The 113,971-nt window shown below is 61.9% G+C and carries 97 protein-coding genes, 3 tRNA genes and 1 pseudogene (2 of these 101 only partly in view); 57 read left to right on the top strand and 44 right to left on the bottom strand.

Going from position 1 to position 113,971, the window contains the following annotated elements; translation table 11 throughout:
• The 8 genes in view from MRBLMS1_RS26415 to mdcH are tightly spaced (at most 55 nt apart) and all read left to right on the top strand, a layout consistent with a single transcriptional unit that may run on beyond the window.
• Positions 1 to 567: the 3' portion of a triphosphoribosyl-dephospho-CoA synthase gene (locus MRBLMS1_RS26415; RefSeq protein WP_485883184.1), read on the top strand. 321 nt of this gene lie to the left of the window's left edge; 567 of the gene's 888 nt are visible here — the last part of the coding sequence; its start codon lies beyond the left edge, outside the window; it ends in the stop codon at positions 565 to 567.
• Positions 554 to 862, top strand: coding sequence for a malonate decarboxylase subunit delta (locus tag MRBLMS1_RS26410; RefSeq protein WP_034751150.1), 309 nt, complete (start codon positions 554 to 556; stop codon positions 860 to 862). Before MRBLMS1_RS26415 ends, MRBLMS1_RS26410 begins: the two co-directional genes overlap by 14 nt.
• The gene (locus MRBLMS1_RS26405; protein ID WP_485883181.1) at positions 859 to 1,713 is read left to right on the top strand and encodes a biotin-independent malonate decarboxylase subunit beta; all 855 of its coding nucleotides are present in this window, start codon (positions 859 to 861) and stop codon (positions 1,711 to 1,713) included. Before MRBLMS1_RS26410 ends, MRBLMS1_RS26405 begins: the two co-directional genes overlap by 4 nt.
• Positions 1,710 to 2,522, top strand: coding sequence for a biotin-independent malonate decarboxylase subunit gamma (gene mdcE, locus MRBLMS1_RS26400; RefSeq protein WP_485883179.1), 813 nt, complete (start codon positions 1,710 to 1,712; stop codon positions 2,520 to 2,522). The genes MRBLMS1_RS26405 and mdcE overlap by 4 nt, the downstream gene beginning before the upstream one ends.
• A gap of 55 nt (positions 2,523 to 2,577) precedes the next feature.
• Entirely contained in the window at positions 2,578 to 2,979 is a 402-nt protein-coding gene (madL, locus tag MRBLMS1_RS26395) for a malonate transporter subunit MadL (protein ID WP_485883177.1), read from the top strand.
• Complete coding sequence (gene madM / locus MRBLMS1_RS26390; RefSeq protein WP_485883175.1) at positions 2,972 to 3,736, top strand: malonate transporter subunit MadM; 765 nt, start codon at positions 2,972 to 2,974, stop codon at positions 3,734 to 3,736. Before madL ends, madM begins: the two co-directional genes overlap by 8 nt.
• The gene (locus MRBLMS1_RS26385) at positions 3,736 to 4,344 is read left to right on the top strand and encodes a malonate decarboxylase holo-ACP synthase (protein ID WP_485883173.1); all 609 of its coding nucleotides are present in this window, start codon (positions 3,736 to 3,738) and stop codon (positions 4,342 to 4,344) included. Before madM ends, MRBLMS1_RS26385 begins: the two co-directional genes overlap by 1 nt.
• Positions 4,341 to 5,279, top strand: coding sequence for a malonate decarboxylase subunit epsilon (gene mdcH / locus MRBLMS1_RS26380; RefSeq protein WP_485883171.1), 939 nt, complete (start codon positions 4,341 to 4,343; stop codon positions 5,277 to 5,279). The genes MRBLMS1_RS26385 and mdcH overlap by 4 nt, the downstream gene beginning before the upstream one ends.
• Here the strand turns inward: mdcH and MRBLMS1_RS26375 are convergent.
• Complete coding sequence (locus MRBLMS1_RS26375) at positions 5,276 to 7,579, bottom strand: TonB-dependent receptor (RefSeq protein WP_485883169.1); 2,304 nt, start codon at positions 7,577 to 7,579, stop codon at positions 5,276 to 5,278. The genes mdcH and MRBLMS1_RS26375 overlap by 4 nt on opposite strands.
• A 291-nt stretch (positions 7,580 to 7,870) precedes the next feature.
• Positions 7,871 to 9,130, bottom strand: coding sequence for a PepSY-associated TM helix domain-containing protein (locus tag MRBLMS1_RS26370; protein WP_485883167.1), 1,260 nt, complete (start codon positions 9,128 to 9,130; stop codon positions 7,871 to 7,873).
• Positions 9,131 to 9,379: 249 nt separating this feature from the next.
• On the opposite strand from MRBLMS1_RS26370, the gene MRBLMS1_RS26365 reads away from it, so the two are divergent.
• From MRBLMS1_RS26365 to MRBLMS1_RS26350, 4 genes are all read left to right on the top strand, one after another.
• A complete protein-coding gene (locus MRBLMS1_RS26365; protein ID WP_485883165.1) occupies positions 9,380 to 10,210 on the top strand; it encodes an alpha/beta fold hydrolase in 831 nt (276 codons plus the stop codon).
• Between the two features lie 11 nt (positions 10,211 to 10,221).
• Positions 10,222 to 11,757 (top strand): hybrid sensor histidine kinase/response regulator, encoded by a 1,536-nt coding sequence (locus MRBLMS1_RS26360; protein ID WP_485883163.1) that lies wholly within the window; start codon positions 10,222 to 10,224, stop codon positions 11,755 to 11,757.
• A gap of 25 nt (positions 11,758 to 11,782) precedes the next feature.
• Positions 11,783 to 12,298 carry a hypothetical protein gene (locus MRBLMS1_RS26355; protein WP_485883161.1) on the top strand — a complete coding sequence of 172 codons (516 nt, stop codon included), beginning with the start codon at positions 11,783 to 11,785 and terminating at the stop codon, positions 12,296 to 12,298.
• Between the two features lie 122 nt (positions 12,299 to 12,420).
• On the top strand, positions 12,421 to 13,119 hold the full coding sequence (locus MRBLMS1_RS26350) for an aspartate/glutamate racemase family protein (protein WP_485883159.1): 699 nt from the start codon (positions 12,421 to 12,423) through the stop codon (positions 13,117 to 13,119).
• Between the two features lie 101 nt (positions 13,120 to 13,220).
• Here MRBLMS1_RS26350 and MRBLMS1_RS26345 read toward each other — a convergent pair whose 3' ends face one another.
• The 3 genes from MRBLMS1_RS26345 to MRBLMS1_RS26335 form a co-directional block, all read right to left on the bottom strand.
• Positions 13,221 to 14,060 carry a DUF3037 domain-containing protein gene (locus tag MRBLMS1_RS26345; protein WP_485883157.1) on the bottom strand — a complete coding sequence of 280 codons (840 nt, stop codon included), beginning with the start codon at positions 14,058 to 14,060 and terminating at the stop codon, positions 13,221 to 13,223.
• Positions 14,057 to 14,797 carry a HipA family kinase gene (locus MRBLMS1_RS26340; RefSeq protein ID WP_456149592.1) on the bottom strand — a complete coding sequence of 247 codons (741 nt, stop codon included), beginning with the start codon at positions 14,795 to 14,797 and terminating at the stop codon, positions 14,057 to 14,059. The genes MRBLMS1_RS26345 and MRBLMS1_RS26340 overlap by 4 nt, the downstream gene beginning before the upstream one ends.
• A 167-nt stretch (positions 14,798 to 14,964) precedes the next feature.
• A complete protein-coding gene (locus MRBLMS1_RS26335) occupies positions 14,965 to 16,182 on the bottom strand; it encodes an MFS transporter (RefSeq protein WP_082127815.1) in 1,218 nt (405 codons plus the stop codon).
• Positions 16,183 to 16,637: 455 nt separating this feature from the next.
• Here MRBLMS1_RS26335 and MRBLMS1_RS26330 point away from each other — a divergent pair, with 455 nt between their 5' ends.
• Complete coding sequence (locus tag MRBLMS1_RS26330) at positions 16,638 to 17,096, top strand: DUF421 domain-containing protein (protein WP_230516428.1); 459 nt, start codon at positions 16,638 to 16,640, stop codon at positions 17,094 to 17,096.
• Between the two features lie 9 nt (positions 17,097 to 17,105).
• Here the strand turns inward: MRBLMS1_RS26330 and MRBLMS1_RS26325 are convergent, their stop codons facing one another.
• The 3 genes from MRBLMS1_RS26325 to MRBLMS1_RS26315 all read right to left on the bottom strand — a co-directional run bounded on the left by MRBLMS1_RS26325 (position 17,106) and on the right by MRBLMS1_RS26315 (position 18,682).
• Positions 17,106 to 17,579 (bottom strand): DUF6328 family protein, encoded by a 474-nt coding sequence (locus tag MRBLMS1_RS26325; RefSeq protein WP_485883154.1) that lies wholly within the window; start codon positions 17,577 to 17,579, stop codon positions 17,106 to 17,108.
• Positions 17,580 to 17,652: 73 nt separating this feature from the next.
• Positions 17,653 to 18,360, bottom strand: a complete 708-nt coding sequence (locus MRBLMS1_RS26320) for a hypothetical protein (RefSeq protein WP_485883152.1) — start codon at positions 18,358 to 18,360, stop codon at positions 17,653 to 17,655.
• Positions 18,361 to 18,469: 109 nt separating this feature from the next.
• Positions 18,470 to 18,682, bottom strand: a complete 213-nt coding sequence (locus MRBLMS1_RS26315) for a hypothetical protein (protein WP_034751103.1) — start codon at positions 18,680 to 18,682, stop codon at positions 18,470 to 18,472.
• 258 nt (positions 18,683 to 18,940) lie between these two features.
• On the opposite strand from MRBLMS1_RS26315, the gene MRBLMS1_RS26310 reads away from it, so the two are divergent.
• Positions 18,941 to 19,360, top strand: a complete 420-nt coding sequence (locus MRBLMS1_RS26310) for a YidB family protein (protein ID WP_034751100.1) — start codon at positions 18,941 to 18,943, stop codon at positions 19,358 to 19,360.
• 166 nt (positions 19,361 to 19,526) lie between these two features.
• Here the strand turns inward: MRBLMS1_RS26310 and MRBLMS1_RS26305 are convergent, their stop codons facing one another.
• The 3 genes from MRBLMS1_RS26305 to MRBLMS1_RS26295 form a co-directional block, all read right to left on the bottom strand.
• Entirely contained in the window at positions 19,527 to 20,552 is a 1,026-nt protein-coding gene (locus MRBLMS1_RS26305) for a LacI family DNA-binding transcriptional regulator (protein WP_223279010.1), read from the bottom strand.
• A 238-nt stretch (positions 20,553 to 20,790) separates the two neighbouring features.
• Complete coding sequence (locus MRBLMS1_RS26300) at positions 20,791 to 21,720, bottom strand: hypothetical protein (protein WP_485883148.1); 930 nt, start codon at positions 21,718 to 21,720, stop codon at positions 20,791 to 20,793.
• Positions 21,717 to 22,757, bottom strand: coding sequence for an Ig-like domain-containing protein (locus tag MRBLMS1_RS26295; protein WP_485883146.1), 1,041 nt, complete (start codon positions 22,755 to 22,757; stop codon positions 21,717 to 21,719). Before MRBLMS1_RS26295 ends, MRBLMS1_RS26300 begins: the two co-directional genes overlap by 4 nt.
• 179 nt (positions 22,758 to 22,936) lie before the next feature.
• Between MRBLMS1_RS26295 and MRBLMS1_RS26290 the strand changes: the two genes are divergently transcribed.
• The 5 genes from MRBLMS1_RS26290 to MRBLMS1_RS26270 all read left to right on the top strand — a co-directional run bounded on the left by MRBLMS1_RS26290 (position 22,937) and on the right by MRBLMS1_RS26270 (position 27,424).
• Positions 22,937 to 24,187 (top strand): Hsp70 family protein, encoded by a 1,251-nt coding sequence (locus MRBLMS1_RS26290; protein WP_139091813.1) that lies wholly within the window; start codon positions 22,937 to 22,939, stop codon positions 24,185 to 24,187.
• Positions 24,188 to 24,225: 38 nt separating this feature from the next.
• Positions 24,226 to 24,855, top strand: coding sequence for a 3'-5' exonuclease (locus MRBLMS1_RS26285; RefSeq protein ID WP_170846245.1), 630 nt, complete (start codon positions 24,226 to 24,228; stop codon positions 24,853 to 24,855).
• Between the two features lie 176 nt (positions 24,856 to 25,031).
• Positions 25,032 to 26,420, top strand: coding sequence for a tetratricopeptide repeat protein (locus tag MRBLMS1_RS26280; RefSeq protein WP_485883143.1), 1,389 nt, complete (start codon positions 25,032 to 25,034; stop codon positions 26,418 to 26,420).
• 102 nt (positions 26,421 to 26,522) lie between these two features.
• Entirely contained in the window at positions 26,523 to 26,999 is a 477-nt protein-coding gene (locus MRBLMS1_RS26275) for a DUF4262 domain-containing protein (protein WP_485883141.1), read from the top strand.
• Positions 26,996 to 27,424: a DUF6386 family protein gene (locus tag MRBLMS1_RS26270; protein ID WP_485883139.1), complete on the top strand. Its 429-nt coding sequence runs from the start codon at positions 26,996 to 26,998 to the stop codon at positions 27,422 to 27,424. The genes MRBLMS1_RS26275 and MRBLMS1_RS26270 overlap by 4 nt, the downstream gene beginning before the upstream one ends.
• A 25-nt stretch (positions 27,425 to 27,449) precedes the next feature.
• Here MRBLMS1_RS26270 and MRBLMS1_RS26265 read toward each other — a convergent pair whose 3' ends face one another.
• Positions 27,450 to 29,237, bottom strand: a complete 1,788-nt coding sequence (locus MRBLMS1_RS26265) for an EAL domain-containing protein (RefSeq protein WP_485883341.1) — start codon at positions 29,235 to 29,237, stop codon at positions 27,450 to 27,452.
• Positions 29,238 to 29,651: 414 nt separating this feature from the next.
• On the opposite strand from MRBLMS1_RS26265, the gene MRBLMS1_RS26260 reads away from it, so the two are divergent.
• Positions 29,652 to 31,847: a prolyl oligopeptidase family serine peptidase gene (locus MRBLMS1_RS26260; RefSeq protein ID WP_485883137.1), complete on the top strand. Its 2,196-nt coding sequence runs from the start codon at positions 29,652 to 29,654 to the stop codon at positions 31,845 to 31,847.
• Between the two features lie 75 nt (positions 31,848 to 31,922).
• Here the strand turns inward: MRBLMS1_RS26260 and MRBLMS1_RS26255 are convergent, their stop codons facing one another.
• From MRBLMS1_RS26255 to MRBLMS1_RS26235, 5 genes are read right to left on the bottom strand one after another with little or no spacing between them, the layout of a single operon-like run.
• Complete coding sequence (locus MRBLMS1_RS26255; protein ID WP_485883135.1) at positions 31,923 to 32,822, bottom strand: STM4011 family radical SAM protein; 900 nt, start codon at positions 32,820 to 32,822, stop codon at positions 31,923 to 31,925.
• On the bottom strand, positions 32,816 to 34,195 hold the full coding sequence (locus MRBLMS1_RS26250) for an STM4012 family radical SAM protein (RefSeq protein WP_485883133.1): 1,380 nt from the start codon (positions 34,193 to 34,195) through the stop codon (positions 32,816 to 32,818). Before MRBLMS1_RS26250 ends, MRBLMS1_RS26255 begins: the two co-directional genes overlap by 7 nt.
• The gene (locus MRBLMS1_RS26245; protein ID WP_485883131.1) at positions 34,192 to 35,034 is read right to left on the bottom strand and encodes an STM4013/SEN3800 family hydrolase; all 843 of its coding nucleotides are present in this window, start codon (positions 35,032 to 35,034) and stop codon (positions 34,192 to 34,194) included. Before MRBLMS1_RS26245 ends, MRBLMS1_RS26250 begins: the two co-directional genes overlap by 4 nt.
• A complete protein-coding gene (locus tag MRBLMS1_RS26240; protein WP_485883129.1) occupies positions 35,027 to 36,103 on the bottom strand; it encodes an STM4014 family protein in 1,077 nt (358 codons plus the stop codon). Before MRBLMS1_RS26240 ends, MRBLMS1_RS26245 begins: the two co-directional genes overlap by 8 nt.
• Positions 36,104 to 36,109: 6 nt before the next feature.
• Entirely contained in the window at positions 36,110 to 37,036 is a 927-nt protein-coding gene (locus tag MRBLMS1_RS26235) for an STM4015 family protein (protein WP_485883127.1), read from the bottom strand.
• 190 nt (positions 37,037 to 37,226) lie between these two features.
• Between MRBLMS1_RS26235 and MRBLMS1_RS26230 the strand changes: the two genes are divergently transcribed.
• Positions 37,227 to 38,336, top strand: a complete 1,110-nt coding sequence (locus MRBLMS1_RS26230; RefSeq protein WP_189396657.1) for a PEP-CTERM sorting domain-containing protein — start codon at positions 37,227 to 37,229, stop codon at positions 38,334 to 38,336.
• A gap of 33 nt (positions 38,337 to 38,369) precedes the next feature.
• Here the strand turns inward: MRBLMS1_RS26230 and MRBLMS1_RS26225 are convergent, their stop codons facing one another.
• A complete protein-coding gene (locus tag MRBLMS1_RS26225) occupies positions 38,370 to 38,945 on the bottom strand; it encodes a helix-turn-helix domain-containing protein (protein ID WP_034751403.1) in 576 nt (191 codons plus the stop codon).
• A gap of 218 nt (positions 38,946 to 39,163) precedes the next feature.
• On the opposite strand from MRBLMS1_RS26225, the gene kbl reads away from it, so the two are divergent.
• The 3 genes from kbl to MRBLMS1_RS26210 are packed head-to-tail and all read left to right on the top strand — an operon-like array spanning position 39,164 to position 42,831.
• Positions 39,164 to 40,387, top strand: a complete 1,224-nt coding sequence (gene kbl, locus MRBLMS1_RS26220) for a glycine C-acetyltransferase (RefSeq protein WP_485883124.1) — start codon at positions 39,164 to 39,166, stop codon at positions 40,385 to 40,387.
• Positions 40,388 to 40,407: 20 nt separating this feature from the next.
• A complete protein-coding gene (locus MRBLMS1_RS26215) occupies positions 40,408 to 41,373 on the top strand; it encodes an NAD-dependent epimerase/dehydratase family protein (protein ID WP_485883122.1) in 966 nt (321 codons plus the stop codon).
• Between the two features lie 45 nt (positions 41,374 to 41,418).
• A complete protein-coding gene (locus MRBLMS1_RS26210; RefSeq protein ID WP_485883121.1) occupies positions 41,419 to 42,831 on the top strand; it encodes an L-serine ammonia-lyase in 1,413 nt (470 codons plus the stop codon).
• Between the two features lie 127 nt (positions 42,832 to 42,958).
• On the opposite strand, the gene MRBLMS1_RS26205 is transcribed toward MRBLMS1_RS26210, so the two are convergent.
• Positions 42,959 to 43,699 carry an AAA family ATPase gene (locus MRBLMS1_RS26205; protein ID WP_070301880.1) on the bottom strand — a complete coding sequence of 247 codons (741 nt, stop codon included), beginning with the start codon at positions 43,697 to 43,699 and terminating at the stop codon, positions 42,959 to 42,961.
• Between the two features lie 269 nt (positions 43,700 to 43,968).
• Here MRBLMS1_RS26205 and thrC point away from each other — a divergent pair, with 269 nt between their 5' ends.
• The 3 genes from thrC to moaD are packed head-to-tail and all read left to right on the top strand — an operon-like array spanning position 43,969 to position 46,941.
• Complete coding sequence (gene thrC / locus MRBLMS1_RS26200) at positions 43,969 to 45,450, top strand: threonine synthase (RefSeq protein WP_485883118.1); 1,482 nt, start codon at positions 43,969 to 43,971, stop codon at positions 45,448 to 45,450.
• Complete coding sequence (locus MRBLMS1_RS26195; protein WP_485883116.1) at positions 45,450 to 46,676, top strand: molybdopterin molybdotransferase MoeA; 1,227 nt, start codon at positions 45,450 to 45,452, stop codon at positions 46,674 to 46,676. The genes thrC and MRBLMS1_RS26195 overlap by 1 nt, the downstream gene beginning before the upstream one ends.
• A gap of 10 nt (positions 46,677 to 46,686) precedes the next feature.
• Entirely contained in the window at positions 46,687 to 46,941 is a 255-nt protein-coding gene (moaD, locus tag MRBLMS1_RS26190; protein ID WP_072453747.1) for a molybdopterin converting factor subunit 1, read from the top strand.
• Positions 46,942 to 46,987: 46 nt separating this feature from the next.
• Here the strand turns inward: moaD and MRBLMS1_RS26185 are convergent, their stop codons facing one another.
• A complete protein-coding gene (locus tag MRBLMS1_RS26185) occupies positions 46,988 to 47,221 on the bottom strand; it encodes a hypothetical protein (protein WP_139092809.1) in 234 nt (77 codons plus the stop codon).
• Positions 47,222 to 47,373: 152 nt separating this feature from the next.
• Between MRBLMS1_RS26185 and MRBLMS1_RS26180 the strand changes: the two genes are divergently transcribed.
• The gene (locus MRBLMS1_RS26180) at positions 47,374 to 48,624 is read left to right on the top strand and encodes a TIGR03862 family flavoprotein (protein ID WP_485883114.1); all 1,251 of its coding nucleotides are present in this window, start codon (positions 47,374 to 47,376) and stop codon (positions 48,622 to 48,624) included.
• Here MRBLMS1_RS26180 and MRBLMS1_RS26175 read toward each other — a convergent pair.
• The 6 genes from MRBLMS1_RS26175 to hpnC form a co-directional block, all read right to left on the bottom strand.
• Positions 48,611 to 49,417, bottom strand: coding sequence for a head GIN domain-containing protein (locus MRBLMS1_RS26175; protein WP_034751035.1), 807 nt, complete (start codon positions 49,415 to 49,417; stop codon positions 48,611 to 48,613). The genes MRBLMS1_RS26180 and MRBLMS1_RS26175 overlap by 14 nt on opposite strands.
• 10 nt (positions 49,418 to 49,427) lie before the next feature.
• Positions 49,428 to 50,216: a DUF1700 domain-containing protein gene (locus tag MRBLMS1_RS26170; protein ID WP_485883112.1), complete on the bottom strand. Its 789-nt coding sequence runs from the start codon at positions 50,214 to 50,216 to the stop codon at positions 49,428 to 49,430.
• Between the two features lie 18 nt (positions 50,217 to 50,234).
• The gene (locus MRBLMS1_RS26165) at positions 50,235 to 50,390 is read right to left on the bottom strand and encodes a hypothetical protein (protein ID WP_161781480.1); all 156 of its coding nucleotides are present in this window, start codon (positions 50,388 to 50,390) and stop codon (positions 50,235 to 50,237) included.
• A 124-nt stretch (positions 50,391 to 50,514) separates the two neighbouring features.
• Positions 50,515 to 51,888 (bottom strand): hydroxysqualene dehydroxylase HpnE, encoded by a 1,374-nt coding sequence (gene hpnE, locus MRBLMS1_RS26160; protein ID WP_485883109.1) that lies wholly within the window; start codon positions 51,886 to 51,888, stop codon positions 50,515 to 50,517.
• Entirely contained in the window at positions 51,881 to 52,714 is an 834-nt protein-coding gene (gene hpnD / locus MRBLMS1_RS26155; protein ID WP_139092815.1) for a presqualene diphosphate synthase HpnD, read from the bottom strand. Before hpnD ends, hpnE begins: the two co-directional genes overlap by 8 nt.
• Positions 52,715 to 52,760: 46 nt before the next feature.
• Entirely contained in the window at positions 52,761 to 53,642 is an 882-nt protein-coding gene (gene hpnC / locus MRBLMS1_RS26150) for a squalene synthase HpnC (RefSeq protein ID WP_485883107.1), read from the bottom strand.
• A 288-nt stretch (positions 53,643 to 53,930) separates the two neighbouring features.
• On the opposite strand from hpnC, the gene MRBLMS1_RS26145 reads away from it, so the two are divergent.
• The 3 genes from MRBLMS1_RS26145 (at position 53,931) to MRBLMS1_RS26135 (ending at position 58,456) form a co-directional block, all read left to right on the top strand.
• A complete protein-coding gene (locus tag MRBLMS1_RS26145; protein WP_081368049.1) occupies positions 53,931 to 55,094 on the top strand; it encodes an efflux RND transporter periplasmic adaptor subunit in 1,164 nt (387 codons plus the stop codon).
• Positions 55,091 to 58,189 carry an efflux RND transporter permease subunit gene (locus tag MRBLMS1_RS26140; protein WP_128139381.1) on the top strand — a complete coding sequence of 1,033 codons (3,099 nt, stop codon included), beginning with the start codon at positions 55,091 to 55,093 and terminating at the stop codon, positions 58,187 to 58,189. Before MRBLMS1_RS26145 ends, MRBLMS1_RS26140 begins: the two co-directional genes overlap by 4 nt.
• 184 nt (positions 58,190 to 58,373) lie before the next feature.
• A tRNA-Leu gene (locus MRBLMS1_RS26135) sits at positions 58,374 to 58,456 on the top strand.
• Positions 58,457 to 58,515: 59 nt separating this feature from the next.
• Here the strand turns inward: MRBLMS1_RS26135 and MRBLMS1_RS26130 are convergent.
• Together MRBLMS1_RS26130 and MRBLMS1_RS26125 are read right to left on the bottom strand one after the other, a co-directional pair.
• Positions 58,516 to 60,075, bottom strand: a complete 1,560-nt coding sequence (locus MRBLMS1_RS26130) for a hypothetical protein (RefSeq protein ID WP_485883104.1) — start codon at positions 60,073 to 60,075, stop codon at positions 58,516 to 58,518.
• Positions 60,038 to 60,220, bottom strand: a complete 183-nt coding sequence (locus MRBLMS1_RS26125) for a hypothetical protein (RefSeq protein ID WP_139092802.1) — start codon at positions 60,218 to 60,220, stop codon at positions 60,038 to 60,040. The genes MRBLMS1_RS26130 and MRBLMS1_RS26125 overlap by 38 nt, the downstream gene beginning before the upstream one ends.
• A 600-nt stretch (positions 60,221 to 60,820) precedes the next feature.
• Between MRBLMS1_RS26125 and tig the strand changes: the two genes are divergently transcribed.
• The 8 genes from tig (at position 60,821) to MRBLMS1_RS26085 (ending at position 70,127) form a co-directional block, all read left to right on the top strand.
• Positions 60,821 to 62,161, top strand: coding sequence for a trigger factor (gene tig, locus MRBLMS1_RS26120; RefSeq protein WP_139092814.1), 1,341 nt, complete (start codon positions 60,821 to 60,823; stop codon positions 62,159 to 62,161).
• A gap of 85 nt (positions 62,162 to 62,246) precedes the next feature.
• A complete protein-coding gene (clpP, locus tag MRBLMS1_RS26115) occupies positions 62,247 to 62,864 on the top strand; it encodes an ATP-dependent Clp endopeptidase proteolytic subunit ClpP (protein WP_374106865.1) in 618 nt (205 codons plus the stop codon).
• 200 nt (positions 62,865 to 63,064) lie between these two features.
• Entirely contained in the window at positions 63,065 to 64,333 is a 1,269-nt protein-coding gene (gene clpX / locus MRBLMS1_RS26110; RefSeq protein ID WP_034787303.1) for an ATP-dependent Clp protease ATP-binding subunit ClpX, read from the top strand.
• 274 nt (positions 64,334 to 64,607) lie between these two features.
• Complete coding sequence (lon, locus tag MRBLMS1_RS26105; protein WP_086138046.1) at positions 64,608 to 67,019, top strand: endopeptidase La; 2,412 nt, start codon at positions 64,608 to 64,610, stop codon at positions 67,017 to 67,019.
• A gap of 204 nt (positions 67,020 to 67,223) precedes the next feature.
• Entirely contained in the window at positions 67,224 to 67,496 is a 273-nt protein-coding gene (locus MRBLMS1_RS26100) for an HU family DNA-binding protein (protein ID WP_010398442.1), read from the top strand.
• Between the two features lie 125 nt (positions 67,497 to 67,621).
• Positions 67,622 to 67,698 (top strand) — tRNA-Asp (locus MRBLMS1_RS26095).
• Positions 67,699 to 67,715: 17 nt separating this feature from the next.
• A tRNA-Asp gene (locus MRBLMS1_RS26090) sits at positions 67,716 to 67,792 on the top strand.
• Between the two features lie 409 nt (positions 67,793 to 68,201).
• The gene (locus MRBLMS1_RS26085) at positions 68,202 to 70,127 is read left to right on the top strand and encodes a SurA N-terminal domain-containing protein (protein ID WP_485883100.1); all 1,926 of its coding nucleotides are present in this window, start codon (positions 68,202 to 68,204) and stop codon (positions 70,125 to 70,127) included.
• A gap of 164 nt (positions 70,128 to 70,291) precedes the next feature.
• On the opposite strand, the gene MRBLMS1_RS26080 is transcribed toward MRBLMS1_RS26085, so the two are convergent.
• Positions 70,292 to 70,981, bottom strand: coding sequence for an arylesterase (locus MRBLMS1_RS26080; protein WP_485883098.1), 690 nt, complete (start codon positions 70,979 to 70,981; stop codon positions 70,292 to 70,294).
• Between MRBLMS1_RS26080 and MRBLMS1_RS26075 the strand changes: the two genes are divergently transcribed.
• Positions 70,980 to 71,732 carry an ABC transporter ATP-binding protein gene (locus MRBLMS1_RS26075; protein ID WP_046685128.1) on the top strand — a complete coding sequence of 251 codons (753 nt, stop codon included), beginning with the start codon at positions 70,980 to 70,982 and terminating at the stop codon, positions 71,730 to 71,732. The two genes, MRBLMS1_RS26080 and MRBLMS1_RS26075, sit on opposite strands and share 2 nt — an antisense overlap.
• Positions 71,733 to 71,849: 117 nt before the next feature.
• Here MRBLMS1_RS26075 and MRBLMS1_RS26070 read toward each other — a convergent pair whose 3' ends face one another.
• The gene (locus MRBLMS1_RS26070) at positions 71,850 to 73,394 is read right to left on the bottom strand and encodes an NAD(P)H-hydrate dehydratase (RefSeq protein ID WP_485883096.1); all 1,545 of its coding nucleotides are present in this window, start codon (positions 73,392 to 73,394) and stop codon (positions 71,850 to 71,852) included.
• Between the two features lie 133 nt (positions 73,395 to 73,527).
• Between MRBLMS1_RS26070 and MRBLMS1_RS26065 the strand changes: the two genes are divergently transcribed.
• The gene (locus MRBLMS1_RS26065) at positions 73,528 to 77,100 is read left to right on the top strand and encodes a hydantoinase B/oxoprolinase family protein (RefSeq protein ID WP_485883094.1); all 3,573 of its coding nucleotides are present in this window, start codon (positions 73,528 to 73,530) and stop codon (positions 77,098 to 77,100) included.
• Here MRBLMS1_RS26065 and MRBLMS1_RS26060 read toward each other — a convergent pair.
• On the bottom strand, positions 77,082 to 78,020 hold the full coding sequence (locus MRBLMS1_RS26060) for an AraC family transcriptional regulator (RefSeq protein WP_456131026.1): 939 nt from the start codon (positions 78,018 to 78,020) through the stop codon (positions 77,082 to 77,084). The genes MRBLMS1_RS26065 and MRBLMS1_RS26060 overlap by 19 nt on opposite strands.
• Positions 78,021 to 78,199: 179 nt before the next feature.
• Between MRBLMS1_RS26060 and MRBLMS1_RS26055 the strand changes: the two genes are divergently transcribed.
• The 3 genes from MRBLMS1_RS26055 (at position 78,200) to MRBLMS1_RS26045 (ending at position 82,740) form a co-directional block, all read left to right on the top strand.
• The gene (locus MRBLMS1_RS26055) at positions 78,200 to 79,246 is read left to right on the top strand and encodes an NAD(P)-dependent alcohol dehydrogenase (RefSeq protein ID WP_219329380.1); all 1,047 of its coding nucleotides are present in this window, start codon (positions 78,200 to 78,202) and stop codon (positions 79,244 to 79,246) included.
• 414 nt (positions 79,247 to 79,660) lie between these two features.
• Complete coding sequence (locus MRBLMS1_RS26050; RefSeq protein ID WP_485883091.1) at positions 79,661 to 82,087, top strand: membrane-bound PQQ-dependent dehydrogenase, glucose/quinate/shikimate family; 2,427 nt, start codon at positions 79,661 to 79,663, stop codon at positions 82,085 to 82,087.
• 11 nt (positions 82,088 to 82,098) lie between these two features.
• The gene (locus tag MRBLMS1_RS26045; RefSeq protein ID WP_128139372.1) at positions 82,099 to 82,740 is read left to right on the top strand and encodes a TetR/AcrR family transcriptional regulator; all 642 of its coding nucleotides are present in this window, start codon (positions 82,099 to 82,101) and stop codon (positions 82,738 to 82,740) included.
• A 604-nt stretch (positions 82,741 to 83,344) separates the two neighbouring features.
• Here the strand turns inward: MRBLMS1_RS26045 and MRBLMS1_RS26040 are convergent.
• From MRBLMS1_RS26040 to MRBLMS1_RS26025, 4 genes are all read right to left on the bottom strand, one after another.
• A protein-coding gene (locus tag MRBLMS1_RS26040) for an IS3 family transposase (RefSeq protein ID WP_485883338.1) occupies positions 83,345 to 84,507 on the bottom strand; the annotation gives its coding sequence in 2 pieces (ribosomal slippage) (positions 83,345 to 84,252 and positions 84,252 to 84,507; 1,164 coding nt in all).
• Positions 84,508 to 84,939: 432 nt separating this feature from the next.
• Positions 84,940 to 85,236 (bottom strand): hypothetical protein, encoded by a 297-nt coding sequence (locus MRBLMS1_RS26035; RefSeq protein ID WP_485883088.1) that lies wholly within the window; start codon positions 85,234 to 85,236, stop codon positions 84,940 to 84,942.
• Positions 85,237 to 85,378: 142 nt separating this feature from the next.
• Positions 85,379 to 85,717 (bottom strand): hypothetical protein, encoded by a 339-nt coding sequence (locus MRBLMS1_RS26030; RefSeq protein ID WP_485883086.1) that lies wholly within the window; start codon positions 85,715 to 85,717, stop codon positions 85,379 to 85,381.
• Positions 85,718 to 85,778: 61 nt separating this feature from the next.
• Positions 85,779 to 86,240: a hypothetical protein gene (locus MRBLMS1_RS26025; RefSeq protein WP_485883084.1), complete on the bottom strand. Its 462-nt coding sequence runs from the start codon at positions 86,238 to 86,240 to the stop codon at positions 85,779 to 85,781.
• 703 nt (positions 86,241 to 86,943) lie between these two features.
• On the opposite strand from MRBLMS1_RS26025, the gene MRBLMS1_RS26020 reads away from it, so the two are divergent.
• The 3 genes from MRBLMS1_RS26020 (at position 86,944) to MRBLMS1_RS26010 (ending at position 89,082) form a co-directional block, all read left to right on the top strand.
• Positions 86,944 to 87,246, top strand: a complete 303-nt coding sequence (locus MRBLMS1_RS26020; RefSeq protein WP_436480839.1) for an HNH endonuclease — start codon at positions 86,944 to 86,946, stop codon at positions 87,244 to 87,246.
• A 169-nt stretch (positions 87,247 to 87,415) separates the two neighbouring features.
• A complete protein-coding gene (locus tag MRBLMS1_RS26015; protein WP_485883081.1) occupies positions 87,416 to 87,916 on the top strand; it encodes a MarR family winged helix-turn-helix transcriptional regulator in 501 nt (166 codons plus the stop codon).
• Between the two features lie 71 nt (positions 87,917 to 87,987).
• Entirely contained in the window at positions 87,988 to 89,082 is a 1,095-nt protein-coding gene (locus MRBLMS1_RS26010) for a S41 family peptidase (RefSeq protein WP_485883079.1), read from the top strand.
• Positions 89,083 to 89,396: 314 nt separating this feature from the next.
• On the opposite strand, the gene MRBLMS1_RS26005 is transcribed toward MRBLMS1_RS26010, so the two are convergent.
• Positions 89,397 to 91,022 carry a response regulator gene (locus tag MRBLMS1_RS26005; protein WP_485883077.1) on the bottom strand — a complete coding sequence of 542 codons (1,626 nt, stop codon included), beginning with the start codon at positions 91,020 to 91,022 and terminating at the stop codon, positions 89,397 to 89,399.
• A gap of 350 nt (positions 91,023 to 91,372) precedes the next feature.
• Between MRBLMS1_RS26005 and MRBLMS1_RS26000 the strand changes: the two genes are divergently transcribed.
• Together MRBLMS1_RS26000 and purL are read left to right on the top strand one after the other, a co-directional pair.
• Positions 91,373 to 92,437, top strand: coding sequence for a GGDEF domain-containing protein (locus MRBLMS1_RS26000; protein WP_181877826.1), 1,065 nt, complete (start codon positions 91,373 to 91,375; stop codon positions 92,435 to 92,437).
• A gap of 193 nt (positions 92,438 to 92,630) precedes the next feature.
• Positions 92,631 to 96,680, top strand: a complete 4,050-nt coding sequence (gene purL / locus MRBLMS1_RS25995) for a phosphoribosylformylglycinamidine synthase (protein WP_485883074.1) — start codon at positions 92,631 to 92,633, stop codon at positions 96,678 to 96,680.
• 91 nt (positions 96,681 to 96,771) lie between these two features.
• On the opposite strand, the gene MRBLMS1_RS25990 is transcribed toward purL, so the two are convergent.
• Together MRBLMS1_RS25990 and MRBLMS1_RS25985 are read right to left on the bottom strand one after the other, a co-directional pair.
• Complete coding sequence (locus MRBLMS1_RS25990; RefSeq protein ID WP_485883072.1) at positions 96,772 to 98,493, bottom strand: P-loop ATPase, Sll1717 family; 1,722 nt, start codon at positions 98,491 to 98,493, stop codon at positions 96,772 to 96,774.
• Between the two features lie 49 nt (positions 98,494 to 98,542).
• A pseudogene (locus tag MRBLMS1_RS25985) lies at positions 98,543 to 99,388 on the bottom strand (lipid II flippase Amj family protein).
• A 380-nt stretch (positions 99,389 to 99,768) separates the two neighbouring features.
• Between MRBLMS1_RS25985 and MRBLMS1_RS25980 the strand changes: the two are divergent.
• The gene (locus MRBLMS1_RS25980; RefSeq protein WP_128139363.1) at positions 99,769 to 100,224 is read left to right on the top strand and encodes a tellurite resistance TerB family protein; all 456 of its coding nucleotides are present in this window, start codon (positions 99,769 to 99,771) and stop codon (positions 100,222 to 100,224) included.
• A 32-nt stretch (positions 100,225 to 100,256) separates the two neighbouring features.
• Here MRBLMS1_RS25980 and MRBLMS1_RS25975 read toward each other — a convergent pair whose 3' ends face one another.
• From MRBLMS1_RS25975 to MRBLMS1_RS25955, 5 genes are all read right to left on the bottom strand, one after another.
• A complete protein-coding gene (locus tag MRBLMS1_RS25975) occupies positions 100,257 to 100,781 on the bottom strand; it encodes a hypothetical protein (RefSeq protein ID WP_485883070.1) in 525 nt (174 codons plus the stop codon).
• A 95-nt stretch (positions 100,782 to 100,876) separates the two neighbouring features.
• Entirely contained in the window at positions 100,877 to 101,320 is a 444-nt protein-coding gene (locus MRBLMS1_RS25970) for a hypothetical protein (protein ID WP_485883068.1), read from the bottom strand.
• A gap of 148 nt (positions 101,321 to 101,468) precedes the next feature.
• Positions 101,469 to 101,861, bottom strand: a complete 393-nt coding sequence (locus MRBLMS1_RS25965; RefSeq protein ID WP_139088875.1) for a hypothetical protein — start codon at positions 101,859 to 101,861, stop codon at positions 101,469 to 101,471.
• 33 nt (positions 101,862 to 101,894) lie between these two features.
• On the bottom strand, positions 101,895 to 102,344 hold the full coding sequence (locus tag MRBLMS1_RS25960; RefSeq protein ID WP_485883066.1) for a hypothetical protein: 450 nt from the start codon (positions 102,342 to 102,344) through the stop codon (positions 101,895 to 101,897).
• Between the two features lie 186 nt (positions 102,345 to 102,530).
• Positions 102,531 to 103,265, bottom strand: coding sequence for a helix-turn-helix transcriptional regulator (locus MRBLMS1_RS25955; protein ID WP_485883064.1), 735 nt, complete (start codon positions 103,263 to 103,265; stop codon positions 102,531 to 102,533).
• A 277-nt stretch (positions 103,266 to 103,542) separates the two neighbouring features.
• Between MRBLMS1_RS25955 and MRBLMS1_RS25950 the strand changes: the two genes are divergently transcribed.
• From MRBLMS1_RS25950 to MRBLMS1_RS25930, 5 genes are read left to right on the top strand one after another with little or no spacing between them, the layout of a single operon-like run.
• Positions 103,543 to 104,226 carry a vWA domain-containing protein gene (locus MRBLMS1_RS25950; RefSeq protein ID WP_034748542.1) on the top strand — a complete coding sequence of 228 codons (684 nt, stop codon included), beginning with the start codon at positions 103,543 to 103,545 and terminating at the stop codon, positions 104,224 to 104,226.
• Positions 104,227 to 104,229: 3 nt separating this feature from the next.
• Entirely contained in the window at positions 104,230 to 104,997 is a 768-nt protein-coding gene (locus MRBLMS1_RS25945; protein WP_456149640.1) for a PP2C family serine/threonine-protein phosphatase, read from the top strand.
• A complete protein-coding gene (locus MRBLMS1_RS25940) occupies positions 104,994 to 107,339 on the top strand; it encodes a hypothetical protein (RefSeq protein WP_485883061.1) in 2,346 nt (781 codons plus the stop codon). The genes MRBLMS1_RS25945 and MRBLMS1_RS25940 overlap by 4 nt, the downstream gene beginning before the upstream one ends.
• 9 nt (positions 107,340 to 107,348) lie before the next feature.
• Entirely contained in the window at positions 107,349 to 108,698 is a 1,350-nt protein-coding gene (locus MRBLMS1_RS25935; protein ID WP_485883059.1) for a toxin-antitoxin system YwqK family antitoxin, read from the top strand.
• On the top strand, positions 108,680 to 109,117 hold the full coding sequence (locus tag MRBLMS1_RS25930) for a toxin-antitoxin system YwqK family antitoxin (protein ID WP_485883057.1): 438 nt from the start codon (positions 108,680 to 108,682) through the stop codon (positions 109,115 to 109,117). Before MRBLMS1_RS25935 ends, MRBLMS1_RS25930 begins: the two co-directional genes overlap by 19 nt.
• 121 nt (positions 109,118 to 109,238) lie before the next feature.
• On the opposite strand, the gene nadB is transcribed toward MRBLMS1_RS25930, so the two are convergent.
• A complete protein-coding gene (gene nadB, locus MRBLMS1_RS25925; protein WP_128141599.1) occupies positions 109,239 to 110,852 on the bottom strand; it encodes an L-aspartate oxidase in 1,614 nt (537 codons plus the stop codon).
• Positions 110,853 to 111,057: 205 nt separating this feature from the next.
• On the opposite strand from nadB, the gene MRBLMS1_RS25920 reads away from it, so the two are divergent.
• Positions 111,058 to 112,446 (top strand): TIGR03013 family XrtA/PEP-CTERM system glycosyltransferase, encoded by a 1,389-nt coding sequence (locus MRBLMS1_RS25920; protein ID WP_128141597.1) that lies wholly within the window; start codon positions 111,058 to 111,060, stop codon positions 112,444 to 112,446.
• Positions 112,443 to 113,971, top strand: the 5' portion of a protein-coding gene (prsK, locus tag MRBLMS1_RS25915) for an XrtA/PEP-CTERM system histidine kinase PrsK (protein WP_485883054.1). The gene runs 574 nt beyond the window's last position; 1,529 of the gene's 2,103 nt are visible here — the first part of the coding sequence; its start codon is at positions 112,443 to 112,445; its stop codon lies beyond the right edge, outside the window. The genes MRBLMS1_RS25920 and prsK overlap by 4 nt, the downstream gene beginning before the upstream one ends.

The raw sequence follows: 113,971 nt of genomic DNA, 5'->3' as shown, positions 1-113,971 counted from the left end.
ACGCACCGTGGCGCCATCTGGGCACTGGGCCTCTTGGTGACGGCGGCGGCGCAGCAGGACGCGCGCGGCGCGTCGCTGGCGCCGCAGGCCGTGGCGGCGCGGGCCGGCGCGCTGGCCCGTTTGCACGACCGCGGCGCGCCTGGCGCCACCGGCAACAAGGGCGAGCTGGCATGCCGCCAGTACCAGGTCGACGGCGCGCGCGGCCAGGCCCGGGCCGGCTTTCCCCTGGTGACAGGCGTTGGGCTGGTGCAGCTGCATGCCTCTCGGGAGCGCGGCGACAACGAAACGACGGCGCGCCTGAACGCCTTGCTGGCCATAGTCAGCCAGCTGGACGACACCTGCGTGCTGTCGCGCGGCGGCGAATCGGCCTTGCTGGCAGTGCAGGCAGGCGCTGCGCGGGTGCTGGCGGCCGGCGGCGCGGCCACTGCCGCCGGCACCGAAGCGCTGCTGGCGCTGGAAGCGGTGGCGCTGGCGCGCGGCGTCTCGCCGGGCGGCGCGGCCGATCTGCTGGCGGCCACCCTGTTCCTCGACCGATTGACAGAAGGAGAAGCGCATGGAAACGCGTGACTATACATTCCCGGCCGGGCAGCCGGCGGCAGGGCGCGCGCTGGCCGGCGTCGTCGGCTCGGGCGACCTGGAAGTGCTGCTGCAGCCCGGCAGCGATGGCGTGACCCGCATCGTCGTCAACACCTCGGTCGATGGCAAGGGCGCCGTGTGGGATGCGCTGTTGCAGCGCGTATTCGGCGGCGAGCCGCTGCCGGCGGCGCGCATCGTCATCAACGATTGCGGCGCCACGCCGGGCGTGGTGCGCATGCGCATCGAACAAGCGTACGAAGAATTGCAAGCGGGGAGGGCGGCATGAGCACATTGCAGCAATTACTCGAGCGTGACAGCTTCATCGAACGGGGCGCGCGCAGCCGGGCCAAGGCCTTGCTGGATGCGGGCAGCATGCGCGAACTGCTTGACCCGTTCTGCGGCATCGCTTCGCCCTGGCTGCCGCAACAAGGCGTGACGGCCCAGGCGGATGATGGCGTGGTGGTGGCCAAGGGCCTGTTCGGCGGCCAGCCGGCCGTGGTGCTGGCCATCGAGGGCGCTTACCAAGGCGGCAGCATGGGTGAGGTGGGCGGCGCGAAGATCGCTGGCGCGCTGGAACTGGCGGCGCGCGACAACCGCAACGGCATACCGACGCGCGCCGTGATCCTGTTCGAGACGGGCGGCGTGCGCCTGCAGGAAGCCAACCTGGGCCTCGCTGCCATTGCCGACATCCATGCGGCCATCGTCGACCTGCGCCGTTACCAGCCTGTCATCGGCATTACGGCCGGCACCGTGGGCTGCTACGGCGGCATGTCGATCGCGGCAGGCTTGTGCAGCTACCTTGTCGTCACGCGCGAGGCGCGCCTGGGTCTCAACGGCCCCGCCGTGATCGAGCAGGAAGCGGGCGTGGACGAATTCGACTCGCGCAACAAACCGTTCATCTGGAGCCTGACGGGCGGCGAACAGCGCTTCCACAGCGGCCTGGCCGACGCCTATGTCGAAGACGACACGGCGCAGATGCGCGCCACGGTGGCCGAACTGTTCGCGCGTGGGGTGCCAGCACAGCACCGCAGCAGCCAGGCCGATGTTTTCCTCTCCCGCCTGGCGCAAGTGGACGCCGGCCCGCAAGCCACGCCGCAAGCCGTGCGCGCCATCTACAGCAAAGGAACCTCAGCATGAACGCCATCACCGATACGAGCCGCGGCGCCGTCTGGCTCGCGGCCCTGACACAGCATGCCGCGCCGCTGGACGGCTATCCGCCTTCCGTGCGCGTGGTCGACGCGCCGCTGGCGGGCGAAGCGGCGCGCTACATTGCCGTGCTGCCCGACCCGGACAACCGTTTTACGCGCGCCCGCACGGGTGAAGTCGGCCTGGTCGAGGCGTGGCAGCTGGCGCGCGCCGTGCGGCAGGTGGTGCTTGAAGACCGCGAGTTGGCCGTGAAACGCCCCATCGTCGCCGTCATCGACGTGGCCAGCCAGGCGTATGGCCGGCGTGAAGAGGCGTACGGCATTCACCAGGCGCTGGCCGGCGCGGCAGGCGCTTACGCCGAGGCGCGCCTGGCCGGCCATCCCGTGATCGGCCTGATCGTCGGCAAGGCCATGTCGGGCGCCTTCCTCGCGCACGGCTACCAGGCCAACCGCCTGATCGCGCTCGACGACCCGCAAGTGATGGTGCATGCGATGGGCAAGGCGTCGGCCGCGCGCATCACCTTGCGCACCGTGGAAGCACTCGAAGCGCTGGCCGCCACCATCGCGCCGATGGCCTACGACATTGGCAACTACGCCACCCTGGGCCTGCTGTGGCAAACCTTGCAGGTGGCGCAGCCCGACGATCCGTCGGCGCAGGACGCGGCCGCCGTCGAGGCCTGCCTGCGGGCGGCCCTGGCCGACATCCGCGCCGACCCGCTGCCGGACCTGTCCAGCCGCCTGGGTGCGCCGCACCGCCAGGCGTCGGCAAAAGTCAGGGAGGTGCTGGGGCAGCAGTGGTAGGGGAAACAACAGAGAAGACAGCAAGTCATTCCTATTCCTATAACGGAGACAAATCATGATCATTTACGGAACCGCACTGCTGGCGTTATGCCATTTGCTCGGCATCTTCCTGGGCGACCTGCTCGGGCAGCTGATGGGCGTCAAGACCAACGTGGGCGGCGTGGGCATCGCCATGCTGCTGCTGATCTGCGCCCGTCTCTACATGCAGCGGCGCGGCTGGCTGCCGCAGATGACGGAGCGGGGCGTCGAATACTGGGGCGCCATGTATATTCCCGTGGTGGTGGCGATGGCCGCGCAGCAGGACGTGGTGGCTGCCCTGCGCGGCGGGCCGGTGGCCGTGCTGGCCGCCATCGGTTCCGTGCTGGTCTGCGGCGCCGTCATTTCTCTGATTAACAGGATGGAAAACCCCGCCGCAGAAGCCGACTCGATGCTGATCAAGGAGCACCGTCATGCTTGAGCTCTTTGAAAAAGCCGCCATCCACAATGGCCTGGTGACGGCATTCGCCTTTGTCGGCCTGGTCATGCTGCTGTCGGTGGCGCTGTCGAAGTATCTGACCTTCGGCCGCGTGCATGGCTCGGCCATTGCCATCGTGATCGGTCTGGGGCTCGCTTACTGGGGCGGCGAGCATAGCGGCGGCCACAAGGGACTGGCCGATTTGTCGCTGTTCGGCGGCATCGGCCTGATGGGCGGCGCCATGCTGCGCGACTTTGCCATCGTCGCCACGGCCTTCGAAGTGCAGGCGACGGAAGCGCGCAAGGCTGGCCTGATCGGCGTCGTGGCGCTGATGCTGGGCGTGGTGCTGCCGTTTCTCGTCGGTGCCGGCGTCGCGTATGCATTTGGCTATTCGGACGCCGTCAGCATGACCACCATCGGCGCCGGCGCCGTCACCTACATCGTCGGCCCCGTCACGGGTGCGGCCATCGGCGCCAGTTCGGACGTCATGGCCCTGAGCATCGCGGCGGGTCTCATCAAGGCCATCCTGGTGATGGTGGGCACGCCCGCCGCGGCGCGTTTCCTGCGCCTGAAAACGCCGCGTTCGGCCATGGTCTTCGGCGGCCTGGCCGGCACCGTCAGCGGCGTCTCGGCGGGCCTTGCCGCCACCGACCGCAAACTGGTGCCGTATGGCGCGCTGGTGGCCACGTTTCACACGGGCCTGGGCTGCTTGCTGGGACCGTCCTTGCTGTTCTTCGCCGTCAAGGCGGTGGTGGCCTGATGGAAGCCTGGCGCGCGCATGATTTGCTGTGGTTGGACGGCTTGCCGGACGGCGCATCCTTGCCCGCCTGGGCCGACTCTGCCTGGCTGCGGGCGGCGCCGCTCGTGGTGCGGCGCGCCGGCACGGATCCCGGGCGCATCCCCGTGGGCATGCGCGGCCGGCTGCGCAGCGAACGGCATGCGTTCGAAGTGGATGCCGCCGCCGTCGTGCGCCGTGTGACGCCGGAAATGCTGGCGCATGCGCCAGTGCCGGATGTTTCCTGCGCCGCGCTCGACGCGCTGCGGCTGGTAGCGCCGCTGCTTCACGCCACGGGCTGGCCTTGGGGGCCGACGGGCGGCGTGGGTTTCGCGCTGGCCAGCGGCTTGCCCGTGCTGCGCGCCGACAGCGACCTCGATCTCGTGCTGCGCATCGGCGCGCCGCCCGATGGCGCCCAGGCCGACGCCCTGCGCGCCATCGCGGCCACTGTCACGGCGTGCCGGCTGGACCTGCAGATCGACACGGGCCGTGGCGGCTTTGCGTATGCCGAGTGGGCGGCGGGGCGGGGCCGGGTCTTGCTGAAAACGGATCACGGCCCGGTGCTGACGGCCACGCCATGGGAGCTGGCATGAGCGTCTTGTTTACCTTTCCCGGCCAGGGCGCCCAGACTCCGGGCATGCTGCATGCGTTGCCAGACGATCCTGCCGTGGCGGAGGCCCTGGCCGAAGCGGCTGAAGTGCTGGGCCACGATCCTTTGGCGCTGGACACGGCTGCCGCGCTGGCGTCGACGCGGGCCGTGCAACTGTGTTTGCTGATCGCGGGCGTGGCGGTGGCGCGTTCCCTGGCCGCACGCGGCGCGCTGCCCGACATGGTGGCCGGCTTTTCCATCGGAGAATATGCGGCGGCCGTCGTCGCCGGCGCGCTCGATTTCACCGACGCCGTGCGCCTGGTGGCGCGGCGCGGCGAGCTGATGGAACAAGCGTATCCGGCCGGCTACGGCATGGCGGCCATCATCGGCCTGGACCTGGCGCAGCTGGAACCCTTGCTGGCGCAAGTGCATGGCGCAGCAACCCCCGTGTATGTCGCCAATCTGAACGCGCCGCGCCAGATCGCCATAGCCGGCAGCGAGTCCGCCTTGCACGCCGTGATGGTGCTGGCCCTCGCGCATGGCGCCAGCAAGGCCAAGCGCCTGGCCGTCAGCGTGCCGTCGCACTGCCCGTTGATGGCCGCTGCCGCGGGCGATATGGCCGCCGCCTTCGATGGCGTGGTCGTGCGCCGCCCATCGCTCGTCTATCTGAACAGCAGCGCGGCGCGCACACTGTTCGACCCGGCCCGCATCCGCGACAGCCTGGCCGCCAACATGGCGCAGCGCGTGCATTGGAGCAGTACCGTGCGCCTGGCGTGGGAGCGGGGCGCACGGCTGGCGCTGGAAATGCCGCCCGGCAGCGTCCTGACGCGGCTGACGGCGCCAGACTTTACGGATGGCGTGGCCGTCTGCTGCGACGGCAACCGGGGCGACAGCCTGCTTGCGATGGTGAGGCGGGAGCGGGACCGCGCCGCGCCTTAGAGCCTGGCGCTCAGTCCAATCTGGAAGCCACGGCCCGGCAAGGGCGCGATGTATTTCAGTGGGGAGTTGTGCGGCCTGGCATCGTCATCGAGGAGGTTGGTGCCGCTGATGAACACGTCGATGCCGGCAAACGGCGAATTCGGCACCTGCAGTGCGCGGCTCACCTGGAAGTTCACCATGGTGTAGCCGTCGAGCGGCACTTCCTCGCTGACACTCTTGCCCAGGTACTTCTGCTTGTCATACCAGGTGCTGGAAAGCCTGCCCTTCCACCCCTTGTTTTCCCACAACAGATTCGCGCCATAGCGGTTGGTGGGCATGTTGGGCAGGTAGGCGCCGTCGTTGTGCGCACGCAGCTTGTCCGGATTGTCCGCCTTGTTCTTGACCAGGTCGGCAAAGGCGGAGAGGTTCAGCTTGCCGTAGCCGCCAAGCTGAATGAGCTGCGAGGCGTCGATCTCAAATCCCTTGACCGTCGTATCGGTCTGCTTCCAATATTTCAATGGCAGGCGGTTGGCCGTCTGCAGGCCCGAGTGGCCAAGGTACAGAAAGTTTTCATACTTCATGATGTAGCCGGTGGCGGACAGCTGGAAGCCGCGATGGCCGAACAATCCGGTAAGCTCGGTATTCCGCGCGCGCTCGGCCTTCAAATCCTGGTTGCCTTCTTCCTGGGTCATGATCGAATAGTGGCGGTTGCTCGCATACAATTCGTTGACGTCGGGCGCTCTTTCCGACGAGGCATGGCGCAGCTTGGCACCGAACAGCTGGCCCAGCTTGGCCGAGGCCCCCAGGCTATAGCTGTTCAGGCTGAACGACCTGTCCTCGAGTTTGGCGTTTTTCGCATTCCTTGACGTCTTGAATCCGCTTTGGCGGATGTCGTGCTCGACTTTTTCATGGCGAAAACCCGCATCGAAGGTGGCCCAATCGACGTCGAGGCTTTCCTTGACGAACAGCGCGCTGCTGGCCGTGCTCGCATCGGGAAGGTAAAGCTGCGGCCCGCTGCCGGTGACGTCGCGGGATTGATGGCTGAGGCCAAGCACGCCGCTCAATGGCCCCGCGCGCCGGTGCGCGAGCAGGAGCTCGGCTTGATTGGTGTCGAAGCGGTAGTCATTCGCCTTCGCCGCACCCAGGCGTTCCCCAGACGTATTGTTCAGGCGCGACACGCGCAGCTGCGCGCTTTCCATATACGCGACGGGGTCGCGCAGGGTGGCTTCCAGCGCATATTTATCCTGGCTGACCACGACGCCGACGGGCAACCCCTCGTCATAATTCGATCCGAAAGACTTGTTTTCCATGGAAAAGCCCGGCACGCCATAGTCGCTATTCTTGGTGTCGAGGCTGACGGCCACGTGGCCGCGATCGAAAAAATAGGTGCTGCCGACGGCAAAGTGGGAATTGCTGGCATGGCTGTTGCCCAGGGTGCCGTGGTAATCGGGTGTCACGTCCTTGTTGATCTTGTTCTGCACCGTCTTTGGCGTACCCGGCACGTAAGCGGGGTTGGCCGGATTGACGTAGGTCTTGCGCTGCCATACGGACGTCGGCTGATTCGTATAGAAGGAAAAATCGCCATCCGCCCAGTCAGGATTTTCCGTCATGAACTGGTCGATAAACGGTTGCGAAGCCTTGTTGTAGACTTGCTGGATCCGCGCTTCTTTCTGGCAACTGTCGGCCAGGAAGGTATTCACGCCGCCCCTCGAAGGGAACAGCTGGCTGTTGCACACGCCGGCCTTGCTGTTGCCAGGAATATCGTAGTGCCCGATCTTCTGGAATGACATCTGCAGATTCGTCGAGAAGCGCTTTCCATCGTTGAAATTCATGCGCAAGCCTTGCGCGTCGGCATCGTTGAAGCCCTTGCGCAGCACCAGCTCCAGGTCTTTCTCCTTGCTCTCCATCTTCCTGGAAATGAGGCCGGAATCGACGTCGACGCTGCCGCCGATCGCATTGCCGCCGAAACGTACGCTGTCGGACGATTTGTTCACGCTCACGCTGCGCGCAAACAGCGGATCGAACGGGATGTTGATGTCGCCGCTGAGCGCATTCATGCCGAGGATGGACTGGCCATCCTCGAGAATTTGCACGCGGCTGCCACTGAGGCTGCGAATCACGGGGGCGCCGGCATTCGGGCCGAAGGCGCTGCTTTGCACGCCCGAGACATGCTCGAGCATGCCGCCCAGGGTCCTGTTCTGCGCTTGTGTATTTTCGACCAGCACGACGCTGTCGATGCTGGAAGGCCTGTCCGCGCGGACTTTGATGGTTTGCAATGTGACGTCGTCCGCCGCGTAAGCGAGCGGGGCAGTGGACAGCATGGCGGCTGCGAATACGTGATGGCGCATAGGACTCTCTAAAAGGCGTATGGGATGCTGGCGCTGGACGCAGGCGCAGCGCGAAGGTGTAGATGCAATTGAGTTGCAATAATAGCTGGTGCCTAATGCTATTGCAAGTAAACTGCATTAGTCGAGCGGAAAGCGCAGCGCGGACAGCCGGCATGTGCCGGCTACCGTGTAGCAAAGTGCGGAGGTGGGATGGCCGCTATTATTAGTTGCGCGTGTGCGGCGCAGGCCGAAGGAGTCCGCCTGCGCCCTTGTGAAGCGGTTGCTTCAGGTGGATTGCTGGGGCTTTTTCGCCTGCAGGCGGCGCGAACGCCGCTTTCTTTCCCAGATGACGATGCCCGTCACGGACAGCATGGCCACCATCACGCCCATGAAGGACATCATGATGCGTCCCGGCATGCCGAGGATGCGGCCCGAGTGCAGGGGGAATTGCAGTTGCACGAAGACGTCGGCGGCTGTGCCATCCCATGGCTTGTGCTGGCCGATGATGCTGCCGTCCATGCCGTCGACGTACAGGTTCGACAAGCCCATGCCGGCCGTGCCGAATTCATCGGCCGGGTCGAAGAAGGAGACGTTGTAGAACGAGTAATTGCCGCCGTAATAAATACCGCCGATGGGTGAGGTGATGCCGCGCTGCACGGCCTGCTTTTTGGCGATGGCGACGGCTTGCTCGAAGCCGATCACGGGCGTGATGTAGGTGCCGTACGGTGCCGGTGTCTGCGTTTCATACGGACCCGGCGTGGTGGTCGAGACGAGCGACATGACGGGATAGAACACTTCGCGGTACAGGTTCAGCGAGAACGACGTGAACGCGACGACGATGATGATGGCCCACACCCACAGGCCGCCCGCGCGGTGCAAATCGAAATTGAGCTTGTAGCCGCCGGCCGCCCAGCGCACCACCCACGATGGTTTCCAGCGCTGCCACCAGTTGGCGGCGTCGCGGTGGCGCGGCGCCTCGTCATGCGCGCGCGGGCGCAAGCGGCGCGGCGTGGTCAGATAAAACGCCACCATGCTGTCGAGCAGCCAGATCAGGGCCACCGTGCCCATCAGCCAGTAGCCCCAGCGGTCCGTGCCCCAGAAGGCGGGTACGTGCAGGCTGTAGTGCAGGTGGCGCAAGAATGGCATCAGGCTGCGGCGCGACAGGGAAATGGCCGTCGAATCGCGCGTGCCCGTGATCTGCGCCGTGACGGGATCGATGTAGACGGTGTTGTAGTCGAGCACGAACGGCTTGTTCGTGGCCGGATCGGTGAGCGGGCGCACCATGAAGGCACCCGCATGGCCTTCTTCCAGGCCCAGGGTCATGTAATTGACTTCCACGCGCGGGTCGGCGGCGGCCACTTTTTGCGCCAGCACGAACGGCGGCTGCAGGGCACCGCGGCCTGGCGTTTCCATGATGTCGGCGTTGAGCCATTCGTCCAGTTCGTGGTCCCACGACGTGACGGCGCCCGTGAGGCCCGCGACGATGAGGAAGAGGGCAATGGTGAGGCCGGCCCAGCGGTGTATGACAGTCCAGAAAGCGCGCATGCGGTACAAACCTTCAACATAAAACCGGCTTGTTGCCGCCAGCGGGCGCCACTGGGGCGCACAGGGAAAAGCCAAGTATGGGCCTGGTACAGGCCTGTTATTTTGATAATGGGAATCGTTCTCATTATCCGCCGTGGCGTGGCGTTTGTCCAGCGCCAATGGTGTTGCCTCGAGTCAAATGGCGCATGCTAAGATGCTAGCAAGAAGTTAATTTACATTCCACATGGAAATATTCAAGGTTAAAGCGGCATGCGTATAGAAGATCGGAACAATGTCCGCGTGAGCGAACGCAGCGGTACGGCGCAGGCGGGCGCGGCAACCACCATGGTGTTCATGCATGGTTTTGGCTGCGATCAAACCATGTGGCGCTACCTGGAGCCCCTGTTTCGTCCGCACTACCGCACCGTGCTGTTCGATCTGGTCGGCAGTGGCGCTTCCGACCAGGGCGCCTATGATTTCGATCGCTATGCGCGGCTCGATGCGCATGGCGCCGATTTGCGCCAGGTCATCCATGCCGTTGGCGGCGGTCCCGTGATTTGCGTCGGTCATTCCGTCAGCGCCATGAGCGCCTTGCTGGCCACGATTGCCGAGCCGGACTTGTTCGCCGCGCAAGTCATGCTGGCGCCGTCGCCGTGCTATGTCGACGATGCGGCGGCTGGCTACCGGGGCGGCTTCAGCCGTGCCGATATCGACGACCTGCTTGATGCCATGGACAGCAATTACCTGGGCTGGTCCGCCAGCATGGCACCTGCCATCATGGGCGCGCCCGGGCAGCCGGGGCTGGGAGACGATCTTGTGAACAGTTTTTGCCGCACGGATCCGGCCATTGCCCGGCATTTCGCGCAAACCACTTTTTTGTCCGACCACCGCGCCATCTTGCCGCGCAACAGCACGCCGGCCTTGATCGTGCAATGCAGCGACGACTTCATCGCGCCACCATCCGTGGGCGAGTACTTGCGCGAGATGCTGCCGCGCAGCAGCCTGCACGTGGTCGACAATGTCGGCCATTGCCCGCACATGAGCGCGCCCGATGCCAGTTACCGCGCCATCCGCCGCTTTCTCGACGGCCTGCACCTGTAATGCGCGACACCATGCCTTCCTTGCCTGATACCAGTACCTTGTTCCAGCACGCGGCCTGCGGCTTGCTGCTGTGCACGGCCGACGGCACCATCGTGCAGGCGAACGCCACCTTTTGCGGCTGGCTCGGCTATGGCGCCGCGGAAGTGCTCGGGAAAAAGAAACTGCAAGACTTGCTGACCATCGGCGGGCGCGTGTTCCACCAGACGCACTGGCTGCCGCTGATGCAGGTGCAGGGCAGCGTGTCGGAAATTCTGCTCGACATGCGCCAGCGCCAGGGGCAATCCATACCGATGCTGTTCAACGCCGTGCGCCGCGTGCACGAGGGCGTGCGTTATGACGAGATCGCCGTCTTTGTCGCCAGCGACCGGCGCAAATACGAACAGCAGCTGCAGCTGGCGCGCAAGGAGGCTGGCGAACTCAACGAGCGGCTGGCGGCCGCCGACCGGCGCAAGGACGAGTTCCTGGCGACCCTGGCGCACGAGTTGCGCAATCCGCTGGCGCCCATGCGCAATGTGCTGGAAGTGCTGCGCCTGGCGCAGCTGGACGATCCGCAGTTGCGCTGGGCCCGCGACGTGCTTGGCCGGCAAGTGGCGCACATGACGCACCTGGTCGACGATTTGATGGAAGTGTCGCGCATCACGCAGGGGCGCCTGGAACTGCGCCGCGCCAGCGTGGAGCTGGCCCCCGTGGTGGAAGCGGCCCTGCACAGCGTGGCGGAACTGGCCGCGCAGTCCGGCCACGCGGTGCACGTGGAACAATGGCCGCAAGCCATCTGGCTCGACGCCGACGCCACGCGCCTGGGGCAGATGATCACCAACCTGCTGACCAACGCCGTCAAGTACACGCCCGCCAACGGCATCATCGGGCTGGAAGTGGCATGCACGGAAAACGACGTGCACATTACCGTGCGCGATTCGGGCATCGGCATCGCGCCCGAGCACCTGGACAAGGTCTTCGACATGTTTTCGCAGCTGGAGCCGGCCCTGTCGCGGGCACAGGGCGGCCTGGGCATCGGCCTGTCGCTGGTGCGCGGCCTGGCCGAATTGCATGGCGGCAGCATCAGCGCGCACAGCGATGGCGTGGGGCTGGGCAGCACCTTCATATTGCGCCTGCCGCTGCCCGCCGTGCCGCTGCAAGCGCCGCCCGAGCCCAACCGCCGCTTGCTGGCTGGCACGCGCGAGGGCAAGGTGCTGGTTATCGACGACAGCGCCGACGCGGCCGAAAGCCTGGCGCTGGCGCTCGACATCCTCGGCTATGAAGTGCGCACGGCCTATGACGGCCCGGCCGGCATGGCGGCCGCGCAAGTGTTCATGCCGCAAGTCATCTTGCTCGACATCGGCTTGCCGGACATGAACGGCTACGACGTGGCACGGCTGTTGCGTAGTGAACCCTGCGGCAAGGACGCCATCCTCGTGGCCGTCACGGGCTGGGGCCAGGACAAGGATCGCCAGATGGCATCCGATGCGGGCTTCGATCTGCACCTGACCAAGCCCGTGGATTTTTATGAGCTCGATGCGGTGCTGCAGAAGATGCTGCGGGCGGAGTGAGGAGGGCATCAGCAAAATGAATGGCATGCAACAACTGACAGAATTGGAAATTGCCGTTTTCCAGCTGCGCATGGGTTTCGTCCCGGCGGACCGCTGCGTGGATTGGGCCGTGGAACGCCTGCGTCTGGACCAGGAAGGCGACGACCTCGAGGTCGTGCTGCTGGCCAGTGCCCGGGGTGTTGACGAGGTACTGCCGCTGGCCGACATGATTATCGAGCGCTACCGGGGTGCGCAGAGGCTCGATCAGCAATTCCTTGCTGGCAAATACATCGTCGAGTTGCGCGCCGCCTACCTTGCCGGCCGGGAAAGCGTGCAGTCGCTCGATGCCATCTTGACCCGCTTGTACCCGGCGCTCGATTATCCCGACTGGCTGGTCATGCTGAGCCGCAATTGCGAGTATGCGACGGACGTGGCCGATTTCGAGCAGCCGTTCGAGGATGAATTTCGCTATATCGCCAGCCTGTGGGCGCAGGCGGAGAGCCTGGCCGCGTTTGAGCGCGACTACCGGCGGCAGACCTCCAATGGCCATGACATCAGGTAGATACGGAGGGTAGACGGCAAGGTGCCGCGCCATCTGGATGGCGGCAGCGCTGCGTGCTTCTCTGCCGTCGTCTGGATACGCGTGACATACAATGTACGAAACTCTTTTTTGCCAGGATAGACGTGCAACATAAAACGATAGGCTTGATCGGCGGCATCGGCTGGGCTTCCACCCTGGAATACTACCGCTTGCTCAATGAAATGCTGGTGGCGCGCATCGGTCCAGCGCATAGCGCGCGCATCATGCTGGTCAGCATCGATCAGGCCGATTTCGTGGCGCACGCGGCGCAAGCCGATTCCCACGCCATCGAGCAATTCCTCGTCAAGGAAGGGCGGCGCCTGCAAGGCATGGGTGCGGATTTTTTCCTGCTGTGCGCGAATGGCGCGCACCGCTTCGCGCCGGCCGTCGTGCCGCGGATCGGCTTGCCTTTCATCAGCATCGTCGAGGAAACAGCGAAGCGGGTGCAGCAGTCGGGCGTGTGCAAGGTGGGCTTGCTGGGCGTCAAACAGACCATGGCAGGCCGCTTTTATCACGATGCGCTGGAGCGCTTTGGCATCGCCACGGTGACGCCCGATGCGGCCGATCAGGAAGTCGTCCACGACATTATCTACACGGAACTGGTACAGAATATTGTTACCGATGCCAGCCGGAACATCTTCCTAGGCATCATCGAGAAACTGCGGCTGCAAGGCGCGCAGGGCGTGATTCTGGGCTGCACGGAGATTCCATTGCTGGTCAACCCCGGCGAGTTTGACTTGCCGTTATTTAATACCACGGCCATTCATTGCGAGGCGGCGGTGGCGTTTGCTGTCGCAGAGTAGGGCGCCTGTCAATCCGTGCGCTATGGATAGTGACCTTGGCCATTCACGGGCACTTTGAACGGTACTCCCACCTTCAAGATCGCTACTATGATCAGATATAGTCAGCTTCTGTCCGTAGCGAACTTGAGAATTTGGCGTTCATCGTCCGCAGCCACTACCTGTACATTTTCTGCCAGCAAATCTTGCATAATTTCTTGGAATGCATGATAGGGCTTGGTGTTGGCTGCCGGTTGAGTGACCGGGAACAAGACGTTTGGTGGTAATGCATTGCGTTTGCGTAAGCGCCGTACTTTATCAACCCATTGACCGCCATGCGTAAGGATCTTGGTGCTATCGCCTTGGGCAAGATAAAGCGGCTTGATAACTCGCTCAGCTTTGCCTTCAACCATGTCGACAAAGGGGAAGTTTACGGCGAAATCTTCCGTGCCAACCTTTTCACGTTGATATCGTGCTCCGACTTGCGCGTTGAAGAGGAGTTTGCGAACATTGTTTTCCAATAAACGCTCCTGATATTCCTTGGTTACAAAGTTGCGTTCGACATAGTGATCAAATAGCTGCAGAAGTTTGGCTTTTGGATCCTCCGCCATAACGACGCGTTGATCGGCAAACTGCAGCATGGCTTCTCGTGGGCGAACCACTTCAGCAAACAGATTTCTTGCGAGCACTACATCAGGCTGTGTTTTTCGCCCATCCAATGCCAAACGCCGAAGCTCGACAGCGAAGCGATCCATCTCTTCTTTAAAAAGTTGGCGGCCATCCAAGTAGATTTGACGGTCAAGCTGATGAAAAAACTGTGTAATACGGGCATACCGTTTCAGTATGCGGAAGCCAAAGAAGCGCGCTTCGGGGGCGATCAGCGCAATACCGACGTTGGCGAACTCTCCGGTTTCGACAAACGGGCGAAATCGCAAAAGAGCATATTGGCAGGCGAACTTTTTCATGGGGTATTCCAAAAATCTTCTCGGCGGCACCGTTGCAGACATGCTTCGATTTCATCCCACGTCACATCTGCCGGGACGCCCTCATCAACATACCACCAAGAGTCAGGTATGTTAGCACGGATATCCGCTAATTTTGGCAAAATTGCCGCCAACTTCCTTGCGTAGTGTTCGCGCTGAAAATGGTCGCTAAAAATGTCATTCCACCTGCTCGAAAACACATGCGTTTTCAGGAAGTTGCGTGGGTCGAAATGGCGATCGAAGGCTTGGTTATGGTCGATCACGACCAATGCTGAACTCTGCATGTCCCACAGCAGGTTAGGATTGCCGCCGCGTGCAGTTAAATGACGATCTTCGTTATGCAACCACCAGTCGAAAACCAACACATCGCTTGCCACTTGATCTGGCACAAGGTCTCGTGTGATCGCTGTCAGCTCTTGTGGATGAGGAAGCTCTTTCGACGCAAAGACTATCCCGCTACCGAGTTGGCTAATATTTGGAAATGCATTTGCCTCAATGAGCTCCTCAGCTACTTCGGCCAATGCATATTCCGCGATAGGAAGACCAAATTCGGTCGCCAGCTGCGCCGAAACCCACTCACAAATCTGGCTACGCCGACCAGCTCCCTTGCCTTTGATAAAGTAAATCGCTCCGTCGTCGCCTCGGCAAATAAACGGCTCGGTTATGCCTTGCTGCGCTCGTCCGAGAACCTCGTCAATGAAGATGGTCGCCGCATTCACAGATGGCAGCTTTCAGATTTATACCTGACGATGATTGCTTTGTTCATGGCTTGCACGCTTCATCATGTAAAGAAATCGGATATGCAGGAATTGCGAGATCCGATCTTTATCCATGATATAGGAAATGATAACTATACAAAGAAAATTATCATGCCTATGCGCAAGCATCAAGCCGGCTGCGCGCCGCCCACATTGCGGCTGCGGTTTTCCACCAGCACGGAAATGCCGAGCACGACGATGCCGCCGCAGGCCAGCATGGCGCCGACCCAGCCCGTCGAGCGCAAGCCCATGCCCATGGCGATGGCGATGCCGCCGGCCCAGGCGCCCAGGGCGTTGGCGATGTTGAAGGCGGAATGGTTGAGGGCGGCGGCCACGGTTTGCGCGTCGCCGGCCACGTCCATCAAGCGCGTCTGCACGGCGGGGGCAACGGCGATGCCGGCGCCGATGGCGAACAGGTTGATGGCCGTCAGCCAGACATTGCTGCTGGTGTAGGTAAATGCGGCCAGGGCGGCCACGTTCCACAGCAGCACGCCGAAGATGGTCCACAGGCGCGAGCGGTCGGCCAGCCAGCCGCCGATCAGATTACCCACGGTCATGCCGACGCCGATAATGGCCAGCAAGATGGAAATGACGAGGGGCGACACTTTCGTGATTTCCAGCAAGGTTGGCGTAATAAACGTGTAGACGGCGAACATGCCGCCGAAGCCGATCGCCACCATCAGCAGGGTCAGCCACACTTGCAGGCGGCGGAACACGCCCAGTTCGCGACGCGGGCTCGAGTCGCCAGCGGCGACCATGGGCACGAAGATGCGCACCATCAGCATGGTCAAGAGGCCCAGCGCGGCGACGAGCAAAAAGGCCGAGCGCCAGCCCAGGGTCTGGCCGATATACGTGGCCAGCGGCACGCCGAAGATATTGGCCACGGTCAAGCCCATCAGGACACGGGCGACGGCCTGGCCCCGCTTGTCCGGTTCGGCCAGCGCGGCCGCCACCAGCGCCGCCACGCCGAAATAGGCGCCGTGCGGGATGCCGGCGACAAAACGCGCGACGACCAGCAAGCCATAGTTGGGAGCGATGGCGCTGAGCAGGTTGCCGCCAGCGAACATCAGCATCAGGCAGATCAGCATCAAACGGCGCGGCATGCGGGCCAGGAAGATCGTGATCAGGGGCGCGCCGATGACCACGCCCAGCGCATAGGCGCTGATCATGTGGCTCATCTGCGGCAGGGTCGTGCCCAGGTCGTCGGCCACCACGGGCAGGATGCTCATGGAGGCGAATTCGCCCGTGCCGATGGCGAGGCCGCCGATGGCCAGGGCCAGGTCGGCATAGCCAGCGCCAAAAGGCGCGGTGACGCGCGGTATCAATGGGTCTACGGATGCGTGCATGTTCTTGTTAGTTGGATAAGGATACGACAGGGTGAAGAGGCGTGCTGTGGCTCAGCCGGAAGCGGCAATGCGCCGCCAGAATCGACGGCTGGCCGGTATTTTCGGGCTATATGAGCTGCCCAAAGATAACATTGTAAAAGATTCGGGCAAGTTCTGCCGGGAGCCGGCCAAAATATGCTGCACTGCACCCAGCCACGCCTGCGCTCTTTGTTAACGATAACACGGAATCTGTCCGATTCCGTCACAGGCGGGCGAAGAATGCGCGGCTGTGGTGGAATTGGTTCTTGCTTGCTGTAATGCAGACCAGGTTTGCTGCAGCGCTTCGCCCGTAAATGCTGAGCGAGCCCATGCTGCTGGCCATCCCCGCCGCGCACCCGCTGGAGCAGGCCACCGGTGTGGCCATGCCGGAGCAAAAAGACGTATAAATAAGGCAATCACGTGTAGGGAGGATTGCCATGTTCGATATGGATGTGCCGGTGTGGGAACTGGTGGCGCGCGCCGTCATCATCTACCTTGCCTTGCTGCTGATGGTACGCATGACGGGCAAGCGGACGGTAGGGCAATTCACGCCGTTCGACTTGCTGGTTGTCATGCTGCTGAGCGAGGCGGTATCGAATTCCCTGTCCGGCGGCGACGAATCCGTTCCCGCCGGCCTTGTCCTGGCGTTGACTTTGATCTGCCTCAATATGCTGATCGCATGGCTGAGTTCACGCAGCCGCAAGTTCGCCGACCTGGTCGACGGCACGCCTGTGCTGCTGGGGCGCGACGGCAAGATTTTTGATGATGTCGTCAAGAAATGCCGGGTGGCCGGCGGCGATGTCGAGCAGGCGCTGCGCGAGGCTGATTGTCCGTTGGCGGACATGAAATGCGCGTTCCTGGAAGCGGACGGCAAGATCACCATCCTGCAAAAGTAAGCGGCCGGATCAGATTTTCTTGCTGTTCTTCAAATGCAGGGGCAGCCACCACCACATGCAAATGATGAGTGACCCCATCAGCACGCCGGCGATGATGCCGGCGATATGGCCGAACACTTCAGACATCACCAGATTGGTGCCCAGAATAAACGCCAGCGCCAGGGAGAAGGCGCCGCACATCATGATGCGGTCGGCCACGCGCTTGAAACGTTCGCGGTCTTGCAGGGGGCGCATGACGCGGTGCTGGATGGCTGGCGCGCTGAGCAGTACCAGACTCGTCATGGACAGGAAAAACGTCAGCAGGAAGACGACTTTTTCCGCCTGCACGATCTTCGCGAAGCCGCCGTTGAAGGGCAGGATGATGAGGAAGGCCGTCAGCATCTGCGCGCCCGGCAAGAGGATGCGCAATTCGCTGAGCAGGTCGGATAAATCGCCCTCGTCGCCTGGCTGGCCGTTTTCGTCCTGGTGTTGCGTTTGTAGCATGGGGGCGTCCTCGTGGTGGTGATGGGGCCAGTCTACGCACAAGCGACCAGGCCGACTGTGGGCGGGCGCACCTTCAGAACCATTGCGCGTAGCGCAGGCGCAGCCGCCACAGGGGCGTCGAGACGATGGCAGTTGCGCTGTGCGAAGCGTCGTGGCCGCAATGGCCGCAGCTGTGGCGCCGGTGCGGCGCCAGCGCGAAGCTGCCCAGGTCCAGGTGCGGATGGCCGCAGCGGGCGCAGTCGCTGCAGTCCAGCGGCGTGCCTGCCTGCAAGGCGGCGGTGAACGCTTGCGCGGCCGGTGGCGTGATGTTCAGCTGCACGACGTCGGGCGGGAACAGGCCGGGCAGGGCGCGGCAGTCGATGGCCAGCGCGGCCGCATCGCGCGCCAGCAGGGCGCCGCCGTCATCGGCCTTGGCGCGCAGTTGCAGCAAGCCATCTTGCTCCGTGCGCAAGGTCGTGGCGTGAAACTGGCTGGGATCGAACAGCGCCGGATACAGCACATAGCCCATGGGACTGGCGTGCTGGCGGCAACGCATCTGCCCCGTTGACTGCCAGTCGGCCACGTCGGCCTGCGCGCCCCAGTAGCACTGGTGCGTACGGCACCAGTGGCGCGCCGCGCCGTTGCGGAACTTTCCGGCTGCCAGCAGATCGCACACGATGATGGCGTCTTCGCCCGCGCCGGCGCGAAAGTGGCCCGTGATGTGCTGCGTGGTGACGGCAAGGTGGCCCGTGCTCGCTTGCAGGGGCCAGCAGATGCCGGGCAGGGTCAGCGGCGTGGTCAACGGCGCCTCCGCGCGGCTATCGGCTTGCGAGCCGATAGTGGGCCGGAATGAAAAAGCCCGCCGACTGGGGCGGGCTGTGTTGAGGGGAATGCCTGCGGCATGGCCCGGTTTATTCTTCCGTATCGGCCAGGGTAACGATGGCGCGTGCCCACTTCGAGTATTTCAGATTCGCCAGATCGCGCACGGTCTTGATATTGAACGCTTGCTTGAGGAGCTCCGCATCCTTCTCGCTCACGCCTTGCAGCGCATCGACGGGTGCATCAGCGATTTCCTTGAAGGTCTTTTTTTCGTAAGCCTTGTCTACCGCTTTATTGATGTTCATGTGTTGATACTCCTCAGTAAGTGGAAAATTAATTCTACACGTTTTTGCAAACTGTCAATTTACGCTTGCAAGTTGTGCCGAACTAAATATGATGGAGGTGGATGCCTCGACAGTGAGGCGATCTGTGCGTTCGTCTCAAGATTGCAATTATAGCATTTTTATTATTCATAGTATAATGATTTCCGTGGCGCAGAATGGTCTGCGCCATACCGACGCCGCAGTCACGCGGCACCAATCGATAGCGTTCAGGAGAATACGATGAGTTTGCTAGATCAACTTGCAGGACAGGCGATGAGCGCTTTGGGCAACAAAAGTGCTGACGGGGAAGCCCCATCGGGATTGATGGCCAGTGTGATGGACCTGGTCAACCAGCATGGCGGCTTGCCCGGCCTGCTGCAGAAATTCCAGGAAAGCGGCCTGGGCGACCAGGTGGCCAGCTGGATCGGCACGGGTGCCAATGCGCCTGTCTCCGGCGAACAGATCAAGGATGCGCTCGGTAGCGACACGATCACCCAGATCGCGGAAAAAGCGGGCGTCGCACCGGACGCGGCCTCGGGCGGCCTGGCCGCCTTGCTGCCCCAGCTGATCGACAAACTGACCCCTGATGGTCAGGTACCGGAAGGCAATGACCTCGTCAGCCAAGGCTTGAATATGCTCAAGGGCAAGATCTTCGGTTGATTCCCTGGCCTTGAAATGAAAAACCTCGCAGCAATGCGAGGTTTTTTATGTGCAAGGTTTTTGGCAGAGAAGTGCGAGCGTCTGAAAAACGCCTGTGGCTAGGCGCGGCCCCGAAGACAGTACGAATAGTACAGCGAGGGGCAGGCAACAACGCCACGGGCGTTTTTCAGGCGGCGGCCATCATGCCGAAATATGGCTGCTCGGCAGTCAGCCTCGCCGTACTCCCTTCGACCAGATACGAGCAATAGCGACGCCGCTCGGCGATGCCGCCGCGCCGTTCCATCAGTTCGCCCAGCATGGCGACGGCATCGGTGGCCATCTTTTGCACGGGCTGGCGCAGGGTGGTGATGTCGTAGCTGAGCCAGCCCGATGCTTCCAGCGCATCGAAACCGGCCACCGACATCTGCAGCGGCACCTCGATGCCCATCTGGTGGCGCGCCGTGTCCAGGCAGCCGATGGCCATGATGTCGTTGCCGCAAATGACGGCGTCCGGAACGCGGCCCAGGCGGTCGATGACCTTGCGCAAGCCGCGTCCGCCGCTGGCGTAATCGTAGTTGCCGCTGACGACGATGGGCGCGGGCAAGCCCAGGGTCAGCAAACGGTCCAGCATGCCGGCCTTGCGTTCCTGCGCGACGGCCGAGTCGCCGGGGCCGTCGATGATGGCGAACTGGCGGTGGCCCGCCTCGGCCAGGCGCGAGACGAGCAGGCGCGCCGCTTCGGCCTGGTCGCACAGCACGGCATGCACGGCGTGCTCGCGCGGGCTGCGGTTGAACAGCACCAGCGGCACGTCGCGCCGGCCGAATTCGGCCATCTGTTCGTCCGACAGGCAGGCGGCCACGATGGCGCCATCGACCTGGTACTGCCACACATCGCACAAGACCTTGCCGATGTCCGCTTCGCGCTCGAGGGTAAACAACAAGAGACGCTTGCCCTGGCGGGCGATTTGCTGGCTCAGGTCGGACAATACTTGCGGATAGTACAGATTGGCCAGGTTGGAAATGATGACGGCCACCAGGTTTGAGCGCCGTGTGATCAGGCTGCGGGCGGCCGCGTTGGGGATGTAGTCGAGGCTGATGGCCGCCTGCATGACCTTGGCGTGGGTGGCTGGCGAGACGCTGGCGCCCGGCTTGAAGCAGCGCGACACGGCCGATTGCGACACGCCGGCCAGCAGGGCCACGTCATACGAGGTCACGCGCCGTCCGGCGCTGGATACGGGGCGGGCGGTGGTGCTGGGTGTCCGGGCTACAGTATTCTTTTTTCGCATATTGGTCTGGCAAGCAACCTGTCTCAAAGTATTCCTGCAGGCCCGGCCGCTTGTGGCGGCCTGGGCGGGAAAAATGAGCATAGCGAAAATATTTCCATGTGGCAAGACTGTTTTCTTATCCATGTTGCAAATAATTTGATTTAATGGCAAGTGGTATGCTTGCTTCTTAATCTGGACTGTCGCAGGGGCCGCCGCCATAGGGGCTGAGGCGTCCCGGCGGGTCCACGCGGCGCGCGCTGAAATCGCTGGCCAGGGTGGGTAAGGGCAAGTCCGTCGTGGCGCTCGCTTCCGTGCCGCTGACCGTGCCCCGCACAGTCAATGCGATGCGTACCCAGGAACCGAAGTTGCGCGGATAGCTGACGGTGACGGTGGCCATGCCCAGCGCGTCGCTCAGGCCGCTTGCGCTGACGGTCAGGGGAATGCCCGGATCGAGCACGCCATTGCCGTTGCCATCGTAGGCGGCGTCAAAAATACCATTGCGCAAGACGTCCTCGTTGGCGCAGCTGTAATTGGGCAGGGCCAGGCGCCAGACGCCCGTGTCGGGGAACTCGGGCTTGTCCGCTTGCCACACATAGTATCCCTTGGCATAGCGGCTGGGCCAGGCGGCGGCCGTGATGGCGACGCCGGGCACGGCGTTGCCGGCGCTGTCGGACACGAACACGGCAAAGTCCTTCTGCAGCACGCTGGCCGAATACTCGCGCAGCAGGCTGCCCGTGCCCAGCTTGACCGACAGCGCTTGCCGCGCCACCGTCAGGTGCACGAGGGCCGTGGCCGCCGCTTGCGCAGCCCCCTCGATGCGGGCCTGGATCAGCACGCCGTCGCGGCCGCTGTCGGCCGGTCCCGCCACGTACTCGGCGCGCGCCAGGCCGTCGCTGCCCGTCAGCACCCGGCCCGCCTGCCGCAGGTAGCCGCCGCTGGGGTCGCTCAAGATGGTAAACAGCACGGGCGCGTTCTTGACCAGGTTGTTGGCCGCGCCATCGCGCACCACGGCGCTGATGGTGCTCATATTGGCGCTGGCATTGTCGGCCGATGCCGCCGTGTTGGCGCGCAGCACGGCCGGATCCGCTTGCACGGCCAGCTTGCTGGCAGGGCTCAATGGCGCGGCAAGTTGCCATTGCTGAACACCAAGCTGGTGGGCAAGGCCTGGCTGCAGGCGATGTCCGCAAACAGGCTGCCGCGCGAGCTCGACAGGCTGGCGCTGCCCGTTTGCGCCACGCCCGCCTTGTCGTAGCGTGCGTCGATGGGCTGGCATGCCAGGGTGGCCACTTCCGCCAGCACGTCCGCGCCGCTGGCATCCTGGCCCACGGCCGGGCTCAGGCGCAGGTCGCTGCCCGCCACGGCGTAAGGCTGCGTGGCGGCGGCGCCCAGTGCGCTGACGGACACGGCGTCCCTGCCCAGACTGCTTGCCGTCAGGCGCAGCACCAGCTGGCCTTGCGCATTGCTGAGCGCCGCGCCGCCATCCTTGACACGTACGCCGTTGCCGGTGCCCGTGCTGTAAGCGATGGCGGCGCCGGCCACGGGCTTGCGCGCCGAGTCGCGCACGGTGACGGTGAGGTCGGCGCTCTGGCCCAGCATCAGGGCGGCCGGCCCCAGCAGCTCTACAGTACTGCCCGTCACGGCCACCGTGCCCTTGCCGCTGCGCGTGCCCACATTGGCCGTTACGGTGATGCTGCGGTTGCTGTTGGCGCCTCCCGTGCCCAGCAGGGCGCGCGCTTGGCCGTTCTTGTCCGTCACGGCGTCGACGCTGCCGAGGATGCCGGAATCGGCGGCAAAGGAAATCTTCGCGTTGGGCAAGGCGAGATTGGCGCCATCCTTGACGAGAGCCGTGACGGCCACCTCGCCGCCGGCCAGGCCCGCCGAGGCCAGTTCCGTACTGGAAAACACGAGGTTGACGGCGCTGGCCAGGCTGGCCGGTTCGGGCGGCGTGACGGGCGGAATCACGGGCGGCGTCACTGGAGGCGTCACGGGCGGATTGACGACCGGCGGCGGGCTGCCGCCGCAGCCTGCCGTGCTGTGCAGCCCGCAACCGGCGCCGGCCTGGGTGTCGGCCGAACCGCCGCCGCAGCCGGCCAGGGAAACGAGGAAGGCGGCCAGCAAAGCTGCTGGCAGGTGGCGCAGGGAAGCATGGGGCACGATGGGTCTCCGGGAGCTGGCCGAGTTGCTCGGCGTTAATTTCCCAAGAGTATCTTTTGCGTGTGGTTGGTACTTGATGCAAAGCAAGCTTATGCTGTTGACCGGGCTGAACGGGTTTTGCTGGTGCAAAAGCCTGCCTTCTGATAACATAACGCCCCTTTATTCAGGGAAGGGTCGACATGGCCAATGCTTGCGGCGTCGATTTCGGCACGTCAAATTCCACGGTAGGCTGGGCACGTCCAGGGCAGAGCACCATGCTCGGCCTGGAAGATGGCAAGACGACCTTACCGTCCGTCGTCTTCTTCAATGCGGAAGACGAGGAAGTCAGTTTTGGCCGCGCGGCGCTGGCCGGCTATCTGGCCGGTTACGAGGGGCGCTTGATGCGCTCGCTGAAAAGCTTGCTGGGCACGAGCCTCATCGATGGCCAGACGGAAGTCGGTGGCCGCGCGCTGCCGTTCCGTATGTTGCTGGCGCAATTCATTGGTGAAGTGAAACGCCGCGCAGAGCAGTCCGCCGGCCGCGAATTCTCGTCCGCCGTGTTCGGTCGTCCCGTCTTCTTTATCGACGACAACGCGCAAGCGGACCAGCTGGCGCAGGACACCCTGGCCGAAGTGGCCCGTTCCGTCGGTTTCAAGGACGTCGCCTTCCAGTTCGAGCCGATTGCCGCAGCGTTCGACTACGAGTCGCAGATAGCCAAGGAAGAGCTGGTGCTGATCGCCGACATCGGCGGTGGTACGTCCGACTTTTCGCTGGTGCGTTTGTCGCCGGAACGGGCGAAAAAGGCCGAGCGCCGTGACGATATCCTCGCCACGGGCGGCGTGCACATCGGTGGCACGGATTTCGATAAATACCTGAGCCTGTCGTCCGTCATGCCCTTGCTTGGCTATGGCAGCCGCCTGAACAACAATAGCGAAGTGCCGTCCAGCTATTATTTCAACCTGGCGACGTGGCACACGATCAATCTGGCCTACACGAAGAAAATCTGGGTGCAGCTGGCCGACGTGTGCCGCGATGCGCGCGAGCAAGACAAGATGGGGCGTCTGCAAAAGCTGATCGACGAGCGCGCCGGCCACTGGCTGGCCATGAAAGTGGAAGAGGGCAAGATTGCCCTGTCCGACGCGGCCGAAGTGCAGCTGGAGCTGGACCGCTTGTCGCCCGCGCAAAGCCTGTTGCTCAAACGTACGCAGTTCGACGAAGCCATCGGCCACCTGTGCGGTTCCGTCGAAGAAACCGTGCTGCGTCTGCTGCGCGACGCGGGCGTGGCGCCGGAAGCCGTCGATACTGTGTTCTTCACGGGTGGATCGAGCGGCGTGCGCCTGCTGCGCGAAAAGATCGCGGCGCTGGTGCCGGCCGCGCGCAAGGTCGAAGGCGATTTGTTCGGCAGTATCGGCGCAGGTCTTGCGCTGGACGCCGTGCGCAAGTTCGGCTAAGCTGGTCCACCGCAGCATCGCAGAAAGAGCCTGACTTCATGAATGTGTTTGACAAACCGATCGTCATGATCGACTTCGAGACGACCGGACTGTCGCCCGACATGGGCGACCGCATCACGGAAGTGGCGGCGCTGCGCATCGAGGGCGGGCGGATCACGGACCGTTACGTGACCCTGATCAACTGCAATGCGCGCATCCCCTCGTTCATCACGGGCTTGACGGGTATCACGCAGGCGATGGTCGACAAGGCGCCGCCCGTGGCCGAAGTGGTGCCGCAATTGCTGGATTTCATCGGCAGCGATGCCTTGTCGGCGCACAATGCCAGCTTCGATGAAAAATTCCTGCGCGCGGAAAGCGCCAGGCTGAACCTCACACCGGCGCACCAGTCGCTCGTGTGTTCCTTGAAACTGTCGCGCCGCGTGTTTCCCGGCATGGCCAGCTACAAGCTGGGCTTGCTGTCGAGCCAGCTGGGCATCGCCTTCAAGAGCGCCGCCCACAGGGCCGAGTCCGATGCGGAAGTGGCGGCGCAAGTGCTGATCCATATCGGCCGCCATTTGCGCAGCAGCTACGGCATCGCCGATGTCGACGCCGACTTGCTCGTGTCGCTGAACAAGCTGGCCGCCGCCAAGGTGCCGCAATTCCTGCAAAAGCATCCATCGCGCCGCTGAGCGCCGTTTCCCCTCTAAGCGGGCTCATCAAAACGATATAATTTTGTTATTTCTATTGAGCCTGCTCAAGTCCTTCCCCCACAGCGAATTTAAAATTTAAGCAACACACGATTTCGCCGCCCTGGGCCGCCGTTTTGCGCGTGCTGCCGGCAAGCGCGATGTGGACGGGGGCGCACATGGACAAGCACCATACTGCCAGAGATAGCCACCAGGCGTATATCTGGTTCCGCACGGCTGCCGAGCAGGGCAATGCCTACGCCCAGTTCAACCTGGGATTGATGTACAAGAAGGGCGAAGGCGTGGCGCAGGACGACGCGCGTGCCTTTGTCTGGCTACGCCTGGCTGCGCTGCAAGGGCTGGCGTTCGCGCAAAATCACCTGGGCGCCATGTATTACCACGGCCGCGGCGTGGCGCAGAGCGACGCCGACGCCGTGCTGTGGTTTCGCCGCGCCGCCGCCCAGGGCGATGCCTCGGCCCAGCAAAACCTGGGGCAGATGTACCGCAAGGGACGCGGTGTGCTGCAGAGCGACGAGCTGGCCCTGGCGTGGTTTTACCGCGCCTCCGAACAGGGCGTGGCCAGCGCGCAATCTCTGCTGGGTGAAGCGTATGCCCAGGGTCTGGGGGCGAAAAAGAACGATGCGCTGGCCCTGGCGTGGTTCCGCAAGGCGGCTTTGCAAGGCGATGCGCAGGCACAGCTGAATCTGGGGCTCGTCTACAAACGGGGGCAGGGCGTGGTGCAGAGCGATGCGCAGGCGCTGGCCTGGTTCCGCCAGGCCGCGGCCCAGGGCCTGGCCGTGGCGCAGCGGCAACTTGGCGTGGCGTATGCGGAAGGCCTGGGCGTGGCGCCCGACCAGCTGCGCGCCTATGCCTGGCTGCAGCGGGCGGCCGAGCAGGATGACGCGGACGCCCAGTTCAACCTGGGCCTGATGCTGGCGCGCGGCCAGGGCGTGGACAAGGACGAGGTGCGCGCCATCGCCTGGTACCGGCGTGCCGCCCTGCAAGGTCATTGCATGGCGCAATACAATCTGGGCGGCATGTTTGCGGGCGGGCGCGGCGTCGCCCGCGACTTGCGCCAGGCGCTGGACTGGTATGCGAGGGCGGCGGCCCAGGGCGCGTCGAATGCGCAGTTCAACCTGGGCGTGATGTATGCGAATGGCCAGGGCGTGGAGCGCGACGAGGTGTGCGCCGTGCGCTGGTACCGTACGGCGGCCGAGCAGGGCGATGCCAGCGCGCAAAATAACCTGGGCGTCATGTATGCGAACGGCCATGGCGTGCCACAAGACGATGGCCTTGCCGTGCTATGGTATGCGCGCGCGGCGGGCCAGGGCCATGCGCTGGCCCAGTACAACTTGGGCGGCATGTACAACAGCGGGCGCGGCGTGGAGAGGGACCCCGTCTGCGGCTACATGTGGCTGGCGCTGGCGGCCGAGGGTGGCGATGGCGGGGCGGCCAGGGCCAGGGAAGCGGCTGCCACCCGGCTGGAGCCGGCACAGCTGCAAGAGGCGCAGCAGCGCATGCTGCAATGGCACCAGGTGCGCTTTCCTCCGCTGCAGCCGCCCGACTGAAGCGCCGCCACCGTGCGCGCATGGACGCGTGCCGCATGCGATAATTGCCGGCAGGCATGTCGCCAAGGCGGCACGGTTTTTCGGTACGGTGAAAGGTGGAACATGGTAAGGCAGGCAGGCGAGGATGCATCCGAGCAAAAAGTCATCGACGACATTGCCACGCATGGCTGGCATGGCGTGCATATCGGTGCCGATGAAGAAGGTCCCGGCTATGCTTTTACCATAGGCGCTGGCCACAGCTTTGGCCAGCCTGAATTCCTGATCATGGGCTTGCCCCATTCCATGGCCCACCGGATACTCGACGTGGCGCTGGACGCCGCGCGCAGCGGTGCCATCACGGATTTCACGACTACCACGGACGCCTTGCTGGAAGGCCATCAGTGCGCCTTCGTGCGCGTGCCCGTCGAGCAATACCGCGACTATGTCGGCTATGCGCGCTGGTATTACCAGGGCGATGATTTTATCTTGTACCAGATCGTCTGGCCGTCGCGCGATGGCCACTTCCCATGGCAGGCGCAAGCGAGCGCGCAATATGTGGAGAGCCAGCCCCTGCTGGGATCGGCGCCGCTGGCCACATGACGACCATTGTGACGGGGACGGCAACCGTGTGCGTGTTCGACCCTGCGCTCTTGCGCCACAAGCTGGAAGATGACTGCGACTGGTGGAGCATCCCCAGCGCCGAACTGGCGGCCGTGAATGCGGGGCAAGTCGCGTTTTTCAACGTGGGCGGCGATGGCGCGTATGAACTTGCCTTGCACGCCGAACTTGCCGAGCCGCAGGTGAACGTGCATCTTGCCGTCGTTTCGGGCCGCGTCTTCATCGGCGCGGGGGAAGACGTCACGGGCGGCGGCCTGGAACCGGACACGGCGTATGGAGGACTGTTCGTGGACCTGCCCGCAGGCAGCTACCGCGTGCAGGCGCGCCGCGATGGTGCGCACATCAGCCTGGCATTCGTGCCTGCTACGCGCAGCGGCAATGCGTTTGTCGAGCTCGTGCGTATTTGATCTTGCGTAGGCGTATTGCCCCTGGCTAGGCATCCATGCGCGCCACGCCCGCGCCTTGCCGCCGGTCCAGGAACAGGCTGTTGCCGTGGATTTTCTTTGCCTGCTTCTTTGCTTCGGCCGCCTGCGTGGCGATCTGATGGTGCGTGTAGTACTGGTGCGCCTCGACCTTGATGACGCCCAGCGACAGGCTGATCAACGAATAAAATACTTTCTTGCCTTGCCGGTCTTCGCTGATGTAGCCGCCCCGTTCGCAGTCGCCCGTGCTGTAGTAGGCGAGGATGGCGGCCGCGAAGTCGTCCAGCATGGCCTGGCAGCGCGTTTCCCAGTCTTCGCTCTGGAACAGGATCATGAAATCGTCGCCGCCGATGTGGCCGATGAAGTCGCGGTTCGGGTCGCAATGGCTGCTGAGGATTTCTCCCGTCAGCTGGATCACGTCGTCGCCCTTGCGGTAGCCGTACACATCGTTGAAGGGCTTGAAGTGGTCGAGGTCGCAATAGCAGACCCAGAAGCGGCTGCCGCTGTGCAATAAACGGTCGATATGCTCGTTGATGGGCACGTTGCCTGGCAGTTGCGTCAGCGGGTTGGCGTAACGGGCCGCGTTGATCTGCATCTGCGTGATTTCACGCATCAGGTCGTGGCCCGTGCCCATGCCCAGGTAGCGGCCGTGCTCGGTGATGATGAAACCGTTGAACAGGTGGTGGGCATCGGACTGCACCATCGTGTAGCTGAGTTCCTGCAAGCTCGTCTCGTGGTCCGCGATCAGGGGCGTGGCATCCATGAACAGGCTGCATGATTTCTTGCCATAGAGTTCGCGCTGGTAGGGGCGGGCGAAGTGGTCGATCATTTCGAAGCGGCTGATCAGGCCCAGCGGTACGCCGTCGTCGACGACGGGGATGATCATCAGCTTCGGTTCCTTCAGGAAAATATCGTACACCTCGTTATTGTTGAGCTGCGGCGACACGGCCGCCACCTTGTGCAGCAGCTTGCGGATGCTGGCGCCATTCTTTTCCAGGCTGCTGCGCTGCGGATACACGGCCACGCCATTGCGCCCCAGCGCCTGCACCACTTCGGCCGGCAGGGCGCGCGCCGGCACCGCATTGGGCCGGCCCAGGTGATAGCCTTGCCCGAACGCCACGCCCAGGTCACGCAAGACCAGCAATTCCGTCTGCGCCTCGATGCCTTCGGCAATCACCAGGGTGCCCGATTTCTCCGCGATTTCCTGGATCGAACGCACGAACTGCAGTTTCACGGGATCGTTGTTAATGCCCTGAATGAAATGCATGTCGATCTTCACGTATTCCGGGCGCAGTTCCGACCACAGGCGCAGGCTGGAAAAGCCTTCGCCCAGGTCGTCGATGGCGATCTGGAAACCCATGTTACGGTAATGCAGCACGGCTTCGCGCATCAGCTCGTAATCGTAGGTAGGCTGGTTTTCCGTCAGCTCGATGATGACACGGTCCGGGTTGATGCCGATGTGCTCGATATATTCGAGGGTTTCGCCATGGCGGGCATTACGCAGCAGCAGGCATTCGGGGCTGACGTTGAGGAACAGCTTGCCCGGCAGCTGCAGTTCGGCAAAGCGTTCGAGCACCACTTGGCGGCACAGGTGCTCCACTTCCAGGGTCAGGTCATGCGCGCGCGCCACCTTGAACAGATTCATCGGCGCGTGCAGGGGGCTGTCGGACGGCCCCCGTATCAAGCCTTCGTAGCCGATGATGTCGCCGCTGTGCATGTGGATGATGGGCTGGAACAGCGCGCTGAGCTTGCGGCCCGCCAGGATGTCGTGCAAGGCATCCGTCCCTTCGATGGTCATGCTTGCCGATGGCGGCTTCAGGTAAGCGACATTCGATGGCGTCGCGGGAGCCGGCGCGGCGGTGGCGGTAGGGAGGGCGAGAGTGTGCATAGGAGGCTGTGGCGGCACGGCCTCTGGACGGGCCATGAACATGTTGCCGATAGTAAAGAAGATTTATGACAACTTGATGAAATGACTTTGTTTTTGATAACGTTTCTTGCATGAACGTCAGTTTGCCGATTCCGCCGAAAGCGAGATTTATCATGGCAATTCACGTAAATTGTCCAAACAAAAGACGGCAAATCCATCAGATAACTGTGCTTTAAAAGTGGCAATCCGCGCTATGATTTCTCTTGGCGAAAGTCAACATGGGCAGCCGCGGCGTGTGTGTGTGCGGCCTGCTTTCCTCGACATCCAACAATGAGACAACAACCCATGCAATTACGTAGTGCAACCCTCATATTCAGCTTGATGGCCGCTTTCGGTGGCAATGCCCTGGCGCAAAGCGCCGCGACGCCATCGTGCCCGGCCGGCGACGGCGCTGCCGTGACGTATCCGGTCAGCAAAAAAGTCGACCAGCAAGACAGCTATTTCGGCACCACCATCGCCGACCCGTACCGTTGGCTCGAAGACGCCAACAGCGCGGAAACGGGCGAGTGGGTCACGGCGCAAAACAAGCTGACGCAGTCGTACCTGGGCACCATCCCCGAGCGCGCCGCGATCAAGCAGCGGCTGACCAAGCTGTGGAACTATGAGCGTTTCTCTACGCCAACGAAGCAGGGCGGCCGCTATTTCTACAGCCGCAACGACGGCTTGCAGAACCAGGCCGTGCTGTACACGGTGAAAAAACTGACGGACGAACCGCGCCTGCTGCTGGACCCGAACACCCTGTCCACGGATGGCACGGTGGCGCTGGCAGGCACTTCGATCAGCCCGAACGGCAAGTACCTGGCCTATGCCACGTCCGCTTCCGGTTCCGACTGGAACGAGTGGAAAGTGCGCGACATCGAATCGGGCAAGGATTTGACGGACCACATCAAGTGGGCCAAGTTCTCGGGCGCCTCGTGGACCAAGGACAACACGGGTTTCTTCTACAGCCGCTATGACGCGCCGAACGAAGCCACCAAGCTGGCCGATATCAATTACTTCCAGAAATTGTATTTCCACAAGATCGGCACGCCGCAAAGCGATGACGTGCTCGTCTTCGACCGTCCCGACCAGAAGGAATGGGCATTCGGCGGCAGCACCGTCAGCGACGACGGCAATTATTTGATCATCACGGCCACGCAAGGCACGGAACGCAAGAACCGCGTTTTTTATAAAGACTTGCGCCAGAAGAATGCCAAGGTAGTCGGTTTGCTGGAAGCGTTCGACGCTTCGTACTCGTTCATCGACAATGACGGTCCCGTGTTCTTCTTCAAAACGGACAACAAGGCGCCAAAGTCGCGCGTGATCGCCATCGATACGCGCAAGCCTGCGCCTGCCGACTGGAAGGAAATCGTGCCGCAAAGCGCGGAAACCCTCGTCGCCGTCAACCTCATCAACAACCAGCTGGTGCTCGACTACTTGAAAGATGCGCAAACGCAAATCAAGATCGTCGACCTGAACGGCAAGCTGGTGCGCGAAGTGGCCTTGCCGGGCATCGGTTCGGCCGGCGGCTTTGCGGGCAAGCGTGGCGACACGGAAACGTTCTACTCGTTTACCAGCTTCACGACGCCAGCGACTATCTACCGCTACGACATGAAGTCGGGCAAGAGCAGCGTGTACCGCCAGCCGAAGGTTGATTTCGACCCGAACGCCTTTGAAACGCGCCAGCAATTCTTCACCAGCCGCGACGGTACCAAGGTGCCGATGTTCATCGTCTCGAAAAAAGGCATGAAGCTCGACGGTTCCAATCCGACCTATCTGTACGGCTATGGCGGCTTCAATATTTCGCTCACGCCGAGCTTCTCCGTGGCGAATCTTGCCTGGGTGGAAATGGGCGGCGTCTACGTGATGGCCAACCTGCGCGGCGGCGGCGAGTACGGCGAAGCCTGGCACCAGGCTGGTACCAAGCTGAACAAGCAAAACGTGTTCGACGACTTTATCGGCGCGGCACAGTGGCTGGTGGACAACAAGGTCACCTCGCCATCGAAGCTGGCGATCGGCGGCGGCAGCAATGGCGGCCTGCTGGTCGGCGCGGCCATGACGCAGCGTCCCGACCTGTTCGCCGCGGCGATCCCGCAAGTGGGCGTGCTCGACATGTTGCGCTTCCACAAGTTCACCGTGGGCTGGGGCTGGGTGCCTGACTACGGTTCGTCGGACGACGCCGAACAGTTCAAGGCGCTGGTGAAATACTCGCCACTGCACAACCTGAAGGCGGGCGGTTGCTATCCGGCCACCATGATCACGACGGCCGACCATGACGACCGCGTCGTGCCTGCTCACAGCTTCAAGTTCGCCGCCGCCGCCCAGGCAGCGCAAGGCGGCGCGGCGCCCGTGCTGATCCGCATCGACAGCAAGGCCGGCCATGGCGCCGGCAAGCCGACGACCAAGCAGATCGAAGAAGTGGCGGATCGCTGGGGCTTCCTCAGCCGTTCGTTGAAGATGACGCCGGTAGTGGCGGAGCCGGCCAAGGTGGCTGCGAAGTAAAATACGGTAGGTCGGATTAGCGCGGCATCGCCGCGCGTAATCCGACAACACCCGTCATGTTAGCAAGATGTCGGATTACGCGGGGCTTTTCGCCCCGCTAATCCGACCTGCAGTCACGATCCTCGCCAGTACCCCCTCCCCAAACACCGTTTGAAACGGCAAATCCTTGCGCTGTGCATAGCCGATATAGCAGTCGCACTTGAAGCGCGGGCAGCGGCGTTCCTGCAGCATGTCCGCCAGTGTATCCACGTACAGATTCCCCAAGCGCTCCGGCACGAAATGGCAGCGCGTCAGTTCGCCATCGCCGTCGACGGACAGCGACGCTTCGCCCGCCAGGCACGGTTTGCCGCGCGAGGGTGACGGACGGCGGCTTTGCGCGAACCACGGGTCGGCGGCGTCGAGCCAGGCCAGGTCCTGTTCGCTGTAGTAGCCGGGGCCGCGACGGTCGTAGGCGTTCAGCCACAAATAGACGTGCTCCGGCAGGGCCGCGCGCAGGGTGCGGATGGCGTCCAGGTGTTCGTTCATGGCGACGACGCCGACGGAATAGCGCACGCCCATCGTGTCCAGGCGCGCGCAGCGTTCAAGAAAACGGGCCAGCGTCGTCTGATCCGGGTGGTAGGTGCACCACAGGCCGATCTTTTCCACCCCGTCCATCGCTTGCAGCCAGTTCAGGGGGCCGGACAAATTCGTCTGCAGCGCTACTTGCCGCACATGGGGCAAAGCTGCCAGGGTTTGCATGGCCGTGCGGTAGTGGCGCCGCACCAGTGCTTCGCCCCACGGCGTGAACAGGACGCTGATGTTCCGTTTTTGCGCCGCCACCCAGCTGGTAAAGCGCGCCACTTCGCGCGCATCGCGGGTCAGGGTGGCGCGGCTGTCGCGCTTCTTGGCGAACGGGCAGTAGCCGCAGGCGTAATTGCAGCTCGAAAGCGTGCCGCGATACAGCAGGGACAGCGTTGGCGCTTGCGCTGTCAGCACGCCTGGCCGCCTTCGGCCATCAGCGCGCGCACCGTATCGGAGGCCAGCCACGGGCCGATGGTGTCGGCGTAGCTGTAGCCGCGGTCATTCAGGCGCAGCAGCGTGCCGTTTTCTTCCACCAGTTCCAGCGCGTGCAGTTCGGCCAGCTGCGGCAGATCAAGCCCGCAGCGGCTGCCGAAGCGCGCCGTGTAGGCGTCGCGGTCCAGGCCCGGTTCCGTCAGCAGCGACTGGATCACGTAGCGGCGGCGCTGTTCTGCATCATCGAGCACATAGCCGTGTTCCGCCTGCGCGAAGCGCGTTTCGTCCAGCGCCAGATACTGTTCGATGATGCCGATGGTCTCCGTTCTCGCCACCGCGTACTCGCTCGAATAATGGAGGTTCGCCGTGTAGGAGCGGGCGCCCGCGCCCAGGCCCACCATGCCATCGTTCTGGCAACAGTACGATGGCCCGTTCTGCTCGGGCGCATGCGGGGCGCGGAACATGCGCATCGAGACCTGCTCATAGCCCTGGGCGCGCAAATGGTCGCGCGCGGCCGCGTACAGGGCCAGACGGCTGTCGCCGTCGCGGGCCAGCATGATGGGGTTGAGCGACGCGGCACCCTGGCGACGCGCCACTTTGCCGAGACCCGTCTGCTCCCGTACGTACAGCGGATACAGATAGATTTCCTCGGGCCGGAAGGCCAGCGCGCTGTCGATGGACGCGAGCAGGCTGGCGACGGTTTGCCCTGCGATGCCGTAGATCAGGTCCAGGTTCAGGGTGGGAAAGCCGGCCGCGCGTATCAGGCCGATGGCGTGATGGACGGTGGCGTTTTGCTGGGGACGGGCCAGCGCGCGCATCTCGCCGGCGGCAAAGCTCTGGATGCCGAGGCTGACCCGGTCGATGCCGTGCGAGCGGCAGACGGCAAGCCGCTCGGCCGTGATGGTTTCGGGCGACGCTTCGATGCCGGCCGGCGTGGCTTGCAGGTCGATGCCGAGGATGTCGCGCGCGCCGCACAGCAGGGTGTCGAGCTGCGCTGGCGACAGATAGGTGGGCGTGCCGCCACCGAGCGCGAAGCGGGCAAAGCGCCTTTCACCGAGGGCGCCGTCCATCGCGCGCATCTGCACCAGCACCTGCTGCACGTAGCGCTCGACCATGTCGGCGCTGGGCCGCGCCATGGCGAACAGGTTGCAAAAGCCGCAGCGCATTTCGCAGAACGGGATGTGGATGTAGGCGAAGAGGGCGGAGCGGTCCTGCTGCGCCCACAGGGGCGCCAGCGGCGCGGCCTGCGGCAAGGCGCGGTAGGCCGCCTTGTGCGGATACGAGTATGAATACGCCTGGTAGGGCGTGTGGCGCATGCGCTGCGCCAGGGTGCCCGGCTGTTCGGAAGGGTTCACGGTGGGGACTCCTGGGAAATGGTATCTGGCGTGAGGAAGAAGTGCGCGTACGGCACTTGCCACACGCTGTCATGGGCCACCCTGTGGCCACGGTAGCCGTCTTCGCCATACGCGCTGCCGTGGTCCGAGCAGACGATGGCAAACGTGGGCGCGCGCGCGGCGCAGGCCGTAAACAGGGGCGCCAGCGCGCCATCGACATAGCGCAGGGCCGCCGCATGGCTGTCCAGGTTATCGGCGCGGCAGCCGGGCAGGTAGGCGCGGTTCGGCGTGTGCAGGGCGGCCACGTTGATGAACAAGAAGGTGCGCTGGTCGTTTTGCGCCAGCAGCCGGGTCGCCAGCGCCACCTGCTTTTGCGTCGAATGGCGGCTGGCCACGCCCATGCCGGCGCTCCAGTGGCTTTCCTGGAACAGCGACGGCAGCACCGTGCCCAGCGCCGTCTGTTTATTGAAGAAACCTACGCCGCCGATGCAGATGGTGCGGTAGCCGCGCGCGGCGAGGGCGGCGGGCAGGTCCGCTTCCTCGAACGCAAACGTGTGCGGCGAGGTGGTTTCGCTGCCAGCAAAAGCGGAGGCGAACAGGCGCGGATGGCGGCCGGGCGCGGCTGGCGTGGGCAAGAAACCCGCAAAGAAGGCCTGGTGCGCCGCATACGTGAACGTGGCGGGCGAGTGGCGCTTGTCCCAGCCGCCCGGCGGCAGAAAACGTCCCAGCACGGGCAGCTCACCCGCCTCATACAGGGCTTGCGCCACGTCATAGCGCAGGGTGTCGAGCGTGATGAAGACGATGTCGTGGCTGCCGACGATGCGGTGCATGTCGGGGATCGGTGCCGTGTCTTTAAACATGGGCCAGTTGCGCTGCATAAGTGTCCGCGCCTTGCCACAGCAGGCCTGGCAGCAGGTCGCCGAAAGCGTTCGCCTCGAGCACATGGGCCTGGCCGTGGCGTACGACGAGGTCGTAGCCCGTCACGTGGCTGTGGGGGAAGGCGCGCGCGGCCAGGGCACTGGTTGTTTCCAGCACCGCCATGTCGGCTGTGTTCAAAAGGCCAGCCGCGTCGCCGCGCTGGTTGTCGAGGTGAAGATTCGTCATCATCTGGGCGCCGATGCGCGCCACCCGGTGCGCGGGCCGGCCGGCCACGGTCACGACCCGCAAGTCGTAATGGCTGTCGCCGCAGCGCGGCTTGTTCAGCCATGCTTCCGCATACAGTTCCTGGGCTGCCAGCGCGTCGACGAGGGCGGCGATGTCGTGTTCGGACTCGTAGCGCGCCATGCGTTTGCTGTTCATCAGGCGCGTTGCGCCCTCGGTGCGGTGCAAGGCGGCCGAGGTGGTGGCTTGCTGCCGCCCGGCCTTGTTCCTGCGGTAGGCGACGACACCAGACGCGGACGAGCCGTAGCGCGGTTTCAGATAGACGCGGTCAAGCTGGTGTTCGTGCAGCAGCGACTGCAGATGCTCGTAGCTCTCCACTGGTCCCAGCAAGGCAGGTATGGGCACGCCATGCGCGGCCAGGTGGCGCTGGCACGCCAGCTTGTCCGTCATGAGACAGATTTCGGCTGGCGCATTGAAGACGCGCGTCTGCGGCAGGTCCGCCAGTTGCGCCGCCAGGGACGCCATGGCGGATGCAAATCCTGCAAACCACGCATCCATGGCCAGCAACTCGCCATGCGCGGGCGCCTCGGCAGGCGGACGGTTCAGCAGCCGGCAGCCCGCCTGCAGCAACAGCAGGTGGGCGGCGGGATCGTCGCCGGGCGGTTCGATCTTGAGCAGGCCGGGCTGGCGCAATGAATCCTCGAACAAGGCAGGCTGACGCAGCCAGTCGCGCCATTCGAGCACCTGCGCGGGTGGCAGGCGCAGCTGTGCGCGCGCCGCCTGCAGCAGGCGCACGCGCTTGCTGCCCTGTGTTGCCAGCAAAAGCATCAGGTTTTATTCGCCGACGGCGACATAGCGATAGACTTCGTCGTCGTCCTCGTCGTCTTCTTGCGGATCATCGAGCCTGACCGGGAAGGGCAGGGCGTTGAGTTTTTCCTGGTTCGCTTCGGAGATATAGTGATGCGACAGGTCCATGCGCTTCAGATTGCCCAATTGCGTGCCTTGCAGCAGTGCTTCGGCGCCCACGTCGCCCAGGGTGCCCAGCGACAGGTCCAGGGTCTCGACGGTGGCCAGCAGCGGCTCGTTGGCCAGCCAGACGGCCAGCTCGTCGGCGATCTGCGCATCACGCAGGCCCAGGTAGCGCAGGGTCGGCGTGGCCAGTTGCGCCAGTACTTTCTGGTACAGCGCCACGTCGCCGGAAAAACCATAGTCGTCGGTACCGAGCCACAGTTCCAGGTATTCCAGCTTGGGCATGCTCGACTGGGCCAGCGCCTGCGCAATCCTCTGATCGAGGCCACCTGACTCGATGGTGAACTTGCGCAGGTTCTGGTGCGCGAACGGTTCGACGGTCAATTCATTGCCACCGCGGATGCGCAGCTCTTCCAGCTGCGGGAAGGCGTCCAGCAGCGGCTTGTAGCTGCCTTGCACGATCCACGAGATTTCGCATTCCTCGTACGTCATGTCGCCGATAAACAGGGCGCGCAAGTTCGGCAGCTGCGGCGCGTGGCTGATCAGTGCGGCGATCACCTCGTCGGCGCCCGCTTCGTACGGGTCGCCCCACATGCCGATGATCAGCGCCTCAAGCGCATTCTTGTCGGTTTTTTCCAGGAAGCCGGCAATCAGGTCCGGCATCTTGCGCTTGTCGTCATACTCGAGCGAGAGGCGGTAGACGATATCCTGCCCCGACTGCAGCGCAATATCAGGATCGTACTGGACGACGTTTTTCTTGTGGAAGAGGGTGGTGCTTTCGGAAATCGTCATTGCTAAGGCTCCATGAAAGACAGTGAAAATCTTGTCTAATCCAAAATCTTAGCATGGGCGAAAGAGCCTATTGCACACTGCTGGCCGCCGGAAAGGCAGTGAATCATGTTTATTGTCTATGATAGTTATCAAATAGGTTTACCTTTTTTGCATCAAGAGTTATCTTATTAATTTTATTGGAGAATTAACAATGAAACCGATGCGTAAAATCCTGTGTTCTTTGTTGTTGAGCGTAGCGACAACGACGGCGTTTGCACAAATCCTTCCGGCGCCTGCACCGATTTTTTCTTCTACAACGTTTACGCTCCCTTCGACTGGTTACTTGCAGTGGGGTGGCATCACGGCACTGGGCGAGCTGTATGGCAATGTTCGCCTGGGTGGAGTAGACATGTGGTACGGCACGTCAGGCTCTGCCGTGACGGTAATGCCTGTCGCGCAAGGCAGTAGTATGATTCGCGGTGGCAATGCTGCGGGGGACTTGCTGTTGCGCTCCACAGCCGCCGATGGCACGCCGCGCATGCAACTGCAGTCGGGCAACACCTTGACGTCGCTCGATATTCCAGGCCAAGTGTCGTGGAACGGTCAAATTAATGCGTCGGGGAAAGTTGCGTTTAGCGCCACCGTGGTCGACAGCCAGACCAAGGTCAGCAGTACGAACGCCTATCTGTACGATTCCGCATCGGGCATTACTTCCCTCGGTTCGCTGGGCGGCGCCTGGACTGGCGTTTCAGCAATCAATGATCATGGGGTCATCGTCGGCAATGCCATGACGGCCAGCGGCCAGCAGCACGGTTACGTCTATGAAAATGGTGTGATGAGAGACGTCACTCCCTCGGTCAGAGGCGCCGATGTGATAATGCAAGGGATTAACAATGCAGGAGAAATCGTGTTCAACCAGTACTTCCCCACTTCCCCCTGGCCGGCTCCCTACCGCGCCTTCATGATGGTGGACGGCAACTGGCGTGGGATCAACTCCATGTCGGAAGCGCTCGGGATCGATGGCAAAGGGAATGTGGTGGGCATCAGCTTTTCAGGCGCGGAATCTGTCTTCCATATGAATGGCAACACCTATATGCTGGCCGACCTGGTCGATGGCATGGAAGGCTGGAGTAATTTGCAAGTCAATGCCATGAACGAGGCTGGCCAAATTGCCGCCAGCCGCTGCAACGATCGTTTTTGTGAAGTGATCCGCCTTGACCCGCTCAGCGCCGTGCCGGAGCCCGCAACCTATGGCATGTTGCTGGGCGGCTTGGTATTGCTCGGCTTTGTCGGTAGAAGACGTCAACAGCGCCAGGCCTGACGCCGGAGCCGTACGCCGCGCTGTTGGCGACCACTAGCGGTGAATCACCACCAGCAGCGCTTTTCCTTCCGTCTTGCCCAGGTTGCGTATCGTATGCGGCTGGTCCGCCGGGTAGCGCGCCGTGCCGCCATTCTTGACCTTTTTCTTCGCCGTCCCCACTTCCAGCTCCAGGTTGCCGTGGATGACCGTCAAATGCTCGGTCGTGCCCGGGTCGTGCGGCTGCGACGCCAGTTCGCCGCCCGGCGCCAGAGTCACTTCATACCATTCATATTTGCCGGCCAGCTCCATCGGCCCCAAGATGCGCAGCACGTAGCCCGCGTGGTCGCCGGGCAGGGTGGGGGTTTCGTGGGCATCCGTGATGCGGATGGTTTCCACGGCTTTTTCCGCGCTCGACAGCAATTCGCCGATCTGCACGCCCAGGGCGTTGGCCAGGCGCCACGTGATGGCGATGGTGGGATTGGCTTTTTCGCGCTCGATTTGCGACAGCATGGACTTCGATACGCCCGCGATGCGCGACAAATCCTCGAGTGTCAGGCCGCGCGCCAGGCGCAGCCGTTGCAGGGTGGCGCCTACTTCGGGCGGAGAATTGGTCGAAACGCTGGTTTTCATCGGCAGGTGGCTTGCAAAGTTCAAAAGGCTTGGGTAATATCCACTATATTGAATTTCAGTTCGAAATAGTGGATTTTGAAGAAAAATACGGAAACGTGTAGACTTCAAACAGCGCTTCACGGTACAGCATAGTGCGCGCACCGGTCAAGCGGCCGCTTTTCCCTATGGCGGCTGAGGTCACACGGATACCACAAACGCAGGGACACACAAGGATCATCATGAGCGAGCAAGCGAAGAACACCTTTTTCAGCGGTCTGCAACAGAATCTCGATCAACTGCGCCAGCAGGGCTTGTACAAGCCCGAGCGCGTGATCGCCTCGCGCCAGGGCGCCGAAGTGGTGTGCGACGATGGCCGTACCCTGATCAATATGTGTGCGAACAACTACCTGGGCCTGTCCGGCGACCTGCAGACGCAGGAAGCATCCATTGCCGCCACGCAAAAATACGGCTACGGCCTGTCGTCCGTGCGGTTTATTTGCGGCACGCAAACCGTGCATAAAGAACTGGAACAGGCGATCTCCGCTTTTCTGGGTACCGAAGACACGATCCTGTACGCGGCGGCCTTCGACGCCAACGGCGGCGTGTTCGAACCACTGTTCGATGAAAACGACGCCATCATCTCGGACGCGCTGAACCACGCTTCCATCATCGACGGCATCCGTTTGTGCAAAGCTGGCCGCTACCGCTACGCCCACAACGACATGGCCGACCTGGAAGCGCAGCTGAAAGCGGCGGTTGCCGCCGGCAAGCGCCATAAAGTCATCGTCACGGACGGCGTGTTCTCGATGGACGGCACGATCGCGCAGCTGGACAAGATCTGCGACCTGGCCGACCAATATGGCGCGCTGGTGATGATCGATGAATGCCACGCTTCGGGCTTCATGGGCGCGACGGGCCGCGGCACGCACGAACACCACAATGTGATGGGCCGCATCGACATCATCACGGGCACGCTGGGCAAGGCCCTGGGCGGCGCCATGGGTGGCTTTACCTCCGCGCGCAAGGAAGTCATCGACACCCTGCGCCAGAAATCGCGTCCTTATCTGTTCTCGAACACGCTGGCGCCATCGATTGCCGGCGCGTCGCTGTCGGTACTGGAACGCCTGGCCAAGTCGACGGAACTGCGCGACCGCCTGCATGACAACACGGCTTTCTTCCGCAGCGAGATCGAACGCATCGGCTTCACCATCAAGCCGGGCACCCATCCGGTCGTGCCGGTGATGCTGTTCGACGCGCCCGTGGCGCAAAAATTCGCCGCCCGCCTGTATGAGCTGGGCGTGCTGGTGACGGGCTTCTTCTACCCGGTCGTGCCGATGGGCCAGGCCAGGGTCCGCGTGCAGCTGTCGGCTGCGCATACGCGTGAACAGCTGGTGCAAGTGCTGGCCGCTTTCGAACAGGCGGGCAAGGAACTCGGTTTGCTGACCACGACCACTACTAATTAACAAGATTTCAGGAAAATAGCATGGAACGCATCTTAGTCATCGGCGCAAACGGCCAAATCGGTAGTGAGTTGGTGGGCGCCCTGGCGCTGCAGCATGGCGCGGACAACGTCATCGCCAGCGACATCGGCACGAACAATCTGTATCAGGCTAAGCGCTACGCCCAGCTCAATGTGCTGGACAAGGACGGCCTGGCGGCCATCATCGCCGACGAGAACATCACCCAGGTGTACCAGCTGGCCGCCATGCTGTCGGCCACGGGCGAAGCGGCGCCGTTGAAGGCGTGGAGCCTGAACATGGATGGCTTGCTCAATATCCTGGAACTGGCGCGCGAGCGTGGCGAGGCGGGCAAGCCGCTGCGCATCTTCTGGCCATCGTCGATCGCCGCCTTCGGCCCGAACACGCCGCAAGTAAACACGCCGCAAATGACCGTGATGGACCCGACCTCGATGTACGGTATCAGCAAGCTGGCCGGCGAGCGCCTGTGCGAATACTACTTCAACAAGTATGGCGTGGACGTGCGCAGCATCCGCTACCCGGGCATCATCAGCTACAAATCGCCTCCGGGCGGCGGCACCACCGATTACGCCATCGCCATCTTCCATGCGGCCTTGCGCGGCGAACGCTATGACTGTTTCCTCGATGCGAACACCACTCTGCCGATGATTTACATGCCCGACGCGATCCGCGCCACCATCGAACTGATGGACGCGCCAGCGGCACAGATCAAGATCCGCTCGTCGTACAACGTGGCCGGCGTGTCGTTCAACCCCGAGCAGCTGGCCAAGGCCATCGTGCGCATGGTGCCGGACTTCAAGATCAGCTACAAGCCGGACAGCCGTCAGGCCATCGCCGACAGCTGGCCGCAAAGTCTGGACGACAGCAAGGCCAGCGCCGATTGGGGCTGGAAGGCGCAGATCGGCGTCGAGCAGATGGTCACGGACATGCTGGCCAATGTCGACGTGGGCCATGCCGCCAAGGCAGCCTGAGTTCAGCAGCAGTACTAAAAAACATACTAAATAAAGAGACACTACATGGACATGAGCGTATTTGACCTGTTTAAAATCGGCATCGGGCCGTCGAGTTCCCATACCGTGGGACCGATGGTGGCGGCGCGGCGTTTCCTGGTCGAATACGGTCCGCTGGACCAGGTAGTGGGCGTCGAGGCGGCCCTGTATGGCTCGCTGGCGCTGACGGGCGTGGGCCACGCGACGGACAAGGCCGTCATTCTTGGCTTGATGGGCGAAACACCGCAGGACGTGGCGCCCGATGAAGTCGACAGCAAGCTGGCCGCCATCGAGGCGGCCGGCGAGATCGCCTTGCTGGGCACGCACGTGGTGCCATTCACGGCCGCCACGGGTCTGGTCTGGCACAAGAGCGAGTCCCTGCCCGAACACCCGAACGGCATGCGCTTCACCCTGAAACTGGCGGACCGCAGCCGTGTCGACAAGGTGTATTACTCGATCGGCGGCGGTTTTATCCGCGAGGCCGAGGAAGTTCAAACTGCGGCGCAGGCTGAAGCGGCCGTGGAATCGGCCGCCAGCGCGCGAGTCGTCTTCCCCTTCGACACGATGGAGCAGTTGCTGGCCCACGGCGTCGAAAGCGGCTTGTCGATCCCTGAAATGCTGCGCGCGAACGAGTGCGTCAAGCGCAGCGACGAGGAATTGAACGCGGGCCTGGACCGCATCTGGCACGTCATGCGCGACTGCATCGCGCACGGTTTGGAAACGACGGGCAACCTGCCGGGCGGCTTGAACGTGAAGCGCCGCGCCGCGAAATTGTGGCGCTTGGCGCAGGAGGCGAAAGCGTCCGACAACCGCGCCAACGACTTGCCGCACGACGCCGTGCACCTGGTCAGCCTGTACGCGATGGCCGTCAACGAGGAAAACGCGGCCGGCGGGCGCGTGGTGACGGCGCCGACCAACGGCGCCGCCGGCATCATCCCGGCCGTGCTGCGCTACTACGCGCAGGATTGCCGCCCCAGCGACCCGGTGGGCGGTGTGCGCCGCTTCATGCTGACGGCCGCCGCCATCGGCATGCTGTGCAAGCGCAATGCCTCGATCTCGGGCGCCGAAGTGGGTTGCCAGGGCGAAGTGGGCGTCGCTTGCGCCATGGCGGCGGCCGGCCTGGTGGCGGCCTTGGGCGGCACGAACGAACAGATCGAAAACGCCGCCGAAATCGGCATCGAACACCACCTGGGCATGACGTGCGACCCCATCGGCGGCCTGGTGCAGATCCCCTGCATCGAGCGCAATGGCATGGGCGCCGTGAAAGCCATCACGGCCGCCTCGCTGGCGCTGAAGGGCGACGGCACGCATTTCGTCAGCCTCGACGAAGTCATCGAAACCATGCGCCAGACGGGCGCGGACATGCAGGACAAGTACAAGGAAACGTCGCTGGGTGGCTTGGCTGTCCACGTTATCACGGTCAATCACGCCGCTTGCTGATGCGCTGGTGGTGTTGTCGGATTACGCGCTCACGCGCCAATCCGACCTACGCTATGCAACGGTCGGCGTAGGTCGGCTTAGCGCAAAGCGCGTAAGCCGACACCACCACGGTAGTAAGCCGACACCTTCACTCCTCCTCAAACAACTGCTCCAGCCTCCTCGGGTAGTTATTCAAGAAATCGCGCGTCACTGCATAGTGTTCCGTGTCTTCATACGCCACTTCGTGGATGCCGCCGCCTGTAAACATCAAAATCTTCGCGTTCGGGTAGGCGAGCAAGATCGGCGAATGGGTAGCGATGATCAGCTGGGAGTCGTCCTGCACCAGCTGGTGGATCACGGACAATGCCGCCATCTGGCGGCTCGGTGACAGGGCCGCCTCGGGTTCGTCCAGCAGATACAAGCCCTTGCCTCGCAGCTTGTTGATCAGGGTCGCCATGAATGCTTCGCCGTGCGACTGCGCGTGCAGCGACTTGCCGCCGTAGCTGCCCAGGTATTCGGGCATCTCGTCCATATAGGTGGCGACGTTGAAAAAGCTCTCGGCGCGCAGGAAATAGCTGTCCTCGGGCTTTTTATAGCTCTTGCTCAGGCGCAAGTGCGCGTGCAAGCCCGATTCCTCGTCCGACGGCAGGGCGATGCGCACGTTGCGCGTGCCGCCATCCTTGCCGAAGCCCAGCCCCACGGCCAGCGCTTCGAGCATGGTCGACTTGCCGCTGCCATTCTCTCCCACGAAAAACGTCACGTCGCGGTGGAAATCCATGTGCACGAAGTCGCGGATGGCGGGAATGGTGAACGGATAGTGATCGAGGTCGACGACGGCGTCGGAGCGCAGCGCGGCGCTTTGCAGATACGGTTTTTTACTCAGCGACATGGCCGGTTCTCGACTCCAATAATGATCATGGCAAGGGATACTCAGCACAGTGTGACGTAAATCGCCGACGCGCGCCAGTGCGTACGCCAGCCATGTTCGCCTGGCTTGATCTCATGCATTATGGCTTGTTTGATAATATTCAAGCTCTCCAATTGTCACATCTTGATCGGGCCGGCGCCACGCGATTCGCCTTGGACGGCGGCTGGCACTATAATATCCGCTGCCATTCATGATCAACCGCACTCAGCTCAACTGGACTCTTCAAATTTATGCACTACGTGTCTACCCGCGCTGATAAAGCGCCATCGAATCAGCAGCAATTCTCCGACATCCTCCTGGGCGGCCTGGCCCCCGATGGCGGACTGTATCTCCCAGAACACTACCCGCAAGTCGCTGGTGCCGAGCTCAACGCCTGGCGCACATTGCCGTATGCCGACCTGGCATTCGAAATCCTGAAGAAGTTCGCCACCGATATCCCGGCCGCGGACCTGAAGGCACTGACGGCGAAAACCTATACCAAGGCAGTCTACAAAAACGCCCGTGCCGGCGAAAACGCGGCCGACATCACGCCGCTGCGCGTGCTCGAAGAAAACGCCGTCAAGGGCGGATCGACCACCCTGATGCTGCAGGCGCTGTCGAACGGCCCGACCCTGGCCTTCAAGGACATGGCCATGCAGCTGCTGGGCAACCTGTTCGAATACACCTTGGCCAAGCACGACGCCGAACTCAATATCTTCGGCGCCACGTCGGGCGACACGGGCAGCGCGGCCGAATACGCGATGCGCGGCAAGAAGGGCATCCGCGTCTTCATGCTGTCGCCGCACAAGAAAATGAGCGCCTTCCAGACGGCGCAGATGTTCAGCCTGCAAGACCCGAATATCTACAACATCGCCGTCGAAGGCGTGTTCGACGATTGCCAGGACATGGTCAAGGCCGTGTCGAACGATTTGCCGTTCAAGGCAAAACAGAAGATCGGCACCGTCAACTCCATCAACTGGGCGCGTGTCGTGGCGCAAGTCGTCTACTACTTCCGCGGCTACCTGGCAGCGACCACCAGCAACGAGCAAAAAGTGTCGTTCACGGTGCCGTCGGGCAATTTTGGCAATATCTGCGCCGGCCATATCGCCCGCATGATGGGCTTGCCGATCTCGAAACTGGTAGCTGCCACGAATGAAAACGACGTGCTCGACGAATTCTTCCGCACCGGTGTCTACCGCGTGCGCAAGTCCGCCGAAACGTACCACACGAGCAGCCCGTCGATGGACATCTCGAAAGCGTCGAACTTCGAGCGCTTCGTCTACGACCTCGTGGGCCGCGACAGCGACCGCGTGCGCGCCCTGTTTACGAAAGTGGAAACGCATGGCGGCTTCGACTTGTCCGGTAAACCTGGCAGCGATGGCGACGAATTCAAGCTGGTGGCCAAGTACGGCTTCAAGTCGGGCAAGTCCACGCACCAGGACCGTCTCGACACCATCCGCGACGTGGCCGACGACTACGGCATCACCATCGACACGCACACGGCCGACGGCATCAAGGTGGCGCGCGAGCACCTGGAACCGAACGTGCCGATGATCGTGCTGGAAACGGCACTGGCGGCCAAGTTCAACGAAACCATCCTCGAAGCGCTGGGCGTGGATGCGGAACGGCCAGCCGGCTTCGAGAACATTGAAGACTTGCCGCAAAAGTTCGTCGTGATGGATGCCGATGTCGAGAAAATGAAGGCGTATATCGCCGCCAACACGGGACTGTGATGACAGACGCCAGCACTGTACGCAAACCGATGCTGTCGGTGGCCGAGGCGCAAGCCTTCATGCTGGGCGCGGCGCGCCCGGTGGCCGACGTGGAGCTGGTCGACACCATGCGCGCCAACGGCCGCGTGCTGGCGGCCGCGCAAACGTCGACCCTGAACGTGCCCGAGCGCGACAACACGCAAATGGATGGCTACGCCGTGCGCGCGCAGGATTGCGCCAGCGGCGCGGCCAGCTTGCCCGTGTCGCAGCGCATCGCGGCCGGCCACGTGGGCCAGCCCTTGCAGCCGGGGACGGCTGCGCGCATCTTCACGGGTGCGCTGATTCCGGAAGGCGCCGATTGCGTCGTCATGCAGGAGCAGTGCACGGTGGCGGATGGCGTGGTGACGGTCAACCACGTGCCGGCAGCGGGCGAATGGGTACGCCGCCAGGGCGAGGATATCCGCGCCGGCGGCGAAATCCTCGGCGCCGGCCGGCGCCTGCGCAGCCAGGAAATGGGCCTGGCCGCCTCGGTGGGCCTGGCGCAGCTGCCCGTGCTGCGCAAACTGCGCGTGGCCGTATTTTTCACCGGCGACGAACTGGCCATGCCCGGCGAACCCCTGGCGCCTGGCGCCGTCTACAACTCGAACCGCTTTACCTTGCGCGGCTTGCTGGAAAACCTGGGTTGCGAGATCACGGACCTGGGCATCGTGCCCGACAGCCTGGAAGCGACGCGCGCCGTGCTGCGCCAGGCGGCCCAGGGCAATGATCTGATCATCACCTCGGGTGGCGTGTCCGTGGGCGAGGAAGACCATATCAAGCCGGCCGTAGAAGCGGAAGGGCGCTTGAACATGTGGCAGATCGCCGTCAAGCCGGGCAAGCCGCTGGCGTTTGGCGAAGTGCGGGAGGCGTTCTTTGTCGGCTTGCCCGGTAATCCCGTGTCGAGCTTCGTCACGTTTTTGCTGTTCGTGCGCCCGTTTATTTTGCGCCTGCAAGGCGTGGCGGGGAACCTGGCGCCGCGCAGCTACAAGCTGCCGGCCGCGTTCGAGCGCCTGAAGGCGGACAAGCGCAACGAGTTCTTGCGCGCCAAAGTCAATGACGAGGGCGAGCTGGAACTGTTCGCCAACCAGAGTTCGGGCGTGCTGACGTCCACCGTGTGGGGCGACGGCTTGATCGATTGCCCGCCGGGGCTGTCGATTGCGCGCGGCGACATGCTGCGGTTTATCCCGTTTAACGAATTGCTGTACTGAGGAAGTATCGATGAAGATCAATCTGCGATTTTTTGCCAGCGTGCGCGAGCTGGTGGGCACCGGCCATGAAGTGCTGGAAGTGGCCGAGCCGCTGACGGTGGGCGCGGTGAGAGCGCTGCTGATCGCCCGCGGCGGCAACTGGGAGTATGCGCTGGCGCAGGGCCGCGCGCTGCGCATGGCCCATAACCAGGTGATGTGCGATGCCGACACCGTGATCGGTGACGGCGACGAGGTGGCGTTCTTCCCGCCCGTGACGGGCGGCTGATCCCGCTTGCCAGTGAGACGGCCACTTCATCGAAGTGGCCGTTTTTTCATGAAGACTTGGTTTTCGGTTTGTCGCCGCTGCACGTGGCGCAGGCGACGGCTTTCCGGTAGCGCCAGTATTTCGAGCCGATGAAGATGGCCGAGGCCACCAGCGACCAGGCCAGCGCGCTGAGGATGTCGGCCTGGCTGGTCGTGCCCTTGCTGTACTCGACCACCGTCAGGATGATGAATAAAATGGAGCTGGCCAGCAAATAGCGGGAAATCCAGAATCCTGCGCCCATGTGTTTCTCCTCTTGTCGTCTCGTTGTCTCGTGAAGTCAAAGCTGATCGTTGCAGCATGTCCGCGCAGTATGCATCATTTTTCGGCATTCTTGCCATCCCCATGTCTTATCTCGACTAAAATGCCGGGGTTTTCACCGTCTTCCAGCATGCCATGACCCATTCCAGCCTTCCTCCCTTTCACATCGCCGTCATCGGCGGCGGCCCCGCCGGCCTGATGGCCGCCCAGGCTGCATCCGGCCTGGGAGCCAGGGTGGAACTGTTCGACGCCATGCCGTCCGTCGGCCGCAAATTCCTGCTGGCGGGGCGTGGCGGCATGAACATCACGCATGCGGAAGGCTACCAGCCCTTCGTCTCGCGCTACGGCAGGCAGGCGCACCGGGTGAAGCCTGCGCTGGACCAGTTCGGCCCGCAAAAGGTGCGTGACTGGGTGCACAGCCTGGGCGTGGAAACCTTTGTCGGCTCCTCGAACCGGGTCTTCCCGACGGACATGAAGGCGGCGCCCTTGCTGCGCGCCTGGCTGCACCGCCTGCGCGACGCGGGCGTGCAATTTCACATGCGCCACCGCTGGACGGGCTGGCGCGACGGCCAGCTGGCGTTTGCCACGCCGGACGGCGAACGCCTGCACTCCTTCGACGCCGTGATTCTGGCGCTCGGTGGCGGCAGCTGGGCGCGGCTCGGTTCCGATGGCGCCTGGGTGCAGTTGCTGCAAGGGCAGGGTGTGGCCGTGGCAGCGCTGGCGCCGGCCAATTGCGGTTTCGACGTGGACTGGAGCGCGCATTTCAGCAGCCGCCATGCGGGCGAACCGCTGACGACCGTGGCCATCACGGCGCATGATATCGACGGCTTGCGGATCAAGCGCCAGGGCCAGTTCGTCATCACGGCGGGGGGCGTGGAAGGCAGCCTGATTTATGCGCTGTCGGCCGCGCTGCGCGAGCAGATCGCACGCGACGGCAGCGCCACCATCTGGCTCGACCTGGCGCCCGACCACAGCCATGAACGTGTGTTCGAGGAAGTGACGCGCCCCCGTGGCGCCCGCTCCATGTCCAGCCACCTGAATAGCCGGCTGGGTATCAAGGGCGTGAAATCGGGCTTGCTGCGCGAATGCCTGAGCGCGGCCGACTTCGCCGACGAAGCGAAGCTGGCTGCCGCCATCAAGCTGCTGCCCGTCACCTTGCAGCGCCCGCGTCCCATCGATGAAGCCATCAGCAGCGCCGGCGGCGTGGTGTTCGACGGCATCGACGGCAGCATGCTGCGCGCCATGCCGGGCGTCTTCGTGGCGGGGGAAATGCTGGACTGGGAAGCGCCGACGGGCGGCTACCTGCTGACGGCCTGCCTGGCGCAAGGCAAGGCGGCCGGCGAGCAGGCGGTCAGCTGGCTGGAAGAGAAGGTCAATGCCAGGTGATATCGCCTGAGCCGCTCTTCTGAGTCTCGCGCTGGCGCGGGTTGCCGTGGACGTTAATGTCGCCGCTGCCGCGCAGGGTCAGGTTGGCCGCGTCGCGCACGAAGACGGTGCTCGTGCCCGAGCCTTGCAGGCTGACGCTGGCCTTGTCTGCGGCCAGGTGCTCGGCATCGATGTCGCCTGAGCCGCTCAGGTCGGCACGCAGGAATTTCGTGTTGCCGCTGGCGGCGATGCGCCCGGAGCCCACCATTTCCAGCACCACGCTGTCGCTGTTGCCGGCGTTGATGTCGAGGTCGCCGCTGCCGTTGACGGTCGCTTGCACCTGCTTGTAGCGTCCCGTGAAGCTGACGTCGCCCGACCCCGTCAATTCCAGGATAAAACTGTCGCCTGAAAATCCCGTGATCTTGCTGTCGCCATTGCCGTGCACTTCCACGCGCACGAGGGCTGGCAGCACCAGTTCCACCTGCAGCGGCTGGCGGTGGTGGAACAGCATGCCTTTCGGGCCGATATGCAGGGTCGTGCCATCCTGTGTCGTGTCGACGTTCGACAGCAAGCGCTGCTCGCCGCTGACCTTCAGCGATGGCGTGGCGCCGCGGCGCAGCACCAGGTCGATGGGGCCGGCCAGGTCGATGCTGTTGATATTGGCGGCAACCGGGCGCGTTTCGCTGCGCACGGCGCGGCCGGCGGCGCTGCTGGGATTGCTGATACCCTTGGCGCGCAGCGCCGCATACGACATGGCGATCAGGACCATTGCCAGCAAGAGCATGGACAGGCCAACTTTGAGCAAGCGTTTCATGGCAGCCTTTCTAGTGACCTTTGAGCAGGGAGACATTCATGGCGACATAGCGCCTGATACCGATCAAGGTATAGCGCGTGACCACCAGACTGAGCAGGAAGATGGCGATGCCGCCGAGCAGCATGCCCACGCCGAAGACGGTTTGCGTGGTGCGCGCATCGCGGTCCATGTCCGTGGAGATGCGGATGCCGCCGCCGGCCAGCGCTTCGGCCCGCTCCATCACGCGCGAGGAAGCGCCCGGCGCCTCGGGCTCGGACTCGGCTTTGACGGGGCCGGGCAGGTGATCGACTTCGATGCCTGCGTCGCCGATGGTGATGCGTGTTTCGCGCCGTTCGCCGCCTTCGCCGCCGTCATCGTCATGGATGAAGACGTGGCGCAGCGGGCCGTCGAGCACCAGTTCGTTGGCACCGGACAAGCCGCTGGCCGTGATGGCGATGCCGGCCAGGTAAAAGCTCAGGCCGGTTGCGTACAGGGCGGCCAACAGGGCCGCGTACACGGCGGCAGGCACGACCATGAACAGGTTGAAAATGGCCAGGCCCACGAGCGAGACGAGCAGGCGCAGCAGGTTGACGGGGGTCTTCTTTTGCTCGAAAGCCTGGCGGTGGGTGCTGCTGCGCAAGGTGAGGGCGATTTTTTTCGGGTCGCCCAGGTCGTCGGCGATTTCTTGCTCGCTGCGGCCGGCCGCAGCGCCTTCGATGAAGGTCTGTTCGTAATAATCGAGGGTCTTGGCCACCAAGTCCGGTGGCAAGCCTTCCAGCGCGCGCCGCAGTGCGTCGAGATAATTTTGCTTGTTCATCATATTCTTTCTGTCCGCCGCTTAGCCCATTGCCGGCAGCAGCATGCTTGCCTGGCTCAGCAGCAATGGCGCATGGGATGCCTGCTGTACGCTGACAACGATCAAGGTGGCCAGTGCCACACAAGCGAGCAGCGCCACGGCTTTCAAGCTGTTTTTCAAGTGCAAGGTGGTGTGCATGGTATTTCCCGTGGCATGGACGTTGTCGATGATCAGACTGTACCCAAGCGCACGCGAGCGCACCAGCGCGGTGCGACAGAATGCAATTTCGCGGGGGCGAGCGACACCAGGGCAGGATGCACCGTCAAGGCTGCTTTGCCGCCTTGCCCGTCGAGGCGGCCCTGGCCGCCGCCACGCCGCTGCGTACGGCCGCCTCGATGGTGGCCGGATAATCTTGCGTCCGGTCATCATTGGCCGTGTAGTCGCCTGCCAGCAGCAAGCCCGGCACGTCGCTGGCGTTGCCGGGGCGGGCCAGGTCCGGCGTGCAGGCAAACGTGGCGCGCTTTTCCGTGATCAGCTGGGTCCAGGCAGGTTGCGCCAGTTCCGGGCGTTGCAGCACCTGCGCCAGCTGCGCGGCGATCGCTTGCGCCAGCGGTCCATGACCTTGCTCGGCGGCAGCGCTTGACGCGCTGATGACGATGGCCAGCAAGCCCGCCTGATTGCTGTCGAGCTGGCCCCGGTCGAAGACGAACTGGCCCCAGTGCTGCCGCTCCGGCGCATCGACGAGGGCGTAGAAAGGCAAGTCCAGGCGTACCGAGGCGTCGTATTGCAGATAGCAGGTGCTGATGGCTTCCGGCGTGAAAGCTTGCATGCGGTCAATAGCCTCGTCGAGGCGGGCGTCCTGCAAGCCCTGCAGCAGGCTGATGGCCTGCACGGACGAGGTGGCGATGATGACGGCGTCGTAAGTGCCGGTCTCATCAAGCTGCCAGCGGCCATCGGGCAGCGCTTGCAAGGTGTCGACCTTGGCGCCCGTGCGCACTGCGCCGCCATGCCGTTCCACATAGCGGGCGGCCGCGTCGGGCAACAGGCTACTCAAATCCGCTTTCGGGATCAGCATGTCGGATGCCCGTCGGCGCGATGCGCCCAGGCTGTCGCGCAGCACGTTGATGAAGACGCGGGCCGAGGCGCGTTCGGGCGGAGTGTTGAGTGCGGCCAGGCACAGCGGATACCACATCAGCCGGTTCAGGCGCTCCGTCTGGTCGAAGCGCTGCAGCAGTTCGCTGACCGCGCAATCGTTGTATAGCTGCCAGCCCATCCAGCGCATGGCCGTGGAAAAACGCATCAGGGCCAGCTTGTCGGCACGCAATAAACCTTTGGCGCGCAGCAGGGCCCACGCCAGGTGCAGCGGCGCGGGCAGGCGCGGTGCGATGAAATCCATGCCGCCCGAGTCCGCCGGATAGCGCATCTGCAGGGGCAGGGTGAGGATCAGTTCGCCAGGGTCTTGCCCCGCCAGCTTGATCAGGCGCAAGGTTTCCGTGTACGCGCCCAGCAGGATGTGCTGGCCGTTGTCGAGCACTGTATTTTCTCGTTCGACCCGGCGCGCGCGTCCGCCCAGGGTGCGCGCCGCCTCGAACACGGTCACGGCGTGACCGGCGCGCGCCAGCTCCATGGCCGCCGCGCAGCCGGCCCAGCCTGCGCCGATGACGGCGTAGCGTTGCTTCACGGCCTTGTCAGCCACGAACCCAGGTCTTCCAGGCCAGCCACAGTTTGCGGATCGGCGTGAGCGAAATGCGCTGTTTCAGCACATGGTAGCCGTCGCGCTCGACTTCGTTGAGCAGGGTACGGTAGATGGCGGCCATGATCAGGCCCGGGCGCTGGGCGCGGCGGTCCTCGGCAGGCAAGAGCGCGAATGCCTCGTCGTAGGCCTTTTGCGCGCGCGCCACCTGGAAACGCATGAGGTTTTCAAAGTTTTCGCTGTGGCGCGCATTCAGCAGGTCGGCGGCCGTGACATTGAATTGCTGCAATTCGCTGATCGGCAAATAGATGCGCCCCTTGCGCGCATCTTCGCCCACGTCGCGGATGATGTTGGTCAGCTGGAAAGCATGGCCGAGCTTTTCCGCGTACAGCAGGGTTTCCGGACGGGTCGCACCGAAGATGCTGGCCGACAAGATACCGACCACGCTGGCCACATGCCAGCAATAGCGGCTCATGGCCTGGTAATCGAGGTAGCGGGTCTGGTTCAAGTCCATTTCCATGCCGTCGATGATGGCCTGCAAATGCTTTTCTTCCAGTTTATAGATGTCCAGGTGCGGCTGCAGCGCGCGCATCACGGGATGCGTGGGGTTGCCCTCGTACATGGCCTTGACTTCCTTGCGCCACCAGACCAGCTTGGTGCGTGCCACGGCTTCGTCCGTGCATTCATCGACCGTGTCATCGACTTCGCGGCAGAACGCGTACAGGGCCGTGATGGCCTTGCGGCGCTCGGCCGGCAGGAACAGGAAGCTGTAGTAGAAGCTGGAGCCGCTCTGGGCGGCCTTTTGTTGGCAGTATTCGTCGGGAGACATAGTCAAAAGAGCAAGGGTTGCAGATCGAAGCCGCTATTCTATCGTCTTACAGAGTGGGCGACGGGGGAAAAGCCGTTTTTACTTGTGTCTCTTGATGCAAGCTTTTGCGCGACATGCGCAGGGCGCGCCAGAAAATGATCAGCCAGTCGCGTTTCTCCAGCTTGGGACGGCGCCGGAACACGTCGTAATTGACGGCTTCGATGCATTCGAGAATGCGCAAGCCCCCTTGCACCACCAGGCGCAGCTCCCAGCCGATGCGCCCGCGCAAACGCAGGGCCAGCGGCGCGCCGGACAGCATCAGCGCGCGCGCGCGGGCCACTTCGAAACGCATCAGGGCGCTCCACTTGCCGTGCGCCTCGGGCCGCTCGAAGGCGGCGGCGGAGACGGCAAAGCGGCTCAAGTCTTCCATCGGCAGGTAGATGCGCTCTTTTTGCTGGTCGATGGCGACGTCTTGCAAGAAATTAATTAGTTGCAAAGCTGAACATATGGCGTCGGAATCGCGTACATTCTGTTCATCGGCCGCGCCATACAGGTGCAGCATCAGCAGCCCCACGGGGTTGGCGGAGCGGGCGCAGTAATCGAGCAGGTCGTCGTAGCTCGCGTAGCGCGTCGTTTCCACATCCTGCTTGAAGGCGGACAACAGATCGTAAAACGGTTTCAGCGGCAGCTGGTGTTTGGCAATGACGGCGGCCAGGCGTTCGAACATGGCGGCGTTCTCGCCGGCATGGCCTTCGTGGCGGTCGATGCGGCCCAGCGCTTCTTCGTAGGCGTGCAGGGCCACGAGGCGTTCGGCCGGCGTGGCGTCGCCTTCATCGGCCAGGTCGTCGGCGCTGCGGGCGAAGGAATAGATGGCTTCGACGGCGGGCACCAGGCGGCGCGGCAGTAAAAATGATGCAACAGGAAAATTTTCGTAATGGTCTACAGGCATGAACACACTTCTCTAGTCTTGCGTTTGTCCGGCGCCCCAAACGCTGGAGTGTGGCCGGACGTTGTACGTCTCAAGATTAATGACGCAAAAGTCACTAAAAACTTTTACGCACGATTATAATTAATAACCAGAAAGTCAGTAGGCGAAGAATACTCCCCGTCACGACCAAGCTGATATTGTCACAAATTTAAGGATATCGCGTGCGAAAAAGTTTGGCTTGGCCCAAAGGACGAGCAAAAAGTTTCTCCGCATAAAAATATTGCAGCCCGCATAGTAAAGGAAAATACCTTGTTTGCCCTGAAAACCCTGCGCCGCGAGACCGGCGCATCCGCACTTCCCGCCCTGCGGCTGACTGCCGCCGCGGCCCTCGCGCTGACTCTGGCGGCCTGTTCCAAGCCTGCCGTCAAAGTGGAAGACGTGCGCCCCGTGCGCGCCATCGTGTTGTCTAGCAGTAATGTTGACGTCAGTGCCGAGCTGTCGGGCGAGGTCGTGCCCCGCGTCGTGTCGCAACTGGGTTTCCGCGTGGGCGGCAAGATCGTCGCGCGCAAGGTCGACGTGGGCGCCACCGTCAAGAAGGGGCAAGTGCTGATGCAGCTCGATCCCGTCGACTTGCAGCTGTCGCAGGCGCAGGCCAAGGCTTCGCTGGTCAGCGCGGAAACGAGCCGTGACCTGGCGCGCGCGGAATTGAAGCGCTACCAGGATTTGCGCGAGAAAAATTTCGTCAGCCAGGCTGTGCTTGATGGCAAGGATGCCACCTACAAGGCGGCCCAGGCGAACGTGGAAGCGGCCCAGGCCCTGTACCGTGGCCAGGCCAACCAGTCCGGCTATGCCAGCCTGCTGGCCGACGTCGATGGCGTCGTCACGCGCATCGAGGCTGAAGTGGGGCAGGTGGTGGCGCCCGGCGCGCCCGTCGTGCAAGTGGCCAGGAGCGGCGAGAAGGAAGTCGTGATCGGTATTCCGGAAGACAAGGTCGAGACTTTGCGCGGCGTCAAGGATGTGGTCGTGCGCCTGTGGGCCGATCCGAAGCAGGCGCTGCCGGGCAAGATCCGCGAAGTGTCGCCCGTGGCCGATGCCGCCACGCGCACCTATATCGCCAAGGTCAGCATCCCGGACGCGCCGCAAGTGCGCCTGGGCATGACGGCCGTGGTGCAGTTCGCCTCGCAGACGGCTACGCCGCAGATCAAGGTGCCGTTGACGGCCCTGTTCAATGAAAAGTCGCAAAGTTCCGTCTGGGTGGTGGAAAACGGCGCCGTGAAGCTCGTGCCGGTGACGGTGGGCGGCGTGGCCGGCAATGAGTTGCTGCTGGCGTCGGGCGTGAAAGCGGGTCAGACGGTGGTCACGGCCGGCGTCAACCTGCTCAAGCCAGGCCAGAAAGTGACCATCCTCGGCGCCGACGTGGCCAGCAAGCCGGCTGCCGCCGCTGCCGCCGTCACCGTGGGTGCGGCCAAATGAAGGGCGGCTTCAATCTGTCGCGCTGGGCGCTCGAACACATCCCGCTGACGCGCTACCTGATGGCCGTGCTGCTGATCGGCGGCATGCTCAGCTATGCCAGCCTGGGCCAGGATGAAGATCCGCCGTTCACCTTCCGCGCTATGGTCTTGCAAGCGTATTGGCCCGGCGCCACGGCCTTGCAGATGGCCGAGCAGGTGACGGACAAGCTGGAAAAGAAACTGCAGGAAACGCCGTACATCGACGAGATCACCAGTTATTCGAAGCCGGGCGAAACCTTGATCCTGCTGGAATTGCGCGAATCGGCGCCGCCCAAGGAAACGGCGGCCGCCTGGTACCAGGTGCGCAAGAAGATCGGCGACATCCAGGGCACCTTGCCGTCTGGCGTCGTGGGCCCGTTCTTCAATGACGAGTTCGGCGACACGTACGGCTCCATCTTCGCCCTGTCCGGCGACGGTTTTACCTACGCGGAAATGAAGGATTACGCGGACAAGGTGCGTCAGGAGCTGCTGGCCGTGGGGCAGGTATCGAAGGTGGAACTGTTCGGCGTGCAGGATGAAAAGATCAATATCATCTTCTCGCACAAGAAATTTGCCCAGCTGGGCATCCCTTTCGACGCCATCGTGGAGCAACTGTCCGCGCAAAACAGCATCAACGCCACGGGCGTGCTGGTGACGCCGACCGATAATCTGCAAGTACGCGTGACGGGCGCCATGGTGACCGTCAAGGACCTGGAAAACCTGGAACTGCGCGCCAACGGCACCACTTTCCGGCTCGGTGACTTTGCCACGGTGAAACGCGAATTCGTCGATCCGCCGAAGGACAAGATGCGTTTCAACGGCAAGGAAGTGATCGGCCTGGGCGTGTCGATGGAAAAGGGCGGCAATATCATCGACATGGGCAAGGCCTTGCAGGCCACCGTTACGCGCATGAAGAGTGAATTGCCGGTCGGCATAGAATTGCAGCGCGTGTCGAACCAGCCGGAAGCCGTGTCCGCTTCCGTTGGCGAGTTCGTGCATACCCTGATCGAAGCCATTCTGATCGTGCTGGCCGTCAGCTTCGTCGCTCTGGGCTTGCACACGAAGCCGCTGCGCATCGACGTGCGGCCGGGCCTGGTGGTGGCGCTGACTATCCCGCTGGTGCTGGCCGTCACCTTCCTGTTCATGCGCCTGCTCGACATCGACTTGCACAAGATTTCGCTGGGTGCCCTGATCATCGCGCTGGGCTTGCTGGTCGACGACGCCATCATTGCCGTCGAGATGATGGTGCGCAAGATGGAAGAGGGCATGTCGCGTTTCGACGCGGCCACGTTCGCCTACACGTCGACGGCCATGCCCATGCTGACGGGCACCCTGATCACGGTGGCTGGCTTCTTGCCCATCGGCCTGGCCAAGTCGGCCGCCGGCGAATACACGTTTTCCTTGTTCTCCGTCAATGCGCTGGCCCTGATCATTTCGTGGGTGGTGGCCGTGGTGTTTACGCCGTACATCGGCTACATCTTGCTGAAAGTCAAACCGCATGCGCATAACGACCATGAATTGTTCGATACGCCGAACTTCCGCCGCTTCCGCCGCGCCGTCACCTGGTGCGTGGAATGGCGCAAGACGACGATTGCCGCCACCCTGGCCATCTTTGCGCTCGGTATTTACGGTTTCAACTTTATCGAAAAGCAATTCTTCCCCGATTCCAGCCGTCCCGAACTGATGGTGGAACTGTGGTCGCCCGAGGGCACGACGTTTGCCGCGAATGAAAAGCAGGTGAAGAAGTTTGAAGCGTTTGTGGGCAAGCTCGACGGCGTGGAAAGCGTGACCAGCTATGTGGGCACGGGCAGTCCCCGTTTCTATTTGCCGCTGGACCAGATCTTCCCGCAGACCAATGTGTCGCAAGTGGTGGTCTTGCCAAAGAGCCTGGCCGACCGCGAACGCTTGCGCCAGCAAATCGTCGACGTCTTCAAGAAGGATTTCCCGGAAGTGCGGGGCCGGGTCAAGCTGTTGCCGAATGGGCCACCGGTGCCGTATCCCGTGCAATTTCGCGTCCTGGGGCCGGAAGTGGCGGGTGTGCGGGCCATCGCCGACCAAGTCAAGGACATCATGCGCGCCAATCCGAACACCCTGGGCGTCAATGACAACTGGAATGAATCGGTGAAAGTGCTGCGCCTGGACCTGGACCAGGACAAGATGCGCGCGCTGGGCGTCACCTCGAAAACGGTGATGCAGGCGGCCAATACGATCCTGTCGGGTACGGTCATCGGCCAGTTCCGCGAGGACAACAAGCTGATCGACATCCAGGTGCGCCAGCCTCTGGAAGAGCGGGCGACGATTTCCGTGTTGAATGACACGAATATCCCGACGGCGACGGGCAAGTCCGTGCCCATTTCGCAGCTGGCCCGTGCGCATTTCGTGTGGGAGCCGGGTGTCGTCTGGCGCGACAAGCGCGCATGGGCCATCACCGTGCAGTCGGACGTGATCGATGGCATCCAGGGCGCGACCGTGTCGACGCAGCTGGCGCCGCAGCTGGACGCCTTGCGCGCCAAGTTGCCGTCCGGCTACCGCATCGTGGTGAAAGGCGTGGCGGCCGACAGCGGCGAGGCGGAAGCGTCGATCTCGGCGAACCTGCCGCTGGCCATCTTCATCATCTTCACCTTGCTGATGCTGCAGCTGCACAGTTTCTCGCGTGCCTTGCTGGTCTTCCTGACGGGGCCGCTGGGTGTGGCGGGCGCCGCCTTTGCCTTGCTGGCGCTGGGCCGGCCACTTGGTTTCGTGGCCAACCTGGGCATCATCGCGCTGTTCGGCATGATCATCCGCAACTCGGTGATTCTCGTTGACCAGATCGAGCAAGACATCAAGGATGGCTCCGCCCCGTGGGACGCCATCATCGATTCGGCCGTGCGCCGCTGCCGCCCCATCGTGCTGACGGCCGCCGCCGCGGCGCTGGCCATGATCCCGCTCTCGCGCTCCGTGTTCTGGGGGCCGATGGCGGTGGCCATCATGGGCGGCCTGATCCTGGCGACGGCGTTGACCTTGCTGTTCCTGCCGGCCCTGTATGCGGCCTGGTTCCGGGTCAAGAGGCCGGTGGAGGCAGCCAAGGTCGAAGGTTAAATAGCCACCCCAGGCCACTGGCATAAAAAAGGCGGCATGCCTCTGGGAAATCCAGTAGAATGCCGCCTTTGCTTTACCGAGCGCTTGCTCCGGGCTTGCTCTATAAGTCCACGGTAGCCAGATCGCTCCCGAGTTGTTAAAATCAGGAGCAGGCTGCAACAAGTAGCACAAAGTAGTACTAAATGCGGATGTGGTGGAATTGGTAGACACGCTGGTCTTAGAAGCCAGTGCTTCGGCTTGGGAGTTCGAGTCTCCCCATCCGCACCAATCCGGGTTGTTCCAGCCCGGATGTGCAGCGCCATCAAGATTTTCTCCAAAGTAGTCAATTAAGCGAGTGCACCCAGCGCGCCCAGTTGCCGGCTCGACTGTTGCACCATCTGCGCAATCAATGCCTGCGCCTGCGGGTAGCCGTTCCTTTCCATTAATTTGTCATCTTCAGTCAGCGGCCACAGTGCCTGCAAGACGCGTTGCCGTGCCTGCGGCCAGTTGTGCTCGTGCGCCTGCGTTGAGGGCGGCAGTTCCTTGTCCAGCAGGTGCAGCGCTTCGCGCGTCAATGACAGCTCTTGCTCCGCCTGCGCGGCCAGCGTCTCGCTGCGCGGTGGCGGCTGCTGCGCCAGATAAGTGTCGAGCTTGCGGCTCTGGCGCTCGTACAGGTCGAGCAGCAAATGCACGGTGGCGCCGCCTGGCCGCCGTTGCGTGTCGAGGGCGTCGAGCACATCGAGCAGCCAGTCCGTCATCTGCCGCCCGGCCAGCCCCAGTTCCGGCCAGGTGGTGCTTTGCAATTGCTCGCCCAGGTAGCGGGCGCGGTCGATGGCGCGCCGGCTGCCGCTCATGTGCTGGCCGATGGGGCCGTACTGGGGTGACAGCGCCGCCTCCTGTTGCTCGGCCAGCAGGCACAGCAAGGCCAGGTGGACATACACATGAAAGGCGGCCAGGGTGCGGTGGGCATCCCAATAGTGATTGCCCTCATCATCGGGCGCATTCCATAGCGAGCACACCTTGGCGCCATCCTCGCGCGCATAGTCGGGCGCCAGCAGGCTGTGGCCGTGGCGGAAGTCGTACAGTTTCTGGTGCAGCGACTCGTGCAGCAAGTGCTCGGCCAGCCACCATGGATTGCCGATCAGTTCCTGGTTCAGGAACACGCTGCCATTGACGCGAAATTGCGAGCTGGACGCCTTGCCGCGCCACGTGCCCAGTTTGGGAAACAGGGCGACCAATTGGACGTGAGAAAGCGCGCTGGCCGTCAGGCGGGGCAGCAAGGTTTCCAGCAAGCCTAGCCCGCGGCGCAGCAGAGCCCGTTCCTGCGGCGTGGGCGTGGCCAGTGGCGCGCCGTAGTTATCGTCCATCACGGCAAGGAAGGCGCGTGCGTACGGCGTGCCTTCCTGCCAGGCATGCCATAGGTAAGTGTCGTTGTCCTGCGGCGGGTGCTCGCCGTAAAGACGCGCCATGTCGGGCAGGTGCGCCGTCAGCGGGCCGCCGGGCAGGTCCGCGTCCAGGTGTGCGCTGGCCGCCTGAAACAATGCCGCGCATTGCGGCAACGGCAAGCCGTACTCGTCGCCGAGGTGCAACTGGCGCATGGCGTGCTGGACGGCGCAGCGCAGCACCGTGTCGCCCAGCAGCTGGCGCTGGCGCGCCGGTGGCGCCCCATCAAGCAGGCTGGCCAGCCGCGCGGCTTCGGGCAGGGTGCTGCCCAGCTTGTGCAGGCGCCGCCGGTAGGCGATGGCCAGCTGGTCGCGGATATAGCCGCTGTCGCCAAAGGCGCGGTGGGTTGCCAGCGCCGTTTCCACGGCGGCCAGCACGTCCGCATCCGGTGGCGCGGCGCGCGGGGTAAGCGCAGCCACTGCCGGGTCAGACGACGGTGGGGTGGTCGTGGTCGTGGTGGCCATCGACGCGCGTGCGCAATTCCATTTCATCGACTTCCGTCTGGATTTTTTGCAGGTCGTCATCGGATACGCCGTCGAGCAGGCGGCTGAGGACCATTTGCAGCTTGGCTTTGGCGTTGCTGGAACTGCCGGGTGTGTTATCGCTCATGATGTTTTCTCCATTAAATTTACTTGGAGAGGGCTTGCGCGACTTAGGTTTGCCTGAAAAATGGCCAAATTGAGGTAAATCAAAGGTTTTTTGCCCGAAATCTTCGCTGTGAGCGCATTTCTTTGTTTCGGACGGGGCGCCAGTTCGCATATACTAATGAACGAAGCAGGCTGGAAAGCCTGTCTCTGGCGAAATAAAGAATGCCGGGGCAAGAGTAAAGACAGGGCACCCCCAGGCTGTGGCGACTCGTTCGCCGCCGCTGGTATCCTCTGTGGCCGGGCTGCAAAGCCAGCCACTTTCCCGAAGTCCTTTGTTATAATGCCACGCTTTACCGAATGATGGCCGGCCCTGCATATACTTAGACGCATGGCTGGACGCTCGGAGCCCTGTCGCAGTACTGGAAGCGGCGGATTGTTTGGTGCCTGGTGCGGGTTTTCCCTCAGCCGGGTAGACCAGGTCCATCGTCCTGTTTTCAGTACTTTTACAGATGAATATGCGAGCGAGTGAAGCTGGACCCATGTCTTGCCGCCAGTGATGGCGCAAGGGGTCGGGTCTTCTTTTCTCGCGCCAACAGTGTTTATTTTTTGGACGATTTTTTACATGGCAACTGCAGTCGAAACCTTGGGCAAACTCGAACGTCGTATCACGATCTCCTTCCCGCTGACGGACGTCCGCACGGAAGTTGAGAAGCGCCTGAAAGTGCAAGCCCGTACGGCTAAGGCACCGGGCTTCCGTCCGGGCAAAGTGCCGTTGAAAATGGTCGCAGCACAATACGGCTACCAAATTGAATCCGAAGTGCTGAATGACAAAGTCGGCCGCGCGTTCAACGACGCCGCCAACGAAAACAATCTGCGCGTGGCCGGTTTCCCGAACATCGTGCCGAAAGAAGAAGCAGCCGAAGGCCAGCTGGCTTTCGACGCAACGTTCGAAGTGTATCCGGAAGTCGCCATCGGCGACCTGACGGCCGTTGAAATCGAAACCGTGCAAGCCGACGTGTCGGAAGCCGAAATCGACAAGACCATCGACATCCTGCGCAAGCAGCGCGTGCACTTCCACACCAAGGGCGAAGCTGGCGAACACGGCGACGGCGGCGAGGCTATCGCTGCGAACGGCGACCGCGTGACCGTCGATTTCGTCGGCTCGATCGACGGCGTTGAATTCCCAGGCGGCAAAGCTGAAGGCTACGCTTTCGTGCTGGGCGAAGGCCGCATGCTGCCAGAATTCGAAGCAGCGACCCTGGGCCTGAAAGTTGGCGAAGCCAAGACGTTCCCATTGTCGTTCCCAGAGGACTACCATGGCAAGGACGTTGCCGGTAAAACCGCATCGTTCACCATTACCTTGCAAAAGCTGGAATGGGCGCACCTGCCGGAAGTCGATGCGGAATTCGCCAAGTCCCTGGGCGTTGCCGATGGCGACCTGGCCAAAATGCGCGAAGACATCAAAGTCAACCTGCAGCGCGAAGTCGCTGGCCGCGTGAAAGCACGCAACAAGGAAGCCGTCATGGACGCGCTGATCAAAGTTGCTGAGCTGGAAGTGCCAAAAACGCTGATCGCTCAAGATTCCGAGCGCCTGGCCGAAATGACCCGTCAAGACATGGCGCAGCGCGGCATGAACGTCAAGGACGTGCCTTTCCCAGCTGAACTGTTCGCAGAAAAAGCCGAGCGTCGCGTACGCCTGGGCCTGATCCTGTCGCAACTGGTGGGCGACAACAACCTGCAGGCAACGCCTGAGCAAGTCAAGGCGCAAATCGAAGATTTCGCCCAAAGCTACGAAGATCCACGCGAAGTGCTGAAGTACTACTACAGCGACCGTCGTCGTCTGGGTGAGATCGAAGCCCTTGTATTGGAAGAAAACGTCGTCACTTACGTGTTGGGCCTGTCGAAAGTCACGACGAAAGCAGTTGCTTTCGACGAACTGATGGGAAGCAACGCACAAGCGTAAACCAGTTGGTATTGGGATGCCGGCTCTGGCCGAAAGGCGAGGGCGGTATCCCCTAACTGCTTCACAAGGAAATGAAATGACAGGTATGAACCGTAATCCGGCGCTGGACACAGAGATGCTCGGCCTGGTGCCGATGGTGGTGGAACAAAGCGGTCGCGGCGAGCGCTCGTATGATATTTACTCGCGCCTGCTGAAGGAACGCTTGATTTTCATGGTCGGCCCGGTCAATGACCAGATGGCCAACCTGGTTGTCGCCCAGCTGCTGTTCCTGGAAAGCGAAAATCCGGAAAAGGAAATCTCGCTCTACATCAACTCGCCAGGTGGTTCGGTCTCGGCCGGCATGGCCATCTACGACACCATGCAGTTCATCAAGCCGGACGTCTCGACCCTGTGCACGGGCATGGCTGCTTCGATGGGCGCTTTCCTGCTGGCCGCTGGCGCCAAGGGCAAGCGTTTCTCGCTGCCGAACTCGCGCATCATGATTCACCAGCCGTCCGGTGGTTCGCAGGGCATGGCGTCCGACATCGAGATCCAGGCAAAGGAAATCCTTTACCTGCGTACCCGCTTGAACGGCATCATGGCCGAGCGCACGGGCCAGTCGATCGAACAGATCGCCAAGGACACCGACCGCGACCGTTTCATGTCCGCCGACGAGGCCGTTGAGTATGGTTTGATCGACAAAGTGTTGACCAGCCGCGCTTGATGAGCCCCTACCGGTATTGCTAAGCATGTAAGTAAACGCCCGGGCGATCAAACGTTCGGGCGTTTCGCTTTTATTTCGGGTAGCATGGAGCTTGTGCACGTTGTTGACTTGCGCCATGGGTAATAGCCTTTGCGGGCAACTACCGCACTCCGGCTTGCGATTTTGCAATATTGTTAATGCAGTTCCAACCAAAATGCCTTATGTCAGACAAAAAATCCTCTAGCGGCGAAAAATTACTGTATTGCTCGTTCTGCGGCAAAAGCCAGCACGAGGTGAAGAAACTCATCGCCGGCCCGTCCGTATTCATCTGTGACGAGTGCATCGACTTGTGCAACGACATCATCCGTGATGAAACGTCGAGCATCGAGACGGTAACCGGTACCAAATCCGACCTGCCGACGCCGCAAGAAATCGCCGCCTTGCTCGATCAGTACGTGATCGGCCAGCAGACTGCCAAGCGCATCCTGTCGGTGGCGGTGTACAACCATTACAAGCGCCTCAAACACCTGGGCAAGAAAGACGACATCGAACTTGCCAAGAGCAACATCTTGCTGGTCGGTCCTACCGGCTCGGGCAAGACCCTGCTGGCACAGACCCTGGCGCGCATGCTCAACGTGCCGTTCGTGATCGCCGACGCCACCACCCTGACCGAAGCCGGTTACGTGGGCGAAGACGTGGAAAACATCATCCAGAAGCTGCTGCAAAGCTGCAACTATGACGTCGAGAAAGCCCAGCGCGGCATCGTCTACATTGATGAGATCGACAAGATTTCGCGCAAGTCCGACAATCCGTCCATCACGCGCGACGTGTCGGGCGAGGGCGTGCAGCAAGCCTTGTTGAAATTAATCGAAGGCACGATGGCCTCCGTGCCGCCACAAGGCGGGCGTAAGCACCCGAACCAGGATTTCGTGCAGATCGACACGACCAACATCATGTTCATCTGCGGCGGTGCCTTTGACGGCCTGTCGAAAGTGATCGCCAACCGTTCCGAAAAGAGCGGTATCGGCTTCTCGGCCACGGTGCGCAGCAAGTCGCAAAGCACGGCCAGCGAACTGATGCTGCAAGCGGAGCCGGAAGATCTGGTCAAGTTCGGCCTGATCCCGGAACTGGTCGGCCGTCTGCCCGTCATCGCCACTCTGGCGGAATTGACGGAAGAGGCGCTGATCCAGATCCTCGTCGAGCCGAAGAATGCGCTGATCAAGCAATATTCGAAGCTGCTCGAGATGGAAGGCGCGGAACTGGAGATTCGTCCGGCCGCCCTGCATGCGATCGCCAAGAAGGCGCTCGCGCGCAAGACCGGCGCCCGTGGTCTGCGTTCCATTTTGGAACATGCTTTGCTGGACGTGATGTACGAACTGCCGAGCGAACAAAACGTGGTGAAGGTCGTCATCGACGAAAATACCATCACCAGTGGCGCCAAACCTTTGTTGATTTATCAAGAGACTGCCAAGGCTTCCGGAGAAAATTGAATACTGCTGAGACAAATGCATAAAAAGGGTTTTGATTCCTTAATGCATGGCAGTACAATTTAAATCAATGAGTGCAGGCTTCAATCGTAAAGCCACTCGCGGCGCTTAGCTGCGCGTGGCTTTTTTTACTGTGAAAACTGCATTTGTTACCGTCATGCGGGTGTGTTTTGCGAAATAGACTTTATGTTTGTTTCACAGAATTATTTATTCTCGCCGGTCTTGTGTTTTGGCAGCGAGCGCCAACATCGTAAACACGCTTTCTATAAGGTACGCCATGACAACTTCCAAATTAACTGAGCAAACTCAACTGCCGTTATTGCCGTTGCGGGATGTCGTCGTTTTCCCGCATATGGTGATACCGCTGTTCGTTGGCCGTCCAAAGTCGATCAAGGCGCTGGAAGCTGCGATGGAGCAGGGCAAGAGCATCATGCTTGCCGCTCAAAAAGCAGCCGCGAAGGACGAGCCATCGCCTTCGGACATCTATGAAATTGGCTGCGTCGCCAATATTCTGCAAATGCTGAAGCTGCCCGATGGCACCGTCAAGGTGCTGGTCGAAGGCGCGCAGCGTGCCCGTATCAACCACATCAGCGATGCGCCGACGCACTTCATCGCCGACCTGACGCCGCTCGAGTCCGAGCCGGGCGACGAGTCGGAAGTCGAAGCCATGCGCCGCGCGATCGTGCAGCAGTTCGACCAGTACGTCAAACTGAACAAAAAGATTCCACCAGAAATCCTCGCTTCGCTGTCCGGTATCGACGATGCCGGCCGCCTGGCCGACACGGTGGCCGCGCATCTGCCGCTGAAACTTGAGCAAAAACAAGTCATCCTGGAAATTTTCAGCGTGGCCAAGCGTCTCGAGCACCTGCTGGGCCAGCTCGAAGGCGAGCTCGACATCCTGCAGGTGGAAAAGCGCATCCGCGGCCGCGTGAAGCGCCAGATGGAAAAGTCGCAGCGCGAGTACTACCTGAACGAGCAAGTCAAGGCGATCCAGAAAGAACTGGGCGAGGGCGAAGATGGTGCCGACCTCGACGAGCTGGAGAAAAAAGTCGCTTCGGCAAAAATGCCGAAGGAAGCGCTCGACAAGGCCACCAACGAGCTGAAAAAACTCAAGCTGATGTCGCCGATGTCGGCCGAAGCCACCGTCGTGCGCAACTACATCGACACCCTCGTCAATTTGCCTTGGAAAAAGAAATCCAAGGTCAATAACGACCTGTCGAATGCGGAAAAAGTGCTCGAAGGCGACCACTACGGCCTCGACAAGGTCAAGGAACGCATCCTGGAGTACCTCGCGGTGCAACAGCGCGTCGACAAGCTCAAGGCGCCTATCCTGTGCTTCGTCGGTCCTCCGGGCGTGGGTAAAACCTCGCTGGGCCAATCCATCGCCCGCGCGACGAACCGCAAGTTCGTGCGCATGGCCCTGGGCGGCGTGCGCGACGAAGCCGAGATCCGCGGCCACCGCCGCACTTACATCGGCTCGATGCCGGGCAAGATCTTGCAATCGCTGTCGAAAGTCGGCGTGCGCAATCCTCTGTTCCTGCTCGATGAAGTCGACAAGATGGGCGCCGATTTCCGTGGCGATCCATCGTCGGCCCTGCTGGAAGTGCTGGACCCGGAACAGAACCACACGTTCTCCGACCATTACATCGAAGTCGATTTCGACTTGTCCGACGTGATGTTCGTGGCCACGTCGAACTCGTACAATATTCCGCCAGCCTTGCTTGACCGCATGGAAGTGATCCGTCTGTCCGGTTACACGGAAGACGAAAAGACCAGCATCGCGCAGCGTTATCTGTTGCCGAAGCAGATCAAGAACAATGGCTTGAAGGAAGAGGAAATCTCGGTGGCCGAGTCGGCCCTGCGCGACATCATCCGCTACTACACGCGGGAAGCCGGTGTGCGTTCGCTCGAGCGTGAAGTGTCGAAGATCTGCCGCAAGGTGGTCAAGATGCTGCTGCTGAAGAAATCCGACAAGAAAGTCATCGTCAACTCGAAGAACCTGGACAAATTCCTCGGTGTGCGCCGCTATGATTTCGGTGTCGCAGAGAAAGAAAACCAGGTGGGCCAGGTGGTCGGTCTGGCATGGACGGAAGTGGGCGGCGATCTGCTGACCATCGAAGCCGTGTCGATGCCGGGCAAGGGCGGCGTGATCCGCACGGGTACCCTGGGCGACGTCATGAAAGAGTCGATCGAGGCAGCCCGCACGGTGGTGCGCAGCCGGGCACAGCGCCTGGGCATCAAGGCGGACGTGTTCGAGAAGAGCGATATCCACATCCACGTGCCGGAAGGCGCGACACCGAAGGATGGTCCTTCGGCTGGCGCGGCCATGACGGTGGCGATGGTGTCGGTCTTCACGGGCATCCCCGTACGCGCCGACGTGGCGATGACGGGCGAGATCACCTTGCGCGGCGAAGTGTTGCCGATTGGCGGCCTGAAAGAAAAGCTGCTGGCGGCTCATCGCGGCGGCATCAAGACGGTCCTGATTCCCGAGCAGAACGTGAAAGACCTGGCCGACATTCCGGACAACGTCAAGAACAAGCTCGAGATCGTCCCGGTGCGCTGGATCGACAAAGTGCTGGAAATCGCCCTCGAACGCATGCCTGAAGCGTTGGCGGACGTCGCTGCGGTGGAGGCTGTCACGGCCGCCGCGGCCAAGCCTGACGCGGCCGGCGAGGTAGTAAAACACTAACGTTTTACCCCTGTTTTCCCCAAACAAGCGCTTTTAGAGCGCTTGTTTTATATTGAAACGTGAATTGCGCCCCCAAAGCGCTTGACACATATACAGTGTGGCTTGTTTAATACGCCTGCACATTTTTTTCGCCGGACAGCTGTGGTGCCAAAAGTGCCGCAACGATACGGTAAACGTTTTATACCTTTGTAATTGGGGATGCTAGTGAACAAGACTGAATTGATCGACCACATTGCTGAAAAAGCTGACATTTCCAAAGCCGCCGCTGCGCGCGCACTCGACGCTGTTATCGGCGGCGTGACGGAAACTTTGAAAAACAACGACAGCGTGACGCTGGTTGGTTTTGGCACTTTCTCGGTCAGCGAACGCGCTGAGCGTACCGGCCGCAATCCGCGTACCAAAGAAGCGATCACGATCGAAGCTGCAAAAGTTCCAAAATTTAAAGCTGGTAAAGCTTTGAAGGATGCTGTAAACTAACGGACTTCGGTGAGGTGACAATCACCGGAAACATTTGGCGGCGCCTCCGGGTGCCGCGATTTCAGGGTTGAAGTTCTACGAATCGCAACCCTGAATGCAAATGCAAGTAGTACTGTGTATTTTTCGGAGTGGTAGTTCAGTTGGTTAGAATGCCGGCCTGTCACGTCGGAGGTCGCGGGTTCGAGTCCCGTCCGCTCCGCCAAAAAAATACGCTCTTAAGGAGTGGTAGTTCAGTTGGTTAGAATACCGGCCTGTCACGTCGGGGGTCGCGGGTTCGAGTCCCGTCCGCTCCGCCAGAATATAGAAGCCCGCGCTGCTGAATAAGTAGTGCGGGTTTTTCTTTTTCAGCGCCAGATTATCTCGGCGCGCCGCCTTTTAAAATTCCATCGTGCCGTTTTGAATAAAAACACCGCATTTAAATCCGCTTTAAGCTGCGCCGTGTTAAATGATCGAACCCGGCGCCTTGCCCGCCATGCGGCGCCAGGGCAGGGCGCGCGCCCTGATTTACTCTTGCTATAGCGCTATGGGCATTGTAGAATCAGGAGATAATGGCTTGGGCGTCAGAATCCTGCTTTAGTTCCAGCGCCAAGTTGTTGAATCTAAAGGGGAAGTGGACATCTGTCCCGTCCATTCCGCCGAAGAAATCAAGGCGAACGCATGTTCGCCTTTTTTTATAGTGATCCACTCATCCCGAATTGGCTGACCATGTTTGAATTTATTCGTACCCATCGACGCTTGATGCAGTTTCTCCTGATGCTGGTCATCGTCCCGTCTTTTGCACTGGTCGGTATCAGCGGCTACCAAAGCTTCGGCGATGGCGCGAACACCATCGCCAAGGTCGGCGACCAGGTCGTTACGCAGCAGCAATATGAAGAAGCGCAACGCCAGCAGATCGACCGCTACCGCCAGATGATGGGCGAGCAGTTCGACCAGAAAATGTTCGACACGCCGGAAGCGCGCCAGAGCATCCTCGACAACCTGATCGCCGAGCGCGCCGTGGCCGCCGAAGTGGGCCGCAGCCACCTGGTCATCAGCGATGCCGTGCTGCAAAAGGAAGTGCTGGAAATCCCAGGCTTGACCTTGCCGGACGGTAAATTCGACCTGGAACGCTACAAGGCCATGCTGGCCGCCCAAGGCATGACGCCGCAGATGTACGATGCGCGCCGCCGCAGTGACCTGGCCCTGCAGCAACTGGCCGGCGCCGTGCAAGGCACTGCCTTCGCGCCGAGCACCGTCTCCAAGCGCCTGTCCGACATCACCTCGGAAGAGCGTGAAGTGCAGGAACTGCTGCTGCCGATCGCCCAGTACGTGTCGGAAGTCAAAGTGACGGACGCCATGATCAAGGCTTTCTATGACAAGAACAGCAAGTTCTTCGAAATCCCGGAACAAGCGAAGGTCGAGTACGTCGTGCTGGATGACAGCGCCGCCAGCGAGCAGGTCGACGTCACCGACGCTGACGTGACCAGCTACTATGCGAAGAACCAGAAAGCCTACACGACGGAAGAAGCGCGCCAGGCCAGCCACATCCTCGTAGCCGTCAAGAAAGACGCGTCGGCCGCCGACAAGGCAGCCGCCAAGGCCAAGGCCGAAGCCATCCTGGCGGAAGTCCGCAAGGCGCCAGCCAGCTTTGCCGCCGTGGCGAAAGCCAAGTCGGAAGATCCGGCGTCCGCGGAACAGGGCGGCGACCTGGGCGTGATTGGCAAGGATGGTTTGCCGGCACCGCTGCTGAGCGCTGTCGCGAAACTCAAGCAAGGCGAAATCAGCGACGTCGTCGCTTCCGATTTCGGCTTCCACATCCTGACCGTCACCTCGCTCAAGCCACAGCACGTCCGTGCACTGGACGAAGTGCGCGGCGAAATCACGGCCGACCTGCGCAAGCAATTTGCTGCCAAGAAATACTCGGAAATGGCCGAGACGTTCACCAACACGGTCTACGAGCAATCGGACAGCCTGAAGCCGGTGGCCGACAAGCTGAAGCTGAAAGTGGAAACCGTCGCCAATCTGTCGCGCACGCCGTCGCCAGCACTGGGCAAAGCGCCGTTCAACAACGCCAAGTTCCTGACCGCCATCTTCTCGAACGACTCGCTGAAAGACAAGCGCAACACGGAAGCCGTCACCGTCGCACCGAACGTGCTGATCGCCGGCCGCGTGGTGGAATTCAAGCCTGCCTCGAAGCGTCCGCTGGCCGAAGTCGAAGCGATGATCCGTCAGCGCGTGACGATGGAAGAAGCGGAAAAACTGGCCAAGAAAGCGGGCGAGACCAAGCTGGCCGCCTTGAAGGCTTCCGGTGACGCCACCGGTTTCGGCGCGGCGCAATGGGTATCGCGCAGCAAGCTCGACGGCATCAACCGCGCCGCCATCGCGCAAGTCATGAAAGCGGACACGAGCAAGCTGCCAGCCTATGTGGGCGTGGACCTGCCAGCCCTGGGCTACGGCATTTACCGCATCGCCAAGGTGCAGCAGCCAGCACAAGTGGACGCAGCTCGCCGCCAGCAAGAGAAAGACCAGATCAGCGGCATCCTGGCACAACAGGAAATGTTCGATTACGTCGAATACCTGAAAGCCAAGGCCAAGGTGAAGATCGTCAAGCCGGTGACTGCTCCGGTTGCTGCAGCGCCGGAAGCACCGTAATCAGTTTTAGCCCATAAAAATAGCCGCTCTTGAGCGGCTATTTTTTTGTTTGCGAGTCGGGAATTTTATTTAACCCAACGGCGTAAGACTGGGGTCGGACCCTCAGGGTCCGACCCCGGCAGTTCGGACTTCGGGGTGAACATTGAGTGAGCTTATTAACCGGCTTACTTCGCCCCCAGCAACGGCGCCAGCCGCGGCCAGATATTCCTTAAAATCGTCGGATGCGCATTCGCATTCGGGTGCATGCGGTCGGCCTGGAACAGCTGCGGCTGGTCGGCGATGCCTTCGAACATGAAGGGTACCAGCGGCGCCTTCCATTCCTTGGCCAGCTTGCCGTACACGCCATAAAACTGCTCGCCATAGGCGCGGCCATAGTTGGGCGGCATGCGCATGCCCACCAGCACCACCTGCGCGCCCGATTTTTTGGCTGCCTCGCCCATGGCGCGCAGATTCGCTTCGGCGGCCGCCACGGGCAATCCGCGCAAGCCGTCGTTGGCGCCCAGCTCGATCAGCACGACATCGGGCTGGTGCTTGGTCAGCAGGGCGGGCAGGCGCGCGCGTCCGCCGCTGGTGGTCTCGCCGCTGATGCTGGCGTTGACGATGCGCGTATCGTTCTTTTGCGCTTGCAGCCGCTGTTCCAGCAGCGCCACCCAGCCCGTGCCCCGTGCCAGCCCATACTCGGCAGACAAACTGTCGCCGAGCACCAGCAGCGTTTTTGGTGCAGAATAGGCGTTCGTCATGCCTGACACCAGCAGCAGGGCTGCCGCAGGAAGCAAGGACAGCGTACGCCGCCGCATGCGGCTGCTGCCCTCGACACTTATTTGTTCACGAAATTTTTTAAGATAGATCAGCATGCCCGAATTCCCTAAAGCGACTTCCACCAGTTTTCTCCCATCAGACGCAGCGGCCCAGCGGCCCGCCGCACCCAACAGCCAAAATGCCCAGCCGGCCATCGAAGTGGTCCAGCTGGCCAAGCGCGTACCCGATGCCGATGGTGAGCTGACCATCCTGCATCAAGTCGATTTTACCGTGCAAACGGCGGAGACGCTGGCCATCGTCGGCGCCTCCGGTTCCGGCAAGTCCACGTTGCTGGGTTTGCTGGCGGGACTGGACACGCCGAGCGAAGGCAAGGTCATCCTCGACGGCACCGATATCTTCGCCCTCGATGAAGACGGCCGCGCCGGCTTTCGCAAGGAAAAGCTTGGTTTCGTGTTCCAGTCCTTCCAGCTGCTGGCCCATTTGACGGCGCTGGAAAACGTCATGCTGCCGCTGGAGTTGCGCGGCGACCCGGACGCGAAGGAAAAGGCGCAAGCCATGCTGGGCAGGGTCAACCTGGGTAGCCGCCTGAAGCATTATCCGAAATACCTGTCCGGCGGCGAGCAGCAGCGCGTGGCCCTGGCCCGCGCGTTCGTCACGGAGCCGCCGCTGCTGTTCGCCGATGAACCGACGGGCAGCCTCGATGCCGCTACCGGCGAAGCCGTGATCCAGCTGATGTTCGAGCTGAACCGCGAACGCGGGTCGACCCTGGTGCTCGTCACGCACGACAGTTCGATCGCGGCCCGTTGCGGGCGGACGATTACGATTGCGGCGGGTCGGCTGGTGTGATTGTTAGTGGCGGTTGTCGGATTACGCATTCCGCTAATCCGACCTACCCGACCTACGCGACCTTCGGGGCGTAGCTTGGATTAGCGCAGCGTAATCCTGCACAAGCGCGCCAGATGCTTATGCCGACAAGGCATTGATCAACTTGCGTATCGCGGGTATCAATTCCCCCGCCGTCAGCCCGATCGGGCCGCTGCCTGCGGCCACCAGCGCATCGGCCGCCGCGCCATGCAGCCACACGGCGCCTATCGCCGCTTCCCATTCAGGCCAGCCTTGCGCGAGCAGGCTGCCGCACAGGCCGGACAATACGTCGCCCGTGCCGGCCGTCGCCAGCGCGGGGCCGCCCGTGTTGTTGACGACGACCTGGCCATCGGGCGCGGCGATCACCGTGCCCGAACCTTTCAATGCCACGATGACGCCCAGCTGCGTGGCCAGCTGGCGCGCCGCGCCCAGGCGGTCGGCCTGCACCTCGGCCACCGTCAGGTCGAGCAGGCGCGCCGCTTCCAGCGGATGCGGCGTCAATATCGTCGCTCCCGCGCCCGTGCGCACGGCCAGCGCCGATTGCAGCTCCGGCTCGGCCGCCATCAGGTTCAGCGCATCCGCGTCCAGCAGCAGCGGGCTGTCGCTGTCAATGGCACGCTGCAGCAGCTCCACCGTGCCGGCCTTGTCGCCGAGGCCGGGACCGGCCACCAGCGCGGCGAAGTGCAGGCCCGAGAAATCCACGTCCCTCGCGTGCCGGCACATCAGCTCCGGCTGGCCGCTGTCGAAGGCGGGCGGCGCGTCGGGAAAGGCGATATACACTCGTCCCGCGCCCGCATGCAGGGCCGTGCGGGCCGCCAGGATGGGGGCGCCGGCCATGCCTTGCGCGCCGCCGATGATGGCCACGCTGCCGTAGCTGCCCTTGTGCGTGTTCTGGCGCCGTGGCAGCAGATGGCGGGCGAACAGGTGCAGGCCACCCAGCTGGGTCTTGGCGGGCGGCAGCAGGGAAGGGGCGATGGCCAGCGCCGCCACTTCCACATCCCCCGCATGGTCGCGGCCATTCGCCGTGTGCAGGCCCGGCTTGTCGCCGATGAAGGTGAGCGTATGCGTGGCGCGGATGGCGACGCCGTCGATGGCGCCCGTGTCCGCATTCAGGCCGCTGGGCACGTCGAGCGCCAGCACGGGGCAATCGAGGTTGTTGACCAGCTGCGCCATGTCGCGGCATTCGCCGTCCAGGGGGCGCGATGCGCCGATGCCGAACAGGCCATCGATGACGAGGTGCCATGGCGCCGCGCCCACCGCGGCCGACGCCATCGACGTTGCCGCATCCATGAAGCGCGCGGCGCTGTTGCGTGCGCGGCTCAGCGCCTGTTCGCGCTCGGGCGACGTGGCTTGCGCCTCGGGCGCCAGCCAGACGAGCACCTCGGTGCCGCTGCCGGCCAGGTGCGCGGCCGCTTCCAGCGCGTCGCCGCCGTTGTCGCCGGGGCCAGCCAGCACCAGGACGCGCCGGTGGCCCGCGTCTTCGCCATCGTCCTGGGCATGCAGCAGCTTCAGGGCGGCACTGGCGGCAGCCTGGCCCGCGCGCTGCATCAGCAGCCCTTGCGGCAGGTCGCGCATGGCCGCCTGTTCGATGGCGCGCAGTTCGGCGATGGAATACAAGGGGGCGGCAGAGTCGATCAGGTTCATGGAGCGTGTTCCGTTAGTCAGCATATCTTCAACATAAGGCCGAAGCGGGCGAAAGGCAAGCCGCGCACGCCTGCGGTGCGCCGTAATTGTGCGGCTACAATAGCCATCTCACATAAGTACGGGGGGCAAGGCGATGGACTGGCAATTCTGGATCGACCGGGGCGGCACCTTTACGGACATCGTGGCGCGCCGTCCTGACGGCAGCCTGGCCACGCATAAACTGCTGTCGGAGAACCCGGGCCAGTACCGCGACGCGGCGCTGGCGGGCATGCGCCAGCTGATGGACCTGGCGCCTGGTGCGCCGTTGCCCGTCGAACTGGTGGGCGCCATCAAGATGGGCACGACGGTGGCGACCAATGCGCTGCTCGAACGCAAGGGTGAGCCCACCGTGCTGGCCATCACGCGCGGTTTTCGCGACGCCTTGCGCATCGCCTACCAGAACCGCCCGCAGCTGTTCGCGCGCCAGATCATTGTGCCCGAACTGCTGTATGGCGACGTGATCGAGATCGATGAGCGCGTGGGCGCCCATGGCGACGTCGTGACCCCGCTCGACGAGACGGCCGCGCGCACGGCGCTGGAACAGGCCTATGGACGCGGCGTGCGCGCCATCGCGGTCGTGCTGATGCACGGCTACCGCCATCACGCGCACGAGGCGCGGGTGGCGCAGCTGGCGCGCGAAGCCGGTTTTACGCAGGTGTCCGTGTCGCACGAAGTGAGCCCCATGATGAAACTGGTGGCGCGCGGCGACACCACGGTGGTCGACGCCTATCTGTCGCCGATTTTGCGCCGCTACGTTGACCAGCTGGCGATGGAGCTGCCCGGCGTGCATTTGCAATTCATGCAGTCGAACGGCGGCTTGACGGATGCGCGTGCCTTCCAGGGCAAGGACAGCATTTTGTCCGGTCCCGCCGGCGGCATCGTCGGCATGGTGCGCGCCAGCGCGCTGGCCGGTTTTGATAAAGTCATCGGCTTCGACATGGGCGGCACGTCCACCGACGTGTCGCATTACGCGGGCGAGTTCGAACGCGTGTTCGAGACGCAGATCGCCGGCGTGCGCATGCGCGCGCCCATGATGAGCATCCACACGGTGGCCGCTGGCGGCGGCTCCATCCTGCATTTCGACGGCGCCCGCTACAAGGTGGGGCCGGACAGCGCGGGCGCCAATCCCGGCCCCGCCAGCTACCGGCGCGGCGGCCCGCTGGCCGTCACCGACTGCAACGTCATGCTGGGCAAGCTGCAGCCTGCGTTCTTCCCACGCGTCTTCGGCCCCGAGGCCAATGAAGCGCTGGACGTGGCCACCGTGCGCGCCCAGTTCGAAGCGCTGGCGCGCACGGTGAACTCGACGCCGGAACAGGTGGCCGAAGGCTATGTCGCCATCGCGGTCGGCAACATGGCCAACGCCATCAAGCAGATTTCCGTGCAGCGCGGCCACGACGTCACCGAATACACCCTGACCAGCTTTGGCGGCGCGGGCGGCCAGCATGCCTGCCTGGTGGCCGACGCGCTGGGCATGCGCACGGTGTTCATCCACAGCCTGGCGGGCGTCATGTCGGCCTACGGCATGGGCTTGGCCGACCAGAGCGCGATGCGCGAGCGTGCCATCGAAGCGGCCTTGGGCGCGGACCTGGCCGGCGATTTCGCGCAACTGGGTGAACTGGCGCGTGGCGACTTGCTGCGCCAGGGCGTGGCACAGGAACGCGTCGCGCTGGTGTCGCGCGTGCACCTGCGCTACGAAGGCACGGATTCGGCCCTCGTCGTGCTGTTCGATACGGTGGCCAGCATGCAGGCGCAGTTCGAAACGGCGTACAAAAAACGCTTTTCCTTTCTGATGCCGGCGCGTGCGCTGATCGTCGAAGCCATTTCCGTGGAAGCCATCGGCGCGTCCGATGCGCCGCGAGTGGCCGCGCCGGCCCATGCGGCGCGCGCGGGTGGGCTGGCGCCCGTGCAGACGGTGGACATGTACTGCGCCGGCGCGTGGCGGCCAAGCGGCCTGTATGCGGCGGACAGCTTGCGCCCTGGTGATACTATCGATGGCCCGGCCATCGTCAGCGACGCCAATGCCACCACGGTCATCGAGCCGGGCTGGCGCGCGGAAGTGACGGCGCACGGCCATTTGGTCTTGCGCAGGGTCGCCGCCTTGCCTGAACGCCGCGCCATCGGGACCAATGCCGACCCCGTGATGCTGGAAATTTTCAATAACCTGTTCATGTCGATCGCCGAGCAGATGGGGCTGCGCCTGCAAAATACGGCCCATTCCGTCAACATCAAGGAGCGGCTCGATTTCAGCTGCGCCATCTTCGACGCGCAAGGCCATTTGATCGCCAACGCGCCGCACATGCCCGTGCACCTGGGTTCCATGGGCGAGAGCATCCGCACCGTCATGACGCGCAATGCGGGCGCCATGCGGCCGGGCGACGTCTACATGCTGAACGACCCGTACCACGGTGGCACGCATCTGCCCGACGTGACGGTGATCTCGCCCGTGTTCGACGAAGCGGGCGGCGCCATTCTGTTCTATGTCGGCTCGCGCGGCCACCATGCCGATATCGGCGGCACGACACCCGGTTCCATGCCGCCCGACTCCACGCGCATCGAGGAAGAGGGCGTGTTGATCGACAATTTCAAGCTGGTCGACGGCGCCACGGGGCGGTTAGCAGAGGCGGAAACACTGGCCCAGCTGGCGGGCGCCAGCTGGCCGGCCCGCAATCCCCGGCAAAACCTGGCCGACCTGCGCGCCCAGGTGGCGGCCAACCAGAAGGGGGCCGACGAACTGCACAAGATGGTCGCGCATTTCGGTTTGCCGGTCGTGCAAGCCTACATGGGCCACGTGCAGGACAATGCCGAGGAAGCCGTGCGCAGGGTCATCACGACCTTGAAGGATGGCAGCTACGCGCTGGACCTGGACAATGGCGCGCAGATCAAAGTGGCGATCAGGGTCGACGCAGCTGCACGCAGCGCCGTCATCGATTTCACGGGAACCTCAAGCCAGCTGCCGAACAACTTCAATGCGCCGTCCGCCGTCTGCATGGCGGCCGTGCTGTACGTGTTCCGCACCCTCGTCGACGACGATATACCGCTGAACGCGGGCTGTTTGAAGCCGCTCACGGTGATCATCCCGCCCGGTTCCATGCTCAACCCGCAGTATCCTGCGTCCGTCGTCTCGGGCAATGTGGAAACATCGACCTGCATCACCAACGCCCTGTATGGCGCGCTGGGTGCCATGGCCGCCTCGCAGGGCACGATGAACAATTTCACGTTCGGCAGCGCCAAATATCAGTACTACGAGACGATATCGGGCGGCTCGGGGGCCGGCCCCGGTTTTGACGGCACGGACGTGGTGCAGACGAACATGACCAATTCGCGCCTGACGGACCCGGAAATTCTCGAGTGGCGCTTTCCCGTGCGGCTCGACAGCTACAGCATTCGCGCAGGTTCGGGCGGGGCGGGGCGCTGGCACGGCGGCAATGGCGGCGTGCGCCGGGTGCGCTTTTTGGAGCCGATGACGGCGGCGATCTTGTCGAACAACCGCATCCATCCGCCTTTCGGCATGGACGGCGGCGCGCCGGGCGCGCTGGGGCGCAATTACGTCGAGCGGGTTGACGGCACGGTGGAGCACTTGCCCCATATCGGCAAGACGGACATGTACCCCGGCGACGTGTTCGTGATCGAGACGCCCGGCGGCGGCGGCTACGGCAAGACGGAATAGGCCGTGGCTCCGCTGAGCTGCGCACGCACCTGGCCCACGTCGCGCATGGGCGCGCGGCCGAACTGGCGGCTGTATTCGCGGCTGAACTGCGATTCGCTGGCGTAGCCGACCCGGTAGCCGGCCGTGCCCGCGTCGATCTGCTCGACCAGCATCAGGCGCCGCGCCTCCTGCAGCCGCAGCAGTTTCTGGTACTGCATCGGCGTCATGGCCGTAATCGCCTTGAAGTGGTGGTGCAGCGACGACATGCTCATGTTCGCCATGCCGGCCAGGTGCTCGATGCGCAGCGGCTCGCAATAATTGTGCTTGATCCAGTCGATGGCTTGCCCCACCTGGTGCGACTGGCTGCTGGCCAGCGCCATGTGGCGCAGGCGCGCGCCGACAGGGCCATTGAGCAGGCGGTAGGTCAGCTCGCGGCGGATCAATGGCGCCAAGGTGGCGATTTCCCCCGGTTTGTCGAGCAGGCGCACGAGGCGCAGCATGGCGTCGAGCAGTTCGGCCGACACGTCGCTGACGGAAATGCCGCGCGTGGCGGGCAGGATTTTCTGCTGCGCCACGCTGTCGCTGCCGCTTTCGCTGTCGAGCAGCGCGGCCACGTCGGCGATGTCGATGCCCAGCACCACGCACAGGTGCGGTTTGTCCACGCTTGCTTCCACCACGCGCACCTGCACCGGCAAGTCGACGGACGTCAGCAGATACTGCATGCGGCTGTAGTGGAAGGTTTCCGTGCCCAGGGTGACGTCTTTCGCGCCCTGCGCGATGATGGCCACGCTGGGGCGCGCCGCATGGAACAGCGATTCCGTGACAGACGACTGGCGGTGGAAACTGAGGTTGCCGATGGCCGTCGTGTAGTCGCCCGTGCGCGGCGCGTGGCGGCTGATCAGGGCGGCGATTTCATCTTGCGGAGTAAGTGGCGTGGACATGGCGTTCAGTATGCGTGAGGCGAAGAAGGGCAGGGGCTGATCTTACGCAGATTTGGAGGATCGTGCAAAGGTCTTGCAGGATCGCGGTAACGGCGGCCGGGCATCTCGGGCACACTTGTGCAATCGCATGCATGGCACGCGTCACCCCTCGCCACACACATCTAGATACAGGAGTTTTCATGACCACCATCGCCAAAGGCTACGCCGCACTGGGCCCGACTTCCGCACTGCAACCGTTCACGTTCGAGCGCCGCGCCCCGCGCGAAGACGACGTGGCCATCTCGATCAAATACTGTGGCGTGTGCCATTCCGATATCCACCAGGCGCGCGACGAATGGGGCGGCGCCGCTTTCCCGATGGTGCCCGGCCATGAAATCGCCGGCGTCGTCACGGCCGTCGGCGCCAACGTCAGCAAGTTCAAGGTGGGCGACCACGTGGGCGTGGGCTGCTTCGTCGACTCGTGCACCACCTGCAAGACGCGCAACGTGGACCTGGAACAGTACATGCCAGGCCTGATCCAGACCTACAACGGCGTCGAAGCGGACGGCAAGACGGCCACGCAGGGCGGCTACTCGGACAGCATCGTCGTCAAGGAAGGCTATGTGCTGTCGATTCCCGACAACCTGCCGCTGGACGCCGCGGCGCCGCTGCTGTGCGCCGGCATCACCCTGTATTCGCCGCTGAACCACTGGAAAGCCGGTCCTGGCAAGCAGGTCGCCATCCTGGGCATGGGTGGCCTGGGCCACATGGGCGTGAAAATCGCCCACGCCATGGGTGCCGAAGTGACGGTGCTGAGCCAGACTTTGTCGAAGCGCGAAGACGGCCTGCGCCTGGGCGCCGACCATTACTACGCCACCAACGACGCGGAAACGTTCACCAAACTGGCCGGCACGTTCGATTTGATCATCTGCACCGTGGGCGCGGCGATCGACTGGAACCAGTACATCAACCTGCTGAAAGTCGACGGCAACATGGTCATCGTCGGCATCCCCGATGGCGCCGTGCCGCCGATCAGTGCCTTCGGCCTGGTGGGCGCGCGCCGCAGCCTGTCCGGCTCCATGATCGGCTCGATCAAGGAAACCCAGGAAATGCTGGATTTCTGCGGCAAGCACAATATTGTGTCGGACATCGAGATCATCCGCATCCAGGATATCAATGAGGCGTTCGAGCGGGTAGTGAAGAGCGATGTGCGCTATCGTTTCGTGATCGACATGGCATCTTTGTAACGTTCGAGAAAAAGCCCAGGGCGTTGTTACCGCGTCTCGCCGTACTATTCGTACTGTCTTCGACGCGGCGCCTAGCCCTGGGCATTTTTCGGGCGTTCCAACCGGTATGCTTTAAAAGCAAAACCGGCTGTTATCTGGTTGACCTGTGTTTGTTGGATTACGCGCCTTGCGCTAATCCAACCTACGCACGTTCAGCGTTCCGGTAGGTCGGATTAGCGCGCAAGCGCGTAATCCGACATCCCCGCGGACTCCCCATCCCCGCCAAAAATCAAGCTCCCGCGTCAATTTTTCTTTCCTTGCATCAAAAATCGGCATAAAATGAAACCGTACAGTACAGTTTTACTACGTAGATTTGAAAAAAACCAGCCATCCCCGGCGTATTTGCCTGGGCAGGGGAGGCGTCATGGATAAAAAATGGACACTTCAGTAAATAAAGGAGCGCCGGTGATCCCGGCGGTCTTCAGGGGCAAGCGGCTTGCCTTGACGGTTTTCGGTATTTTTCTCGGATTTTCCGGCCTGGCCCTGGCCGCCGGCGGCATCGAACTCATTACCCTCGGCGGTTCCTGGTACTACCTGCTGGCCGGTCTCGGCCTGCTCCTCGCCGGCGTGCTGTATCTGCGCCGCAAACCGCTGGCGAGCGGCATCGTCGCCGCGCTGGTCATCGCCACCCTGGTCTGGGCCGTGTGGGAAATCGGCTTCGCCTTCTGGCCCATGGTACCGCGCCTGGCGTCGTTCCTCGTCATCGGCCTGGTGGCCGCCTTGCTGCATCCGTGGCTGGCGGGGCGCAAGCACACTGGCCAGTCGCGCGGTTTCGCGGCTCTGGTTGCCGTCGTGCTGGTGGCCGGTTTCGCCGCCATGTTCAAGCCGCATGGCGTGCTTGAGGCCACCGTGCAGCCGCAGCAGGATGCGCTGGCGGCGGTGAACGGCGGCAGCGCCAACTGGGCGCACTACGGCTATGGCCCGAAGGGCACGCGCTTCGCGCCGTACACGCAGATCGACAAGCAGAATATCGACAAGCTGCAAGTGGCGTGGACCTACCGCTCGGGCGAACTGGCCGAAGGCGCGTCCGAATCGCAAAACACGCCGCTGCAGATCGGCGACACCATCTATACGTGCACGCCGACGAGCAAGGTCATCGCGCTCGATGCGGACACGGGCAAGGAGCGCTGGACCTTCGATCCGAAGCCGGCCAACATCAAGACGTGGAACCGCTGCCGCGGCGTCGGCTATTACGAGCCGGCGAAGGTGGCGAATCCTTTCCATTTTGACGGCATGCAGGCGGCCAGCGCGCCTGTCGCGGGAGCGTGCGCCAAGCGCATCGTGCAAGTGACCATGGATGCGCGCCTGATCCAGATCGACGCGCAGACGGGCAAGCAGTGCGAAGGCTTCGGCGACAAGGGCTCGGTCGACCTCACCGTCGGCCTGGGCAAGGTCAAGATGAACGTGCCGTACTACGCCTACACATCCGCGCCCACGGTGGCGCGCAACCTGATCATCCTCGGCGGCTGGGTGTTCGATGGCCGCTCCACCGATGAACCGTCGGGCGTCGTGCGCGCCTACAGCGCCGACACGGGGGAACTGGTGTGGGCCTGGGACCTGGGCAATCCGGCTATCACGAAGCTGCCGCCGGAAGGGCAGACGTACACGCGCAGCACGCCGAACATGTGGTCGGCGCCCGCGTTTGATGATGAGTTGGGTCTGGTCTACCTGCCGACGGGGAACGAGCAGCCGGACTTCTGGGGCGGCAAGCGTCCGCCGCTGACGGAAAAATACGCGTCGGCCATCGTTGCCCTCGACATGGCCACGGGCCGCGAACGCTGGACGTATCAAACGGTCCACCACGATATCTGGGATTATGACGTGGCCGCGCAGCCGGCGCTGTACGACGTCCCGGACAGCAAGGGTGGCAAGATCCCCGCGCTGGTGCAGCTGACCAAGCGTGGCCAGATCTTCATGCTGGACCGCCGCACGGGCAAACCGATTGCGGAAGTCTTGGAAAAACCCGTGCCACAGGAGCACGCGGCCGGCGACTGGGTGGCCAAGACGCAGCCATACTCCATCGGCATGCCGGCCCTTGGTGCGGAAACGCTCACGGAGCGCGACATGTGGGGCGCCACCTTCTTCGACCAGCTGGCCTGCCGCATCAGCTTCCGCAAGCTCAATTACCAGGGCGAGTTCACGGCGCCAAGCACGAAAGAGACCTTGATCTACCCCGGCTACTATGGCGGCTTCAACTGGGGCGGCGCGGCCGTCGATGAAAGCAATGGCTATATGTTTGTCAACGATATCCGCATGCCGCAAGTGGTCAAGCTGGTGCCGCGCGAAACGGTGGACGTGGCCAAGCTGACGTCGGGCCACGGCGTGGGCAGCACCTATCCGATGGATGGCACGCCGTTCGTCATCGACCACAAGGCCTTCAATTCGCCGCTGGGCATACCGTGCCAAAGCCCGCCATGGGGCGTGTTTGCCGCCATCGACCTCAAGACCAAGAAAAAAGTGTGGGAGCGTCCGGCCGGTACGGTGCAGGATGCGGTGGTCAATGGCGTCAAGGCGAGGCTGCCCATCCCGCTAGGCATGCCGACCCTGGGCGGCGGCATGAGCACGGCGTCCGGCCTCGTGTTTTATGCGGGCACGCAGGATTACTATTTGCGCGCCATGGATATCGCCACCGGCCATGAAGTGTGGAAGGCGCGCATGCCCGTCGGCTCGCAAGGCACGCCGATGACCTATGTGTCGCCCAAGTCGGGTCGCCAGTACGTCGTGGTGGTCGCGGGCGGCGCCCGCCAGAGCCCGGACCGCGGGGATTACGTGATAGCATACGCGCTTCCCAAGACACAGTAAGAGTTTGCTTCATGCCCCAGTTGCGCACCGTTCCAGCTTCCCCGAGTACCCGAAGCGAGGAGCGGCGGCGCAAGCTGCTGGTGGCGGCATCGAGACTCTTTCTTGACTCCGGCTACGACGGCGTCAGCATGGACGCCATCGTGGCCGAGGCGGGCGGCTCGAAAGCCACCGCCTACCGCTACTTCGGCAGCAAGCAGGAACTGCTGGTAGCCGTGGTCGAATACCTGTGCGCCGACTTCATCATCGCGCTGCGCCAGCTCGATACCTCGCAAGCGGGCCTGGAACAGGGCTTGCAGCTGATCCTCGATGAACTGGTGGCCGTCGTCACCAGCCCCCGCCACGTGGATTTCTACCGCCTCGTCGTCACGGGCGCCGCCGCCGTGCCAGCCGTGGGCCAGACCTGGTACGAACACGGCCCGCAAGTGTGGCATGCGCTCATCCTGCGCCTGCTGGAACAGCAGCGCACCCAGGGCCGCATCGCGCCCGATACCTCGTTTTCCAACCTGCCGCAAATCCTGTTCGACGCTGTTTTTTCGCATCTGACCACGCGTACCGTGATGCTGGGGCAGGGCGGCAATGCGGCTACGTTCCGGCCGCTGATTGCGGAGTTGATTGAGCTGGTGGTGGCGCGGGTGGAACGCAGGGCGGACTAGCGGGGCCGTAATCCGACTGTGCTGAAAGGTGAGCAGCTGAAGCCGTCGGGCAGCATTGCGTTAGCCGTGGAGTTAGTCCTGCCAGGAACACCTGCGCCATCTTATCCCTGGCCGTCGTGTACGTCTCTTTCGCCCCGAAGCGGACGTTGGGGGAACTGATTCTTAAGTCGGGGAATTAGATGCCGGCTGACTTAATTGGCAGCCTAAAGGTGAACAATCGCTGGGCGATTACTGAGTAACGAGCCTCAATGATCATGATTGACCGAGTTGTTGGCGCGCCGATTGCCACTCAGGCCAAACAGCCTCTGCAACAATGTCCGGGTAGCCGCGTTTCGCCTCCATCATTTCAGCTTGTGAAGCCGGCATCGTCATGCAAACCGCTTTGTCACGGATAGCGATGACTTCAGGCTCTGTCAATGACCTGCCCAACGATTTTTCAGCGTGGAGAAGAACGGTCACAAGCGCAGGGATGAAAACCAAGCAGAGACGGTCTTCATAATTGTGCGTAGGCGGGGGCGGCGCTTGCCGCTTTTTGAATATTCCAAACATTTAAATGTAGAAAGGCATAAAAATAATAATCAATAAAATTCTGGCAATGTAGTGGTCAACCCATCCCGGACACTACGTTAAGTTTTTCTTCGGCGACGGCCGGTGCCAATCCGTGATTGAACTGATGTGGCCGTATCCAGTTATACCTGTGCATCAGGTAATGGCTGATGTCCCGTTGTGCTTCCTGTGCCGTCATGTAACCAGTTGACGGCAGCCATTCAGTTTTGAAGCTGCGGAACAGCCGTTCCATCGGAGAGTTATCCCAACAATTTCCCCGACGGCTCATACTCTGTCGTATCCGATAGCGCCACAAGCGCTGACGGAATTTTCGACTGGCGTACTGGCTGCCTTGATCCGAATGAAACAGCAGGCCCTGCGGTCGACCTCGCTGCTCGTAAGCCATTTCCAGCGCTTGCACAACAAGGTCGGCGTCGGGCCGTAGCGAGAATGCCCAGCCCACCGCTCGGCGAGCGAACAAATCCAACACCACTGCCAAGTAATACCATCGGCCTTGCGCCCAGACATAGGTGATGTCTCCGCACCAGGCCTGATTTGGCGCCTCGACTGTGAATTCACGATTGAGGTGGTTCGGAATATCGACCCGCTCCACCGTAGCCTGCTTATAGGCATGGCTGCCAGGCTGTTTGCAGACCAGCCCTAGCTCTTCCATCAAACGACTGACTTTGAAGCGGCCAATTGCCGTGCCTTCCTCGCGCATCATGCCCATGATGCTGCGGCTTCCCGCCGAACTGCGACTCTCGACGAACAGCTCGTGCACGCGGCTACGCAATGCCATGCGCTCAACATCAATGTGCCGGGCGCGCTCCCGATGCGCGTACAGGCATGACCGCGCTACGTCGAACACCGCGCAGATCAACTCGATTGATTCGTTACCACAAATCTGATCGATTACCTCGTACGTTCTATCCCTTCCGACATCAAGAGCGCGGTAGCCTTTTTTAAAATGGACTTCTCCCGCTCGAGACGCTCAATGCGCGCTTCGAGTTCCTGTATTCGCTGCTGATCAGGCGTCATTGCCTTACTCTGTGGCGTGATGCCTTGCCGCTCCAACTGAAGCTGCTGCACCCAGCGGCGCAGCACTGATTCGCCGATGCCGACCGAACGGCTTGCCTCCGTATGGCTATATCCTTGGTCCAGTACCAGGCATGCCGCCTGCTGTTTGAACTCAGGGGAAAACGTACGTCTTTGCTTGCTCATCAAACACCTCTCCATGGCGAGCATTCTCGCCTAAATCAGTGTCCGGGTACATTAAACCACTACACAATGACCGCTTCTGGTCGAACAAAGTCCAGACTATCGCAACTATTCCTGAGCTGGCGGCAAGTCTTCAGCCTTTGCGATCGCGTGCCCACATGAGACAAGAAAAGCTTTTGTAGCACCGAAGAGTTTGTTGTCTTCGATGAGCTTTGCCATCAGCGTTCCTTTCGCGTTTCGTCGCGCTATCACTAGCGAGTTCAGCACGAAATACTCAGTCCATACGGAGCCGTCAGACTCTAGCGCTCGTAGCACATCGATTTCAGTTATTTCCATAGATTCACTTTCTATACGTGTGCTCTTGGCCGGTTGCCGTCGTTGACCGATTGAATCCGCAGCCGATTGCTGTCTGAATCAGCCGGAGGCTGCATAGCACTAAGCGTCCGTTGTCTTCACAGCATTCGCTAAGTGGCTTCGTTTATGTTTTTTTGAGAGCGACACACCCACAATCCAAGATATGGCGAATGCCGCTAAAATTCTTCCAAAGGTCTTAGGGTCGTTTGCCAATGCTGGCAGAGCGGCAATGGCTACCGATAGCCAGTTGTAGACAGAAGCACCGTTTACAGCGTTTCTTCCCAAGTGCTTATTTAGCATTCCTCCTAGGCCATGAAAGGCCCATGCAACAAAGGGGGTCAGGAACATTAATAAGGTGGTGGCAGCTTGTTGTTCCATGTGTTTTTCGTATTCAATTTTGAGCGGCTGCTCTTGGCCGAACCCGGCCGCTTGCCTCAGCATATCAGATTGACAAACGGAAAATTCCTTAGGCTCGCTCGACAGGCTGCATCCGCCCCAAAGCGGTCTTTGTTCAAGAGTTCTACTTCTCGTAAAAACCACTACAAAGGTGACACCCAAAAATTCCACCATAGTGGAAATTATGATCTGAACAATAGGCGGCACTTGGGCTATATCCTTCTTGGCAATATGTAACCTCCTCAAAAATAGCTCTATTGGAGGATGCTAGTTGCCGCGCGTTTTGATAGCCCAACCTTAATGAAACCTGCATCGGTCTTCTGTCGCGCACACTTTCCATCACTGCTTTTCGCAGTTCAATCTCACTAACAAAAACTCCCTGCGCACGGATGAGCTTAAGTCCTTCTTCCCGCATAGTAGGAGCTATTTTCGCCCACAGCTGAACTCGAACTGGTTCTTCCATCTTTCGTACCTCATCAATTCCTCTAACTGTCTGTTCCTGACCGGAGGCCGCCTAAAAGGCATCACCTAAGCATAGCGGACGCGCAGCGTCTCACTTTGTTAGTATCATGGATCGACGTACTCGGAAGCAGAAGTCTTGCCTCCCTCATTGGCGCACCAAACCGTAACACGGCGCCTGACGTTGACAGCACCAAAACCAAGCCGCCCTTGATTGTTATTTGATCAAATGGATTGGATTGATCCGAAACAAACGTCCAAACAGGTTCATGACTTTGCAGCGATTCCAAAACGACTACGCCGATTGAGCCGTGTTCCGCAGCCTCTCCGCACTTGACTATGTACTGACCACCATACAGCTCTTCTTGCGCCAGAATCGCGACATTGAGCCAACCGCCAAGCTCCTGTTTTTCATGTACTCTGGCCATTCTGGTTTCGTGCACTTCGTAGATATCACCGTTGGTGCACACGAGGCCATTGTGGCTTCGCACCTCCTGGTTCTTCCACTTTGTTGCCATCACTGTCATTGATTCCATATTTAGAAATGGGCGACTGCACGCCCTGAATTAAACAACTTGTGTTCTTGCCCATCGCAAACTTATTCAACATCCGCTCTTGGCCAGATTCGGCCATACGCAACTAGCCCTTTCTTTTGGTCTTTTTACGTTGCAAAATCGACCTGCATTCGTCTTCGGTTGGCACGTTTTTCTCAATCAGTATGGTATGCCAGCCACCGCAATCAGGGTCACGGCAGCCACACACAGTTGTTCGCACCGGGTGCTGGGTTAATCCATCGCGCTTCTGAATAGCATTAGTTCGTTCCTGACTCTTGATAAGGTGGACTAGCGCGCCTCGGCTCAAAAAATTTCCTGCCATGATTTTCCTCTAGGTGCCTTGAACCGCACAAAACGTTAACGTTTTCAATGTCTGCTGTTGGCTACTGCCGTTGGCAATTCAAACCGGCGGGTCAATCCGCTGGATGCAGCACTTTACTCCAAATGGCTGGTCGCTTCATTACTGAGAGCACGCTAAAGTGTAGCGGCCATCGCAAGCTTCTGCTTTAGCCAAACATCAGATGCCATGTCGCGCCGATCATGATGGGAGCTCCATCGCAGGCGCTCTGCCGCGGTTGCCTCGGTCGGATGTGATGGCCTCGCTGTGCCCCATGGTCGTGTTGCACCAGGAGCGAATGTTATAGTGGCGAAAATTTATTTACTGAAAGAAACAGCCATGAAAAACGACGCAACCACTCGCCCGCAAGCTAACCAGGCGCCTGCCAGGCTCAGCAAAGGGGACTTCGTCACCGTACTGCGCAAGCTGCTGCAAGAAGAAGCAAAGGCCGGCAAGTCCAGCGTGGACGTACGCGCTGCGAACCTGCACACCGAGGTTGGCGTTTATCCGGCGCGCGGCCACTCCATGCCGACCTGTTGCACGGTGATGTATGAAGAGATGCAGCCGGGTGACGAGATACTGCTGACGCCACCTGGCGGCAAGGGAGCTACGCTGCTGGTACGGTATAAATTCCCTCGTTGATGCAGGCGCTGCAGTGGCAGCGAACCTATTGCCAAGTACCAATCGTCGCTAACTTATAACGTGCACAAGCAGGCGCTTCGCTGAGGCCACCTTGGTTGGATGGTGGCCCGCTTCAATAGTTTTTAAATATTTATATAAGCTCTTATATAAACGGTGCTACCATGGTTGCATGAAACCTGGACTAGGCACGCAATTACGACATCTCATCGAACTGCTCGACGGCGCGGTCGAGCAGGCCTACGTGGAAGCGGGGCTCGATTACCGGCCGCGCTACACGCCGGTGATGCGGGTGCTGGCCGAGCAGCCGAGCGCGACCATTGGAGAGCTGGCGGCCCTGGGCGGCCTCACGCAGCCTGCCGCGACCCAGACAGTGGCCTTGATGGTGAAGAAGGGCCTGTTGACGGTGGTCGCCGGCGGCGAAGACGGCAGGCAGCGCGTGGTGCGCCTCAGCGCCGCTGGCGCAGCGCTGCTGCCGCGCCTGCGGTTGTGCTGGCAGGCGACCAAATCCGCGGCCGACAGCCTCGATGCGGAACTGGCGTTTCCCTTGTCCGACTGCCTTGCACAGGCGATCGCCGTACTCGAGACGCGTTCCTTCGGCGCACGCATTCGCGATGGCAGGCTGCGCCTGGATACCCGCTCTGACGCAGCGACGACAACACCTGACGAGTAACCTGAATGATGCCGCCACGCACACTTTTCACACAACGATCAAACGTTTCGCAGTCCAACTTGGAGGAATGTATGTCAGGTAGAAAGAAGCTTGCCGCAGCAATCGTATTGGGCACGTTGTTGTCGTTGCGCGCCTTTGCGGCGGAGGACACCGCCTTGAACGCGGCCGATCGCACGGCGATCGTGCAGACACTCGCAGTGAAAATGAACGCGAATTACATCGAGCCAGCGGTGGCCGAACGGGTCGGCAGTGCGATTGCCAGGAAAAATGCCGAAGGAGGCTATGCGACCGCCTCCAGCGTGAAGGCCTTCAGTGCGGCGCTGGCGAAGGACTTGCGGGAACTGAGCGGTGACTTGCATTTCGGCGCCGCGTTTTACGAAGGTCTTCGTGAGCGCAGCGGTGCCGCCGAAGTGCCCAGCCGCGCCAAGATTGACGAATGGCGCGACCAGACCACCCGGCGCGGCTATGACATCGAGAAGATCGAACGCCTTCCCGGCAACGTCGGCTATATCGAGCTGCGCGGCTTCGGCGGTCCGGAATTCGTCGCTGCGGCGTACACGGCGGCGATGTCGCTCATGGCAGGGACGGATGCGCTGATCCTCGACCTGCGCCGTAACGGCGGCGGCAGCCCGGCCAGCGTGGCTTACTTGATGAGTCATTTCTTCCCGTTCGGCGACGAGCGTCACCTGATCGACATGTACGATCGCCCGACCGGTACGACGCGGCAGTTCTGGACCGTGAAGACGGTCGCACAGCGTTACGACAAGCCCCTGTACGTGCTGACCTCGGCCCGCACGTTTTCCGGCGGGGAGGATTTCTCCTATGGCATCCAGGCGCAGAAACGGGGGACGGTGGTCGGAGAAACCACCGGCGGCGGCTCCAATCCCGTGAGCTGGTACAACGTGGGGCAGGACATCATTGTCGCGATTCCGACCGCGCGCACGACCAATGCCGTCACCAAAACCAACTGGGAGCATGTCGGCGTGAAACCGGACATCGCCGTGCCGGCGGCGCAAGCGTTGCAGACGGCGCATGTCGCCATCCTGCGCAACCTGGTGTCATCGGCCAAGGAGGGCAACGAGCGCAAGGAACTGCAGCGCGTGCTGGCGATGACGGAGAAGGGGGAGTCCGAGAAGCCGGTCTACACGCTCAGGGGCGAGCGTTGATATCGCGAAGCTGATCAAGCTTGTGGCGGCGTGGGGGCGTAGGTCGGATTAGCGGCGGCACGCCGCGTAATCCGACACTACTGAGCCAACAATGGTGTCGGATTACGCTACGCTAATCCGACCTACGTGTCCGACCTACGTGAATGATCGGAAATGGGCTGTGCGTTTTTGACGTCAACGCACGCCACAACGCCTCTGAAAACCGTCGCGAGCAAGCCCAATGTCGGGTTGAGTAGCGCAGCCGTACTTTAGTACGGCGAGCAACGCCGACCCGAGAGTGGGCTGCGCAGCAGGTTTGCAGTGCGTCCCTCACATCAGGTCGCAATACCATACTTGTGCTGCGTCGCCTCGTACTGCTGCTTGAGCGACTCGAGCTTTGGATGTTTGGGGTCGATCTTGCGGATCACCTGCATCTGGTGCTGCGCCTGTTCGGCCAGCGGGGCTTCCCAGCCCAGCATGTTGAGCTGGCGCAGGATGGCGTCGACGGAGGCGAACAGCACGGGCAGGTTGCCTGGGGTTTTGCGCAAGGCCTGGCGCAGCACGAATACGGCTCCCTTGAGTTCTCCGCTTTCCGACTTGCTGGCCGCATCCTGCATCAGTTCCTGCACCTGATTCGTGATCTGCTGGCCCATGCCTTGCGCCAAGTCGTGGCGGCCCGCCTTTTCAAAGACATCGACGGCCGCTTCCATCGTCACGTCGCTGTCGGCTTCGTTGACGAGTTTCATCATGACGTCGGACGCCGCCTGTTCCAGGTTGTTTTTCAGGCAGCTTTGCACGAGACCCACCTTCAGCTGCGTCGACAGGCCCCGCGCCGTGTCCAGGGCGGCGGCGGCCAGTTGCAGTTCGGTGGCGGCGGCGATGTCGTTGCCCGACAATTCATGCAGCATGGCGGCCGAGATGGCGCGGCACGCTTCCACGTTGGCGCCGCCGCGCAGCGAGCGCTCCATGTCGCGCAGCACGCCGCTGGCCTGCGGCGCATCGCCTTTCTTGACCAGCGTTTTCACCAGGTTGACGTGGTCTTCCGGGTCGCGGAATTCCGAGTATTTTGCCTTCGTCACCACCTGCTTGTAGGCCCGTTCGGCCGCGCCGATGTCGCCCGTGTCGAAGGCGATGCCGCCCAGGTGGCGCAAGCGGCGTACCATGTGCGGCGAGATGGCTACCGCGTCCTCGAGGATTTTCTTCGCCTGCAGCTGCTGGCCCATGGCTTCATGGTTTTGCGCCAGCAGGTCGTAGGCGGCCATGAAGCGGGGATAGACCTCCACCAGTTCCAGCAGCGCATCCTGCGCTTCCTCGTGGCGCTGCTGTTCGAACAGGGTGCGCGCCAGTCCCAGGTGGGCCCAGGCCATGGGGCGCGTGGCCAGCATGTCGGCGTACAGCTGTTCCGCATCCTTCCATTCGTCCAGGGCGATGTGCAGCTCGGCGCGCAGGCGGGCAAAATCGGCCGCCAGGCGTGGGTGCTGCAGTTCGGCCGCACGGCAGCTTTTCACGGCTTCGCGCAAGTCGCCCTTGTCGATCAGCTGATACGTGGGAAGGAAAATGGCACGCCGCTCGATGGCGCGCGCGATGCGTCCGCTCAGCACGTCGACGGTGAACGGTTTCAATATGTAGTCGGACGGGGTCAGCTCGGCCGCGCTGATCACCTTGCTGTGGATGGCTTCCGAGGTCAGCATGATGAAGATCGTCCACAGGCCGATCAGCTTATGGTGGCGCAAGTCTTCCAGCAATTGCTGGCCATCCTGGCCGTCGGTGCCGCTGCCAAGATCGTATTCGCACAGGATGATGTCGAACGGTTTCTTCGTCAGCAAGCGGATGGCCGTGCCGGCATTGACGGCATATTCCACCTTGGTGATGGCCGCCTGGTTCAGCATATTGTGCAGATTGCCCCGCATGCTGGGGTTCGGGTCGACGATCAGGACAGATAAGTCGCTAGTTTCTGGCATTGTTCAGCTCTCGTTCATCTGTTCGGTCATTTGCGGGAACTCTTCTTATATATGTCTCGGCCCGGCAGCATTATTTCTTACCAGCATACTGCAAAGCTGGCCGGCACTGCCAGCAAAATGCGTGCAATCGGGCGCGGGGCAGGGTGCAGGGCGCATCCGGTGGCGCGCAGCGTTGTATTTCATGGCACCGTTGTGCTGCGCGCCAGTGCCGGCGCCGCAAATTCCAGCACATAGTTGACTAGCATGATAGTATCCTAATTACAACTAATGTTGGATGCCGCACAATCTTGCGGCCAGGCATGCGCAAGGCTGTACCGGGCGCTTTTCTTCTTTCTGGTGTCGATACCCGTATGCGTGTTCCTGACCTTTCTTCCCTGCGGCGCGTTGCCGTTCCCCTCGCATTTGGCGGCAACAGCGAACAGCAGCATACCTATTTTGCGGAATTGCACCGGGTCGGCATGGTCACGCAAGCGCTGGGCATCATCGCCTTCAGCCTGACGTGGCTGCTGATGCCGCCCGCTTACCATCCGAACCTCACGCATGCCGTGCTGGCGCTGCTGGGCATGTTGATCAGCCTGGTCGTGCGCTACCGCTGCACCACCTTGCCCGTGCTGACCGTTACGGGCGCCTGCGCCGTGCTGGCCCTGACTTTTGGCTTGCGCACCATGGCCGACGCCGTCCATCACGCCAGCTTCTGGGTCTTGCCGGTGGGCGTCTTCATGACCCTGGCCATCGCCTCCATCTTCAATGGCGGTCTCAGCTATCTGGCTGTGGTGGCCGGCGTGTGGTGGAACGTGGGCCATGGCCTGTATCCGGTCAACGCGGGCTTGCCCGACCAATCCTGGGTGCCCTTGATGATCGCCGTCAGCGTGCTGTTCGGACTGGCGCTCAATGTCAGCTTCAGTTTATTGCGCTTGCGCAACTATCACTCCAAGGTGGAGCTGACGCGGCTGGCCTTCCAGGACAGCCTGACGGGCTTGAACAACCGCCGCATGTTCACGCAGCGCGCCCAGCAGATGCATGGCGCAACTCATGGCGGCAAGCTGCATTTCCTGATGATCGACATCGACAATTTCAAGATCATCAACGACCAGCAGGGCCACGATGCGGGCGACGCGGTGCTCGTGCGCACGGCCGCCGTCATCGCGGACAAGGCGCAGGGCCATCTGTGCGGCCGCCTGGGCGGCGAGGAATTCGGCATCGTCTACGCGGGCGACCGGGAAGACGCGCGCGCCTTTGCCGGCTCCCTGGTCGAAGCCGTCAGCCAGGCTTTCCTGGCCGCACAGTTCGTGTCGATCAGCGTGGGCGTGGCCGAGCTGGACCGGAGCAAGGACCTGGGCCACAGCTACCGGCTGGCCGACGAGGCCCTGTACCTGGCCAAGCGGCAAGGCAAGAACCGCTATGTGATCGCCTGATGACCGGCTGAGGGTGTTGTTGCCATGTCAAAAACTGCCGCTGTGCGGGGCAAAACGGTGGCAAAGGGCCAAGTTCCGGTCATAAGGCAGGGGTAAAACGGGTATAATGCGCGCAAAGGAAATTTGCCGTACGAAAGATATTGTCATACCTACCTTTAACCCGCAGCCACGCTGCATCAACCACCTTCCAATCATGTTGATACTGCCGGGTTCCAATGCCCTGTCCGTTTTCCGTAGCCACCGTCTGTTAAGCCAATTGCAAGCCGTCTCGCCTGCGATTGTTGCCGTACAAGCACGCTATGTCCATTTCATCGATGCCAGCGCGCCTCTCACCGACGACGACAGCACGCGCCTTGGCGCCTTGCTGACGTACGGCGAGCCGGCCCAGGCTGACAATACGGAAGGCGCTGCCGAAGAATTCTTCGTCATCCCCCGTTTCGGCACGATTTCACCGTGGGCCTCGAAAGCCACCGACATCGCGCACAACTGCGGCATGGCGCACATCAAGCGCGTCGAACGCGGCATCGCTTTCCGTATCAACCTGAAATCGGGCATCCTGGGCAGCGCCATCGGCGCCGGCAAATTGACGGACGAGCAGGTACAAGCCGTGGCCGACCTGCTGCACGACCGCATGACAGAATCCGTGCTGCGCAGCGCGGACGACGCCAAGGACCTGTTCCGCACCCTGGAAGCGCGCCCGCTCGAATCGATCGATTTGCTGGGGCAGGGCAAGGCCGCGCTGGAAACGGCGAACACGGAACTGGGCCTGGCGATGTCGGAAGACGAAATCGACTACCTGGACGCCGCCTTCACCAAGGCTGGCCGCAACCCGACGGACGTGGAACTGATGATGTTCGCGCAGGCAAACAGCGAGCATTGCCGCCACAAGATCTTCAACGCCGACTGGACCATCGACGGCGTGGCGCAACCGAAGTCGCTGTTCGGCATGATCAAGAACACGCACGAACTGCAGCCGAAGGGGACCGTCGTCGCCTACAGCGACAATTCCTCGATCATGGAAGGCGCCACGGTCTCGCGCTTCTACCCGCGCGGTGCAAACCACGAATACGCGGCGTCGACCGAACTGACGCACACCCTGATGAAGGTGGAAACGCATAACCACCCGACGGCGATTTCTCCATTCCCCGGTGCCTCCACAGGCGCGGGCGGCGAGATCCGCGACGAAGGCGCAACGGGCCGCGGTGCCAAGCCGAAAGCTGGCCTGACCGGCTTCACCGTGTCGAACCTGTCCCTGCCGGATGCCGTGCGCAGCTGGGAAACGGCCGCTTCCGTGACGTCGCCGCTGGCTGGCCGCGCGGATGCGGACCAATACGGCAAACCGGAACGCATCGCGTCGCCGCTGCAAATCATGATCGAAGGCCCGCTGGGCGGTGCCGCGTTCTCGAACGAATTCGGCCGTCCGGTCCTGGGCGGCTACTTCCGCACGTATGAACAGAACGTCGGTGCAAAGGAAGCGGGTACTGCGGACGCCGTGTTCGGCTACCACAAGCCGATCATGATCGCGGGCGGCATCGGCAATATCTCGGCGCAGCACACGCACAAGAACGACATCCCCGTCGGCAGCCTGCTGGTGCAACTCGGTGGCCCGGGGATGCGCATCGGCATGGGTGGTAGCGCCGCCTCGTCGATGACCACCGGCAGCAACACGGCCGACCTGGACTTCGACTCCGTCCAGCGCGGCAATCCGGAAATGGAACGCCGCGCCCAGGAAGTCATCAACGCCTGCTGGCAAATGGGCGCGGACAACCCGATCATCTCGATCCACGACGTGGGTGCGGGCGGCTTGTCGAACGCTTTCCCTGAAATCACCAACGATGCCAAGCGCGGCGCGATTTTCGACCTGCGCAAGGTGCCGCTGGAAGAATCGGGCATGGCGCCGAAGGAAATCTGGAGCAATGAGTCGCAGGAACGCTACGTTCTCGCCATCGCGCCGGAAAGCCTGCCACTGTTCAAAGCCATGTGCGAACGCGAACGCTGCCTGTTCGCCGCCGTGGGCGTGGCCACCGAAGAGCGTCAACTGAAACTGATCGACACGGAACTGGGCAACGAGCCGGTCGACATGCCGATGGACGTCTTGCTGGGCAAGCCGCCGAAGATGCAGCGCGACGTGGTCCACGTGGCCAACGATTTCCCTGCAATCGACCTGACGGGCATGGACTTGAAGGACGTGGCGCAAAAAGTGCTGCTGCTGCCGACCGTGGCCGACAAATCCTTCCTGATCACCATCGGCGACCGCAGCGTGGGCGGCATGACCGTGCGCGACCAGATGGTGGGACCATGGCAAGTGCCGGTGGCCGATTGCGCCGTCACCACCATGAGCTTTGAAGGCTACCTGGGCGAAGCGATGGCCATGGGCGAACGCACGCCGCTGGCCGTCATCGACGCCGCAGCTTCCGGCCGCATGGCCGTGGGCGAAGCCGTCACCAACATCGCCGCCGCAGCTATCAGCGATATCAGCGACATCAAATTGTCCGCCAACTGGATGGCCGCCTGCGGCCAGCCTGGCCAGGACGCAGCCCTGTACGACACGGTCAAAGCCGTCGGCATGGAACTGTGCCCGGCGCTGGGCATCAGCATCCCCGTCGGCAAGGATTCGTTGTCGATGCGCACGACGTGGAAAGACGAGAGCACGGGCGTGGCGAAATCCGTCACGTCGCCGGTGTCCCTGATCGTTTCCTCGTTCGCGCCAGTCACGGATGTGCGCAAGTCGCTCACGCCGCAGCTGAAAACGGACAAGGGCGACACGTCATTGATCCTGATCGACCTTGGCCGCGGCAAGAACCGCCTCGGTGCTTCCGCCCTGGCGCAAGTCATGGGTCAGTTGGGCAATGAAACGCCGGACGTGGACAGCGCGGAAGACCTGAAAGGCTTCTTCGCCGCCATCCAGAAATTGAACAGCGACGACAAGCTGCTGGCCTACCATGACCGTTCGGACGGCGGCCTGTACGCCACCCTGACGGAAATGGCTTTCGCCGGCCACACGGGCATGTCCGTCAACCTCGACATGCTGACCATGGAAGGCGAGCATTCGAGCGACTGGGGCGACGCCAAGAACTGGACGGGCCAGGTAGCGGAACGCCGCAACGAACTGACCCTGCGCGCCTTGTTCAGCGAAGAGCTGGGCGCCGTGATCCAGGTGCGCGCGGAAGAAAAATCGCTCGTCATGGACGTGCTGCGCACGTTTAACCTGGGCGCCTGCAGCCATATCATCGGCAAATTGAATGACCGCGACGTGATCGAATTCACGCGCGACGCCAAGCTGATTTACACCCAGCCGCGCGCTGAACTGCACCGCCTGTGGAGCGAAACGAGCTGGCGCATCGCCCGCCTGCGCGACAATCCGGCTTGCGCGGACGCCGAATACGACCGCCTGCTGGACGTGCAAGACCCGGGCATGTCGCCGATCGTTACCTTCGACCAGAACGACAACATCGCCGCGCCATTCATCGCCACCGGCGTGCGCCCGCGCGTCGCCATCCTGCGCGAGCAGGGCGTCAACTCGCATATCGAGACGGCGTACGTGATGCACCAGGCAGGCTTCACGGCCGTCGACGTGCACATGAGCGACCTGATCGCCGGCCGCGTGAAACTCGACGACTTCCAGGGCGTTATCGCCGTGGGCGGTTTCTCGTACGGCGACGTGCTGGGCGCTGGCGAAGGCTGGGCGAAAACGATTCTGTTCAACGCCAGCCTGGCGGAACAGTTCGCGCGCTTCTTCAACCGGACGGACAGCTTCGGCCTCGGTATCTGCAACGGCTGCCAGATGATGAGCAATCTGAAATCCATCATCCCCGGCGCCCACGCCTGGCCCAAGTTCACGCGCAACAAGTCGGAGAAATTCGAAGGCCGCTTTGCCATGGTCGAAGTGATGGATTCCCCATCGATCTTCTTCAACGGCATGGCCGGCACCCAAGCCGGCATCGCCATCGCCCACGGCGAAGGCTACGCCGACTTCTCGCAAACGGGCGACATCACCCAAGTCACCAAAGCCATGCGCTTCGTCGACAACAAGGGCGCCGCTACGGAAGCGTATCCATACAACCCGAACGGCTCGCCGGAAGGCATCACCTCCGTGACCACGCCAGACGGCCGCTTCACGGTGCTGATGCCGCACGCGGAACGCGTGTTCCGTTCAGTGCAGCAGTCGTACCACCCTGAAGCGTGGGGCGAGGATTCGCCTTGGATGCGCATGTTCAGGAATGCGCGGAAGTTTGTGGGGTAATTGGTCGCTTGCAGGGCAGCGCTGAAGTTCAAGGCGCTTCTGCTGGGGTAGGAATGAGAAAGCCGCTGTCGGGAGACAGCGGCTTTTTTTGTCAAGATGCTGTGACTTTGTTCGTGCTCTTGTTGTTTTGTGTTTTAACATTTGAAGGGGATATATTTTTCTTCCCTTTGTATCTTCTATTGTTTTTGCGATGGGCTGCATGTAGTGATCTAGGCCCGGACGGAGTGCCTTGCGCATCAACCATAATCTTCCCAATATCTAGTGCTTTTGCAATTCCTGGATTTAATATCAGTAATCCAGTTGTTTTTACTTTTGGTGCAATGTTATTTGCGGAACGCTCCCTATAAGACCAGTGAAAAAATGTGCCGCCACCACCTTCCACATTTTCACTGTATCCTACGACATTAATGTCATAAAGAAGCTGGAGTAAAGAGTCTGAATCGCGAAGGTATAGCGTGGCGCTAAAAGATTCACCGTCTGCCCATGCTTTAAAAAGTTTAAATGCAGAATTAAATTCAGTCATGGAAAATTTGCTTTTTCCATTTAAATACTGGAAGAATTTTAAATATTTATTGAAATCGTCTTGAGCCATGTAGAAGGCAGAGTAATTCTTTATTTCCCCTAACAGATAATCGGAGAACTCTCTAGTGATCGCAGGTTCATTTGCAATCCCTGCAGGGAATTGTGTCGCATTTTTATTTCTTCCTTTTAGGCAATATTTTTGTGTTATCTTTACGAATGTTAAAATATCTCGCGGTTTATGAAATGAATTTTTAAGTAGGTGTTTAAAGGTATGGCCGGAATTTCCTTTTGATATATAGTATTGATCCCAAGCGTCAGATGGTGTTGTCGTAAAATTTTGTTGAGATGAAAAATATTTTCCACTAACCTCAAATAATTTTGATGACGCATACTCTCGTTCTGTTGTAGACCAATCGAGGAAAACACAGTTGTCTTGAAGTCTGGAGTTTGAATTGTACAGATTTAAGGCATGAAAGACATCTGGGCGCACTAGAAGAACGACTTTTATTCGACCTTTTGAATCTCTAATATTGTTAAAGAATTCTGTGTTTAACTGCCATACGGCCTCTCCTAAGCCTTTGATACACTCTATATATTCTAAATAGGGCACCGTTTCTGGTCTGTAGTCTATGCCATCTATGAAAAGTATATGCCCATTATCAAGTTTTAAAGAGGAAATTGCCTCTTTTAAAGATGCTTCTGTTTCCATTAAGTGGTGTCTAAAGGTGGAGGTTTTTTCTGAACTTTCTTTCTTCTGTTCGCCGCCGGCTTCGCCAATCTGTTCATTTTTTATCTTTGCACTTAATATTTCAGAGTTGAGTACTTCAAACGCGCTTTCAACTTCTGGATTCAATGCATTTTTTGACCACTTTTGAATTTCCTTTTCAATTTTTGAAAATTTTCCTGTGACGAAGTGTAAAGGTGTCTTTGATTTTTCGACTAACATTCGCCCAGTTATAAAGAGTAGCATTGATCTCCATATGTTGGAATAATCGCTAAATGAGAGTTTTCCTTGACGTTTCATCGCAATAAACCTTTTATATTGCGTCTCCGTCATTGTTGTTAGTTTGCATTTGTGGTTTTTTGTTTCATTATTTTCTAGATAAACTGCGTATGCAGTTTTCCCAGCGCCTTTCTCCCCCATTAAAAAATAAACTTGAGGATGGAGTACTCGTTCTAATTCTTCTGTGGTAAGAAATATCCTCTGGAAGAATTCCTTATATTGTCTGCCTCGATAATTTATGGCATCGTTGTAAGGTTCTTTTAGATTCGCAATCTTTTCCCAGTTCATTTTTATTCGCCTTGTTTTCTAGATGATGTTCTGAAATTTTGTATTTAAGTTAGTTTTGTGGGTGTTTTTCCCTTCCTGATATGTTTTTGTAATTACAATCCTTTCGCCCCCCCACAATCATCACCGCCGACGGCACCAGCAAAAACTGCGCAAGCAGCGTCCCTGTCAATCTGCTCCCCACCAGCCACGCCACCGCGCGCCGGAACTGCGATTCTTCGATCTTTCCCTCGATGACGTCATCCGTCATGCCCGACATGTGCGGGTCGATGAAGATGGCCATCATGATGGTGGCGCCGCCGTTGATGATCGATGAAAGCGTGCTGGAGGTGACGCGCACGCTGGGGCCAGCACGCCTGCGTACAGTGCGGCGAAGACGCCCACCGTCCACCGGGCCGTGGCGATGACGTTTATGGCCGTCATGGAAATAAATACGCCGAATTTTTCGCGCAGGCCCGTGACGTTGGCGGGCTTGGGCAGGTTGGCGGAGGTCTTGAGGTAGGACAAGCCGCCCTTGAAGACGGCGTGCAGCAGCAGTTTGGGCACGGAGCGATGCACTTGGAAGTGGTCGACGGCGCGGCAGAGGACGCGCTGGAAGGTGGGGATCAGTATGGCGCCGAGGATGGTTGCCAGGCTGGTGGAGAACAGCAGCCCGTGGAAGTCTACCAATAGCGTGCTGACGGCTACATGCTAGTTTATGCCCGTTTCCACGCGCTTGGCCATGAATGGTCCCAGGAACAAGTTCGAGGTGCGCGACAGCAGCATCAGAATGTTGAACAGGGCCAGCGACACGGCGATGCGTCGCGTGTGGATGCCGGCGATGCGCATGGGAGGCGAGGGTGCCGATGATGTGGATGATGAACGTCAGCGCGCAAATCAGCAGCAATTGCTTGTCCATCACAGCCTTGCAGTATGGAAAATGTAATTCCATCCTGCCATGGAATTATTTATTTTTCAACTGCAAATAAGTTAATTTTCTTGTTAATTGGGTTTCGTGGTGTTTTGTGTGTTTGTATGCAGTTGGCAGTTTTTCACCCCAAGGCAGAAACTGGGGTCAGACCCTTAGGGGAAATGTCCCCCAATGGGGGATATTTCGATCACGAAGTGACTGACCCCGGCTCTTTGCCTGTGGGGTGAACCATGCCGCCACTGGCGCGATAGCCACGTTGGCGTTGCCAATATCGTAGTTCCTTGCTTGCATTCCAGCCCCGCGCCCTCAGCTAGGTGAGAGTGGTAGCCTGTAGCGCTGCCTCATTCGAACCAACCAGGAGAACCAATATGAGTTTCGATTCCTTTCTGTCCAAACTGAAGACCAAAGCCAGCGAACTGAAAACCGAAGCACTGAAGTACAAGAACAAGGATTTCCTGAATGCCGCGATGGCGGGATCGGCCCTGATCGCCATGGCCGACGGCAGTGTCAGTGCGGAAGAAAAGCAGAAGATGGTCAAATTCATTGAAAGCAATGATGCGCTGTCCGTGTTTACTACCACGGACGTCATCAAGGCTTTCCAGGACTATGTCGGCCAGCTGGAGTTCGACAAGGATATCGGTGAAGCCAAGGCCTACCAGGCGCTGGGCAAGATGAAGTCGAATGTGGACGCGTCGCGCTTGCTGGTGCGCATGATTATCGCTGTCGCTTCGTCGGATGGCAATTTCGACGCCAATGAGCAGCGCGTGGCCAGCAAGATTGCGCGCGAACTGGGCTTGAACCCAGGCGAGTTCGAGCTGCAGTAACTTTTAAGCCAGCCGGCCACGGCTGGCCAGATTTAACTCTTGTCCCACCACGGCGGCGTGCCCGACGACCAGGGGCACGCCGTTTGCACTTCGCTGATCCTGTAGCGGATCTCGATCACCTGGCCATGGTGAAACGGACCGCGTCTCCAGTCGCCGGAATCAAAGACGTAGCTTTTGCCCTTGATGCAGTGGTGGTTCGGATTGTTGCCGATGGGGCCGGTCGAGTGCAGGGTGACGCGCGCTTCGCCGTTGGCGTCCAGCGGGGCGTCGCCGCCCATGAAGAGGGGATCCGAGCCGATGTCGCAGACAGTGGTGCTGCCTATTTTGCTGCAGTGCTTGATATACGTTTGCTGGCGCGCATTGGCCACGTAATCGTCATGCCGCATCGGCTTGCCGTCGTCATAGGTAAAGCGCAGGACGACTTGCGTGGGCTCGCTGGCAGGATGGCGGGTGGTGCTGGTGCACGCGGCGCTGACGAGGGCCAGCAGGGGCCAGGCCAGCAGGCGCAGGCCGCCGCGCAGCACGGTGAATATCGGACTAGTGCGAGGTGTCTGCATTGCGCTCCATGGGCCGTTGCCATTCGTTTAAGGAATTTGGCGGCGATGATAGCACGCGATGGCAGCGCCTGTGCCTGCCGCGCCTGTGCGCCGCCTCAACGCGACGCCAGGCCGATGTTTTGCACGTGGGAAGGCACGATGCCGCCGCTCGACACCTTCTGCGACGGCACCACCATCACCAGTTCGCCGTCCACGCTGCCGTCATCGTTGTGGTTGATGCGTACTTTCAGCTGGCGGTCCAGCGCGACGAAGGCGTTGCGGTCGGTGGCGACGATGCGGTGCTCTTCCTGCTTGCCGATACGCGCATACTTTTCAGCGCCGGCGAGGCGCAGTTCCAGCGTGTCGCCATTCGACAGATCATAGGTGCCGACGAATTTCTTGAAGTCCTGGCGCATCATGTAGCGCGGGTGTTCGGGCACATCGATGCGCAGCACGTTGCCCGGCACGGTGACAGTGTGCTCGGGAGGCAGGGTTTGCGCGGTGGCTGCCGTGCTGGCGGCGGCGAGGCACAGCAGTGTGCCCAGGATGGTGGTTTTCATGTTGTTGTCCTCGTTGGTTGATGGCCTCTGGCGCGTGATGCGGGCGGGCATGGGGCAGGAACCAGTCTAGGCACAGGTTTGGCGCTGCGCATCGTTCATTCGGTGGAGAGCTGCAATGCATGCGGTGCCAATATTCAGTACAACGACGTTACGGCGCACCGTGATTCATTTCTTGCAGCACTTTCTTGCATAGCTCGCCGTACCCCACGCCAGTGCCCCGTTTGTGTGCGGCCAGGTCGTAGCGGGCGCTGATGTCGTCCCAGGCCGCGCTGCCGGGCAAGGGGCGCAAATCGGCGTCGAGGTCCATCTTGAAATGGATGAAGTGCCCATCGGCGCTCAGCAGCCTGCCGTACACGGCGGGCATGCCGGGGTAGGCCAGTCGCAGGTCGAGCATGAGGGCCGCGCCCAGCGCCACGCCATGGCTGGCCGCGTATTGGCGCAGGGCATCGGGCAGGGGACGGGCGCGCCACCAGGCCGCCGTCTGTTTGATGGCGGCCAGGGTCAGCGCGTTTTGCTGTTGGACAGAATATTGTCTGCTCATGGCTGCCACCCATGCTGAACACGGCTTGCAGCGTCAGCGCGATGCCAGGCCCATGCTTTGAACGTGGGCCGGCACGATGTCGCCGCTGGCCAGTTTTGCGGCCGGCATCTGCATCAGCACTTCGCCGCCCACGCTGCCATCGTTGCGCAGGTCGATGCGTATGGCCAGTTGCCGGTCGAGCGCCACGAAGCTGTGGCTGCCGCTGGCGACGATGCGGTGTTCCTCCTGGTCGTCGATGCGCGCATACATGAGGGCGCCGACGCTGCCGATATTGCGCAGGTGCAGCACTTGTCCGTTCGACAGCTCATAGCCGCCGCGGAACGGGGCAAACGTTTCCGCGTTCATAAAATGTCTTTGTGCCGGCAGTTCGATCGTCTGCAGGCGTCCGCCTGGAACGACGACGGTCTGGCTGTCGGGAAGCGACTGTGCATTTGCCAGCAGGGCGCAGACGCCCAGGGTGCCGGCCAAGATCCATGTTTTCATTTTTCTACCCATCCTTGAACTTTGGTGCCGTCCGCTGCCGGCGCGGCGATATTGTTGTCGATACCAGGAAAAGCGAACCGGCTGGTCCGTACGCGTTGTGGTGACACTGGCAAGGTGCGGGCGACCGGTCTTGCCAGTGTAGGCAGGCAAGTTGTCCTGTACATCATCCGATCGGATGAGACAGCCTCATGCGTCGAGCACGGCTAGGTGCGCGGTCGCGCCGTGGATCAGCGCGATCAGCTCGCCCTGGCGCCGCGTGTCCGTTTTCAGATAGGTATGGTGCAGATGCGTCTTGACGGTGTTGACGCTGATGCCGCTGCGTGCGGCGATTTCTTCGATGGTGGCCCCTTGCGCCAGCTCCTTGCCCACCAGCGCTTCGGCTTGCGTCAAGTCGAACAGCTGGCGCAAGGCGGGGACGGACGTGCTCGCTTGTGCAGGATCGCGCGCAATCAGCAGCGCACATGGGGGCTGGCAGGCGGCGAGCAGGGTGACGGTCAGGGCCAGCGGCGTTTGCTGCTTGCGCGCCAGGCGCAGCGACTGACATTGCGGCGCGCTGCCGGCGCTGTCGATGACGAGGCGCACGGCACGCACGAGGGCGGGCGGCACAGCGTGCGCCAGTTGCGCCGCATGCAGGGCGTGGCCGGCGGGCGTGGCGAAGCGCAGGCCGAGGCCCGCGTCGAGCACCAGCACGGCAGCGCCCATGGCATCGAGCGCCGCCAACGCGCAGCGGCTGGCCAGTTGCGCCTCGCGCAGGCGCTGCTGCAGGCACAGGGCGCGTTGCAGATGCGGCAAAAGTTCCTGCCATTGCCGGCTGTTCAGGGCGGCGCTGTCGAGCTGCGGCCAGTCGTCCGTGCCGCAAGCCGTCTCGTACAAGGCGGAGATCAGTTTGCCCACATCCGCGTTTACTGTAGCTGTGCCCATGCTTGTCCCCATAACCTGATTAGATCAGCGTGCCGCAGGCGTGCAGGTGCGGAACTGGGTAAGGGCGGTGTTGCGCAGCGATCCGCCCCGCCTTTGTGAGGAGGGGCTGGCCGCTGCCATCTGGCCTGGGCAACTATCAAGATAGTACAAAGACATCAGTGCTGCAATGGTTTGCAATAATATGGTTGGATAGTGTTCTGTAGGAAACTTGCACGGGCAAAACACGTCGATGATGTAAGATTCGCACTATGACCGATTTCACATTTACCGATTGCCCATGAGTTCCATAATGATTCCCGACGTCGCCCTCGTCGACAACACCGAACAACGCACGCCATTGGTGCTCGTGCTCGACTGCTCCGGCAGCATGGATGGCGAGCCCGTCGCGCTGCTGAACGAAGGCCTGGCCTTGCTGGAGCAGGAACTCAAGTCCGACGTGATCGCCGCCAAGCGCGTGCGCATCCTTGTGATTCAATATGGCGCCCACGATGAAGCCGTGGTGGCCAGCAACTGGTGCGATGCCATGGATTTCACGGCGCCCCTCTTGGCCGCGAACGGTACCACGCCGACCGGCGCGGCCGTCGAGCTGGCCTTGGCCGAAATCGAGCAGGAAAAGCAGCGCTTCCGCCAGGCGGGCGTGGCGTACACGCGGCCGTGGCTGTTCCTGATGTCGGACGGCGAGCCGACGGACCGCTGGCAGCACGGCGCCGAGCAGGCGCGCGCGGCCGAGCAAGCCAATAAGGTGGCGATCTTCCCCATCGCCGTGGGCGACAATGCGAACATCGATTCCCTGGGGCAGTTTTCCAGCCGTGGCGAACGGGGCGTGAAGCAGCTGAAGGGCTTGCAGTTCCGCGAACTGTTCCTGTGGCTGAGCGCCAGCATGCAAGTGGTGTCGCAATCGCGTCCCGGTGCGCAAGCCCAGCTGGCCTCGACGGACGGCTGGTCTGTCGTGAGCACCTGATCGATGGCAGCAGTGCAAGCAACACAGGATTCCTGGCGCACGTTCGGCGCCTCCGTCACGGGCAAGGCGCATCTGGATAAAGACATCCCGTGCCAGGATGCGCACGCGCACACCGTCGTGGGCGACGTTTTGGTGGCCATCGTCTGCGATGGCGCCGGTTCGGCCAGGCTCAGCGAGCAGGGCGCGCAATTTGTCGCAACGCAGACCGTGCAGGCGCTGGCCGGGCGGCTGGAGCAGGGCGCCACCGTGCAGGATTTGCTTGACGGCGCGCTGGCCGGCACCCTGGCGCAGATCCGCGCCGCGCTGGACGATATCGCCCGCGCCGCCAACGCCACCCTCGACGACTACGCTGCCACTGTTGTCGGCGTGGTGATGGGCGCCGACAATGGCTTCTTTTTCCACCTGGGCGATGGCCTGGGCGTGGCGCAGCTGGGCGATGGCGGCGAACTGATCTCGCTGCCCGCCAACGGCGAATACGCGAACGAAACCTATTTTATTAGCGGCGAACGCTGGCGCGAACAGCTGCGCCTGCTGCCGATACCCCAGTCCGTGCGCGGCGTCGTGCTGATGTCGGACGGTTGTATGCCCTTTGCCATGAGCAAGAACAATGCGGCCTTGTACGCGCCGTTCATGGATGCCGTGCAAGGCTATCTGCGCACGGTCGAGAGCATCGAACTGGGCAATGAAGCGCTGGCGTCCACCCTGGCCGATCCGCGCACGCACCAGATCACGGGTGACGACAAAACCCTGTTGCTGGCTTTGCGCGCATGAGCCGGAAGCAGGGCGTGACACCGGGCTTGAGTCCGGGCGGAAAAATCTGGCTCGATAAAGTCCGTAGCCTGGTCTTGGGCAAACTCATCAAGAGCGGCGGCGCGGGCAGCGTGTATCTGCTGCCGGGCGCGCCCACGCAGGTTGCCAAGCTGTACCACCCGCACCTGGACCGGGCCGCCAACCGGCGCAAGCTCGAAGCGATGCTGGAACTGACGCCCAAGCTGCCCGACCAGTTGGAAAACGGCAAGCGCTACGTGCAGATCGCCTGGCCGCAAGCGGCGGTGTTCGACGGCCAGGGCGGTTTTGCCGGCTTCGTCATGCCCTTGCTGGACATGGCGCAGACGGCCGAGCTGGAACAGGTCATGCAAGAGCGGCAAGCGCGCGCGGCCGGCTTGCCCACGGGTCTCGGGCCCAAGCTGACCCTGGCCGCCAACCTGGCCGCCGTCATCGATGCGCTGCACCAGCAGCAGCATTACGTGGTCGATCTGAAACCCGTGAATTTGCGCTTTTACCGCGATTCGCTGTACATCGCCATGCTCGATTGCGACGGCTTCAGCATCCAGGGCCATGCGGAGCGTTTTCCTGCCGAGCAATTCACGGCCGACTACCTGGCGCCGGAATTCCAGCGCAAGGGCATGCCGGCAGGCACGGAAATGGCGCAAGACCGATTTGCGCTGGCCGTCGTCATTTTCCAGCTGCTCAACTTTGGCATCCACCCTTACAGCGGGCGGCCCGGCAATGCGCAAGTGGCGACCGACATTCCCGGGCGCATCCGCGACGGCTGCTATGCGTATGGTGTCAAACGCCACAAGCAGCTGGCGCCGAACGCGACCAGCGGCCATGCCTTGATGCCGCCCGAGCTGCGCGCCATGTTCGACCGCGCGTTTTCCCAGTCCCCCAAGCCGCAGCGGCCCTCGGCGGCCGACTGGGCGCAGTTGCTGCGCGGCTATGCGCAGCGCAGCGACGGCAAGCTCGTCGTGTGTACCGCGAATCCCGAGCACCAGCATTTCGCAGGCCTCGGCTGTGCGGCCTGCGCGCGCGACAAGGTCATCGTCGCGGCCGGACAGGCGTCCGTGCTTGCCCAGCAGCAGATACTGGCGCAGCCACAGCAGCGCAGCACCCGCGGCGCGCACCATACGGCGCCGGGGCGGACGCCCGTGCGACTGCCTGCAGGCGGTGCGCAGGCCAAGGCGGTCGGCATTTCCGGCAAGGGCTGGGCCGTGGTGGTGCTGCTGATCGTGCTGTTTCTGATCGGCTTTACGGCCTGGACCTCGTCGTCCGATGAAGTGACGGACAAGGCCAGCCTGCAGGCGCAAGCGGACCAGGCGGCAGGACTGGAAGTATTTCGCTGGCGCTTGCCCAAGGCGGCCGGTTTCCAGCCGTCCGATGCGCGCAAGGCCGTGCGCAGCCTGTCGCAAGCGATCAGCAAGGGCGACGATGACGCCGTCACGCGAGGCTTGCAGCTGTTGTACCGTTCCGGGGAGGCAAAGCCGCCTGGCTACGGCGGCGACCGTACACAGGCGCGGCTGCGCGCGTCGTTGCTGGAGGGCCTGGGCTGGGTGCCCGGCTATGAACCGGTGCTGGTCGCTACCTATCTCGACCTGTTGCAAGCGAACCCGCGCGACCATCTGGTGGCGGCGGCCATGGGCCGCATGCACCTGAGCCTGAATGAACCCCAGGCGGCGCGCCAGTACTTCGAGCAAGCCGTGTGGGCGCACCCGACGGATGGCACGGCCTGGCTCGGCATCGCTGCTGCGGCGCTGCTGCGCGGCGGCGACGAGCGCGATGCCGTGAACCTGGTGGCGCTGGCGCACCTGACGGCTTACCGCTACGCCGTGGAGCATGCCTTGCCGGCCGAGCCGGGTCAGCCGGCCGACAATGGCGTCGCGCGCATGGCGCAGCGCATGGACCTGGCCGCCAAGGTGCTGCGCCTGGCCCAGCCCGGCGCCTACCAGAAGCGCTGGGACAAGGTGCTGGCCGAAGGCGCCTCGCTGGCAGTCAAACTCAAGGCAATGCCGCCCTTGCGGGACCAGGTCGCCAGTGTTCAGCGCGAAACAATGACGACGGTTGCCTATGGCGTGCTTGATGAAAAGCACGCAACGGGTGAAAACCGCCTGACCTTGACCATTACCGCCGACGGGACCCTGAGCTATGCGGCGGCCGAATTACCGATGGAAGCGATGCTGAACAAGGTACTGCTCGATAGCGTCAAGCGCTGGACCTACTTGCCGGCCGTACAGCACGGTCAATTGCTGGAATCGAAGGTGGTCGTGCTGGTGCGCTACCGCGATGGCCGGGTCAGCTTTGTGCCGGGCGGCGTGGCCGTCACGGCGGAAAATTAGAGGAATACCATGAAAATCAAGACCTTATGCGCCGTGTTGGGCGCTTCATTGCTGGCCCCGGGCATGGCCCAGGCGGAGATCGTGCAGCGCCAGGTGGTGACAGCCATCGCCAGCGAGCAAGATAGCGAAGGCGCCGACGTGCTGACCGTGGCTGCGAACACGGCTTGCGGCGGCCGCCAAGTGCGCATGGATGCGCGCTCGGTCGGGCTGGACGATGCACCGTACGAAGCGATGAAAGCCCGGCTGGCCAGGCAGATCCGCAGCAAGACGCCCATGCTTGTCACCGTGAAAAAATGCCCGGACGATGCGAGCGTGCCCATCGTGCGCCAGATCGCCGCATGCACGCCAGCGGCCTGCGCCGATGGCCGGGCGCGGCTGTACCTGCACGAGCGTTTCTTCCCCATCGAGCAGGAAAAGGCGCCGAACGTGCTGCTGCTACCTCTGCCAAAAGGCAAGCTGCCGGGCACGTGGAAGGTGGAGATTTATAGCGTGGCCGGCCACAAGCTGCGCCTGTCGGGCCAGGTCAACCACGCCGATTATGCGCAGGGCGAGCTGGTGGGCGGCTATGTCACGTATTACCCCGACGGCAAGACCGAGCAGGAAGTGGCGCAGGATGGACAGGGCCGGCAGCACGGCGTCACCAGTCTGTATCGTGCCGATGGCAGCTTGGGATCGCGTGGCAGCTGGCGCCATGGCTTGCCGGAGGGAACGCACCAGCAATATCACCCCACGGGCAAGCTGCGCGAAGCCAGCGTGTACCGCGACGGCAAGCGCGTCGACGGTCCCGTGCAGACGTTTGACGCGAATGGCAAGCTGAGCACCAGTTTTGTGCTGCGTGGCGGCGTCATGGAAGGTGAATTGCTCGCGTATTTCCCTGACGGAAAAGTGGCGAATCGCACGCAAGTGAGCAAGGGCAAGTTCAATGGCAGCAGCATCGATTACTACCCCGATGGCGCCGTGCGCAGCCGCATGACGCAGCGCGACGATCTTCCCGTCGGGGAAGCGCTGGAATTTTATCCGGACGGCAAGGTGCAAACCCGCCAGCAGTATGGCGACAACGGTGGCTTGCTCAGCGTCCAGCGCTACAGTGCCCAGGGCGTGCTGGTGCTGGAAAGAAAGTGGGATGCGCAACTGCGCGAGCAGGGCACGTCGCGCTCGTGGTACGAGAACGGCAAGCCCGAGCATGCCATCGAGTATGTGAACGACCGGCGCGACGGCTGGAGCCGCAGCTGGGGCCAGGATGGCAGCTTGAAGAGCGAATGTAAATATGCGGCCGGCAAGGCCCAGGGGGAATGTGGCGAAGCGCCGCCAGCGCCGGCACTGTTGCGCAAAGAGCAAACATGGCGCGCACTGAACTGAAGCACTGCCTAGTCGCCATGCTGCTGTGGCCGGCGCTGGCCCATGCCGAGATCGAACAGCGGCAAGTGGTCAGTGCCATTAAGGCCGAGTCCGGCAAGGGCACGCATAGTGGCCATTATGTGTTGCGCAGCGAACAGCGTTTCAGCCATGCCGGCGTATTGATGGTGCAGAAACAGTGGAACGCGGGCGGGCGCGAGGAGGGCGCGTTGCGTTCCTGGTTTGCGAATGGCAAGCCGCGCCAGCTGATCGAGTATGTCGATGGCGAGCGCCAGGGCTGGACGCGGCACTGGCGTGCTGACGGCAGTGTGGAAAGCGAGTGCCGTTATGTGGCGGATGTGGCGCAGGGCGAATGTACGGGAGTGTCCGCGAAGATGTCGTACACGGAAGATGGGATTGAGTTCGAGATGCCGGAGCAGTGAGGCACGTCAATTAACCCAAGACAAGGACTGGGGTCAGACCCGTCGGGTCTGACCCCGGCTCTTTGCCTGAGGGTTCGGTGATGCTATCGGCTTACAAATAGTCTAGGACTGAGGCGTAACATTACCGATGCGGCGGCGTCAGCACGCTGGCTATCGCCTTCGGCAACGTTTCCGGATAATCGCGGCTGAAGTGCAGGCCGCGGCTTTCTCGGCGGGACAGGGCGCTGTTGACGATCATCGAGGCCACGTCGACGAGATTGCGCAGTTCCAGCAAATCGTGGGTGATGCGGAAGTTGCGGTAGTACTCGTCGATTTCTTCCTTCAAGAGCGCGATGCGGTGCTGGGCCCGCTCCAGGCGTTTCGTCGTGCGCACGATGCCCACGTAATTCCACATGAAGCGGCGCAGCTCGTCCCAGTTGTGGGAAATCACCACTTCTTCATCCGCATCCGTAACCCGGCTTTCATCCCAGTCGGGCAGATATGGCGTACCCAGCTTTTCCTTGCTTTCGATGTCTTGCGCGCAGGCGCGGCCGATGACGATGCATTCCAGCAGGGAATTCGACGCCAGGCGGTTCGCGCCATGCAGGCCCGTGCATGCCGTTTCGCCGACCGCATACAGGCCCGGCAAGTCGGCCCGGCCCGACAAATCCGTCACGACGCCGCCGCATGTGTAGTGGGCGGCGGGGACGATAGGGATAGGCTGCTTGGTGATGTCGATGCCCAGTTCCAGACAGCGCGCGTAGATGGTCGGGAAGTGTTCGATGAGGAATTCGGCCGGCTTGTGGCTGATGTCCAGGTGCACGTAATCGAGGCCGCGTTTCTTGATCTCGAAGTCGATGGCGCGCGCCACCACGTCGCGCGGCGCCAGTTCGGCCCGCTCGTCGTGGGCCAGCATGAAGCGCGTGCCAGCGGCCGCGCCCGCCTCAGGCGGCAGTTTCAGCAAGCCGCCTTCGCCACGGATGGCTTCGGTGATCAGGAACGATTTGGCATACGGGTGATACAAACAGGTCGGGTGGAACTGGATGAATTCCATGTTCGACACGCGGCAGCCGGCGCGCCAGGCCATGGCGATGCCGTCGCCGCTGGCCGTGTCGGGATTCGTAGTATATAAGTACACTTTGCCGGCACCGCCCGTGGCCAGCACGGTGTGCTCGGCGGCAAACGTCAGTACTTTACCCGTTTGCTCATCCTGTACGTACAGGCCATGGCAATGTGGTTGGGCATTGCGCTGGGTCGGCTTCATGCCCAGCTTGTCGGAAGTGATCAGGTCGATCGCGCAATGGTGTTCGAACAGGCTGATGTTCGGGTGGGCGCGGACTTTTTCTTCCAGGGTCACTTGCACGGCGTGGCCGGTGGCGTCGGCCGCGTGGATGATGCGGCGCTGGCTGTGTCCGCCTTCGCGGGTCAGGTGGAAACCCAGTTCGGCCGTGGCGTCGCGTGTAAACGGCACGCCTTGCTCGATCAGCCATTCGATCGCTTCGCGGCCGTGCTCGACGATGTAGCGCGTGGCGCTCTCGTCGCACAGGCCGCCGCCCGCGATCAGGGTGTCTTCGATGTGCTGCTCGTGGCTGTCGCCCGAGTCCAGCACGGCCGCGATCCCGCCTTGCGCCCAGTTGCTGGCACCGTCGAGCAGCGCGCGTTTGGAAATGATCGCGACGGTGCGCGTCTCAGCTAAATGCAGTGCAACCGATAAACCCGCCAGGCCACTGCCGACAATCGCTACATCAAATTTCATGACATTTATCTTTTTTTAGGGGAAGCATACTATATGCCATTTCCCCTCATTCGGTAATGTATTGAGATAAATTCTACCAGCGAAAGATAGCTGGGGCTGTAGCTTGTGGCGCATCAATGTCTTCTTGGAACAGTTCGCCATGATGGCAAGACCAGCAGCGGGCCGCCTTGCGCGCGGCCTGATGCTTTTTGCCGCAGGGGGAACCATGATCCGCATCTTCAGCCACTATGTCTCGAAAACAGCGTTTATCCTGCTGTTGCTGGAAATCCTGATCCTGCTGCTGTCGGCCACCCTGACGTCCTTGCTGTGGCTGGCGGATGGCAGCCACCTGGTGCGGGCGAGCGAGGTCTATCTGTCGTCCTCTATCTTTGCGCTGGTCATCGTCTTGAGCATGAGCGCGCTGGGCATGTACCAGCACCGTTCGCGCGAAGACATCCGCAACACGTTATTACGCATCCTGCCGTCGTTCGCGCTGGGTTTTGCCGTACTCAGCGTGTTGATACGCTTCATTCCAGCCTTGCATTTCGGACGCGGCAGCGTGCTGATCTTCGGCCTGGGCGCCATCGGCGTGCTGCTGGCGCGCCTGCTGGTATTCAAATCCTCGCAATCGGCGCTGATGAAAGGCCGGCTGATACTGGTGGGTGGCGGGGCGCTGGCGCGCGAGTGCATGGACTTGGCGGCCAGCAAGATCGGTTTCCACCAGTTTACGGTCGTCGGCTGCATCGATGTGGCAGGCGAGCAGTGCTGCGTGCCGGCCTCGGCCTTGCTGCCGACCGGCCTTTCCTTGCTGGCCACTGCCCAGCGCCATGCCGCGCATGAAATCGTCGTGTCCGTCAGCGACCGGCGCAATGGCGCGTTTCCTGCCAAGCAACTGTTGGAATGTGCGCTGGGCGGTGTCAAGGTGATCGACGCGGCCACGTTTTTCGAGCGCGAAGCGTGCCAGATCCGCATCGATTCATTGCAACCGAGCTATCTGATCTATGGCGGCGGCTTTGATCAGAGTTTTTTCCGTGCCACGTCGAAGCGTTTGTTCGACCTGGCGGCCAGCGGGGTCATCTGCCTGGCGTCGCTGCCCGTGATGCTGGTAACCGCCCTGTGCATCCGTTTGGAAGACGGCGGCCCCGTGTTCTATCAGCAAGAACGGGTGGGGCGCGACGGCCAGCCTTTCAAGGTGCTGAAATTTCGCAGCATGCGCTGCGACGCCGAGCGCGACGGCACGCCCATCTGGGCCTTGGCCAACGATGCGCGCATCACGCGCGTGGGCAATCTGATCCGCAAGCTGCGCATCGACGAGCTGCCGCAAATGCTCAATGTATTTCGCGGCGAAATGAGTTTCGTCGGCCCCCGCCCCGAGCGCGCGTATTTTGTCGAGCAGCTGAAGGAGCAGGTGCCGTACTACAACATTCGTCACAGCATCAAGCCTGGCATCACGGGCCTGGCGCAGGTGCGCTACCAGTATGGCGCTTCCGTCGACGATGCCGTCAAGAAGCTGCAATACGATTTGTATTATGTGAAAAACAATAGCTTGTTCCTCGACTTGCTGATCCTGCTCGACACGGTGCAGGTGGTGCTGTTTGGCAAGGGCAGCCGATGATGCGGGACCAGTCGGACTGGCTGGCGGCGCCCGACGCGGCGGCTCTCAGCCATGGCCTGGCGTCGCTGGCCTTCTTCGTGCTGGCGCTGCTATTGATCAGCAACTGGCGCGCACGGCAAAACGTGCGTGCCTTGCTGGTGGCGTGCCTGGCGACGGGCGGCTGGGCGACGGGCACGGTGGTGCTGGTGCTGCTGGGGCAGCGCATCGCGCTGGCCGGCGACGCGCTGGAATTGCTGCGCACCCTGGCCTGGCTGGTGTTTTTGCTGCTGTTGATTGAACCGTCGCGGCCCCGCTTGCGCCTCGTGCTGGCCGGCATCGTCCTCACGGCGCTGGCACCGTGGCTGCTCTCCATGGCCTCATCCTGGCTGGCGCTGCCTTTGCCGGCGCGGCTCATCGCCAGTGTGTGCCGGCTGCTGCTGGCCGTGCTGGGCATGTTGCTGGTGGAACAGTGGTACCGCAACACGCCGCCCTTGAAACGCTGGGGCATCAAGTTTGCGTGCCTGGGCGTGGGCGGGCTGTTCGCCTATGATTTCTATCTGTACAGCGACGCCTTGCTGTTTCGCGCGGTCAATGACGACATCTGGGCCGCGCGCGGCATCGTCGACGCCCTGTGTGCGCCGCTGCTGGCCGTCTCGGCCGCGCGCAATCCGGGCTGGGCGCTGGGCTTGTCCGTTTCGCGCCAGATGCTGTACCGCTCGGCCGCCTTGCTGGGCTCGGCCATCTATTTGCTGGCCATGGCGGCCAGCGCCTATTATCTGCGCTATTTCGGCGGCACCTGGGGCTCCCTGATGCAGATGGCATACCTGGGCGGCGCGGCCTTGCTGCTGGCGGGCGTGCTGTTTTCCGGTAGCCTGCGCGCCAAGCTCAAGGTGTATATCAATAAACATTTTTACAATGCCATCTTCGATTACCGCGAGGAATGGCTGAGATTTACGCGCGCGCTGTCGGAAGACGGGCCCGCGCTGGGCGAACGCACGATACAGGCCATGGCGCAGCTCGTGGAAAGCCGCGCCGGCGCGCTGTGGATCTTGCGCGAACAGGGGCAGTTTGCCCCGGCCGCCAGCTGGAACTGGCCGCCGGGCACGTGGAGCGAGCCGGCGCTTGGCCCCCTGTGCCAGTTCCTGGAGGCACGGCAGTGGGTGATCGACGTGCCCGATTGCCGGCACAATCCGCGCCAGTACGGCGGCTTGCGCTTGCCGCCGGCGCTGCTGGCGCTGCCCGATGTGTGGCTGCTGGTGCCATTGATGCTGCATGGCCAGCTGTTCGCCTTTGTCGCACTGGCGCGGCCCCGCACGCACATCAGCTTGAACTGGGAAATCCTCGACGTGCTGAAAATTGCCGGCAGCCAAGCCGCCAGCTACCTGGCGCACCGCGAATCGCTCGATACCCTGACAGTGGCGCGCCAGTTCGACTCGTTCAACCGCATGTCCACCTTCATCGTGCATGACCTCAAAAACCTCGTGTTCCAGCTGTCGCTGCTACTGAGCAATGCCGAAAAGCACCGCGCCAATCCGGCTTTCCAGGA

The organism is Massilia sp. LMS1-1-1.1, from assembly GCF_040815535.1.
Lineage (GTDB): Bacteria > Pseudomonadota > Gammaproteobacteria > Burkholderiales > Burkholderiaceae_D > Janthinobacterium > Janthinobacterium aestuarii.
This window is presented reverse-complemented; position numbering and strand designations above follow the sequence as displayed.

Bases quoted from the DNA above. Each gene is read 5' to 3' on its own strand.
- MRBLMS1_RS26285 (WP_170846245.1), top strand. From the start codon at position 24,226: ATGAATGTGTTTGACAAACCGATCGTCATGATCGACTTCGAGACGACC.
- MRBLMS1_RS26020 (WP_436480839.1), top strand. From the start codon at position 86,944: ATGAAAAACGACGCAACCACTCGCCCGCAAGCTAACCAGGCGCCTGCC.
- MRBLMS1_RS25945 (WP_456149640.1), top strand. From the start codon at position 104,230: ATGGCAGCAGTGCAAGCAACACAGGATTCCTGGCGCACGTTCGGCGCC.
- MRBLMS1_RS26035 (WP_485883088.1), bottom strand. From the start codon at position 85,236: ATGGAACAACAAGCTGCCACCACCTTATTAATGTTCCTGACCCCCTTT.
- kbl (WP_485883124.1), top strand. From the start codon at position 39,164: ATGAGCGAGCAAGCGAAGAACACCTTTTTCAGCGGTCTGCAACAGAAT.
- MRBLMS1_RS26030 (WP_485883086.1), bottom strand. From the start codon at position 85,717: ATGGAAGAACCAGTTCGAGTTCAGCTGTGGGCGAAAATAGCTCCTACT.
- MRBLMS1_RS26050 (WP_485883091.1), top strand. From the start codon at position 79,661: ATGGACACTTCAGTAAATAAAGGAGCGCCGGTGATCCCGGCGGTCTTC.
- MRBLMS1_RS26325 (WP_485883154.1), bottom strand. From the start codon at position 17,579: ATGCTACAAACGCAACACCAGGACGAAAACGGCCAGCCAGGCGACGAG.
- MRBLMS1_RS26410 (WP_034751150.1), top strand. From the start codon at position 554: ATGGAAACGCGTGACTATACATTCCCGGCCGGGCAGCCGGCGGCAGGG.
- hpnC (WP_485883107.1), bottom strand. From the start codon at position 53,642: ATGCCTGTAGACCATTACGAAAATTTTCCTGTTGCATCATTTTTACTG.
- purL (WP_485883074.1), top strand. From the start codon at position 92,631: ATGTTGATACTGCCGGGTTCCAATGCCCTGTCCGTTTTCCGTAGCCAC.
- MRBLMS1_RS26245 (WP_485883131.1), bottom strand. From the start codon at position 35,034: ATGTTTAAAGACACGGCACCGATCCCCGACATGCACCGCATCGTCGGC.
- MRBLMS1_RS26075 (WP_046685128.1), top strand. From the start codon at position 70,980: ATGCCCGAATTCCCTAAAGCGACTTCCACCAGTTTTCTCCCATCAGAC.
- lon (WP_086138046.1), top strand. From the start codon at position 64,608: ATGACAACTTCCAAATTAACTGAGCAAACTCAACTGCCGTTATTGCCG.
- MRBLMS1_RS25970 (WP_485883068.1), bottom strand. From the start codon at position 101,320: ATGAAAACCACCATCCTGGGCACACTGCTGTGCCTCGCCGCCGCCAGC.
- MRBLMS1_RS26225 (WP_034751403.1), bottom strand. From the start codon at position 38,945: ATGAAAACCAGCGTTTCGACCAATTCTCCGCCCGAAGTAGGCGCCACC.
- MRBLMS1_RS26365 (WP_485883165.1), top strand. From the start codon at position 9,380: ATGCGTATAGAAGATCGGAACAATGTCCGCGTGAGCGAACGCAGCGGT.
- MRBLMS1_RS26010 (WP_485883079.1), top strand. From the start codon at position 87,988: ATGTCAGGTAGAAAGAAGCTTGCCGCAGCAATCGTATTGGGCACGTTG.
- MRBLMS1_RS25940 (WP_485883061.1), top strand. From the start codon at position 104,994: ATGAGCCGGAAGCAGGGCGTGACACCGGGCTTGAGTCCGGGCGGAAAA.
- MRBLMS1_RS26315 (WP_034751103.1), bottom strand. From the start codon at position 18,682: ATGAACATCAATAAAGCGGTAGACAAGGCTTACGAAAAAAAGACCTTC.
- MRBLMS1_RS26080 (WP_485883098.1), bottom strand. From the start codon at position 70,981: ATGCTGATCTATCTTAAAAAATTTCGTGAACAAATAAGTGTCGAGGGC.
- MRBLMS1_RS26070 (WP_485883096.1), bottom strand. From the start codon at position 73,394: ATGAACCTGATCGACTCTGCCGCCCCCTTGTATTCCATCGCCGAACTG.
- mdcH (WP_485883171.1), top strand. From the start codon at position 4,341: ATGAGCGTCTTGTTTACCTTTCCCGGCCAGGGCGCCCAGACTCCGGGC.
- MRBLMS1_RS25960 (WP_485883066.1), bottom strand. From the start codon at position 102,344: ATGAAAACATGGATCTTGGCCGGCACCCTGGGCGTCTGCGCCCTGCTG.
- moaD (WP_072453747.1), top strand. From the start codon at position 46,687: ATGAAGATCAATCTGCGATTTTTTGCCAGCGTGCGCGAGCTGGTGGGC.
- MRBLMS1_RS26370 (WP_485883167.1), bottom strand. From the start codon at position 9,130: ATGCGCGCTTTCTGGACTGTCATACACCGCTGGGCCGGCCTCACCATT.
- tig (WP_139092814.1), top strand. From the start codon at position 60,821: ATGGCAACTGCAGTCGAAACCTTGGGCAAACTCGAACGTCGTATCACG.
- MRBLMS1_RS25935 (WP_485883059.1), top strand. From the start codon at position 107,349: ATGAAAATCAAGACCTTATGCGCCGTGTTGGGCGCTTCATTGCTGGCC.
- MRBLMS1_RS26360 (WP_485883163.1), top strand. From the start codon at position 10,222: ATGCCTTCCTTGCCTGATACCAGTACCTTGTTCCAGCACGCGGCCTGC.
- MRBLMS1_RS26085 (WP_485883100.1), top strand. From the start codon at position 68,202: ATGTTTGAATTTATTCGTACCCATCGACGCTTGATGCAGTTTCTCCTG.
- MRBLMS1_RS26000 (WP_181877826.1), top strand. From the start codon at position 91,373: ATGCGTGTTCCTGACCTTTCTTCCCTGCGGCGCGTTGCCGTTCCCCTC.
- MRBLMS1_RS26345 (WP_485883157.1), bottom strand. From the start codon at position 14,060: ATGAAAAAGTTCGCCTGCCAATATGCTCTTTTGCGATTTCGCCCGTTT.
- MRBLMS1_RS26055 (WP_219329380.1), top strand. From the start codon at position 78,200: ATGACCACCATCGCCAAAGGCTACGCCGCACTGGGCCCGACTTCCGCA.
- MRBLMS1_RS26045 (WP_128139372.1), top strand. From the start codon at position 82,099: ATGCCCCAGTTGCGCACCGTTCCAGCTTCCCCGAGTACCCGAAGCGAG.
- MRBLMS1_RS25965 (WP_139088875.1), bottom strand. From the start codon at position 101,861: ATGAGCAGACAATATTCTGTCCAACAGCAAAACGCGCTGACCCTGGCC.
- MRBLMS1_RS25950 (WP_034748542.1), top strand. From the start codon at position 103,543: ATGAGTTCCATAATGATTCCCGACGTCGCCCTCGTCGACAACACCGAA.
- nadB (WP_128141599.1), bottom strand. From the start codon at position 110,852: ATGAAATTTGATGTAGCGATTGTCGGCAGTGGCCTGGCGGGTTTATCG.
- MRBLMS1_RS25955 (WP_485883064.1), bottom strand. From the start codon at position 103,265: ATGGGCACAGCTACAGTAAACGCGGATGTGGGCAAACTGATCTCCGCC.
- MRBLMS1_RS26355 (WP_485883161.1), top strand. From the start codon at position 11,783: ATGCAACAACTGACAGAATTGGAAATTGCCGTTTTCCAGCTGCGCATG.
- mdcE (WP_485883179.1), top strand. From the start codon at position 1,710: ATGAACGCCATCACCGATACGAGCCGCGGCGCCGTCTGGCTCGCGGCC.
- MRBLMS1_RS26265 (WP_485883341.1), bottom strand. From the start codon at position 29,237: ATGACCATCGAAGGGACGGATGCCTTGCACGACATCCTGGCGGGCCGC.
- MRBLMS1_RS26185 (WP_139092809.1), bottom strand. From the start codon at position 47,221: ATGGGCGCAGGATTCTGGATTTCCCGCTATTTGCTGGCCAGCTCCATT.
- MRBLMS1_RS26335 (WP_082127815.1), bottom strand. From the start codon at position 16,182: ATGCACGCATCCGTAGACCCATTGATACCGCGCGTCACCGCGCCTTTT.
- MRBLMS1_RS26165 (WP_161781480.1), bottom strand. From the start codon at position 50,390: ATGCACACCACCTTGCACTTGAAAAACAGCTTGAAAGCCGTGGCGCTG.
- MRBLMS1_RS26140 (WP_128139381.1), top strand. From the start codon at position 55,091: ATGAAGGGCGGCTTCAATCTGTCGCGCTGGGCGCTCGAACACATCCCG.
- MRBLMS1_RS26260 (WP_485883137.1), top strand. From the start codon at position 29,652: ATGCAATTACGTAGTGCAACCCTCATATTCAGCTTGATGGCCGCTTTC.
- MRBLMS1_RS26235 (WP_485883127.1), bottom strand. From the start codon at position 37,036: ATGACGATTTCCGAAAGCACCACCCTCTTCCACAAGAAAAACGTCGTC.
- MRBLMS1_RS26290 (WP_139091813.1), top strand. From the start codon at position 22,937: ATGGCCAATGCTTGCGGCGTCGATTTCGGCACGTCAAATTCCACGGTA.
- MRBLMS1_RS26210 (WP_485883121.1), top strand. From the start codon at position 41,419: ATGGACATGAGCGTATTTGACCTGTTTAAAATCGGCATCGGGCCGTCG.
- MRBLMS1_RS26170 (WP_485883112.1), bottom strand. From the start codon at position 50,216: ATGATGAACAAGCAAAATTATCTCGACGCACTGCGGCGCGCGCTGGAA.
- madM (WP_485883175.1), top strand. From the start codon at position 2,972: ATGCTTGAGCTCTTTGAAAAAGCCGCCATCCACAATGGCCTGGTGACG.
- MRBLMS1_RS26280 (WP_485883143.1), top strand. From the start codon at position 25,032: ATGGACAAGCACCATACTGCCAGAGATAGCCACCAGGCGTATATCTGG.
- MRBLMS1_RS26405 (WP_485883181.1), top strand. From the start codon at position 859: ATGAGCACATTGCAGCAATTACTCGAGCGTGACAGCTTCATCGAACGG.
- MRBLMS1_RS26005 (WP_485883077.1), bottom strand. From the start codon at position 91,022: ATGCCAGAAACTAGCGACTTATCTGTCCTGATCGTCGACCCGAACCCC.
- MRBLMS1_RS26195 (WP_485883116.1), top strand. From the start codon at position 45,450: ATGACAGACGCCAGCACTGTACGCAAACCGATGCTGTCGGTGGCCGAG.
- hpnD (WP_139092815.1), bottom strand. From the start codon at position 52,714: ATGTCTCCCGACGAATACTGCCAACAAAAGGCCGCCCAGAGCGGCTCC.
- MRBLMS1_RS26385 (WP_485883173.1), top strand. From the start codon at position 3,736: ATGGAAGCCTGGCGCGCGCATGATTTGCTGTGGTTGGACGGCTTGCCG.
- MRBLMS1_RS26375 (WP_485883169.1), bottom strand. From the start codon at position 7,579: ATGCTGTCCACTGCCCCGCTCGCTTACGCGGCGGACGACGTCACATTG.
- madL (WP_485883177.1), top strand. From the start codon at position 2,578: ATGATCATTTACGGAACCGCACTGCTGGCGTTATGCCATTTGCTCGGC.
- MRBLMS1_RS26330 (WP_230516428.1), top strand. From the start codon at position 16,638: ATGTTCGATATGGATGTGCCGGTGTGGGAACTGGTGGCGCGCGCCGTC.
- clpX (WP_034787303.1), top strand. From the start codon at position 63,065: ATGTCAGACAAAAAATCCTCTAGCGGCGAAAAATTACTGTATTGCTCG.
- MRBLMS1_RS26060 (WP_456131026.1), bottom strand. From the start codon at position 78,020: ATGTCCACGCCACTTACTCCGCAAGATGAAATCGCCGCCCTGATCAGC.
- MRBLMS1_RS26275 (WP_485883141.1), top strand. From the start codon at position 26,523: ATGGTAAGGCAGGCAGGCGAGGATGCATCCGAGCAAAAAGTCATCGAC.
- MRBLMS1_RS26130 (WP_485883104.1), bottom strand. From the start codon at position 60,075: ATGGCCACCACGACCACGACCACCCCACCGTCGTCTGACCCGGCAGTG.
- MRBLMS1_RS26025 (WP_485883084.1), bottom strand. From the start codon at position 86,240: ATGACAGTGATGGCAACAAAGTGGAAGAACCAGGAGGTGCGAAGCCAC.
- MRBLMS1_RS26015 (WP_485883081.1), top strand. From the start codon at position 87,416: ATGAAACCTGGACTAGGCACGCAATTACGACATCTCATCGAACTGCTC.
- MRBLMS1_RS26205 (WP_070301880.1), bottom strand. From the start codon at position 43,699: ATGTCGCTGAGTAAAAAACCGTATCTGCAAAGCGCCGCGCTGCGCTCC.
- MRBLMS1_RS26175 (WP_034751035.1), bottom strand. From the start codon at position 49,417: ATGAAACGCTTGCTCAAAGTTGGCCTGTCCATGCTCTTGCTGGCAATG.
- MRBLMS1_RS26125 (WP_139092802.1), bottom strand. From the start codon at position 60,220: ATGAGCGATAACACACCCGGCAGTTCCAGCAACGCCAAAGCCAAGCTG.
- MRBLMS1_RS25975 (WP_485883070.1), bottom strand. From the start codon at position 100,781: ATGCAGACACCTCGCACTAGTCCGATATTCACCGTGCTGCGCGGCGGC.
- MRBLMS1_RS25990 (WP_485883072.1), bottom strand. From the start codon at position 98,493: ATGAACTGGGAAAAGATTGCGAATCTAAAAGAACCTTACAACGATGCC.
- MRBLMS1_RS26230 (WP_189396657.1), top strand. From the start codon at position 37,227: ATGAAACCGATGCGTAAAATCCTGTGTTCTTTGTTGTTGAGCGTAGCG.
- MRBLMS1_RS26310 (WP_034751100.1), top strand. From the start codon at position 18,941: ATGAGTTTGCTAGATCAACTTGCAGGACAGGCGATGAGCGCTTTGGGC.
- thrC (WP_485883118.1), top strand. From the start codon at position 43,969: ATGCACTACGTGTCTACCCGCGCTGATAAAGCGCCATCGAATCAGCAG.
- MRBLMS1_RS26065 (WP_485883094.1), top strand. From the start codon at position 73,528: ATGGACTGGCAATTCTGGATCGACCGGGGCGGCACCTTTACGGACATC.
- clpP (WP_374106865.1), top strand. From the start codon at position 62,247: ATGAACCGTAATCCGGCGCTGGACACAGAGATGCTCGGCCTGGTGCCG.
- MRBLMS1_RS26270 (WP_485883139.1), top strand. From the start codon at position 26,996: ATGACGACCATTGTGACGGGGACGGCAACCGTGTGCGTGTTCGACCCT.
- MRBLMS1_RS25980 (WP_128139363.1), top strand. From the start codon at position 99,769: ATGAGTTTCGATTCCTTTCTGTCCAAACTGAAGACCAAAGCCAGCGAA.
- MRBLMS1_RS25930 (WP_485883057.1), top strand. From the start codon at position 108,680: ATGGCGCGCACTGAACTGAAGCACTGCCTAGTCGCCATGCTGCTGTGG.
- MRBLMS1_RS25920 (WP_128141597.1), top strand. From the start codon at position 111,058: ATGATCCGCATCTTCAGCCACTATGTCTCGAAAACAGCGTTTATCCTG.
- MRBLMS1_RS26180 (WP_485883114.1), top strand. From the start codon at position 47,374: ATGACCCATTCCAGCCTTCCTCCCTTTCACATCGCCGTCATCGGCGGC.
- MRBLMS1_RS26240 (WP_485883129.1), bottom strand. From the start codon at position 36,103: ATGCTTTTGCTGGCAACACAGGGCAGCAAGCGCGTGCGCCTGCTGCAG.
- MRBLMS1_RS26215 (WP_485883122.1), top strand. From the start codon at position 40,408: ATGGAACGCATCTTAGTCATCGGCGCAAACGGCCAAATCGGTAGTGAG.